The following is a 115343-nucleotide window of genomic DNA, read 5'->3' as shown; positions in this document are numbered from 1 at the left end:
ACTTGATGAGAAATCAGTACCAGCTAGGTACATCTTTTTCGCTGGTAAACCACCCGCTTCATCTTCACCCACATATTGTCCATAGACACCCACTGGAGTATCTAATAAGGACTGTAAGTTTAAACGAAAATCAAAGCCTGCAATTTGATTTGATGGATCTGCTTTCCCTGTTCCACCATTGTCTTTCGTTCCCAGCATTGCATCCCATAGTGAACTGAAGCTTTCAGGACGACCTTCACCACCCCACTGCAACATACGAGAAGCACCTAACTCCAAATATGGCAAAGGTTGAGCGGTTACGCGTAAACCGATTAATTTAGCATCTGGCACCGCTTCATAATCATCCAGCTGTCCAGCAAAAGCTTGATATTGCCAAGGACCTATCCAAGACAACCATTTTGTTTCAAAAGCATCTTGCACAGCACGCTGTGCAGTTACCCCATAAACTGGACGACTGGCATCACCACGAATCAAACTGCCATCATGCCCTGGTCCCCAATACGTCGGAATTTGACCTGCAATCAACCATTGATTCCAAAGTTTGCCCGCAATATACGAACCTTCAACGTTGACATCATGCCCATTATCAATCAACGGGTCTTTCTCCCCATTGACTCTGATTTTTGCATCCCAATTTTCACTGCCAGCATTAAACTCTAAAGCTGCTTGGTATTGAGATTTTTGGCTATCACCAAAGGCTTGTGGCACAGTTTTAAGATCAGTTCCCGCATGTAAACCCAGTTTAGCAGTTGCATTGTCAGCAGCTAATGCATGAACAACTGAATCCACAACTTTCTGTTGTGCTTTATTGTTCACTTGAGCCTGTGATAATGCACGTTTAATCTCATCACCGCTCATTGGCCATGTTGAGGTGCTGATTTGAATAACACCTTGTTGATTCAACCAATTCAAGTCAGTTCGTAAATTTTCATCATTCAACACAATGCCTTGTGCAAATGATGCAGAAGAAAGAGAAGCAAATAATGCGACATAAAGCGATTTTTTTAAAAACATATCTAAGCTGTTCTCAAATTTATTTATGAGCACATCATCGGTTTTTTATAGACTCTTTTCAATCACCAAACCAAACAATTACATTTCTTAACATGTGATAAAAAATTGACAGCGTTGGACATCACTGAGTACCCTTTATTTTTTCTTTAACCGTATTGAAATCATATAATGAAAAAACTTATTCCAACGCTTATCCTTGGCACAACGATTTGTATGCCAGCTTTTGCTCAACAAGCATCAAAAGAGTCAGTAAAAGAGTTATTAAAAATCACCAAATCGGAACAACTCATTGATCAATCCAACGAATACATCTCCAAATTCACAGCCTCAAGCATTGAACATATAACTCATGGTCAAGAAGTCAATGCTAGACAAAAGAAAGCCATTGAAAATTATAGTCAAAATATTGAAAACATCGTAAAACAGGATTTTACTTGGGCAAAATTAGAACCCGAAATGATTAAAATTTATGTTGAAGAGTTTACTCAAGAAGAAATCAACGGCATGCTTGAGTTTTACAAGACGCCTGTGGGGCAATCCACTATTAATAAAATGCCGATCGTCATGCAAAAAAGTATGCAAGTTGGATACCAGCAAATGGATGAATTAATGCCTAAAATCATGCGTGCAGCTGAAAAGCTGGAAAAAGAGATGCAGGAAAAATAATAAATAAAAGCACACATAAAAAAATAGCCACAAATCAGATGTGGCTATTTTTATTTGACTTAAAATTAATCTTTACGGCGCATATGCGGGAACAATAGAACGTCACGAATACTCGCTGCATTTGCAAACAACATCACTAAACGATCGATACCAATCCCTTGACCTGCAGTCGGTGGCAAGCCATATTCTAATGCTTCAATGAAGTCTGCATCGTAATGCATCGCTTCATCATCACCAGCATCTTTCTCTGCAACTTGTGCTTGGAAACGTTCAGCTTGATCGATCGGGTCATTTAACTCTGAGAAACCATTGGCCAATTCACGACCACCAATAAAGAACTCAAAACGATCTGTGATATGCGGATTATCATCATTACGGCGAGCAAGCGGTGAAGTTTCAGCAGGATATTCAGTGATGAATGTCGGCTGACGGAGTTTAGTCTCTACTGTTTCTTCAAACACGATGGTTTGTAATTTACCTAAACCAAAACCAGGTTTAACCTGCTCTTTTAAAACATCTTTGGTGAATTTTGCCAAGAATTCACGATCATTGACATTTTCAGGCGTGAAATCTGGATTATGCTCAAGAATCGCATCAAACATTGAGATTTTCTTGAATGGACCTTTGAAGCTATACACTTCTTCACCATAAGGCACATCAGTAGTACCCAGAATATCAAGGGCCAACTTTTCAAGCATTTTTTCAGTCAGTGTCATCAAGTCTTTATAGTCTGCATAAGCTTGATAGAACTCAATCATGGTGAATTCTGGGTTGTGACGGGTTGAAACACCTTCGTTACGGAAATTACGGTTAATTTCAAACACACGCTCAAAGCCACCAACAACCAGACGCTTTAAATATAACTCTGGCGCAACACGCAAATAGAGCTCCATATCTAAAGCATTATGATGCGTAACAAACGGCTTCGCAGATGCGCCACCCGGAATCACATGCATCATTGGTGTTTCAACTTCCATGAAACGTTCATTGATTAGATAGTTACGCATACCCGCGATCACTTGAGCACGAATCTCGAAAGTTCTGCGCGTTTCTTCATTTACGATCAAGTCTAAATAACGCTTACGATATTTTGCTTCGGTGTCAGTTAAGCCGTGGAATTTGTCTGGAAGTGGACGCAAAGATTTAGTGAGTAACTCAAAACCTTCAAGGTGGACATATAAGTCACCTTTACCCGAACGACCAATATAACCTTCTGCTGCAATGATATCGCCCAAGTCTAAGCTTTTAATCGTTTCTAAAACGTCTGCTGCTAAGCCTTTACGGTCAACATATAACTGGATACGACCTGTCATATCCTGAATCACAATAAATGATCCACGATTGAGCATGACACGACCGGCAAGTTTTACATAAACTTTTTCAGCACCTTCGATTTGTGCCTTATCTTGATCTTTGAATTGTTCTTGCAAGTCAGCCGTATAATGCTCACGTTTGAAGGTATTCGGCCAAGGGCTTTTGCCTGTCTGTTTTGCAGTCTCTTGGATTTGCTTTAATTTGGCATGACGCTGTGCGATTAAATCGTTTTCGGAAAGTATTTGTTCAGAAGTCGATTGAGCGTTTTGTTGCGCCATTTCTGCCTCGATTTAAGTAAAAAAATAAAGGCGAATAGAATAGCAGATCACAACCCATTTTCGTATCATTTCAGCTTTATAATCTCGAAAAAAGCGAATCTTTATCAATTTTCAGTGTTTTCGATCAGGTGATTACAATATAAATATCCAATAAAATTTAACTTATTTTTCAGCTAAATATTTCACCATTGCCAACCCTTGATCAAAGCCCTTATTCATCATTTCTGTATATTCTGGCTGAATATCCACTTCTACATGAAGCTGAGTACCCTCCTCGACATCAGTCAACAGATACTTTTCTAATGCACCAGCCCACGAGTTTGCATCATTACTTTCTAAGTCTTCTTTCCCATCCATAATGATACCCAGATGTTTAAAGACAACCGTATTCGACTCATCTAAATGTTCAATGGTAGACACCATGCCATTTCTATCACCATCTAAAAAATAGGTTTTGCCACCTACTTTCCAGTCTGTTTGCATCGTTGAACTACACGAAAAAAACTTTGTCCATGTTTGATAAGTTTCAGTTGTCCATAGCACATCCCAAACTTTCTGTTTAGGTGCATTTATTTTTATCGTATAAGTTAAGGTTTCCATGTATTGTTGCTCCATCTTGGTGGTGATAATTATGATATCTCAACTCCAAGTGTTCATTTTTCAATCAAACCATATTTATACATTTACACCTTTTTAAATTACATCGTCATATTTACGACCATAAAGATTAGAGTAATTGCACAAATAACAAGACTTTCAGCTAGAATTGCCATATTACTTTTCTCATAAATGATTAAACTCTTACATTTACTTTACTTAAAAGTCGTTCTGCGTAAAAATCTAACTCCCAATCAACACAAGTTTGTTGTATTGCAGCGATCGTAGCGACATTATGGAATAGTTTACTGAAAGGCAATTTGAGCATACCTATCAGTTTGGAGAGTCACATGAAAAAATATCAATGTATCGTTTGTGGGTGGATTTACGACGAAGCAGATGGTTGGCCACAAGACGGCATTGCAGCAGGAACTAAATGGGAAGACATCCCAGATGATTGGACTTGCCCAGATTGCGGCGTTTCAAAAGCTGATTTTGAAATGATTGAAATCTAAGATTGTCAAAAAAGGCCATGATCACATGGTCTTTTTTTCTATAATTTATTTTTAAATGAAAAAAATGTTGGAGAATATAATGCATCCTATCATCATCATCGGATCAGGTATGGCGGGTTATACCGTTGCTCGTGAGTTTCGCAAATTGAGCCCTGAACAAGAACTCGTTATGATCTGCGCAGATGATGCGGTAAATTATGCAAAACCAACATTATCCAATGCTTTTGCGGGAAAAAAGGCACCAGAGCAAATCGCTTTGGGTGATGCCGCAAAAATGGCAACCCAACTTAATATGCGTATTGAATCAGAAACGCTAGTCAAAGAAATCAATGCTGAAAACCATGAAATCATTTTAGAAAAAAATGGTGAAAGTATTACTCAGCCGTATTCAAAACTTGTACTTGCGGTCGGTGCAAATCCAATCCGTTTAGCCATTTCTGGTGACGGTAGTGATGATATTCATGTTGTAAACTCACTCATCGACTATCGCATATTTCGTGAAAACTTAGCGAAACGTAAAGACAAACGTGTAGTTATTCTTGGTGCTGGATTAATTGGTTGTGAGTTTGCGAATGACTTATTGCATAGCGACTATGACATCACAGTGATTGATCTTGCCCCACAACCGCTTGGTCGTTTGTTACCAAATCATGTGGCAGATGCATTTAAAACCAACTTAGAACAAGCAGGCATTAAGTTCGCCCTATCGACCACTGTAGAAAAAGTAACTAAAATTAATAATGGTGAAGACTACGAAGTTACTCTCGCCAACGGTAAAACCTTAATCGCTGATATTGTCCTTTCTGCGATCGGTCTTCAGCCCAACACAGCTTTAGCTAAATCAGCAAATATCCAGACCAGTCGCGGTATTATTACCAATACATTATTAGAAACCAGCCAAGCTGATATCTATGCTGTTGGTGACTGTGCAGAAGTAAATGGGACATTGCTTCCATTTGTGATGCCAATCATGCAACAAGCGCGTGCTTTGGCTAAAACACTGAGCGGTCAAAACACAACTGTGCATTATCCTGCGATGCCCGTTGCCGTTAAAACGCCTGCTGCCCCACTGACTGTTTTACCTGCACCTATCGATGTAGAAGTAAATTGGGAAACAGAAGAGTTTGATGATGGTATGCTTGCAAAAGCAAATGATGCCCAAGGAACATTAAGAGGTTTTGTCCTACTCGGTGCAACTGCAAGTAAACAACGTTTGACCTTAACCAAACTTGTTCCAGACTTAATTCCTGCACAAGTTTAATAGTTACAAATACGAGTTTGTTGCGAAATAAAGGCCAACAAACTCGTTATTTATAAAAATAATTCTACTCGGAACGAATACCATGAACAGTGCCTTTCAATTCAATGTGTCGCCATATACTTCATTTATGCAAGAAACCAAAGTAACTTTGGGCAATGGAATTGAGTTGCATGTTGAAGTTGGAGGCAATCCAGAACACCCAACGATCTTACTGATCATGGGATTGGGTGCTCAGATGCTGTTTTGGCCAGATTTCTTCTGCAAGTCACTGATCGACCAAGGTTTTCGGGTTATTCGTTTTGATAATCGGGATATCGGTTTATCTTCAAAAATTCGTAATAAAAAACAACGCCTCAACACCATGAAATTGATGAGTCGCTTTATGTTGGGCTTAGGAAATGAAGGTGCGCCTTATACGCTGTATGATATGGCCGATGATGTGGCAATGTTGATTGACCAATTAGGTCTCGGGAAAACCTATATTTTAGGTGCCTCAATGGGTGGCATGATTTCCCAAATCGTTGCAGCAAAATATCCTGAGAAAGTTGAAAAAGTTGGCTTATTATTTACCAGTAACAATCAGCCCTTTCTAAAATTACCACATCCGAAGCAACTTTTTAGTTTACTCGGTAAACCTGAAGCGCACGATGAAGAAGCAATTGTTAATCACAGTTTAAAAGTATTTCAAATTATTGGCTCGCCAGGTTATGTGAACCAACTCGAAACAATTCAAACCATTCGTAAATTATATCGCCGTAGTTTTTATCCAGCGGGTGTACTTCAACAATTTTTAGCAATATTATGTACGGGTTCTTTGTTACCTTTAAACAAGAATATTACTCAACCAACCTTGGTTGTACATGGTTCAAAAGATCGTTTGTTACCACCAAGTCATGGGAAAGCAGTTGCAAAAGCAATTTCTGGTGCTAAGTTTGAATTAATTCAAGGAATGGGGCATGATATTCCAGCACATTTCATTCCTCAACTTAGCGGTTTGTTTGTTCATCATTTTAGATCATCACACTAGGACACTATGGCTGCATTACCCTCATTAAGACAGCTATCATATTTAGTTACGTTGTCAGAAACATTACATTTTACTGAAGCAGCTCGCCGTTCATTTGTTACCCAGTCGACATTGTCTGGGGGAATTATGGAATTAGAGCGTCTGTTAGGTGGCGTCTTAGTTGAACGTGATCGTCAAAACGTTCGCTTAACTCCTTTAGGCGAACAAGTTGTGGCACGCGCACGTGTGTTATTGGCTGACGCACAGGACTTAATGCGCTTAAGTCGAGAAATGAGTGAACCGCTAACCGGTGATTTGCATCTGGGTATCATTCCAACCATTGCTCCGTTTATTTTGACTCAACTTCTTGATGAAGTTCATCAACACTTACCCAAAATCCAACTGCATCTCCATGAAGCACAAAGTGAAAAGATTGTAGAAAAGCTTGAACATGGCAATCTAGATATGATTGTGTTGGCGCTACCTTTTGATACACGTGGTTTAAAAGTTGCGGAAATTGCGAAAGAACATTTGTCACTTGTTTACAATAAAAATGACAGTAATGCGATTCATGCTAACAGTTTAGATGATCTTGATCTGACGCGTTTAATGTTACTCGAAGAAGGTCATTGTTTACGTGATCATGCTTTAAGTGCCTGCCCTGTCGGTGAGCGTAAAAATGATCACCGCTTAAAAGCAAGTTCCTTACCGACTTTAGTTGAGATGGTATCTTCTGATCTCGGCTTTACGTTGTTACCTGAGATCGCGATCAAGAACAGTATGTTGAGTGGCAATGATGCGATTGCGATAAAATCGATTCAGGATGCACCAAGCCGCACACTGGCATTGATTACCCGTAAAAGCACTCCACTACAAAGTGAGTTTGATGTGATCTTAGAGATCCTTAAAAAAATCACGTCACATTTAGAATAATTAAAAAGCCTGTAGTCGAGCAATTCAACTACAGGCTGCTTTAAATTCAGAAAGTCCAACAATCATTTAGTGTCTAACAAATTAACCTGCTCAATCTGCACATCACTCATGCGCTGACCTTGATCAAGCAATTGATCAAAATAAGACTCCACCACTTTTGCTTGATCGACCGTACTTTCAACCTTATACATATTTTGACGAAACTCATTACTTGAACGTAAACCTTTGGTGTACCAAGCAATATGTTTACGCGCAATACGACACCCTGAATACTCACCATAAAATTGATATAGCTCAGCCAAATGCCCCAATAAAACCATTTTAACTTCAGCAATATCTGGTGCGGCTAGATGTTCGCCCGTTGCTAGAAAATGACCAATTTCTCTAAATATCCAAGGACGACCCTGCGCAGCTCGGCCAATCATAATGGCATCTGCCCCTGTATAGTCCAAAACATATTTTGCTTTTTCTGGACTATCGATATCACCATTCGCTATTAATGGAATATTTATGCTTTCTTTAACCTGTTTGATCAACTCATAACGCGCATGATTTAAATACATGTCTTCGCGGGTTCGTCCATGCAACGCTAAAGCAGCGATCCCGGCTTGTTCTGCACGTTTAGCAACACGTAGAATATTTTCTTCGCCGTTTAAGAAACCAAGTCGGGTTTTTAAAGTTACAGGAACGTCAACTGCTGTTACCACAGCATCTAAAATACGAGCCACCAAATCTTCATCTTGCAATAACGCAGAGCCTGCGAGTTTGTTGCAGACTTTTTTTGCTGGGCATCCCATATTGATATCAACAATTTGCGCACCATTGGCAACTTGGTAACGCGCAGCTTCAGCGAGTTGCTCTGGATCAGAACCGGCAATTTGGGCAGAAATAGGCGCAAGCTCACCATCGAAATTCGCTCGATATAAGCTTTTTTTGGTCATGCGTAAGGTTTTATCTGCTGTCATCATTTCACTAACAGCATGCCCTGCACCAAAGTATTTACACAACGTTCTAAATGGTCGGTCGGTCACCCCCGCCATAGGAGCGACAATCAAATTATTAGACAGTTGGTAGGAACCAATATACATATATTTTCTTACATTTTTTGATCAGCATAGTATACTTCATTCGCCCATTCAGCTCATCTTTTTATGCGGTGTTGTCCTAATTATGAACAAAGCGTCTCCGACTCATCCTTTATTAAAAGCGATGAGCATTCTTGCAGTATGTGTTGGTTTAACCGCTTGTGATAATGCATGGTGGTCAAATAGTAAAGAACCTGAAATGCAAGCTGAGCACATTAAAAAAGTCATTCCGTCACGTGTGAATGATCGTCAATCGTGGGCACAAGATATTCATGACATTATGCAGGAATTAAGTATTCCTCAAACCAAACAAAATGTTTGCAGCATTGTCGCTGTGGTGGATCAAGAGTCAAATTTTGTTGCAGATCCTCAAGTAGCTGGCTTAGGTGAAAAAGCAGTCCATGAAATTAATAGTCGTTTAAGTGAGAAATTTGAAGCCAAACTAGGTGAAAATATAGGTGGCACGATTGCAGGTTACTTTGAAGAAGTTTTAAAAAATCAGCCTTCACCTGAAGATAACTACATGCGTCAGATGCGGAAAGTTAAAACTGAACGCGAGCTTGATTTACTCTACCGAGAAATTTTTGCTTATATGGCAAAGCATTATCATATTAGTGCTTTAACAGGTGCAGCCAAGTTGGTGGGTCAAGACATCAGTGAAAAGATGAATCCAATTACCACACTTGGTTCAATGCAAGTCCACATCAATTATGCCAAAGAACATAAACGTATCGGTATGAACACTGCTGAATTACGCAACGACTTATATACTCAATACGGCGGCTTATATTATGGGATTCATCGTTTAATGGTTTATCCAGCCGATTATGATAAAGCAATTTATCGTTTCGCTGATTATAACTCAGGAATGTATTCTAGCCGTAATGCTGCATTCCAAAGTATGTTGGATGCATTAACAGACATAGAAATTGGTTTAGACGGTGATCTGCTCATTTATAATAAAGATGGCAATATCCGCGCTACGCAAAGTCAGACTGAAAAAGCATTGATCTCAGTTTTTGCTGCAAATAATGTTTTGGTCACACCGCGTCAAGTGCGTAGTGATCTCAAAAAAGAAAAATCAAAAAAATTAGAAAATACCCAAACTTATCTTGCGCTACAAAATTTATATCAAAGCAAAACAGGGAAAGACGCAAAATATGCGATCATGCCCCAAGTTGTGATTTCAGGTCCTAAGCTGAGTCGTGATTATAATACTAATTGGTTTGCAAGCCGTGTAAATGGACGATATGAGACATGCATGCAAAGAGCAAAACAGATAAAACTTTAAACCTTGCGTTATTTGATTTTGATGGAACACTTTATCCAAAAGATAGTTTTACTGGGTTTATTTTCTTCACCCTACCAAAACACCATATCGCAACCCGAGGCATAAAAATATTGCCTTGGGTTCTTGCATATTATTTGGGTTTCTATCCGGCTCATGCCATGCGACCGCGTTTATTTCAAAGCATGTTTAAAGGAATTGCTGCGGACATACCACAACGTTTGGCACCAACCTATGCACAAAAAATCATTAAAGAGTTAGATCAAGACCTACTTCAACAACTCTATTTACACCAGCAACGTGGTGATCATGTGGTTCTGGTCTCTGCGTCAGTTGACTTATATTTAGCACCGATTTGTGAATTTCTAAATATCGAATTGATTTGCACTCAAACAGAAATTAAGAATGGCATTTTATCAGGTAATTATAATTCTAAAGATTGTAGTTGCGAACAAAAGAAACTCAGAGTAATGCAAGAATATAATTTGGACAATTATCATCAAATCTATGCATATGGTAATAGTCATGAAGATCTTGAAATGTTCAGCCTCACAGATCAACACTTTATGGTTGGTCGTGACAATGCTCTACCTCGTTTAATCAATACCCATCATATTGATGATATCCAACGGCAAAAGAAATTAGAAAAAGACTCTACATGAGAAGAATTATTAGTTATCATTTGCACAAATAAATCCTATTGTGAATTGACCATGAATGCTCATACTGCACCTCAGGCCAATGTCTTAACTATCCAGCAATTGAGCAAACAATATGGCTCACGATTTGCTGTGAATCAAGCTACTTGGTCTGCTACCAGTGGGCAAATCATCTGTTTACTTGGGCATTCTGGTTGTGGCAAAACGACAATGCTACGCCTTATTGCAGGTTTAGAAACGCCAAGTAGTGGTTCAATTCAACTCGAACAAAATGTTTTATGGAATGCTCAACAGCAGATTCCCGCTGAAGACCGTAATATTGGCTTAGTGTTTCAAGACTATGCGCTTTTCCCACACTTGAGCGTGTTGGAAAATGTCATGTTTGGATTAAAAAAATTCCCAAAACAACAACGACAAGACATAGCAGAACAAGCCCTAAAACATGTTTCTATGCATCACCATTTACACAGTTATCCTTATACCTTATCTGGTGGTGAGCAACAGCGTGTGGCTTTGGCACGTGCCCTTGCACCAAAACCGCATGTCCTACTCATGGATGAACCTTTTTCAAATCTAGATCACCGTTTACGAGATCAAATCAGACAAAGTACCATCGAAATTTTAAAAAAAACAGCCACGACAACGATTATCGTGACTCATGATCCTGAAGAAGCCTTACAAATTGCAGATCAAATTATTCTGATGCACCAAGGCAAGATTATTCAGATCGGCACGCCTAAACAGCTTTATTTACAACCAAAAACCCTATTTGCCGCACGTTACTTCTCAGCTTTAAATGAAATACCAGCCCAAAAAGATGAGCAGCTCCTTGTTACCTGTTTTGGGGTTGCACCGCTTCCTCAACATTTAAAGCAGATTCAACAATCGATTCAATGTTGTTTTCGCCCTCATCAACTCAACGTTTTTCGCGTACCAACGGAAGGTGCTTTAGCTGCAAAAGTGATTTCATCGAGTTTCATGGGGCACACGCAATTATTGCGTTTACAGCTTGATATTGGCGAAACAACATTACTCGCTCAAGTTGACCATCTTCAAAATTATGCTGAAGCTGAACAAGTGTATGTGTCTGTAGATTTAACAACATGTTTTTTCTACGCATCTGATGACAGTCTCAACACTGATCAGCTCAATACCAAACAAACACTTCAAGTTTAAACCTTGTGATTAGGAATTATAAAAAATGAAAGTACTCTCTAAGCGTCATATTGTTTTAACAGGACTCATTGCACTCAGTAGTAGCTGGGTACAAGCAGCTCAAGTCAATCTGTATACCACGCGCGAACCAGTTTTGATTCAACCACTGTTACAAGAATTTAGCGAAAAAACTGGCGTTAAGGTGAATACTGTTTTCATCAAAGATGGTTTGCTCGAACGTGTTAAAGCAGAAGGTCGTCGCTCTCCTGCCGATGTCATGCTTACGGTTGATTTTGGTAATTTAGTCGATATCGTTGAAAGTGGTTTAACTCAACGTGTCAACTCAAAAGTTCTCGATCGTGCTATTCCAGGGAATTTACGTGCTGCAAATGGACACTGGTATGCCTTATCTATGCGTGCACGTGCAGTATATGCCTCAAAAGATCGCACTCCGCTCACTGCGATAAATTATGAAGATTTAGCCGATCCAAAATGGAAAGGTAAAATCTGTATTCGCTCTGGGAATCATTCATATAACACCAGTTTAATTGCAGCCTACATCACCCACCATGGTGAAAAAGCCACTGAACAATGGCTTCGTGGGGTAAAAGCGAATTTGGCACGTCCAGCGAGTGGTGGTGACCGTGACGTTGCGCGAGACATTCTCGGTAAGATTTGTGATATTGGTGTTGCCAATACTTATTATGTTGGAACGATGCGCACGGGTGACGCTGAACAACAACGTTGGGGCAATGCGATCAATGTGGTATTACCACGTTTTAAAAATGGTGGTACGCATGTCAACGTTTCAGGTGCAGTGGTCGCAAAACATGCTCCAAACCGTAAAGAAGCAGTTCAACTTCTTGAGTTTTTAGCATCAGATCATGCTCAAGCAATTTATGCGCAAAGTGGTTTTGAATACCCAGTCAAAACTGGCGTTAAAATTGATCCAATTATTGCTAGCTTCGGTAAACTTGAAGTGGACAAAATTAGACTCAGTGATATTGCACGTCATCGTAAAACAGCCAATCTTTTAGTTGATAAAGTTCAATTTAATCACTAAATCTTGTCCGAATAACAGGTGACAAGTGATGTGTCACCTGTTTAGAAAATAGTTGAACTCTCCTTCTCTTCAGTCTACTCATACCCTCGATGATGAAAAAGAAATATACCTTTAATTTATTATTTTCACTCAGTGGGTTATTGACGCTGCTGGCTTGTTTACCCATATTGGCGTTAATCGTAACGGCGTTACAAGGCAATAGTGATATTTGGGAACATCTGCTCCGTTATGTCCTCCCTCCTACATTGGTCGATACCACTTTATTATTGTTTGGTGTGGGTATACTCACCATTTTAATCGGAACAGGCAGCGCATGGTTAGTTACTGCTTATCAATTTCGCGGTCGAGCCTTTTTAGACTGGGCGCTATTGCTCCCTCTCGCAGTACCCACCTACATTATTGCGTATAGCTATATTGATATCTTACATCCCATTGGGCCGTTACAGAGCCTACTCGGTGGCTGGTTTGGCTGGGAAGCCCAACCTGCGTGGTTTCCCAATATCCGCTCAGTGTGGGGCTGTATTTTTTTATTAAGTTTTGTGTTGTATCCCTATGTCTATTTAAGCACACGCGCTATGTTTCTAATGCAATCAGCCAGCCTGATTGAAGTGGCTCGTAGTCTGGGACTTAAGCCAAATCAAGTTTTTCTTCGTGTCGCCATTCCACTAGCACGACCTGCAATTGCGGTAGGTGCGAGTTTAGCCTTGATGGAAACCATTAATGATATCGGCGCGACTGAATTTTTAGGGGTTAAAACATTAACCTTGTCGATCTATTCAACATGGACTAACCAATCTGATTTGGCCAGTGCTGCCCAAATTGCGATCTTTATGTTAATGATCATTACTTTATTGGTGATCGTAGAAAGGCTGGGACGACGTAAACAACGTTATATGAACTCAGCCCAGCGCAGCCGACTAATGCCTGCCCAAGCGGTCACAGGAACCAAAGCGCTGTTATTTCTAGGACTGGGATTAATTCCAATCTGTATCGGATTTCTTATTCCAATCAGTCATTTATTGGTTGAATCGTATAAACGCTTTCAGTACGCTGGTTTCTCAGATTATTTATTACAAGCCTCGATTAATACGTTAAGTTTGGCAAGCCTAGCGACTATAATCACGATTTTTATCGGTTTCTTGATCGTCAGTGCTGCTCGCTTTAGCCAGAACACCTGGTTCAGCCGCATATCTAGCTTGGGTTATGCGATTCCAGGTACAGTGCTCGCAATTGGGTTAATGCTGTCTTTAGGAAAAATCGACCATGCAGTCGCTGACTTTCTCGAATTTAAACTTGGTATTCATACTGGTCTATTATTTTTAGGCACTACTTTTACCCTAATTTATGCTTATTGCGTCCGTTTCCTCGCGATTGCAATTGGTGGAATTGAATCTGGTTATAATCGTATTCATGGTGTCTTTGATGATGCTGCACAGAATTTAGGGCAGAAGAAATTTGGTATGTTATGGCGGGTTCATCTGCCCCTATTAAGACCTGCGATCATATCAGCAGCATTATTGATCTTTGTTGACTGTATGAAAGAGCTACCTGCTACGTTATTGCTTAGACCACTCAATATGGAAACGCTCGCAACCCAACTCTATGCTGAAGCCTCAAGAGGCACTTATGAAGATGGTGCTATCGCTGCCTTACTCATTGTATTGGTGGGGCTCATTCCAGTGATATTACTGGCACGAATGGGCAAGAATATTCAACAGCAAAAATAACCCCCAAAATTTAGGCACAAAAAAAGACTTCTGATTAAGAAGTCTTTTTTTGTGCTAGCAAAGCAATATTTAGATTAGTAAATCGCCATATGGTTACGATGAATCATTTCCAATGAACGTGCTTCACCTAAGAGTTGATGCACTTTATCAGAACTCAGCCCTTTAACTAGATCCGCTGAGCGGGAACTAAAATTGACCCGTCCAACCGCGATGCGCTGTCCTTTCTGATCAACACACTCAACCACGTCGCCACGATCAAAATGTCCCTCAATCGCTTTTACGCCGACTGGCAATAAACTGCGATGCTTGAGTTTGATTGCTTCAACCGCACCAGCATCAATCACTAAACGCCCTGCAGTTTGCAAATGTGCAGCTAACCACTTTTTGTTTGCAGTGACACGATCATTATCAGTGGTGAACAAAGTACCTAACATTTCGCCAGCCATCAAACGTGCAAGAACACCCTCACTTTCACCACTGGCAATTAATGTTGGGCAACCTGAACGTGCAGCCAAACGCGCAGCTCGAACTTTGGTCAGCATACCGCCACGACCAAATACACCACCACCACCTGCCATTTCAAACAAACTGTCATCCAGTGCACGCACAGCAGAAAAGAGCTTCGCATTTGGGTTACTACGAGGATCAGAGTCAAACATTCCTTGTTGATCAGTCAAAATAATCAACAACTCAGCCTGTACCTGACCAGCAACCATTGCCGCCAACGTATCATTATCCCCGAAACGAATTTCGTCCGTCGACACAGTGTCGTTTTCATTAATCACGGGGATCACGCGCCAATCAATCAAGTTTTGCAATGCATCACAAGAATTGAGATAACGGCGACGATCTGCGAGATCATCATGGGTGAGTAACACCTGCGCTGTTTTTATTCCATGTTGATCCAATACGCTTGACCATGTATGAATCAAGCCCATCTGACCGATGGCAGCACAAGCTTGCAAACTGGGTAGATCAGTGGGTCGACTCGCAAATTTCATGCGCACCATCCCTTCTGCAACTGCACCAGACGACACGAGTATAATTTCATGTCCAGCATTGTGTAGATCTGCAATTTGTTTCGCCCAATGCGAAATTGCATTTAAATCTAGACCTTGCCCATTTGCAGTGAGTAAAGATGATCCGATTTTAACAACGATTCGTTTACACGTATTGAGCTGACGTTGCACATCGACCACTTCTATCATTTTTTCCTCAAATTTGCTTTCCCCTGAGATGCGACAGAACATCGCAACAGGGGGAACTAAAGGGGGTTCATCAAAAGCTTAGTCACGAATATAGACGCTTTCTACGTCGCCATCGTCTTCATCATCATCAAAGTCTTCATCATCGTTTAGGTCAGCTTCACGCTGAGCCTTACGCATTGCACGATAAGCTTCTTTTGCGGCGATGGTTTGTTCACGTGTCTCAGCTTCAAGCTGCTCACGGAATGCCTTGATCTCTGCTGCATACTCTGGATCTTCAACTTCGCGTTCACGTTGTTGTTCGATTTGATCCATGAGGTAATAAACGACTTCTTTGGTTCCTTCAGCAAGTAAACCAGAAGTTTTGAATACAGGTCCTGTCCACTGCAATTCATTTAGGATGTGCTGACACCACTCTTCTCTTGAATCTTCAGCAATTTGATCAAGTTTATTTAGTACGAGAACAACTGGAAGTTTAGCTAGGGTTGGAGAGAATTTCTCTAACTCAGCCGCAATTACTTTAGCATTATGCGCTGGATCAGAACCATCAATCGGCTCTACATCTACGATATGTAAAAGAATACGGGTACGTGCCAAATGTTTAAGGAAGCGAATCCCGAGACCAGCACCTTCTGCAGCACCTTCAATCAATCCTGGAATATCAGCCATCACAAATGAACGATGACGATCAGCATCGACCACACCTAAGTTAGGCACCATCGTGGTAAATGGATAATCTGCGACCTTTGGCTTTGCTGCACTGACTGCACGAATTAAAGTAGATTTACCAGCATTTGGCATACCTAACAAACCGACGTCCGCAAGTACTTTTAATTCTAAACGTACTTCACGATATTCGCCTTTAATCCCTGTGGTACTTTTACGAGGTGCGCGGTTGGTTGATGATTTAAAGTGGGTATTACCTAAACCACCATCACCACCTTGAGCAACTTTTACGCGCTGACCATCAGCCACCAAGTCACCAATAATGTCACCAGATTCGATATCAACAATCGTCGTACCCACTGGAACTTTCAAAATAACGTCTTCACCGCCACGTCCTGAACAATTCGCACCAGAACCATTTTTGCCTCGTTCTGCACGATAGCGACGTGTATAACGGAAGTCTACCAGTGTGCTGGTATCATCATCGGCTTGGATATAAATACTTCCACCACGGCCCCCATCCCCACCATCTGGGCCACCAAAAGGGACAAATTTTTCACGGCGAAAACTGGCTACGCCATTGCCACCGTCGCCAGCCTCTACGGTTATGACTGCTTCATCAACAAAGCGCATGTGCCAATCCTCTAAATTCTGTAAAACGGGATATATTGCCACATTTTCGTAAATTTCTCGAATGTTAAAATGAGCAAATGTGCTTTAGGCTGCAAAAAAGTGTGATTTCATTCTTTTAAGGTCTCACATTCTTCAATGGCACGTCCATTTGCATCTCTAAATTTGCTTTTGTCTCTTGGACCGAGTTAAACATCGTGGCATTGAACGATGAAATCTCATTCATATTGATTGTATCGTTAATATTAAAACTCGGATTAAATTGGTGTTTAATCGGTAAATTGATTGATTCATCGAAAGCAAAATGTACAGGCCCATCAAATACAATTTTTACAGGTACGGTATACGCACGCTTTATCTGAAATGGAACATCCAACTTTACAGGAATATTTAATTTTAAAGGAAATTGAGGCAGAAGTTTCTTCTGATAGATGAGATCCGTCGTGGTCTCGATTGGCATCATCTGATCGACTTTAAGTGTAGTCTCATAGTTAATATTCACCGTAATCGGTGTCTCTACTTCAAAACGCAGATCTGCTAAGTATTTCCCCTGCAAATGTAATTGCAACGTTCGATCCATCATTAGAACGCTCTTCAACTCACCCACAGATTTAACTTCTAGATGATCACCAACCTGAATCTTGGTGGAGAGTGACTCAGGCAAGTGAATATCTGCTTGTTGTGCAGACACCATCACAGATGCTTGGATATTGAGATAGAACCAAAACAAAATTGCAATCAATGTGGTTAATATGACAAAACTGATCAGCACACTTTTAAATGATTTAAGCATCAGCATCATTCACCTGCTTTCCCATCTTTTTTATTTAAATTCGCATCGACAGACTGAGATTGCACGCGATCTAAATACATACTTGAGAGAGGAATCTTGAGTTCACCCTTTGCAATTTTGACAGGCAAAGTATTCTTGACATCAACAGAAGCATTCAATTCTGAAGTAATCGGGACATTCAATTTACCTTGAATTGGAATATTGGCATTGAGTTGTGTTTGCAATGGTATATTCAAATTCTCTTTTAAAACTGTTTTTACGGGCGCATTAAATTTTAAATGCACTTTCTGCTGTAACGGCACTTGGATATCAATTGGGACATCGAGCTGCAAAGGAATAGAGCCTTTTAAAGGTAATGTCACGTCTTTACCTAGAATTTTGACCTGTACCTTTGTATCTATCGGTAAATTTTGATTGACCTTAATCACCTCTTTAACTGGAATCATGGTACTGATCGGAACCAAACTATCAAAATACACACGCGGTGTTAGCGTCTGAGTTAAAGCAACATTCAATTGTTCATTAATCGGAATTTGCGCATCGACACGACCATTGACCGCTACATCCAATGCATCTTTGACTTTTACCCGAACCTGCAAAGGCTCTTGTAAATCAATGGCGACATGCTGATCTTTTAATGGAATATTGATATTAAAGTGTTTAAACACCCACATCGCAATATAGACGCCACATAAGTTGGCAATAATAATCAAAGCAAAAACTGCAAATATACGTTTAAACTGCAACAATGAAGTATCCCTAACTAATCGATTCCCTTTCTCATTATTCTCAACGATTTTTGTGTTTTAATCTGCTTGTATTCTGTACAGTCAATAAAAAACCCAGTCGAAACTGGGTTTTATTTTTTAACTAAACAAAAAATTATGCATTTGTTTCAGCAGGAATTTTTGTATAGTTTACGCCACACATTTGCTCTGCGATACGTAATACTTGGCAGCTATAGCCAACTTCATTATCGTACCAAACGTAAGCAGTTAAACGAGTACCAGAGGTAATTGTTGCTTGCGCATCAAACACACCTGCAGTACGTGAACCAATGAAGTCACTTGATACCACTTCAGATGAGTTGGTATAGCCAATTTGACCTTGTAGATTAGAATTAATCGAGATTTGACGAATGTATTCGTTCACTTCTTCACGATCAACTTCTTTTTCTAAGTTCAAGTTCAAGATTGCAAGAGAAACGTTTGGTGTAGGAACACGAACAGAGTTACCTGTTAGCTTACCTTTCAATGCAGGTAAAGCTTTAGCAACTGCTTTCGCAGCACCTGTTTCAGTGATGACCATGTTCAATGTTGCAGCACGACCACGACGATCAGCTTTATGGTAGTTATCAATCAAGTTCTGGTCATTTGTGAATGAGTGAACTGTTTCAACATGACCATTCAATACTTTGTATTTGTCATCTAAAACTTTTAATACAGGGGTAATTGCGTTAGTGGTACAGCTTGCAGCAGAGATGATTTTGTCTTCATCTAAAATATCAGTGTTGTTTACACCAAATACCACGTTTTTCATTTCGCCTTTACTTGGTGCAGTCAATACAACACGAGCAACGCCTGGGCATTTCAAGTGTTGGCTAAGACCTTCAGCATCACGCCATTTACCCGTATTGTCGATTAAAAGTGCATTGTTGATGCCATAAGCGGTGTAATCTACTTCGCTTGGGCTTGATGCATAAATCACTTTGATGAAGTTACCATTTGCAATGATTGCTTCATTTTCCTCATCGACAGAGATCGTTCCAGCAAAAGTACCGTGGATAGAATCGCGACGTAATAATGAAGCACGTTTTGCTAAGTCACCATCAGATGATTTACGCACAACGATTGCTTTAAGGCTTAAACCACGACCTAAACCTGATTGGCTGATGATTAAACGAGCCAAGATACGACCAATACGACCAAAACCGTATAACACCACATCTTTAGGTTGTTCAGAAGTTGCCTTACCTTCGATAGATGCCACTGCTTTTGCAACAAAAGCGTCTACATCACCACCTTCATTTTTATATTCAACAGCAAGTTTACCGATATCAACTTCAGCAGAACCAATGTTTTCAACTTTCATTAACGCTTCCAAAATTGGGAAGGTATTTACAACTGAAAGCTCAACATCAAGCATACGTGTACGACGATGTGATTTTAAAATCTGGATTACTGAACGGTTTATTAAAGAACGACCGTAAACAGAAACAACAATATTCTTCTCACGGTATAATTGACCAATCAACGCAATCATGTGTTCCGCGATTTCTTCACGGTTTTTCCAACGGCCTTGATGTTCTGCGTGTAGGGCAACGATAGTGTCTTTGCTCACAGTTACGTCCTCTAATTTAATATCTATACTGGGCGTGAATTTTAAAAACGCCTAATTGTAATAGAATTATCATCAAGATTGAATCAAAAGCTGCTCAAGTTGTTGAGATTTTGTCGCAATCAGCCATAAATTCATAAAATACCTATAATTATTTTTGTGATTTTAGGTAAAAATCTTTCTCAATCATCGCAATAGCAGCAATCCATTTTAAAGCAATCGCTGTTTATTGGTCATCACCTAAGCGTTTTGGGTATTGTTTTAAATTAAGTTCCAAATGTTGCTTTCGTTGTCTCTGCTGAAATAAATGCACAGCACCTTCAATCACTAAGATCAGTACCGCCAACCAAATTGGAATATAGGTAAACCATTCTTCCGCGCCTATTTTCTCACCCAGTGCCAAGGAAACAAGAGCTAACAGCACGGGTTCTAAATATCCCAACAAACCAAAAATAATCAGTGGCAAATAACGACTGGCTAAAATGTAGCTTCCCAAACCAATTGCGCTTAAGAAACCAAGCCCCATGACAACAGCAATAAGACTTGGAGACTCGAAAAACTTCAAATATGGGGTATCCCCTGTTTGAATAAAGAAAATCGCGACAGGAAGGATCAATACTAAGTCCCACCAAAAACCACCTAAATTATCTGTTTGAATTTTTTTACGAATCACAAAATACGCAGTATAACCAATCGCGACTAAAGCGGTTTCCCAAGCAATACTACCTAAATGCCAAAATTCATGTCCCACGCCAAGCATCGCCAAAGCCACTGCGACACATTGAAATTTGGATAGTTTCTCACCGTACAGCACACTTCCTGCCAACACTAAAATCAGCGGTAATAAGAAATAGCCCAATGAAACTTGCAAACCACGACCATGCATTGGTCCCCATAGGAATAACCACAGTTGTACTGAAGTGAGTAATGAGGTCGTCATTAGAAACAATAACAAACTTGGCTTTGCCAAAATTCTTTTAAATATAGTCTTGATATGAATCAAGTCACCACTTAACCACATAAATAAAGTTAAAAAGGGCAACGTCGCTATGATACGCCAGCCAAAAGTTTGCTCGCTGTCAAATGCGCCTAATACTTCAGTGTAAAAAAATAAAACGCCAAAGGTTACAGAGGCCAAAACTGAGTAAATAATACCTTTGAGCATTTTGACCTCTATCTAGGCTAGAAAATATCGCTAGCGAATGCATGATTTATCCACTATATGCAAATAAAAAAACCATGCAAGCATGGTTTTTAGCAAATATAGCTTATTTAACGATATTCAGGATAAATCACATCACCAATATCATAACCAACCGTTTTGGCATAATTCAGATATTCATGAATAATTTCTTTATTCGGTGTTGGAGTCCGCGAAAGCACCCATAAATATTTGCGACGTGGTTCACCGACCAATACCGTCTGATACTCTTCATCTAGTTTTAGAATCCAATAATCGCCACGCCCAACTGGAATCCAACGTACACCTTCAGGTAAAAAACTAACACGCAATTTGCTGTTAAATGGCGCGTTTGCGATAAAGGCTTCACCTAAACTTTGCTGTAAATTTCCATCAACGTCATAGCATTTATTATCTACCACGATATTGCCATTTTCATTCACAGTATATGTGGCAGAGATGTTATAGGCACACTTACGCTCAAAAAACATCGGCTTACGCGCAACCTCATACCAAATACCTAAATATTTATCTAATTCTACTTTTTCAACGGTAGGCAACGGCTTTGATTGAGCATAAGCAAATGTGCCAATAGCCAAACCCGTTAGGACCACGCCCCCAACTGCAATTTTTGCTAAACGCCAACTCGATTTTGGGAAATTTTTAATCAATGACATGATAAATCCTCAAAACAGCAATTTGTTATAAATAGTCATATAGTTAGCTTATTAAGCTAGCCTATTTTATAAACAAAAACTGTTGAGAAATGTATCACTCTTGAGGATTTTTATCCTACATTAAGATTGCAACATATATGCTTTTAAACGAACAATTTCATCACGTAACCTTGCTGCCTGCTCAAACTGGAGCTCTTTAGAGGCTTTCAACATTTCCTTTTCAAGTTTACCGATATGCTTCGCGAACAATTTTGGATCAGATAAAAGGTGTTGTTCATCAGCACTCATTGCTTGAGCTTGATCAAGCACTTTGTCATCGATTTCATCATCAGTTAACACTTCGCCTGAATCAATTTCTTTGGTTGTCTGGCGCACGGTACTGCGTGGCGTAATACCATGCAATAGATTAAATTCAACTTGTTTTGCACGGCGTCGATCTGTTTCATCTATGGCTTTACGCATCGAATCAGTAATACGGTCCGCATATAAGATTGCTTTGCCTTTGACGTTACGTGCTGCACGACCAATGGTTTGAATCAATGATCGTTCTGACCGCAAGAATCCCTCTTTATCAGCATCTAAAATCGCCACCAAAGAAACTTCTGGCATGTCCAAACCTTCACGTAATAAGTTGATCCCGATCAGAACATCGTGTACCCCTGTTCTAAGATCATGGATAATTTTAACGCGTTCAACCGTATCAATGTCCGAATGCAAATAAGCAACTTTCACGCCATACTCTTTCAAATATGACGTTAAATCTTCGGCCATACGTTTAGTTAATGTCGTCACCAGCACTCGCTCATTCAAATGCTTACGAATATTAATCTCAGATAGAACATCATCGACTTGAGTCAATACTGGACGCACTTCAATTTCAGGATCAATCAAGCCCGTTGGACGCACCACTTGCTCTACGATCTGTTCAGATTTTTCCATTTCATAGCGTGCAGGAGTAGCACTGACATAAACAGTCGTCGGCACAATTCGTTCCCATTCTTCAAACTTCATCGGACGATTGTCCAGTGCGCTCGGCAAACGGAAACCATAATTCACCAAGTTTTCTTTACGTGAACGATCGCCTTTATACATCGCACCAATTTGGGGAACTGTGACATGTGATTCATCAATAATCAGCAAAGCATCTTCAGGAATATAATCAAATAATGTCGGCGGTGCTTCGCCTGATGGACGTCCAGAAAGATGACGCGAATAGTTTTCAATGCCATTGGTATAGCCTAATTGCTGCATCATTTCCAAGTCATAGCGCGTACGTTGTTCGATCCGTTGAGCTTCCAGCAGTTTGTCGTGTTCACGGAAAAACTTAAGCTGATCTTGCAACTCGTCTCTGATGGTATCAATTGCGCGGGTTAAATGATCTTTTGGCGTAACATAATGACTTTTTGGATAGATGGTAACTCGTGGGACTTTCCGTACCAATTTTCCAGTTAACGGATCAAACCAACGGATCGAATCGACTTCATCATCAAACAATTCAACGCGAATCGCATCCTGATCTGATTCCGCAGGGAAAATATCAATAATCTCACCGCGAATACGATATGTACCACGCAAAAACTCTAGTTCATTACGGGTATATTGCATCTCAACCAAACGACGGATGATGTCATCACGACCGATTCGATCACCTTGCACAATATGTAGCAACATCTGCATATACGCATTCGGATCACCCAAACCATAAATCGCAGAAACCGATGCCACAATAATCGCATCTCGACGTTCTAATAGTGCACGTGTTGCCGAGAGACGCATTTGATCAATGTGATCATTAATGGCTGAATCTTTTTCAATAAAAGTATCTGATGACGGCACATAGGCTTCGGGTTGATAGTAATCATAATAACTAACGAAATACTCAACCGCGTTGTTGGGGAAAAAAGATTTGAACTCCCCATAAAGCTGAGCTGCAAGGGTTTTATTATGTGCCATGACAATGGTTGGACGTTGGGTTTGGGCAATCACATTTGCCATGGTGTAGGTTTTACCTGAACCTGTAACGCCCAGTAGCAGTTGATTACGAAAACCTTGTTCAATGCCACTGACCAATTTTTCAATCGCCTGTGGTTGATCGCCTGCAGGTTGATAATTGGTGACTAATTCGAATGGTTGGTTTTCGCTCATAAAGATACTGTCATACTAAATTTTAGTTCATTCATTTTATGGGGATGATTGAGGATTACTCAATACTGAAATATTCACTATTATGTAGCAACCGCACAAAATGATAATAATCGTAGAACACCCTCACGTATTCATTTTTCTACTTGACCAACTACGCAATCAGTTGCAACATGAAACTTATACACAATTTTAATGATAAAAATATGTCTTACCAATACCACGATGAAAGTATAGTCACCGAACTCCCAGAAGATACTGTCTTTGTTTTTGGCAGTAATCTCGCAGGTCAACATGACAGTGGCGCAGCGCGTGTTGCCGCACAACATTTTGCAGCAGTGAAAGGTGTTGGACGTGGTTGGGCAGGTCAAAGTTTTGCCATTCCAACATTGAATGAACATATTCAGCAAATGCCACTTTCACAAATTGAGCATTATGTGAATGATTTTAAAATCTATGCAGAAAATCATCCCAAAACAAAATACTTTTTGACTGCTCTCGGTTGTGGAATTGCGGGTTATAAAGTGTCAGAAATTGCACCTTTATTTAAAGGGATTCATTCCAATGTTATTTTCCCTGAATCATTCCGCCCCTATATTGAAGAAGATGCGGTTTCACAATTTCCAAACTTAACGTCAGATATGGTCCATGCCTTTATCACCGATGACGTCATTTTCTATTTCAATCACGGATATGAATCCTTTAGTGAAGCTTTAGATAAAACCCGATTATCCCCTGCTGAAAAAGCCATTGCCTTAATTGTTCTGAATGAAGAACTATACCCACGTGATCGTTATGGACGAGGACGTGAACATGAAATCAACGATATTTTAGGTAAATTAAATGGAAAAATTTTCCATTTTCAAAATAACACTGAAGGCGCGATGATCTTTGTCAGTGTGATTATTGCGCTGATGGAACTTTATGACATAGATGAACAAGACTTCATCAAACTTTGGCGTGGCGAACTTGAGATTCAGCACCCGATTAATCGTCAGAAATAATCGGACTTACCCCCCCTATAAAGGAGTAACAATCTAAAAAAACTTAGCGACTGAAATCGCAGATAAAAATACGACCTAACATAAAAACAGAGATAACATTAAAAATGGAGATTCTAGTGATTATTCATCGGACACTTATTGCCTTACTTACGACAACATTCATCACTATAGCTCACGCGGCTCCCCCCCAAAATGCTCAACAAGCTCAAGGTGTGATTAAAGGTCAATACATTGTGACTTTTAATAAAACTGCTCAATCCCCCAAGGATCTTTCTTCTAGGTTGGCAAAATCTCATGGTGGCAAAGTTTTGTATGTGTATGAATCTGCACTACGTGGATTTGCTGTCTCGCTCCCTGAAAATGCATCTGTAGCATTTATCGAAGCAATGAAAAAGAACCCAAATGTATTATCTGTAGAACATGATGTAGTGATGAATATAGATAATACGACACAAAACAATGCAGTATGGGGACTTGACCGTATTGATCAAAAGACTCTCCCACTCGATTCCTCCTACACCTATAATCAAACAGGCTCAGGCGTAACAGCCTACATCGTGGATACAGGCATACTCGCATCACATCAGCAATTTTCAGGAAGAGTTCAATCTGGCTACACTGCTATTAGTGATGGCAAGGGCACATCAGACTGTAATGGGCATGGTACTCATGTTGCTGGCACGGTTGGAGGAACAACATATGGGATTGCCAAGAGCGTAACGTTAGTTCCTATACGTGTTTTGGCTTGTGATGGTGGTGGCTCTTCCAGTGGTGTTTTAGCTGGCTTAGACTGGATTATAAAAAATGGTAAAAAACCAGCTGTCGTCAATATGTCATTAGGTGGAGGTGTGAGTTCATCACTCGATAATGCGATTGTGACATTATATGACAATGGTTATACCCCAGTTGTCGCAGCAGGCAATTCAAATGCAGATGCTTGTAATGCTTCGCCAGCTCGAGAAAGTAAAGCCATTACAGTTGCAGCAACAGATAACATGGACACTCGAGCAAGCTATTCAAATTACGGAAGTTGTGTCGATATCTTTGCACCGGGTAGCCAAATTACTTCAGCATGGTATGACAGCAATACCTCCACCAGAGTCTCAAACGGAACCTCTATGGCAGCACCCCATGTGACAGGTATTATTGCTACGTTATTGCAAAACACACCTACGGCTACACCACAGAATATTACGACAAATTTACTCAAACAAGCGACGACCAATGTAGTAAAAAATGCTGCTGGTAGTCCAAATCGTTTACTTTATAAAACCCCTTAAACCTGCAACAAAAAAGGATACCTTTATTGAAGGTATCCTTTTAGGGTTTCTCTAGCGCTTGCCCATCGAACGACGAGTACCACGCGGTGGCATCCAAGTTCGATCTGCATATTGTTCAGGCTTTGGACGTACCTGATTATGCACAGCATCATCAGAGTCATCTTGTGCCGAAGGCATCGGGAAAGGTAATTTGACCAAAGCTTTTTTGGCTTTTGGTTGTTGATCACTCATTGAAATTCTCTCGAAATCTAAATTTCTACCCACTATTGTAATAGATTTTTATGATAATGATAAAAATAAAATATGAAAAAAATGAGAACCAAACCAATACTTACAATTTGGTAACTTTTTATACGATTAAGGCAGGTTTCAACCACAATCATTTCTATTTAAGCTAAGATAACATGCTTTTTTTATTTTTAATCCCATAAGAAGGAATAATGCCGTGGACGTACGTCTCTCTGATCGTGTCAATGCCATCAAACCATCTCCTACACTTGCAGTCACCAACAAAGCTGCTGAGCTTAAAGCTGCTGGTAAAAACGTGATTGGTTTAGGTGCAGGCGAACCAGACTTTGATACCCCTCAACACATCAAAGATGCTGCAATTGAAGCGATCAACAAAGGCTTTACAAAATATACAGCAGTAGACGGTACTCCAAGCTTAAAGAAAGCAATTATTGCAAAATTAAAACGTGACAATAATTTAGATTATCAAGCTAACCAAATTTTAGTATCTTGTGGTGGTAAACAAAGCTTCTTTAACTTAGCACTTGCTTTGTTAAACAAAGGCGATGAAGTGATCATCCCTGCTCCATTTTGGGTAAGCTACCCAGATATGGTGATTATTGCGGAAGGTACACCTGTGATCGTAAAGTGTGGTGAAGAACAACGCTTTAAAATCACCCCTGAGCAATTAGAAGCAGCAATTACAGCAAATACTCGTTTAGTGGTCTTAAACAGTCCATCTAACCCAACGGGTATGATCTACACTAAAGCTGAATTAGAAGCTTTGGCTGAAGTACTTCGTCGTCATCCACATGTCTATGTCGCTTCAGACGATATGTATGAACCAATTCGTTGGGAAGATGAGTTCTATAACATTGCGACTGTAGCGCCTGATTTATATGACCGTACCATCGTATTAAATGGTGTATCGAAAGCCTATGCTATGACAGGCTGGCGAATTGGTTATGCAGCAGGCCCAGCAAAAATTATTGGTGCAATGAAAAAGATCCAATCACAATCAACGTCTAACCCGACATCGATTTCCCAAGTTGCTGCTGAAGCGGCCTTGAATGGTTCACAAGATGTTCTTAAGCCGATGATTGAAGCATTCAAACGTCGTCACGACTTAGTGGTAAATGGCTTGAATGAAATCAATGGTATTTCTTGCTTAACAGCAGATGGCGCATTCTATGCTTACGCTAATATTCGCCCTTTAATTCGTGCCAAAGGTCTAAAATCTTGCACAGAATTTTCTGAATGGTTACTCGAAGAAACTGGCGTTGCTGTTGTTCCTGGCGACGCATTTGGTTTAGGTGGCTTTATGCGTATTTCTTATGCAACGGCTGACGAAGTTTTAGTTGACGCACTTGCACGTATCAAGCAAGCAGCGGATTCAATTGATGGTGTAGATGCAGCGATTGCCTCAATAGAAGCAGAAAAAACTGCCAAATAATCAACCTATTTGCTTTAAATAAAAGGAAACTTCTCAATGGAGTTTCCTTTTTTAATGTCCAATCAAACGTCTAATTCTGATCTGAAGATTCAGCATTGAACAAAGCAACAACATCAGCTTCGGTCAATTTCTTGGTTGAGTTTTCGAAAGCATAAAACTCAGGTTTGCAATCAATGTAGATTTCCATATCCAAGTTTAAGTCTTTCGGCTGTTCATTCAGTGAGAATACATTGATATTGCAGTAATTCTGGTCTTTAGTCCGCCAGAACAAAGTTGTACCACAAACATTACAAAAACCACGCTCACCCCAAGCAGATGAGTTGTAAACCGAAAGGTGATCTTGCTTAAGAAATTTTAGACTTCCCTGCTCAACATCAATCGTCATGATTACACCACTGGTCTGTCTACGGCAGATTGAACAATGGCAGACATGCACATCATGATTTTTTAATTCAACTTCAAAAATGGTTTCACCACAAACACATTGTCCATTCATTATAAATCCACCTTACTTTTAAATTATTCTGCATAAGTTCAAATAGTTTAAAACAAAGCATATTTTTAACAAACGGACAATTTGTAAAACCTCATGTTAAAAAATAATCTAAGTAAATTAAGCAATTGCCTTTTTTACTTTAAAATTTTTCGGTCGAGTACATAAATGACTGAATACCGCATATTGCCAAATACTCTTCACTTGTACTGTAACAATCTTCTCTTCTGCAACAGACCACGCCAAAGCTGTATTTGCGCCTAAAATCAATTCACCACCGAGTTGAAATAAATATATAGGGCTTTGTTGGTTTACGGTGAGTGGATTTTTTTGACTCAATAAATTGCGTGAATCTATGATTTTCCACTTATTACCGAACCATAACTGCAATAAATCACCCAAGAACAAAGCTTGCTGCTTAAAAGGAAAAGTATTGAGAAATGAACTTTCAACAGGCGTGTAATAGCGCTCAGGATCTTGGAGGATATCGAGATAATGTTCTTGATAAAAAGATAAATTTGAAAAAATAGATTGAATACGAAGAATAGTCATTTTGACCTCCGGTTTAGCCATTTTAGTGCTGGCAAGTAGGGTTAAATCCACACTGTCTAGATCAATGTCTAAACGTTCTTTCTGAATTAAATCTAGCAATCACATGTTCAAGTTTCAAGTATTTTTTTCGATTTAATGCTAATTGTGCAAATAAAAAGCATACAACACAAAAATGAAAGAAACATGGCAGTTTTAACTTGACCGATCTTAAAAGCCGCCTATAATGGCTGTCAGATTCTCCCATAGCTCAGTCGGTAGAGCGACGGACTGTTAATCCGCAGGTCCCTGGTTCGAGCCCAGGTGGGAGAGCCAAGATTCTAAAAAGCCCATATCACTGATATGGGCTTTTTTATGTGCCAAAAGAAAATTCCTATAATGGAAAATAATAGGAATATTTAATTTGCTCGGAATGATATGGTTATTTTCTTTGATTCCAACTCACCAAAGAAAGCATCTTTCTCATCATTAGTTAGTTTTTTTACAAGTGTTGAATAGCGAATAGCTTGTCTCGTTGAGAGATCAAAATCTCGACTTCCACTACTCTGGTGAACTTGTATTAAATCAATTGAATTATTCCTTGATATAACAAAGCTCACCACATTATTTAAGTTTTCACTATCAATAGGAACTTCCCATAGATCAATTATCTCTTTATGTAGCCTTTCTTCTATTAATTTTCTTCTCTCAATTATTGTTAAGACTGAATCATTCGTTTGATTATCATCAATATAAAATTTGAATGGCTGCTCAACTCTCATAGGATAATATTTACCGTTTATTTCATATGGATAGAAGCTAGATTTCTTAATTTCAGCAACAACGAAAGTATCTAGCTCTACAACATAACTACTTTTCTTAATTCTTGATGAAACTACTTCACCCTTCTCATTCACATCTATAACAACACTCAAGTCTCTGTTATGACCTTGTAGCATAGAATGGTTAAATGATATTTGTGGTAGCTTTTTCCATTTCAAGTTACGGCTATCAACATTGATGAACTCAATATTTTTAGCATAACTATTTTCTCCTAATACACACAGCATGACGAATGCCGTTTTAGATAAAAGTTTCATTTATAATTCTCAATAATTTTATTTTTATATCCATAACTCACTATCTCATCGTAATGAGATAGTGATCTTTGCTGGCACACCACTATGGAAACGGAAAGTATCATCTGGGCTTAAAATCAGATTCTTCTCCACTTCACGGATATACTCAATCCGTTGTTGAATGGTTTCTTCAGGATCTTTTAGTTTCGCCGTTTTCGCAACATCTAAAGCCAGCGCCAAATAATCCTCAAAGTGACGTGATTCTGATTTAAGCAAGTAACGATAGTAGCGACCGAGCTCATCATCAACAATTGGTGCAAGTGCATAGAATCGCTCACAAGAACGCGCCTCTACAAATGCCCCGATGATCATCACGTCAATCAAGGCCTCAGGTTCATAGGTACGGATTTCTTTGCGTAAACCACCTGCATAGCGCCCTGCACTCAACCCCTTCCATTCTTGACCACGTTTGTTCATAAACTCAAGAACCTGCTCATAATGCAGCATTTCTTCACGCACGAGCTGCGCCAACTTCACTTGTAAGTCAGTAAAAAAGCTATAGCGAAACATCAGGTTCATTGCCGTACTAGCAGCTTTCTTTTCACAATTCGCATGGTCTTGCATCAATATTTCAAGATTATTAATGGCTTCATCTAACCATGCTTGAGGTGTAGTACAACCTAAAAAACCAATCACAGGTTGCATCAACTCATCGTAATTCATACTACTCATCAACTTATCTCGCAGCAGCCTGAATCGCTGATTTCATCTCTTTTACCGCTTGAGCCAACCCGACAAATACACTATCTGCAATAATCGAATGCCCAATGTTTAATTCATGAATTTGCGGGATTGCGGCGATAGGCGCGACATTTTCTAGATTTAAACCATGTCCAGCATTGACCACTAGCCCCTTCGCAGCGGCGTATTCAGCACCTTTTACGATACGTGCCAATTCTGCTTGCTGTTGTTCATCCGTCTCCGCGTCGGCATAAGCACCTGTATGGATTTCAATGGTTGGCGCACCACACGCAACTGCCGCATCAATCTGGGCTAAATCTGCATCAATGAATAATGACACATCACATCCAATCGCTTTGAGTGCTTCTGTCGCAGCTTTAACTTTTTCAAAATGACCAACCACATCCAAGCCACCCTCTGTTGTCACTTCTTGGCGGCGTTCAGGCACAAAACACACATGTTGAGGCTTAATTTCTTTGGCAAACTCAACCATTTCATCGGTGACTGCTAATTCAAGGTTCATGCGTGTCTTCAATAGTGGACGCATGCGACGAACATCATCGTCTTGTATATGACGACGATCTTCACGTAAATGTAAGGTTATGCCTTCTGCACCTGCTTGTTCACAGACCAATGCTGCCTGTACAGGATCAGGGTAAGTTGTACCACGTGCTTGTCTTAATGTCGCAACATGATCAATGTTTACACCTAATATTGCAGCCATAAAAATATCCTATTGTTTTTCACCCTAAAGCACTTAAAAGTTTTGCTTTTGAATGATTAAGTTTGAGTATTCTGAATCCAAAGTTGACGGCTTTTCAGCGGTCGATCACCCAACAATGAGCTAATCATTTGACGGTATAGTTTACCCAATAATTGCAATTGTTCGTGAGAAAAATCCTGTCCTTGTTCATAACTGAGCATGGATGCAATTAGAGCACCATCTAGCGTTGAACGTGAGGCTTTTGCAACAGGCATAAAACCATCATTAAGCTGAAATTGATAATGCTGAGATGGTTGAACTTGTTGCTGGCTAGCATCCACTGAGAAATCAATTGCATAGCCTAGCTCTTGCAATAAAACATGCTCAAATTGACGCAAAATTTGACGCAAAAACAAAGATGCTTGTTCATGTGACGCAAGTAGCTGTAACTGCAATAAAACCATTTGATATTGTTGAAATGTTTGTGGCATCGCTTCTTCTAGAGAGCACAAACGCAAAATGACTTCATTAAGATAAAAACCAGCAAAGAAAGCATCGCCATGAAAAAAAACCGGTTGATTTAAAATTTCCAACTTAGTGAAATTTTTAAGTTCAGATTTGCCTGTGGCTTGCACACGAATCGGTTGGTATTGGGGTGGCGGAGTCTGTCTCAATATTCCATCCACCCGACCATATTCCTGTGTAAACAAATGCACAATATGGCTTTTTTCTCGGTATTTACGATGATGAATTAAATATCCATGCAAGACTTCATTGCGCATCATAGCATGCGACTCATCCTAGTCCTTTGCATCCTTTTTTTCATCATCCTCACCATCAGGAATCACAGCACCCACCACAGCCGCTGTGCCTTTCACAACGCCCTTAGTGGTTTTATAAGCAACTTTAACAGGTACAGTCACAACTTTATGAATACACCCTTGCAGCATGAATAAACATGTCACAATCGCCATTACTCGTATTGTAGTTTTCATACCTGTTTCCATTGTCTCAAAAGATTATTTTAAATATCGCTATAACCCAAACTCTTTAGTGCACGCTCATCATCAGACCAACCACCTTTTACTTTGACCCAAAGTGTCAGCATAATCTTTTGTTCAAACATTCTTTCCATGTCTGCACGAGCATCCATACCGATACTTTTCAGCTTCGCACCTTTGTCACCAATCACAATGGCTTTTTGACCTTGGCGTTCTACAAAAATGGTCGCATCAATATAAGTACAAGCAGACTTCAATTTACCGGTCTTTTCATTGATCACTGCTTCTTCAGTTTTAAATGATTCAATCTGCACGGTTAAATCATATGGTAGCTCTTCACCTAACTGACGCATAATTTTTTCACGGATAATTTCACTTGCAAGGAAACGTTCTGAACGATCCGTGATCTGATCCAATGAATATAATGGTGCTTGATAAGGTAAGTACTTTTCAATGGTGTCACGCAAATGATCTAGATTTGCACCACGCAAAGCTGAAACTGGTACAATTTCAGCAAAGTTCATTAATTTGGCACGTTCACGAATCAGTGGAAGTGCTTCATTTTTATTTTCAAAAGTATCAAGTTTGTTGATCACCAAAATCACAGGCATTTCTGCGTTTTTAAGTTTCTCTAAAACAAGTTCGTCGTTTTGAGTCCACTTTTGTGCATCAACTACAAATAAAACCAAGTTCACATCACGCAACGCAGAATGTGCTGCACGGTTCATCATTTTATTGATCGCACGGACTTCTTTTTTGTGCATCCCAGGGGTATCAACAAATACCGCTTGTGATTTTTCACGCGAATCAATACCCACAATTTTATGACGAGTGGTTTGTGGCTTACGTGAAGTAATCGAAAGTTTTTGTCCCAACAAGTGGTTCATCAACGTTGATTTACCTACATTTGGACGACCTACAATTGCGACAAAGCCGCTTTTGAAATCCGAAGGAATGGTGACTTCTTTAGAACTAAAAAATTGATCAACAACATTTTGATCATCTTGTGGTTCAGTCGTTTCTGATTGATTGTCATTTGAATGAGACATCAAGTTATTGCTCCAATAATTTTAAAATTTCAGCCGCCGCTGTTTGTTCAGCGAATCGACGACTTGAGCCCTCACCATGGATTTTAGGCAAACCATCAATCAAACATTCCACCGTAAAATGTTGATTTGGCGCATCGCCCTGAATATCTACAACCTCGTAAACTGGGAGAGGTTTTTTACGTGCTTGTAAATACTCTTGTAAGCGTGATTTCGGGTCTTTGAGTTGATCTGTGGGTTCAATATAATCAAGGTATGGTTCATACCATTTTAACACAATGCTTTGTAGCTGATTCAGATCATTACAGTCTAAATAAATCGCACCGATAATCGCCTCAACCGTATCCGCAAGAATAGATTCTCGATGATGACCACCAGATTTTAACTCACCAGTACTTAAGATTAATGACCGACTGAGCTGTAAATCATTGGCGATTTTACCTAGCGCCTCTTGTCTCACAAGCGTCGCTCGCATACGCGTCAAACGCCCTTCATTTTCTAAAGGGTAGACCTGATAAAGGTAGTTGGCAATGATCATTCCCAATAATGAATCGCCTAGAAATTCTAGGCGTTCATAATTGTGTTTATGGCTAACAGAGCGGTGGGTTAAAGCCAGTTTCAACAAATCAACTTGTTTAAACTGGTGACCGATTCGCCCCTGTAACCGACTATCACTGAGCTTGTTTGGCAGATTTTTGGTCAAAAGTCTTCTCAAAAGTCATCACTAAACTAATATTGAGCATGAAAGGCTTCCGCACTTCATACTTTTTGTTTACGATCAAATCATCTTTATATGTGGCTTGTGCGACATCCTTAAAACGAAGATCACGTATTCCATTCATATCCAAACGCTGATCCATCTGAGATGCAAATTTACTCGGCGTCATATTTTGAGGGCTATCTTTTAATAGTCCCTCAATTTGACTGTCGATCACTTTGTCATCCCAGTATGCTGGCCAAATTGCAATCGCTGCTTTCACAGCAACTGCGAATAAAACCACCCCAAATAAAATTGCGATATACGAAGTCCCCTGCTGAGATTTACGCATCTTTATATTTCCTATCTGTTTTTATTTATTAGTCAATTTTAGCATTTCGGTTAAAACTTGGAAGTTTAAAACCAGGTTCTTTATGCATCCATACATAAAAAGCACGACCTGTTAAGTTTTCTTCAGGTACAAAGCCCCAAAAACGGCTATCTGCGCTCTGATCACGGTTGTCACCCATGGCAAAATACTGACCCTCTGGCACAGTGACTTCCCAATCTTGCCCTTGACTCTGAATAAACACGTCATTGGCTTTGGCAACAAATGGTACCAATGCATCCGCACCTTTCGCTTGTGCAAACTGATAGGTTTCAACTAAAGAATTGCGTCCATCTATATAGCGAACTGAATACTGATGGTCACCTAAAGTTTCCTTAAAGTAAGAAACTGTTGGTGTTTCCAATAGATCTTTTTCACGCTTAACTTCGGTCGAAACTTTGGCAACCTGCTCACCATTAATCACCAACTGACCATCTTTATATTGAATATGATCGCCTGGCAAACCAACAACGCGCTTAATATAACTAATGGTAGGTTGTGGTGGATAACGGAAAACAATCACTTCACCGCGTTTTGGCTCACCAACATTGATCACTTTGGTATTTACAATCGGCAGACGCACACCGTAGTCAAACTTATTGACCAGAATAAAATCACCAATTTCTAAGGTTGGAACCATAGACTCAGAGGGAATATTAAACGGTTCATATAGGAACGAGCGTAAAACAAGTACGATTGCGAGCACTGGCCAAAAATCATATGCCCATGTAATGATAAAATTTTCCTGATCTCGCCCTTTGTTTGCACGATGTTTAAGCACAAACTTATCCAGCAACCACACCAAGAAAAAAATAAGTGTGGCAGGTACCAGAATCAAATTAAAATCAAAATCCACACACCCTCACTTGCAGCCGACAAGCTGCTTGTCTTGGGCTGGACAAAGCAATACTTTGTTTTGCCAGCCACATTTCTTTATCTTTCAACTTTCAACACAGCTAAGAACGCTTCTTGTGGGATTTCAACACTTCCCACTTGTTTCATACGTTTCTTACCTTCTTTTTGTTTTGAAAGTAACTTTTTCTTACGTGACACATCGCCACCATAACATTTTGCCAATACGTTTTTACGCATCGCTTTTACAGTAGAACGTGCAATGATTTGCGCACCTATGGCTGCTTGAATCGCCACATCGTACATTTGACGAGGGATCAGGTCCTTCATCTTCTCAACCAGTGCGATACCACGGTGACGTGCATCATTACGATGACAAATCATCGCTAAGGCATCCACCTTTTCACTATTAATTAACACATCAACCTTAACTAAGGCTGAACTTTCGAAACGCACGAAGTTGTAATCAAGTGAGGCAAAACCACGTGAACAAGATTTCAATTTATCAAAGAAATCCATCACCACTTCAGCCATTGGAATTTCAAAAGTAAGTGAAACTTGATTGCCCAAGAATTTCATATCCTTTTGTACACCACGACGTTCAATACACAAGGTCATGACATTGCCTAGATATTCCTGTGGCACAAGAATATGACATTCAGCAATTGGCTCACGCAAATCTTCGACCGTTGAACCATCAGGCATCTTCGATGGACTATCGATATAGATGATATCGCCTTTCTTGGTCAGTGCTTCATAAATCACAGTAGGCGCAGAGCTAATCAAATCAAGATCATACTCACGCTCTAAACGCTCTTGTACGATTTCCATATGTAGCATTCCCAAGAAGCCACAACGGAAACCAAAACCTAAAGCATCTGAACTTTCTGGTTCAAAAAACAAAGCAGAATCATTAATTTGTAATTTTTGTAGTGCTTCGCGGAAGGGTTCAAAATCACTGGCATCAATCGGGAATAAGCCCGCATAGACCTGTGGTTTAACCTTTTTAAAACCAGGCAACATCGGAACATCTGGAGTGCTTGATAAAGTAATGGTATCACCCACTGGTGCACCAAAAATATCTTTAATTCCGGCAATAACAAAGCCAACCTCACCCGCTTCGAGTATATCGGTTTCACTATGTTTTGGATTAAACACACCCACAGACGTTACTGGATGCGTCTGACCTGTTGATCTCACCAACATTTTGTCGCCCTTACGGATACGACCTTGTTTAATACGAACAAGCGAGACAACACCTAAGTAATTATCAAACCACGAGTCAACAATTAAAGCTTGTAACGGCGCATCACGATCACCTTCGGGTGCAGGAATCACATCCACCAAACGCTCTAAAACACCTTCAACGCCTAAACCTGTTTTTGCTGAACACGTCGGTGCATCTGTCGCTTCAATACCAATAATTTCTTCAATTTCATGGATGACGCGTTCAGGCTCTGCTTGAGGTAAATCAATCTTGTTTAAGATTGGCAATACTTCTAAACCTTGCTCAATTGCGGTATAACAGTTCGCCACTGACTGAGCTTCAACGCCCTGTGCAGCATCCACAACCAACAATGCACCTTCACATGCAGCCAAAGAACGCGAAACCTCATAAGAGAAGTCCACGTGTCCAGGGGTATCAATAAAGTTCAGTTGATATTCTTGACCGTTTGGATGGGTATAATACAGCGTAACTGACGCAGCTTTAATGGTAATCCCACGTTCGCGCTCAAGCTCCATAGAGTCCAGTACTTGAGCCTGCATCTCACGATCTTGTAAGCCACCACACATTTGAATAAAACGGTCAGCCAAAGTTGACTTACCATGGTCAATATGAGCAATAATCGAGAAATTGCGTATATTTTTGATATCTACGGATTTTTTAGCTTTCGCCATGGGTTACCTTGAGAAAATAGAACGCTCTATCCTTTAAAAAAGCGATGAGCCAAAGCGGTTTAACAAAATTGTTAGGGATTATAACAGAACGACCTTTCAAAGTATTCAAAATAATGATGCCTATTTAAGAGCAAATAGAAGCATCTTATTTAGGTTTAAACTGAAGAAATCTGTTCATAAGAAACCGAAAAATCCATCGGATTCAAATTGTTTGAGATAGGTTGATACGCCTGAGTAAAACTAGGTGACATACGCTTTGGACGACCTGTTGCAATTTCGATACAGGCCCATTTGGTATTCGCAATAAACAAAACACTCTGATCTTTTGGACGATAAAATGCGTACTGACGAAACGAATACAGCGCATTAATATCATCTAGCCATGTTCTTAAAATGACATCATCACTTTCAAGTGCAGCCTTTCGATATTGCACATGATGTTCGACTGCAACCATGGCATGTTTAAATTCTAAATACTGCGCCAAACCTAAGCCTAATGTTTCAATATGCGCAGCCGCAACATCTTGCATCCACTGCACATAGACCACGTTATTGACATGACCCAACACATCAATATGTTCAGGTTGAACCTGTATTTTTAAATCAAAAATCGTACTCATAATTCAGCAATAACTTTATCAATTCATGTGCAGTTGCACACAGTAATCCAAACCCATCGATATTACAAAATAAAAACCACTCTAATGTAGAGTGGTTTTTATAAGATTATTTGACATATTTATTGGAGACGTAGACCCAATATTGCACGCTGTCCTTGACGAATAATTGCAACACGCGCAACACTTCCTTTTGGCAAGCCAGTAATCGTTTTAGCAAAGGCCTGACTGTCCTTGATCGCAATACCATTGACTTGTAGGATCACATCGCCAGCAACAATATTTGACAATGAAGCTAAACCACCACGTTTCACTTCTTGTACTAAAATACCGCCAGATATATCTAAGCGAGATTGCTCAGCAGGCGTCAGATTTCGGATACTCATCCCCAATCCATTGGTTGGATTATTTTTATCTTCGGCTGCGGGCGTGTCATCTGGCGCTGTACTTAGTGTTGCTGAAACGGTACGAACTTTATCATCACGTAAAACATCTAATCGAATCGTTTGATTCGGTGCAGTACGGTTCAGTGTATAAAGTAAATCACTAGTACGAGAAATAGTTGCGCCATTTATTTTTAAGATTACATCACCTGATCTTAAACCCGCTTTTTCTGCTGGAGATTTTGGTGAAACTTGAGTAACCAATGAACCTTCAGGTTTTGGTAATTTATATGCCTCAGCCAAATTACGATCAATATCTTGGAGCATGATGCCCAGATAAGAGCGAGTCACTTTACCATTTGTTTTCAGTTGCTGAACCACATCCATCGCAACATCAATCGGAATCGAGAATGACAAGCCCATATAACCGCCTGTACCACTAAAAATTCGAGAGTTGACGCCGACCACTTCACCGCGTTGGTTAAATAATGGACCACCAGAGTTACCCGGATTTAAAGCTGCATCAGTTTGAATAAAAGGAACTGAGGTCTCACCACTCATATTACGTGATTTTGCACTGACGATCCCTGCTGATGCGGAATAATCAAATCCAAAAGGAGAACCAATGGCCAGAACAGGCTCACCGACTCTGAGCTGGTTTACATCACCCACTCTTAACTCAGGGAAATTCGCCCCTTCCACTTTAAGTACCGCGACATCGGTCCTTTCATCACTTCCCACCAATGTTGCGTCAAACTCACGACGGTCATTCAAAGTGATGCTGATACGTGAAGCATTTGAGATCACATGATGGTTTGTCACCAAGTAGCCATCTTTACTGATAAAAAATGCACTACCAAAAGCTGTTTTTTCTTGCGGGCCTTGGCGTTGAGGAATAATCACTTGATTGCCAAAAAACCGTCGTAAAATTTCTGGAACCTGTTGTTGTAATAACTCTTCCTGAGTCATTTTTTTCACAACATTGACACTCACCACAGCAGGACTAACCTGCTCAACTAGATTTGAAAAATCTACTGGCGCTGCAGCATTGACTTGAGCAGCGGCAACTGTAAATACCGCAGCATACATTCCTTGTTGTAAAAAGCGACTTTTCATGAAGCAAGAACCTACAGACTGATGATCAAAAAAAATTTTTAGATTATGTTTTTAGCATATGCCCACTCATATTTTCGTAAAAATATGTTTATCTTTTCAAGATATAAACAGGTGTCGCTGATGAAAATGTGAATAAATAGTCAAAATACCGAACATCACTCATGCTTTTATTTTCGAGCGTATGGAATCACCAACAATAGCCCCATCACTCGATACGAAGATATAGTGAACTGCTACACAGATTAAATATCATCACATTTGCTAAAAATTCATTCAACTCTAGGCAGATTAGCCCTTGCCTTTTTAATGAAAAAGCGTTGTCATTAGCGAACGTTTAAAACTGAAGCAGATCGACATGCCTGATTTAAAAGCAATTCACCATTTTGATGTGATTATTGTGGGCAGTGGCGGTGCAGGTTTAAGTCTTGCACTCTCTTTACCAAGTCATTACAACATTGCCATTTTAGCAAAAGCAGCTTTAACAGAAGCTAGCACTTTCTATGCACAAGGTGGGGTTGCTGCGGTCTTAGACGAAACAGACTCTATTCAACAACATATTAATGACACAATGATTGCAGGCGGACATCTATGTGAATTAGATGCGGTCAAACATACGGTTGAAGGTGGTAAGCCTTCGGTTGATTTTCTCCTGAAACAAGGCGTGCAATTCACTTTAGATGATGATGAGCAACTTCATCTCACTCGTGAAGGCGGACATTCTCAACGTCGTATTATTCACTCCGCCGACGCGACAGGTAAAGCCATTTCAACGACCTTGGTTGAACGCGCACAAGAACGCGAAAACATTACAATTTTTGAAGATTATATTGCGATTGACCTTATTACGCTGCACAAACTTGGTCATCAAGATCAAGCCAATCGCGCGATTGGTTTATATGCCTTAAATGAAAATACCGAACAAGTTCATACCTTCTTAGCGCCATTCACAGCTTTAGCTTGTGGTGGTGCGATGAAAGCGTATCTGTATACATCAAATCCTGATATCGCAACAGGTGATGGAATTGCAATGGCTTATCGTGCAGGTTGCCGTGTTGCCAATATGGAATTTAACCAATTCCACCCAACTTGCTTATATCACCCAAAAGCTCGCTCCTTCTTGATCACCGAAGCGATGCGTGGTGAAGGTGCATATTTACGTTTACCTGATGGTGAACGTTTTATGTTGCGTTTTGACGAACGTGCAGAACTTGCACCACGTGATATTGTCGCGCGTACGATCGACCATGAAATCAAGCGCCTCGGTATCCGCCATGTTTGGTTGGACATCACGCATAAAACACCTGAATTTATTACTGAACACTTCCCTACGCTCTATGCACGTTTGCTTGAGCTTGGGATTGATATTACCAAAGACATGATTCCTGTGGTTCCAGCAGCGCACTATACCTGTGGTGGCGTGATGGTCGATGAACATAGCCAAACGGATCTAGATGGGTTATATGCGATTGGTGAAACCTCTTATACTGGTTTACACGGCGCAAATCGTATGGCGAGTAACTCACTGCTTGAATGTTTTGTATATGGTATGAGTGCTGCAGAAGATATTCAGAGCAAACACAACACAAGCTTTGAATTTCCAGATGTACCCTCTTGGGATGAATCTCAAGTTACCGATGCAGATGAAGATGTTGTCATCCTGCAAAACTGGGATGAACTACGTTCAACCATGTGGAACTATGTCGGTATTGTTCGTACGACTAAGCGTTTACAACGTGCTTTACATCGTATTGAAATGTTGAAACGTGAAATCAATGAATACTATCGAGATTATCGTGTCAGCAAGAACTTGATCGAATTGCGTAATTTGGTTTTGGTTTCGGAAATGATTGTGCGTTGTGCAATGGAACGTAAGGAATCGCGTGGTTTGCATTACACATTAGATTATCCTGAACTGTCGAATGAAATTCGCAAGACAGTGTTGACGCCACCAAATTTTAAGGTGGAACAGCCATTGGTGAATGAGTGATATTTTAAGGCTATTGATTTTCTTAAGCTTTATAAGTGATTTTGTAGTTGTTATTTACTATCGTGGTAGGCGACATGGATGTCGCCTGTTGCGCTGCGGTATCAAGGATGTACCGTCAGCGCAACAAAGGATTTTTGTTACTTTTCATCCCTGAAAAGTAAGGAAAGACCAATACAAAAAGCATTCATTTACCTGCATTTTTATGAGGCAAGGCAAACTCATTATCAAGGCTCTTATTTCAAATATTGCAAAGCTTCATCAAACACAACATCTGCATTCTGTGTTGCATCCAAACGCTTCATCCGTTCAGGTTCTGCTTGCCACAATGTCTCATAACCTGCACGCACTTTAGCGAAGAAACTCAATTTCTCTTGCTCAAAACGATCCAATGCACCACGCTCTCGCGCACGTGTCATGCCCAACTCAATTGGCGCATCCAACCAGAAGGTAATATTCGGCATTTTCGCCACAAAAGTTTGATTCAACAGTTGCAACTTTTCCTGACTTAAACCACGTCCAGAACATTGATAAGCAAAGCTGGCATCGGTAAAACGATCACTCAGCACAATCTTGCCTGCTTCTAATGCAGGTAAAATCACTTGCTGTAAATGTTGAGCACGTGCCGCGTAAATCAATAATAGCTCAGTATCATGACTCATTTGCTCATCATGATTCACCGCCAGTAATAACGAACGAATCTGTTCAGCCAAAGGCGTGCCACCCGGCTCACGGGTCAACACCACATCTTTGCCTTGCTGCTCAAAATACTGATGAATCTTACGAATCAACGTGGTTTTGCCTACACCTTCTGTGCCTTCAAAGCTAATAAACATTTACTCTTGCTCCTGCCTCTTGGCACGTAAAACCACCAAATACTCTTGGACTGCTCGGTTATGATCTTGCAAATTGGTTGTGAACTTATGTCCACCAGTTCCTGTTGCAACAAAATAAAGATTTTCCGCATCATCTGGATGCATCGCTGCTTCAATCGCTTTTTTACTTGGCAATGCAATCGGTGTTGGTGGTAAACCATTGATCGTATAAGTGTTATATGCCGTTGGAGTACGCAAATCATTACGTGTGATATTACCTTTATAGTTATCACCCATACCATAGATAACCGTTGGGTCCGTTTGTAAACGCATACCTATTTTGAGACGTCGTACAAATACACCCGAAACCTGTTGAAGCTCACTATCCAAACTGGTTTCTTTTTCGATAATCGAAGCCATAATCAACGCTTCGTATTTATTTTTATACGGCAGATTAGCCGCCTTATTTGCCCATGCCTCATCCAATGCTTTCATTTGACGACGATATAAATCCGTCAAAATTTTCTTGTCTGTTTCACCTTTAGCAAAAAAATAAGTATCAGGTGCAAATAGACCTTCAGGGTGAGAATAAGAAATATCTAAAGCTTTTAACAATTGATCTTGCGGTAAATCTAAAATCGTTTTGGTGACATTCGGATCATTTTTTAGCTTCTGCACCAACTGCTTAAAATTCGTACCTTCGATAACCAAGATCCGATTCATTTGCGCATTATCTGCATTGGCCAGCATTTCCAAAACCTGACGAACACTCATGCCCCGCGTAAGCTCATACACTCCAGCTTTCATACTGTCATGTATCATAAACTTCTGGTAAACCTTTAAAATAATCGGAACACTCACCTTTTGATCTTGGGCTAAGCGATCAATAAATTTTGAATAGGTATCACCAGATGAAATCACTAATAATTGTTTTTTACTCTCCATTGGATAAGGCTTAAATAAATTTGCCCATATCACGCCAAAGACCACCATCGTAAAAACACAGATAAATACAAGAAATGCTTTAAACGTAAATCTAGATTTCGGTTTAGCTTTTGGTTTTTTCTTACTTTTGCTTGGGTTCGGTGGCTTTGGCATATTTAATCAATCTGGCTAAGTTTTAAAGTTTCAAATAAATCAAGATAAGGTTGTTGCTCGAAAGCTCGATCATTGAATCGAACAACCGCCTTCATCGGATGCAATGCATTACAAAAAAATAGGTTTTGAATACGATCAACTTCATCAATGCCCATACAACGTTGCTCACATGCCACATCGTACTGCTGCATTCTTGATAAGATTTTGGATCGCATCACACCGTGGACGCCATTATAACGAAGTTCTGGGGTAATCCATCGATCATTTATACGAATAAAACAATTACTGCTCACCCCTTCAACAACATAGCCCTGTACATCACTGACCAGTGCTTCAAGCCAACCGCGTTGATCAGCCTCTTGTTTCAGTAGAACCTGCTCTAAACGATTGAGGGTTTTCAATCCAACGAGATGCGGCATATTTAAGCCCATCGTATGATTTAACACGCCACTTTCAATCCACTCAGGTTGAAAAACTTGTGTTGCTCTCGGGTAATACCACACATAAACATCGGCAGCATGTAAAGGTAAACTATAGCCACGGTCCCCTTCACCACGGCTAATTACGATTTTTAAAGTGCCATTTAAATTTGCATATTGTTGTTTTAATTTTTCGAGTGAAGCCTCAATCTGAGACAAATCAGCATCTAAACTTAAGCGCTGACAAGCCAATCTTAAGCGTGCCAAATGTTGTTCTTTAAGTTCAAAATAATTTTGGAACATTCGTGCTGTAGTAAAGCAACCATCACCATAATGAAATGCCCGATCAAGTAAAGGGATCGAATCAATCAACTGTCCATTTTTATAACATTGCATCGTTGAGTACAACCTAGATTTACTCTTTAAATAATACCCTTAAATTTGGTACTCGGAAACGTCATCTGCGACCTGCGTGGTATCAACACTATAATGTTTTTGCAATAAAATTAGAAAGATGAAAGAAGTGAACAGGTTTTGCAGATGACAATGGTTTTGCCTACTTTTGCCAAAACAAAAGTAGGTCGAGCCGAAGGCTTATCCTAAAATTGGAGAAGAATCCAGTATGACTCCGTTATGATCATTAAATTATTTTGAATAATTAATAACAATCATAGTTCTTATTCGAAATAAGATATTGATTTTTAAAAATTAAATAACAAATTTTGAAAACTAGTATTTTCTTATTTATCAAAAATTCAGCATAGCTTATCTGTTTTATCTATTTCTATATTTTTCATATCAAATGCGTTTTTAATTATTTTTTTTGCAAAAAAACCAGCGTTATGCTGCATCCATATTCTAAATGCTTATGCAATTTTAAGGGGTTTTTATGCGTTTATCTCAACTCAAAGTCGGTCTTTTAGCCGCTTTACTTTCAGCATCTAGCTTGGCAGCCCAAGATTTTTTAAATGTCTCTTACGATCCAACACGTGAGCTATACACAGATTTTAATAAACAATTTGGTAGCTTTTGGAAACAACGCACTGGTCAAGACATTAACTTTAAACAATCTCACGGTGGTTCAGGTAAACAAGCACGTGCGGTCATTGATGGTCTCAATGCCGATGTGGTGACTTTAGCTTTGGCTGCGGATATCGATGAAATTGCTAAAAATGCCAAACTACTTCCAAATGATTGGCAAAAGAAACTGCCAAATAACTCAACACCCTACACCTCAACCATTGTCTTTCTCGTTCGTAAAGACAACCCTAAACAGATTAAAGATTGGGGTGATCTAGTGAAACCCGGTGTAGAAATCATCACACCAAATCCAAAAACATCGGGCGGTGCTCGCTGGAACTATCTAGCTGCTTGGGCTTGGGCAAAACACCAAAAGGGCGGCAATGATACCAAAGCGCAGGACTTTGTCCGTCAAATTTATAAACAAACCAAAGTTCTTGACTCAGGTGCTCGTGGCGCAACCACAACATTTGCAGAACGCGGTATTGGCGATGTTTTACTGGCTTGGGAAAATGAAGCTTATTTAGCTGTGCGTGAACAACCGAATAAGTTTGAAATTATTACTCCTTCATTGTCGATTTTGGCCGAACCTCCTGTTGCAGTTGTAGAAAAAAATGCGACTAAAAATGGCAATCTGCAAATCGCACGGGGGTATTTAAATTATCTCTATTCACCAGCGGGTCAAGACATTGCTGCTCGTCATTTCTACAGACCTCGCAATGCCGATGTATTGAAGAAATATCAAACTGTATTTAAGCCACTGAAACTCGTCACCATTGATAAAGAGTTTGGCGGCTGGAGCAAAGTACAGAAACAGCATTTTGAGAACGGCGGCATCTTTGATCAGATCGTCAAGGCAAATAGTCGATAAGAATTGCTTTTAAAGAAATTCGAAGGAGAGCAGACATGACTCATACCCTTATTGTTCCTGGTGTAGGTGGTAGCGAAGTACAGCATTGGCAGTCTTGGTTACAACAACAACTCGTGTCTAGCTCTCGCATTCAACAGAAATATTGGGATCGACCAGTATTAAGTGAATGGGTGAGTCAATTTGTCAAAACAGTGGCGGAGATCAAATCACCAATACAAATCGTTGCACATAGCTTTGGTTGCCTCACCAGTGTTGCAGCACTTGCAGAGCATCCTGAACTTAAAGCAAAGGTGAAAAATCTAGTTCTTGTCGCACCAGCAAACCCAGCACGTTTCGGTGAAAGTGGTTTTGCACGCCATAGCTTGACAGACTATAAACAGTATTTCTATCAACTCAATATAGACGTGCCAACAACATTATTGATTAGTGAAAATGATCCTTGGTTGAACTATGTCGATGCACTACAACTTGCACAAGCATGGCAGCTCACCCCGATCAATTTAGGTCCTGTTGGTCATGTCAATGTCGCATCTGGGTACGGTCCATTTCCTGAAATTTTCAACTACTTGTTGTCTGAAAAAAAGAGACAGCCTCTAGCTCGAATGCCTCAGGCAAATTTTAATGTGAAATTTGCCTAAACCAAACACCCTGTATTTTTCGATTTAGCATTATTTATTTGCTTATTTAGCAAACCTTTCTCTTTGAGGAAATATCATGTCGCAGCGTTCCCGAGTGCTGCCTGGGTTTGGCCTATCTTTAGGCTTTACCCTCGCTTACGTGTCTTTGATTGTGCTTATTCCTTTATCTGCTGTCTTTATCAAATCTTTTGGGATTGGATGGGATGGTTTATGGGAAATTTTAACATCTGAACGAATCCTAAAATCTTTACAACTCAGCTTTAGTGCTGCGCTGATCGCTGCTTTTGTAAATGTCATCTTTGGTTTACTGCTAGCTTGGTGTTTAGTTCGCTACAGCTTTCCCGGTAAAAGAATCGTAGATGCACTGGTGGATCTACCCTTTGCTTTACCCACTGCTGTCGCAGGTATCGCCCTTACGTCTCTCTACTCAAAAAATGGTTGGATTGGACAGTATCTTGAACCATTAGGAATTCAGGTTGCGTACACTCCGATCGGTATCACTCTGGCATTGATTTTCATTGGTTTACCCTTTGTTGTTCGTACTGTCCAGCCAGTGCTGAGTGATATTGAAACTGAACTAGAAGAAGCTGCTTCTGCATTGGGTGCAAATCGTTGGCAAACCATTACCAAAATTATTTTACCGATTTTATTTCCTGCCCTACTAACAGGTTTTGCACTCGCCTTTGCCCGTGGAGTTGGTGAATATGGTTCAGTGATTTTTATTGCAGGCAATATGCCTTATAAGACGGAGATCGCACCGCTGATGATTATTTCTCGTTTAGAAGAATATGATTATGCAGGTGCGACCACCATTGCAGTCGTCATGCTACTGCTCTCTTTTGCCATCTTATTCTTGATCAACTTAGTACAAGCATGGGCTAGCCGTCGTACAGGGAGAGTTGCACAATGAGCTTAAACAACACTAGCGATACCTTAGCAATTAAGTTGCAAACTCGAGATGCAACCCGTGAACCTACATGGGTGCGTTACAGTCTGATTGTCGTGGCACTGATTTTCTTCTTGAGCTGTTTAATCCTGCCACTCATTTTGGTTTTTGTTGAGGCATTTAAGCAAGGTATCGAAGTCTACCTCAATGCTTTAATTGATCCAGACACATTATCCGCAGTAAAGCTGACTTTACTCACAGCAGCGATAGCCGTACCGATAAATGTGGTGTTTGGTGTTGCAGCAGCATGGTCTGTGGCGAAATTCCAGTTCCGTGGTAAAGCCATATTAACCACGATTATTGATATACCTTTTTCGGTTTCACCAGTGATTGCAGGTTTGATGATCGTTTTAATTTTTGGTTCGCAAGGCTGGATCGGTGGCTGGTTAATGGATCATGACATTAAAGTTCTCTATGCAGTACCTGCAATTGTCCTAGCGACTATTTTTATTACAGTGCCATTCGTTGCACGTGAATTGATTCCGTTGATGGAAGCACAAGGAACAGAAGAGGAAGAAGCGGCCATTGTACTCGGTGCTTCTGGTTGGCAAACCTTTTGGAGGGTCACACTACCTAACATCAAATGGGGTTTGATCTACGGCGTGATTCTGTGTAATGCCCGTGCCATGGGTGAGTTTGGCGCGGTGTCTGTGGTTTCAGGACACATTCGCGGTGAAACTAATACATTGCCCTTACATGTTGAGATTCTCTATAACGAATATACCTTTAGTGCTGCATTTGCGGTGTCTTCATTATTGGCATTTTTAGCAATCATCACCTTGATCTTGAAAACTTGGTTGGAAATTCGCCAAGAGCAAGCACACCAAGCAAATCCTTAAGGAATGAACTTATGAGTATTCAAGTTAAAAATATTGAAAAACACTTTGGTGCATTCCATGCGCTAAAAAATATATCTCTAGACTTTCCTGAAGGTCAGTTGGTTGCGCTTTTGGGTCCTTCTGGTTGTGGTAAAACCACACTTCTACGCATCATCGCAGGTTTAGAATCTGCTGACGGCGGTCAAGTTCTGCTTGAAGGTGAAGATGCGACCAATACGCATGTACGTGAGCGTCAAGTCGGTTTTGTATTCCAACACTATGCGTTGTTCCGCCACATGACGGTATTTGACAATATTGCCTTTGGTTTAAGGGTTCGTCCCCGCTCAACTCGCCCTTCTGAAGCAGAAATAAAAAAACGTGTCACTCGCTTACTTGATCTCGTTCAACTGGGCTTCTTAGCCGACCGCTACCCAGCTCAATTGTCTGGTGGTCAACGGCAACGAATTGCGCTCGCTCGTGCTTTAGCGGTTGAGCCACGTGTGTTATTGCTAGATGAACCTTTCGGCGCGTTAGATGCTAAAGTGAGAAAAGAATTACGTCGATGGTTACGTGCATTGCATGACGAACTTCATATTACCTCAATCTTTGTTACCCACGATCAAGAAGAAGCTTTAGAAGTTGCTGATCAGATCATCGTGATGAACAAAGGTGATGTAGAACAAATCGGCTCACCACGTGAAGTCTATGAGAAACCTGCAACCCCCTTTGTTTTTGATTTCTTGGGTCAAGCAAATCGTTTTGAAGGCGAACATACCAGCGGTATTATCCGTATCGGTGATGATCGTATTCAGTTACCAACCGCATTGGAAGTACCGCAAGGAAAAGTCATTGCATTTGCACGGCCAAATGAATTAAATATTCACACCCAAGCTCAGCCAAATACAATTGAGGCAACATTCTTACGTGAAGTGTGGATTGCTGGTAAAGTCGTGGCTGAATTACAAGATCGCAGTGGACATAGCATTGAAATTTTATTAACTGTAGAAGAGGCGAATTTGCATCAATTCAGACCAAATCAAACTGTTTGGATTAGTGCAGCTCAATTTCACTTATTTGCAGATCAAACGACGCAAGTCGCTTAAAAAATCTCCCTTGTGCTGCTGTAACCGCAGCTCCCCCCTCTTTTAAAAGAGGGGAATTTAGAGATAAGGAAAAACTTTTATGAACTTTCAACAGCTCAGAATTATTCGAGAAACTGTTCGCCAAAACTTTAATTTAACTGAAGCATCTGCGGCACTTTATACCTCCCAATCAGGTGTCAGTAAACATATTAAAGATTTAGAAGATGAGTTAGGTGTACAACTTTTTGTGCGTAAGGGGAAGCGCTTACTTGGTCTCACTGAACCGGGTTTATCATTACTCAATATCGTTGAACGGATGTTGGTCGATGCAGACAATATTAAACGTCTGGCCGATGACTTTAATAAAGTCGATGAAGGTACACTAACGATAGCCACTACACATACTCAAGCACGTTATGTGCTCCCACCAATCGTCAATCAATTTAAAAAATTATTCCCCAAAGTTCATTTGGTTTTACAACAGGCTAGCCCAGTTGAAATTGCAGAAATGCTGCTACAAGGTGAAGCCGATATCGGGATCGCTACAGAATCATTAACCACAGAAGAAAACTTAGCCAGCGTACCGTATTATGAATGGCACCATAGCATCATTACCCCCAAAGACCATCCACTAGCCAAACTCGATAAAATTAGTTTGGAACTTTTAGCGGAGTACCCATTGATCACCTATCATGGCGGTTTTACAGGGCGCTCTAAAATTGATAAAGCCTTTGAAGATTCGCAATTGCACGCTGATATTGTTATGTCAGCACTGGATGCCGATGTTATCAAAACCTATGTTGAGATGAATATGGGCGTGGGGATCGTCAATGCAGTGGCTTATGATGCTGAGCGTGACCATCGTTTACAACAGATTCAAACCGATATTTTTGGTGTCAATACCACTTGGATCGCAGTTCGCAAAGGTCATTTACTGCGTGGTTATGGTTATGAATTTATCTCGTTATGCTCGCCTAAAACAGATATCAAGGCGTTAAAAAAGGTTGCTTATCCTGAGGAGTAATCATAGAAACTCATCTTTGAATCTTCTCTTTTAAAAATTTAGAGCATAAAAAAACGGGCATAAAGCCCGTTCTTTTTTAAATGGTTTAGAAGCTAAAGCTTACGCCCACTTTAGCCACTGGCATCCACTCATATTTGCTCTTATTCGCAATATTATGTTCTTCATCTTTAACCGCTTGCGCTAGCGTACGGTCACCATTTTGACCAAGAATTTGGTCATCACCAGAAGTTTTTAAATTTACAGTTGGGTTACCAGTATAGTAAGCACCCATCTCACCAAAAAGACCAATGTTCTTATAGACTGGTGCGTTTATACCAACACCTAAATACGGCGAGATATTGTTGTCATACTTCATTGTGCCATCAATTTTAGCACTTTGATTTGGACCAGTTGTAAAACGCTCGCCATCAACTTTTACCAAACTGCTGTTCCCTACACGTTTTTTCAAATCATACTCATTGTCTAAATAAGCCACACCTGCAGCAACATAGAGTGCACGAGCAAACGCGTTTTGGCTTGCACCCCATGGATAAATTTCAGCATTTAGGTAGGTGTTGTTATTGTCCATATCCATATCATACTTAGTGCCATCGATTTTTAAATCATCAGACCAAGAAATATCACCGCCGTTATAACCTAAAGTAACGCCGACATATGGATTAACTCGATAAGAAATCGCACCACCGTAACCAGTAGTACCGACTTCAGCACGAACTGATACTGGATCTAAGTAAGAAGGTAACCCATAAGCTGATTCTTTAACAATTTGCTCATCTGCAAAAGCAGTACCTGCAATTGCTGTTAATACACCAGCCGCTAACACAACACGTAAAGTTTTCATTGAAGTCTCCTTAAAAAATACTCTTATTAAATATAATTGTTTCTGTGATTGAATCATAAAGGATTGATCGCTATGTTTTTATACAAAAACTGATTACTTTTTGTTATGTTTTGATACAAATATTGAGGAGTTATGTATTTTGAAATTATGAATAGAAAACAAACAACTCTGCTCAAACCTTACTATTACGCCTTACTTTCCGCTCAATTTATTGTAACAACTTTTTTCAAAGATTCTTGGTTCAAACTAGTGTAAAATCAACAAAATTTTTTTTGGAAGAAGGAAGATCATGTCTCAGCTTTCTACAATCATTGAGCAAGCATTTGAAGACCGTGCCAACTATAGTGCAGCGGATTGCCCTACCGAAATCCGTCAAGCTGTTGAAGAAGCATTGACTGGTTTAGACAACGGTACACTTCGTGTTGCTGAAAAGATCGATGGTGAGTGGGTTGTCCACCAATGGTTAAAAAAAGCAGTTTTACTTTCATTTAAGCTGAATGACAATACGCCAATCGAAGCGTGTGATCTTCGTTTTTATGACAAAGTCGCAACTAAATACTCAGGCTGGACTGAAGAACAGTTTAAAGCTGCTGGTGTTCGTGTTGTACCACCTGCTGTTGCACGTCGTGGTAGCTTCCAAGCGAAAAACGTCGTGTTAATGCCTTCTTATGTCAACATTGGTGCTTATGTAGATGAAGGTACCATGGTAGATACTTGGGCAACTGTAGGTTCATGTGCTCAAATCGGTAAAAATGTTCACTTGTCAGGTGGTGTAGGCATCGGTGGTGTTTTAGAACCATTACAAGCAAATCCAACAATCATTGAAGACAACTGCTTTATCGGTGCGCGTTCTGAAATCGTTGAAGGCGTCATTGTTGAAGAAGGCTCAGTTATTTCAATGGGTGTTTTCATTGGTCAATCGACAAAAATCTTTGATCGTGAAACGAGTGAAGTTCATTATGGTCGCGTACCAGCAGGTTCTGTTGTGGTTGCGGGTAGCCTTCCATCTAAGTGCGGTACATACAGCCTTTACGCTGCGATCATCGTGAAAAAAGTAGATGCGAAAACTCGTGCTAAAACAAGTCTAAACGACTTATTACGCGCTGACTAATTTAATTCTTATTACGCAACTTTAGTCGTCTTGCGTCTCTACGATCAGTCATGGTCGTAGAGATTTTGTTCTTTTATATGGTGTGGTTCTGATTATATGGCTTCCTTACGTTCTTCTGCAATTCCTGTCTCTGACCCTGCGGCTGGTTTACGCATTACCGAGATTTTTTATTCTTTGCAAGGCGAAGCAAATACCTTTGGTCTACCCACTGTTTTTATTCGCTTAACAGGCTGTCCATTACGATGCAGCTATTGTGATACCACTTACTCTTTTGAAGGTGGTGAGCGTTTATCCCTTGAACATATCATCGAAACGGCTAGCCAATTCAAAACACCTTATATTTGTGTTACTGGTGGTGAACCACTTGCACAACCGAATTGTCTTATTTTATTACAACGCCTTTGCGATCTGGGTTTTCAAGTCTCCCTAGAAACCAGTGGTGCTTTAGATGTCGCTAAAGTCGATCCTCGTGTTTCAAAGGTGCTCGATTTAAAAACACCAACTTCTAAAGAAGATCATCGTAATTTATTCAGCAATTTTGACTACTTAACCCAGCATGATCAGATCAAATTTGTGATCTGTAATCGCGCTGATTATGAATGGTCAAAGCAACAACTTGAACAGTTCCAGCTACAAACGAAAGTAAGTACGGTATGGTTCTCTCCTGCTTTCGCAGTTGAAAAAGGTGCTGCTGTTTTACCCACTTTTGCGCGTGATTTAGCGCAATGGATTTTAGATGACCATCTCCCCGTTCGTTTCCAACTACAGTTACATAAACTGTTATGGAATGATGAATCTGGTCGTTAAAATCTGTTTCTAGTCATACTTCTCTCCCCTTGAGAAATGGGAAGTGTCATAAATTTATCTTTAGGTTGAATCATGGAAAATAATATGCGTTCACGTGCCATCGTATTATTATCTGGCGGCTTAGACTCAACAACGTGTCTTGCTTGGGCACAAGCTCGCTATGAATGTGTTGCCATAAGTTTTATGTATGGGCAACGCTCTACCACAGAACTTGATGCAGCTAAAACACTTGCGCAAAATGCTGGTGTAGAACATCGTGTGATTAATATTGATTTAGGTAATCTTGGTGGGTCTGCACTTACAGATCACAACATTGATATACCAGAACAATTACAAGAAGGTATTCCTGTAACTTATGTTCCAGCACGTAACACCATTTTCTTGTCTTATGCCCTCGCAGCAGCAGAGGTTTTTGACGCTGAAGCCATTGTGATTGGTGTCAATGCTGTTGATTATTCAGGATATCCTGATTGTCGCCCAGAATTTATTGACGCTTTTGCCAACCTTGCTCGTCTCGCAACAAAAGCTGGCGTTGAAGGAAAACCCCTTAAAATTGAAACACCTTTGTTACATTTATCCAAAGCGAATATTATACGCTTAGGGATCGAACATGGCGTAGACTACAGTCAAACGGTATCCTGCTATCAAGCAGATGCTCAAGGACGTGCGTGTGGCAAATGCGACAGTTGCCGTTTACGTCATCAAGGTTTTATCGAGGCAGGTATTGCGGATCCTACGCGTTATACTGAACAGACGATATAGGGTAATAATTAGGTACATATATATGAAGTTTTTAAAATCAAATCTTATTCTTTCTACCATGATGTCTGCTGCTGCTTTAGTTGCGACAGCGACACATGCAAATACGAACCCACTCGAAGCTGCATATAAAAGTACCAATGTTAAAGCAGGATTGGTCAACGTATGTAAAGATCAAACTGCGAAAGGTGGCAAACTGACAGCAGCTGAAGTCAGCAAGTTTTGTGGCTGTCAGATCGATGCTCAAGGTAAAGTGACTGAAGCACAAAAATGGGAAATTCAAAGTGCAATCAATGCCAAGAAAAGCCCAAGTTCTTTAGCTTTTGTACAGCAGCAAAATAAAGATTTACAAAACTGTTTAGGTGCTCCACTTGTAAGCAAGTTGGAAAAACTTACTCAAGAAGCAATGAAATCTGCTCAACAACAAGCGCCGAAAAAATAAGCCCTTGTTGCTCGAAGGAAGCCTGCATTTTTATGCAGGCTTTTTTATATGTCTGTTAAAATCTGCTTATCTTTAAATAAGTTGAACGATACTATGCAGGATCAGTGGAAAACCAATACCCATAACAGTCAATGCATTGTCTCATTTAGTGGTGGCAAAGATAGCTCACTTGCGTTGTACCATGCCATGCAAACAGGCACTGTAACAGGGCTGATTGTGATGCTTGAAGAACACGGTCAACGTTCTCGTTCACATGCCATGCCACTAGACATTATTCAAGCACAAGCGAATGCAATTGGTTTACCTGTATTTATGGCCTCTTCGAGTTGGAGTGACTATGAAAGCAAATTCATAGAACTACTCAACCAAGCCAAGCAACAAGGTGCTGAGGTCTTGGTCACAGGTGATTTGGATATGCCTCAACATGGTTGTTGGCATGATCGTGTCACGCAACAAGTTGGTCTTAAACTGGGTATGCCCTTATGGTTGCGTCCACATAAAGAAGTGGTTGAAGAGTTTATTAAACTAGGCTTTCGCAGCGTCATCGTGACGGTCAATCTTAAACTCGGTATGCGAGTTGAGGATTTAGGTCAAATCTTAACTTTAGAATATATCCAAGCACTAGAGACTCGTGGTATCGACCCGTGCGGTGAAGGTGGTGAGTTCCACACCACGGTCATTGATGGACCAATTTTTAACAAAGCTATTCCTGTACGTCAGGGCGATATTGTTTATCATGAGGAATATGCTTTTTTACCACTTGAATTAAACCAAATCTAACTTAATAAAGGATCCCTAATGTCTGAAAATATCTTATTACCGAATCAAACCTTTCCAACAACACAAGGTGAAATCAATTTAACCGAACTTGCAAATGAGTGGTTAGTTTTATATTTCTATCCCAAAGATTCAACACCGGGCTGTACCACTCAAGCCGTGGGTTTCTCTTGCTTAAAAGACCAATTTGATGCATTGAATTGTCAAGTTATCGGAGTATCACGTGACTCTGTAAAAGCCCATCAGAATTTTACAGAGAAACAAGCACTAACCATTGATTTGATTAGTGATAAAGAAGAAGTACTGTGTAAACACTTCGATGTGATTAAAGAAAAGAACATGTATGGCAAACAAGTCATGGGCATCGAGCGCTCGACGTTTATTTTCCATAAGCAACAATTGGTAAAAAGCTATCGAAAAGTCAAAGCCGCAGGACATGCAGAACAAGTGCTTGAAGACTTACAAGCACTCCAAGCCGCTCAATAATCAAATATGACCATCGTAAAGTGAGTCTCAGACTCACTTTATTTTTTGAAGAGAATTGTTCAATGTAGTGCGCTTAGCTTATGATCAAAACATGACAATAATTATAGTAAGGGCTGACAACCAATGAATCATCTAAAATCATTTATTCAGGCACCTGTTTTAATTCTGCTCACCGCGTGTAGTGCCAGTTCATCCATTATTCCTCAAACAACAGCAGCATCCGTCACACAAATTCAAAAAACAACCACAGAAATCAGTTGTCAAGATTTATCAAATCCAGCTTACCAACAGGCAATGCTGAATGCGATCAATGAAATTCGCAAACACCCCCGTCAATGTGGTCAACAACACTTCCCAGCTGCTGCAGCTCTCACATGGAATAATCAGTTATACCAAAGCGCATTTGCTCACAGCAAAGATATGACCGAGCATAATTTTTTAGGGCATGTCAGCAGCACTGGACTCGATCTAAAAGCTCGTTTAAAACGTTATCAGTTCAAAGGGCGTGGTGGCGGCGAAAATGTAGCGCGTGGTCATCAGAATTTGAATGACGTCACCCAAAAATGGCTAACCAGCCCAGTGCACTGTAGCAATATCATGAACCCCAAATTTACGGATTATGCAGTCGCTTGCATTCCGAACCAATCATCGCAAAACAGAAATTACTGGACTCAACAATTTGGTGTTCGTTAAAAGGAATAATCATGCAAACTGGCTCAATTACCCCTATTCTTCGTATTTTTGATATAGATGTGGCCCAATCTTTTTATATGGATTATCTGGGTTTTAACATCGATTGGCAGCACACTTTCGGAGATAACTTCCCTATTTATTTACAGATTTCTAAAGGTGATTGCATTATTCACTTATCTGAACATTTTGGTGATGCAAGTCCACACAGTGCTATCCGTATTTACTGGGAAAATATAAGTTTGCTGCATTCAGAACTAAATGTAAAAGACTATAAGTTTGCCAAACCACAAATTGAAAAAACAGACTGGGAAACACTTGAACTGAGCATCACAGACCCATTTTCTAATCGTCTGATTTTTTGGGAAGATGCTTAGAGCCGTAATCTATTCCATTACCCGATAGTGAAACACTTTGCTGATTATTTTCCACATGCCTTTGTCATAGATAAAAGTTAAGGCATCATAAAAATATTTCGGTTCAATCACACATTCAACTTGGACGATTGCGGTTTTTTCACTGATGACGTTAATCGAAATGATTTTGTCCTGCCTTAGTTGTTTTTTTGAAGCAGGTGAAGTTCGCTGCTCTACAAGTGGGAAATACTCCGCCATCGTCAATTTAAGTAAGGGCTGATCCGTCACACAAATATACACCGCATCTCGATGAAAGACCTGTCTGAGTAAGCTTACATCACTGGTATATAATCCATCAAAATACTGTTGCAACTGCAATCGTATTGCTGCTATATCAGCGTGGTATTGTTCACTTTGTTTAGTCATTTTTTGCTCTCACCTATCTAATACGCTGTCTCATCTGCTGAACAGACTCACCAGCTACTCCCCAATTTTCTGTCGCGACTTCATCGATCACCACAAAGGTTGTTGCTGGGTCTTTGTTGAGCACATCGACCACTAAATCAGTCGCACCACGAATTAATTGCTGTTTCTGCGCCACCGTCACGCCTTCGTCTGTAACCTGTATCAAAATATAGGGCATCATTATTTCCTCATCAAAAACTTGTTCGGTTGAGGAATAAATTCATCAACTGATGCTTATCGTATTCTTTACATCAGTGTGATTAAATAGCATACAAATAAAATCATTTCTTACATGGTGTAATAAATGACACAACAACTCAAAAGAATCATGTTGAGTAGCGTAGAGTTATTTTGTTTAGTGGCCGAACGAAAAAGCTTTAGTCAAGCAGCAACGGTGGCTGGCTTGACGCCTGCTGCTGTTAGCCGATCTATCGCTCGACTTGAACAACGCTTAAATACGCAACTCTTTATCCGTAGCACGCGCCAAGTTCGACTAACAGATAATGGTGAGCTTTATTTTCAACAATGCAGAAACGCTTTAAATCAGATCATTGATGCAGAACAAATATTAAAAAATCAACACCAGCAACTCAGTGGAAAAATTCGTATGAGTGTGCCTACGCCATATGGACACTATAGAATATTGCCGTTATTACCTTTGTTTATGCAGCGTTATCCTGAGATTCAAATTGATATTCAATTGACCAATACAAATATCGACTTTATTGGTGAAGGCTTTGATTTAGCGATTCGTGGGCGTCATCCCAAAGACTCAAACTTGATTGCTCGGACATTAGAGCTTGCCGCATTAGTTGTAGTGGCTTCACCCGAGTATCTCGAATCAAAAACACCCCCACACAGTCTCCAAGAACTTGATCAGCACGAATGCATACAATTTATATTGCCCAGTACGGGCAAAAATGTGCCTTGGCTATTTAAAGTCGAAAATGAAATCATTGAGTATCGAACTAGAGGAAAATTACGATGTTTAGATGATATTTTAGGTACGGTTACGCTTGCAAAACAAAGTGCAGGCCTGCTACAGACTTATCGTTTTATCGTTGAACAAGATATCGAAAATGGGCACTTAATAGAAGTTTTGCAGCCATTTTCAGGAACAACACGGCCATTTTCCTTACTCTATCCGTCACAAAAATATGCATCGGCACATATCCGTGCGTTTATTGATTTTTTAGTCACGCATTTAAAAGCAGATATTGCATAATTTTTAATGGACTCATTCTATAAGATCTAAATTACTGTGATCACCTGCCAAAAATTTCTGCTGCAATGCGGTATAGATTGGAGTCTTTTGGAATTTTTCTAAAAATTGAATACTGCCTTTTGGAAAAGCTTGAGTTTTGATTTCGCCGCGATAGTAAGCTTCGCGCATCGGTGTTGCTGACAACGACGCTTTTAGACTCTCTAACTCAACCATGGTCCATTCTGGAAATAATTGTAAATAATAAGAGGATTCATCTTTAAAATGACCGATTAAACCGACTTTTGAATTTGATTGAACCACTTGATTCACCAAACTCTTAACTTGTTTAACCCATTTTTCGTCATTATATACATCAATCACATGTACAAAATGGATGCGTTGTTTATCTTCATCTCCAAAATTTGACAATATCATGGCCTCCCTTTCACTGGCGAGAAAAGGATTTTTAATATTTCGCTCTGCTTGAGCCGAACCAAGTGCTAGAACAACATTACGACTCTGTTGCAACGCAATTTCGATGGTCAACATATGCGCCAAATGAAACGGCTGGAAGCGTCCAATAAAAACGAGATAGTCAAATGTGTACATAGGCTTAATTTCACTTTTTGTGAACTCATCAGTTGCACTATAAAAATAAATATGCGACATAATGAGACCACTTTAAAAATCAATCTGGATTAAAGCAAGGATAGTACGATGACACTTAGCTGTATTCAACAACCACATCCACATTTGCAAGCAAATTTAGAAGATGGCGTACTCACCTTAGCCATCAACCGCGCAGAAGCTAAAAATGCGCTTTATGGTGAGCTTTATCTTTGGATTGCACAAGCATTTGATGAAGCAGATACCGATAAAAATGTTCGTGTGGTGATTTTCCGTGGTGCGGAACAAGATTTTACTGCGGGTAATGATATGAAAGACTTTATGGGCTTTATGCAAAAGCCTTATGAAGGAAAAGCTGGCGATCAACCACCGTTTGTATTATTAAAAGCAGCTGCTCGTTTTTCTAAACCACTAATTATCGCTGTAAAAGGTGTAGCAATTGGTATTGGCGTTACGATTTTACTTCATGCTGATCTCGTATATTCAGATAATACTGCGTTATTCCAAATCCCATTTGTGAGTCTAGGTTTGTCACCTGAAGGTGCAGCAAGTCGTTTATTGGTTAAGCAAACAGGCTATCAAAAAGCTGCTGAGCTATTATTTACAGCGAAGAAGTTTGATGCAGCTACTGCTCTAAAAGCAAACCTTGTGAATGACGTAGTTGAAGATGTGTATGCAACAGCTCAACAAACAGCTCAACATTTAGCTGCTCTACCATTGGCTTCAATCAAACAAAGTAAGGCCCTGATGAAAAAAGACCTCGCTGAAATCATTAGTTGTATTGATGAAGAAGCTGAAATCTTTATGCAGCGCGTACGCTCCCCTGAAATGATGGAAGCGGTACAAGCCTTTATGCAAAAGCGTAAACCTGATTTTTCTCAGTTTAACTAAGTTAGATGATGTAAAAACTGACCTAAACAGATGTTTATAAAATGTATCATCAGGGAAAATTGTAAGATTTTCACCTCGATATCTTTTTGAGCATCTGTTAAAGTTTAAATTAAGAAGCTAAACCATGATTGTCTAGGACATGAAGTGGAAATTAGCTTCTTTTTTTTATCTTTGGCGTGCGCTGTTGACCGCTGCTACAGCGGCATGTGACATAAACGGTTACTCTAAAAATATCTTTGTTGACAGGTCTAAGCGTGGACTTAACAGAGACTATTATTTTCATCATCAAAGGATGTTTTATGTTTGTACTTGAACCACAACATGTACATATGAATCAATCTGCTAAGGATAAAGCGGAAGCACTCGAATGTTTAGTCAATATATTGGTTCAAGATCAACTCGTAACACCAGACTATTTATCTGGATTACATGCACGTGAAGCCCAAAGTGCAACCTATTTGGGTCAAGGGATCGCGATCCCTCATGGCACCCCCCAATCCCGTGAATTTATTTTAGAAACAGGGATTCGCTTGGCACATTTTCCTGAAGGTGTGGTTTGGGATGGTGAAAACAAAGTCTATTTGGCAGTTGTCATTGCCGCAAAGTCTGATGAGCATTTACAAGTTTTACAAATTCTGACTCGTGCACTCTCTCAGGATGTTTCAGATCAAGTCCAACATACTAAAAGTGCAGCACAAATTATTGAGATTTTACAGGCTCAACCTGAAACACTCGTTTTGCATGAAAATTTGATCGAAACTCAAGTTCAAGCCACCGATATTGACGATTTCTTATGGTCAGCAAATAAATTACTTAAACAACAAAAATTAGTTGAGGCTGGTTTCATTAGCCAACTTGATCCTAAAAATCTCATCCAAATTCAAGATACGCTTTGGTCTATTTCAGCGAAAAATTATGTTTCACAATCTGCAGTCAGTATTGTCAAAGCAGATCAAGCTATTGATTTTAAAAACGAACAAATTCAAACCTTGATTTGTATTGCACAACATGAACAATTAAATTACCCACAATTACAACGTTTACTCGATTTATTATTCCAACCACAAATCCAACAACAACTCAGTGATCAACATCACCGCCAAGATATAGCCAAACTGGTTGGCGCGGAAACGATCCCAGATTGGCCATCACACAGTATTATTCTGGCAAATGCTCACGGACTGCATGCCCGCCCTGCGACTCAACTTGTCAATCTTACCAAAACCTATCAAGGTGATATTCGAGTTGCTGTTGATGGTGGGCAATTTATTTCAGCCAAAAGCTTAACTAAGTTGCTCGCGCTTGGTTGTAAATATGGTCAAACACTTACTTTCATTGCTGAACCAAATACTGATGCTGTTGAGGGACTCACGATCATTCTTCAAGCTGTTCAACAAGGTTTAGGTGAAGAAGTCGAAGCCATTGAAGAAAAAGTAGCGACTCAACAAATCTCAAGCATTGATTTTGAAGAAAGTATCGCAACACCAACAACAGGAATAGCAGCATCGACAGGTCTCGCTTTTGGTCCAGCGCATGTGATCAAGCCTAAACTTTTTCAATATGAACGTTTTGGAAACAATGTTAAGGCAGAAAAAGAAAAACTAGAAATTGCGCTGCATAGTGTTAAAAACACCCTTCATCAACTGATTGCAAAGACTGAAGCCAATGAGATTAAACAGATCTTCATGGCACATCTGGAAATATTGGATGATCCTGACCTGATCCAGCAAGTTCACCAAGCACTTAATCAGAACCTAAGTGCCCCAACTGCATGGTACGAATATATTGAAAAAGCAGCTCAAGCCCAAGCTGCTTTACCTGATCGATTACTCGCTGAACGTGCTGCAGATTTGCGTGATATTGGAGACAAAGTCTTAGCAGTTTTATGTGATGAAGTGGCGGTTCAAGAACCTGAACAATCTTATATTTTAATCATGCATGATGTTGGGCCAAGTGATGTCGCTCGTCTGAATAAAGACCGTGTTGCAGGCATTCTGACTGCTGTGGGTGGTGCAAGTGCACATAGTGCGATTGTTGCTCGTGCTTTAGGTATTCCTGCTGTTGTAGGTGCAAGTAAAGCGGTATTAGATATTGCTCCACATACAACGGTGTTGATTAATGGAGATACAGGTGCATTTGAAATCAATCCATCTCAAGCACAAATTGACCACGCCATTCATGAACGTGAATTGCAACATCAACGTCGCCATGAAGCAGAGCAACATTGTCACGAGCCAGCAATTACCTTAGATCAGCACCAAGTCGAAGTCGCTGCCAATCTAGGCAAAATTTTAGATACTGAAAAAGCGGTAAACTACGGTGCAGAAGCAATTGGTTTATTACGCACAGAATTAGTCTTTATGGCGCATCGTCAAGCACCTGATGAAGACGTACAAGAAAAAGAATACCGTCATGTATTAGATACCTTGGCCGGTCGACCTTTGGTAGTCCGTACTTTAGATGTCGGTGGTGATAAACCGTTACCTTACTTACCGATTGATGCTGAGGAAAACCCCTTCTTGGGTGTGCGAGGTATCCGTTTAACCTTACGTAAACCACAATTATTACGTCAACAATTAATGGCATTGGTTCGTGCTGCGGATAATCGCCCTTTAAGAATCATGTTTCCAATGGTCGGACGTATTGAAGAATGGCGCGCTGCTAAAGCAATTTTGGATGAGGTTTTGCTCAAGCATCCTTGCCCGAACCTCGAAGTCGGCATCATGATTGAAGTTCCATCAGCAGCCTTAATCGCACCCTTGCTTGCAAAAGAAGTCGATTTTTTCAGTATCGGCACAAATGACTTAACCCAATACACCTTAGCGATCGATCGCGGACATCCTATTTTATCTGCTGAAGCTGATGGCCTGCATCCAAGTATTTTAATGTTAATTGACCAAACTGTACGTGCAGCTCACGCACAGCAAAAATGGGTCGGTGTCTGTGGCGAACTTGCAGCAGATCCCAAAGCTGTGCCCGTTTTACTGGGTTTAGGTGTGGATGAGCTCAGTATGTCAGCGTCCAGTATTCCGCTAGTGAAAGCACAAATTCGACAGCTTAATTTTGCTGATTGCCAACAGCTTGCCCAACACGCACTCAAATGTGAAAGTGCGCCTGCCGTTCGATCATTCGTGGAGCAAACACATGGCTAAAATTTTAACCATTACCCTCAACCCTGCCATTGATGCCACCATCGAGCTTGACCAATTACGTATCGGCGAAGTCAATCGTCAACAGAACATTCAATATCATGCCGCAGGTAAAGGACTTAATGTTGCCCAAGTGCTACATGATTTAGGACATGAATTGATTGTGTCTGGTTTTTTAGGCACTAAAAATCAAATGCTGTTTAAGCAGCATTTTCAAGCGATGCAGTTTGACGACCAATTTATTTATATTGAAGGTGAAACCCGCCAAAATATCAAAATTGCTGAACAGTCTGGACGAATGACTGATATTAATGGTCAAGGCTTTCAAGTGTCTACCGCAGATAAACAAGCATTGTTCAAACGTATTCAACAATGTAGCGACTCAGTAGATTATGTGGTGATTGCGGGTAGCCTACCGTTGGGCTTTGGCGTGGATGATTTAAAACAGCTCATGCAAATCCTACACATACAAAACAAACCTGTCGCTGTAGACACGAGTGGCAAGGCTTTAACGGCTGCGATCGCCATGAATCCGTGGATGATCAAACCCAACACCGATGAATTACAAGAAAGTTTTGGGGTGTCTGTTGAAAGTCTTGAAGATCAACGACAATTATTCAAATCACTCAATTCTCAAATTGAACATATCGTCATTTCAATGGGTGAACATGGCGTACATTGGCTTCATCAAAACAAAGCTTATGCTGCACAACCACCTCAAGTACATGTGAAAAGTACTGTAGGTGCTGGAGATTCTCTTTTGGCGGGCATGATTCATGGGCTAGCATGCCAGTTATCGACAGACGATATCCTAGCAACAGCAACGGCAATTGCCAGTCATGCCGTAACTCAGGTGGGCTTTCGTGTTCCACCCCCTGAACTTTTAGCTGATTTAAAACAACACACAACGATCAAAACCTTGAGTGAATCTGATGCAAACCCTTAACTCTCTCTTATTGGTCATCAATCATCCTCAAAATCCTGTTGATGCATTGATTCTGACAAAAAAATTGGCGCAACTTGCGAAACAACAAGGTTTTGAAAGTCATACCATTTCAGTAAAAGATCAAATTCCTGACATTGCATTTAGTAAAGTTATTTTTATTGGTCAGACACCGACTCAACTTGACCCATTTAAAGCCTATCCAGTCGTCACTATTTCACTGGAACAAGCGAACCAAGATATCCAGCAGGCCTTTCAATACGCTTTAGCGCATACACAGCCAATTGATCAACTAAAAGCTGAAACTCAACTGAACAGCACACAACTAGCTCAACGTTTTGTTGCGATTACAGCTTGCCCAACAGGTGTTGCTCATACGTTTATGGCTGCCGAAGCATTACAACAAGGCGCAAACAAACTTGGCTATCAGATTGATGTTGAGACACAAGGCTCTGTAGGTGCAAAAAACATCCTCACTGATGAAGCGATTGCCGCAGCTGACATTGTTATTCTAGCCACTGATATTGAAGTAAATATCGATCGTTTTGTGGGTAAACGTGTTTATCGTTGCAGTACAGGTTTTGCACTTAAACAAACAGATAAAGCGTTCGCCGAAGCAATCAGTGAAGCGGCCGTTCTCGAATCATCAAAACAAAGTAAACAAGCAGCAGAAAATAAAAGCCAAGAAAAAACTGGCGTTTATAAGCACCTACTGACTGGTGTGTCTTTCATGCTGCCTATGGTCGTGGCAGGTGGTCTTTTAATTGCGCTATCACTTTGTTTTGGTCTTAATGCAGCGGAAGAAACAGGAAGCTTAGCTTATATATTAAAGCAAATCGGTGCAGCAGCATTCACCTTAATGGTGCCAATGCTGTCGGGTTATATTGCCTATTCAATTGCTGACCGTCCTGGTTTGGCGCCAGGCTTGATTGGTGGATTAATTGCCACACAACTTGACGCTGGTTTTCTTGGTGGTATCGTTTCAGGGTTCCTAGCAGGTTACATTGCCCTTTTTCTCGCCAAGAAAATCAAATTGCCAACCAGTTTAGAGTCATTGAAACCTATTCTGATCATTCCACTTTTAGGCACACTATCAGTAGGTCTGATTATGTACTATGTGGTTGGACAGCCAGTCGCACATATCTTTGAAATGATGAAAGATTTCCTCAACAATATGGGCACAACCAATGCTGTTTTGATGGGCATCGTCCTCGCATCAATGATGTGTATTGATTTGGGCGGTCCAATTAATAAAGCGGCTTATGCCTTCACAGTAGGGTTACTCACGACAAATACCTATATGCCAATGGCGGCGACCATGGCTGGCGGTATGGTTCCCGCCATTGGTATGGCGATTGCAACTTTGTTAGCAAAAAATAAATTCAATCAAAGTGAACGTGATGCTGGCAAAGCTGCCTTTGTACTAGGTCTATGTTTTATTTCGGAAGGTGCAATTCCCTTTGCAGCTAAAGATCCAATGCGTGTGATTCCAGCTTGTATTTTAGGTGGTGCTGTTACGGGTGCATTGGTCGCCTTATTCCACTGTGAACTGGTTACACCACATGGCGGCGTATTTGTTTTACTGATTCCAAATGCGATTAATCATGCGTGGCTGTACCTCGCTGCAATTACAGCGGGTAGCTGTATTACAGGAATCAGTTATGCATTACTCAAACGTCCAGAACCAAAACTAGAAACTGTAACGGCTTAATCTTCACATCATTTTTGATTTTAAAAGCAAGTTATTCCCCTTGAGTAACTTGCTTTTTTATTTAGATATGCTTTGATTCTAAAAATTTACTGATTCTATATTTTTATAAAAAAGTAACTTGTTCACTTCATCAGTTGGTTTTTGTCGGAATGTCCCAATAGAAGAATAAATATTTAGGAAAATATCGAACTCATGACAACCCAAAAAACATCTTCCGAAAAAAAACGCTATTACGAACCTGCGCCACAAGACATTGATGTTGCCAACTTCCGCAAAGTCGTTGAAAGCCGCCGTTCAGTACGTAAATTTACTGATAAACCGATTCCAAGCGAAATTTTAGATGAATGTTTGGATTTGGCATTGCTTGCACCCAACTCATCGAATTTACAACCTTGGACGTTTTACGTTGTGCAAAATCCAGCCAAGAAAAAACAACTGGTCAAAGCATGTTTAAACCAACTTGCGGCCAAAACAGCACCTGAATTGATCGTATGTGTTGCTCGTACAGATCGCGTTGATGAAATGGCAAAACTGAATATCACTGAGTTCCCTTTCCCTGAAGCACCACCTGCTGTACAAAAGTATTATCGTTTTATTCCATATAACTATAAAACAGGTTACTTCAATGCATTGGGTAATTTTAAGAAAGTTGCATTTAAGGTTGCCCGCACACTAGATAAACAACTGCCTGTGACTGCATTTAACCCTGCCGATGCAAAACTATGGGCGACTAAAACGACCGCTTTAGCATGTGAAAATTTTGTATTGGCATTACGTGCCTACGGTTTTGATAGTTGTATGATGGAAGGATTCGATGAACCTTTGGTTCGTAAAATCTTAAAGCTTAATGATCAACAATATCCGGTGATGGTGATTAGCGCAGGTGAACGAGCAGAAGATGGTGTGTTCTTCCCGCAATATCGTTTCGATCGTGACCTATTTATTCAAAAAGTATAAATTTGACAAGAGGGCCACCATTGCCTGCGTTTCATGCCTTGTTTATGTCGTTTTAGCCGATAACGCAATGCATGGCTGAAATGTCAGCAGACCCTAATTATTCAATATCTAATATTTGGATAAACTCAAAGGCAGGCTCTTCATAAGGATGGCTTGCCTTTAATGCTTTGGCGACAGCACTGGCTTTTTCTTCTGGGACAATCGTTTCAACACGCCATTCTTCGAGTTGTTCTAATTCATCTAACTGCCCTAAAAATGGATTTGCACCTTTAACGGGCTTAAACTGCCCGATGCCTTTCACTTGCCACGCGCAGTGTTCATAATTCCCTATCCCACCTGCACCCGCTTCAAAAACAGCAAGTTTAGTTGATTCAAGATGTGATTCAGGTACGTAATAAATAAGTTTTAGCATAAGTTGAATGGCTGAGTAAGTTAAGCTGTACTCAAATCATAGCTTTAAAAAAGGTTAAGAATCAAAGTTAAATCTTGATTAGGACATAACTCAAACTTATGAATAAGATTTGGAGAACCACTGTTAAACCAAACCAAAACCAGCCTTTTCCTTTGCTATGGATCGTCCTCATGTAATTTTCGTTTTTCATCATGTTGTTCTCCGATTTTTATGATCATTATTGAGAAAGCAAAAATTGAACCAGTTTTTTTAAATAAATACAAGATTGTTACGTTCCAAGTTTATCCAAAAAGACTATTCACACATACCAAATATGGTTAAAAACCCATCAGAAAAACCTAGGTAAACTTTATTCACTTTTAATATACTACCAACTTGAAAAGAAAGTTGTATATCTTCTACATATTCAATACCAGTAGTCATTAAAAATTTAACAATTTCATCTTGATGAATTTTTAATAAAGTAAAATCAACATCGAAATATTTTTCCTTTTGATAATCAAATGTGAAACCTTTTACTAAACTATTGAACAGATAAATCTGTAACACGCCATAAGACAATATTTCTTTGTTATTCTTTCTTTGTGGTGATGAATCTATAGGATTACCAAATATTTTTAAGATATTTTCTTTAGTCTGATCCAAAAATATTTCACTAAAATTGTTAGTCATCAATAATTTTTTTATACATAAAATATCTACTATCATCTAATACTTACTCGAAAATAATATTTACACACGTTCAGTTAATTAATTAAAAAAATAATTATCATCACCATCCATACTGAGATACTCTCTAGTCACATTTCCATTTTCTATCCTATGAAAACAACCATCATCGCACTCAGAATTAAAATCACTCACATAAAATATGATTTCATTATCAAGTGTCCATTTCTTTAATTTACTCAAAAAAATATCAGGACTTGTATTTGGTGTATTTGTAAAAAACAATTCACAAAATACATCGCCTTTCAATAAAGAAACCATGCAAAATAACAAGTTCTCATCTAAATTTACATCATCGTAAATATTAAAAATCAGAATATCACTTTCAGGAGTATCGAATATAAAGGACGTTAAAAGCTTCATATCCTCTTGATCAACATCATTTTTTATAACTACACTGTGCGAAGTATTCATTTTAAGTACCACATCAGTATTAAAAATAAAAAAGCCACCTTTCGGTGGCTCATATGGTTAAGTCACATTAACCAATAAATTTACGTGCATTGCGGAACATACGCAACCAAGCACCATCTTCAGCCCAATCTTCAGGCTTCCAAGAATGCTGTAAAGCACGGAAGTTACGCTCAGGGTGCGGCATCATCACTGTTGCACGACCATCTTTAGAGGTTAAGCCTGTAATCGCTTCAGGTGAACCATTCGGGTTCAATGGATAGTGCTGAGTTGGATTACCCAAGCTATCCACATAACGTAACACCACTTGGTTCTCAGCATTTAAAGCTGCAAGTTGTTGTTCAGTTGCAACTAAACGACCTTCACCATGCGCAACCGCAATCGGTAAAATTGAACCTTGCATATCTTCAAGCAAGATAGATACCGATTTCTCTACACGAACATTGACTGCACGCGCTTCAAATACCTCTGACATGTTGCGATGGAAACGTCCCCAATGCTCTGCACCCGGAATCAATGGCGCAAGTTGAGAGATCATTTGACAGCCGTTACACACACCTAAGCTGAAGGTATCTTCACGATGGAAGAATTGTTCAAACTGATCACGTAGTTTCGCGTTGAACAATACTGATTTAGCCCAACCACCACCAGCACCCATCACGTCACCGTATGAGAAACCGCCACATGCCACTAAGCCTTCAAAATCACTTAAGCTCACACGACCAGCAAGTAAGTCACTCATATGCACGTCGATGGTATTGAAACCGACTTTATCAAAAGCAGCCGCCATTTCAACATGACCGTTGACACCTTGCTCACGCAAGATTGCCATACTTGGACGACGTGTATTGATAAACGGCGCTTCTACAGGCTCGTTTAAGTCATAGGTTGCTTGTGCAATTAAACCTTTGTGGTTTGGATCTGCAATTAAGGCAAACTCTTGATCAGCAGTTTCAACGTTATCACGTAAACGCTGGATCTGATGTGATACTTCAGCCCATGCTTGTTGTAATTCAGCACGTTCTAAAGTTAAACCATTTACAACCAATTGATCAGTTGTGTTCACGCGACCAACTACAGCGATGGCATCTTTCAAACTTGACGCTGCAACTTCTGATTCTAATTGCGCCCAATCAGCAGCAGTAATTTGAAGTACTGCACCAATTTCTTCAGCAAATAAGCTTTCAGTTGATTGATTTTCTAGAGCAACACCTAAGCGTGAAGCAAACATCATTTCAGCAACAGTCGCTAATAAACCACCATCACCGATGTCATGGTAAGCCTTGATCAAACCACGATTGTTCCAATCTTGAATCAATGCAAAGAATGCTTTGAAGTCATCAAAACTATCGACATCTGGGGTAACAGAACCGATTGCTTTGTAAACCTGAGCAAGGATCGAACCACCTAAACGGAACTGACCTTTAGATAGATCAATACGTACAAGTACTGAGTCTTCTAAGTTCTTAAGTTCAGGTGTTAATGTTTTACGTACATCTAAAACTGGTGCAAATGCAGTGATCACGCCTGTCATTGGAGAAGTTACGGCTTTGTCTTCACCATCATTCCAAGTAGTACGCATTGAAAGTGAGTCTTTACCAACTGGAATGGCGATGCCCAATGCAGGACACATTTCCATACCAATCGCTTTCACACCTTCAAACAACGCTTGGTCTTCACCTTTTTGACCAGCCGCAGCCATCCAGTTTGCAGAAAGTTTGATATCACTGATTTGTTCGATGTTGGCACATGCAATATTGGTAATCGCTTCCGCAACAGCTAAACGAGCAGATGCAGCAGGATTTAACAATGCAACTGGTGGACGCTCACCCATTGCCATTGCTTCACCCGTGAAGCCTTGTAAGCTCGTTGTGGTTACTGCTGCATCTGCAACAGGAACTTGCCAACGACCCACCATTTGGTCACGTGCAACCATACCTGTAATCGAACGATCGCCAATGGTGATCAAGAATGATTTAGAAGCAACCGTTGGATTTTTCAATACGCGGAAGATCGCATCCTTCAAATCAACTTTTGATGCATCAAAGTCAGTGCCTGTACGTTCAATGGTTTCATACGCACGTTGCATACGTGGCGTACCACCCAACATCACTTGCATCGGGATATCGACTGCATTGTTTTCAAACAATGGATCTTCAACTGTTAAATGACGTGCTTCTGTCGCTTCACCCAATACAGCAAACGGACAACGTTCACGTGCACAGATTGATTCAAATTGTGCTAAAGACTCTGGGCGAATGGCAAGTACATAACGTTCTTGCGCTTCATTTGACCAGATTTCCATTGGGCTCATGCCCGGCTCTAATGATGGAGTCTTACGAAGATTGAGCACCGCACCTAACTCGTGATCGTTCACAAGTTCAGGCATCGCATTTGATAAACCACCTGCCCCAACGTCATGTACAGAAACGATTGGGTTGAAGTCTTCTAAGCGCCAGCAAGTGTCAATCACTTCTTGGCAACGACGTTCCATTTCTGGGTTTTCACGTTGTACTGAAGCGAAATCAAGGCTCTCACCCATGGTACCGCTGTCTACAGAAGATGCAGCACCACCACCTAGACCGATTAACATTGCAGGACCACCCAATACAATGAGTAAATCACCCGGCTGGATCGCATCTTTTTCCACATGGTCTGGACGGATATTACCGTAACCACCTGCGATCATGATTGGTTTGTGGAAGCCTTTGACTTCACCATTCACATTCTGTTCGAAAGTACGGAAATAACCATTCAGCGCAGGACGACCGAATTCATTGTTAAATGCCGCGCCGCCCAATGGACCTTCAATCATAATTTGTAATGGCGATGCCATACGTGAAGGTTTGCCGTAGTTCTCTTCCCAAGGCTGTTCAAAGCCCGGAATATTTAAGTTAGAAACCGTAAAGCCTGTTAAACCTGCTTTAGGTTTACCACCACGACCTGTCGCACCTTCGTCACGAATTTCACCGCCCGAACCTGTTGCAGCGCCAGCGAATGGAGAAATTGCGGTCGGATGGTTGTGGGTTTCAACCTTCATTAAGATGTGAGCTGCTTGGCTCTTATATTTATATACGAAGTGACCATTTTCATCCGCTTTTGGGTAAAAACGCATGGTGTCATAACCGACGATCACAGAAGCATTATCTTTATAAGCTGATAACACATCGTTTGGAGATTCTTTATAGGTGTTCTTAATCATTTGGAACAATGATAATGGTTGTTTCTCACCATCAATTGTCCATTCAGAACCAAAGATTTTATGACGACAATGTTCAGAGTTTGCCTGTGCAAACATCATCAATTCGATGTCATTTGGATTACGGCCCAACTTAGAAAATGCTGCCACTAAGTAATCAATTTCTTCATCAGAGAGCGCAAAACCAAATTCATTATTGGCTTTAACTAGTGCATCTTTGCCTTGACCCAAAATATCAATCGAGTTCAACGGTTTTGGTGCAGTTTCAGAAAACAGTGCAGTCGCATCTTCAATTTGAGCAAAAACATTTTCTGTCATGCGGTCATGTAATGCCAATTTCACTTCGTTCGAAATCTCTTTTACCCCTTTTAAGGTAAATAAAAGACCACGCTCTAAACGATGAATCGGCGTATTACAGTTTTGGAAAATATCGGTTGCTTTAGATGACCACGGCGAGATTGTGCCGACCCGTGGTGTTACTAAAATCTGGATTTCATCACTTGCAGCTTGGCGAAGTTCAAAAGATTGACCATCGTTTAATAGTTGTAATGCCGATTGATACTGCTGCTCGTTGAGCGCTTGATCAAACAAATAAACCCACTGGCTGTCAAAAGATTGAACAGAACTCATTGACGTTAAACGGTTTAAGAGTTGAGCTTTCTTAAAAGAAGAATGTGCTGATGCACCGGCCACGATAAACATGTTGACTTTGGCTCCACGGGCAGATCGAACAGACCTACCGCAATGTGACTTATGAAAGAGCGCATATTCTACTGTGAAAGGCTCTTTTCAGCTAGCCATATCCATCTTAAAAACTAGAGTTTTCTGCTGTAAATTAGCGAATTCCTTTTAGCCTTATGACTGTGACTGTATTCGTAACAATTCTTTTAGTTTGTAAAACAATCAATATCACTTATTTTTACTGCATCTTTTTTAATAATTTCTAGTTTAGATAAGCGTTTATCACAATAAATTATATTTCTATTCATCTCGACATTTTTGACGCAGACTAATCTAAGACAACTTATGTCGCTCCACCCTAGTGCTTTGATATTTTTTTTGGCATGATGATCGTGAATTGATAGTGAATCATGATACATGGAACAAATGCGTTGGTTGGAATTGCTTTCTGCAATTCGTTTAGGTAGTAAAAAAAGCAGTTCAGAATTGGCCCGAAGTCCATTTCATAAAGATTATGACAGAATTATATTTTCCCAAAGCTTTCGTCAACTGAATAGAAAAACACAGGTTCATCCGCTTACCCAACATGATGGTATCCATACTCGTTTAACCCATTCGCTGGAAGTGTCTTGTATCGGACGCTCTTTAGGCATGCTCGCTGCGGAAAAGATTAAAGATGAATTACCCGTTTGGATTTCACCTGCAGATGTGGGTGCAATTATTCAAGCAGCCTGTCTCGCCCATGATATTGGCAACCCACCTTTTGGGCATGCGGGCGAATATGCTATTCGAGAATGGTTTGATGATGCATCACATCGAGACTTTCTTACAAAATTGACTCCAGAAGAAGCCGCCGATGTACGTCAATTCGAAGGTAATGCTCAAGGTCTTCGCTTATTGAGTCGTATTGATTATCATCCTGACGATGGTGGCATGCGCCTCACTTGTGCCACTTTAGGCGCTTATCTCAAATATCCGTGGTTATCCAAAACTATTGAAGCACAAGGCGATATTCCATCTCACCAAAGAGCAAAGTTTGGTTGTTATCAATCTGAAAAAGAAATTTTAAAACAGCTTGCTGAACAACTAGGATTAATCCAACTCGGTGAATATCATTATTGTCGTCATCCATTGACTTATTTATTAGAGGCAGCAGATGACATCTGCTATGCGCTGATTGATTTAGAGGATGGCATTATTTTAAATATGTTGGACTATGATGAAGTCGAACCCATATTTCTGAATTTAATCGCCGACTTTGGTCGTCCCGAAGAGCTGTTTTTACCCCACACCACATGGCAACAAAAAATCGCAGCTTTGCGTGGACGTGTCATGAAGCGTCTCGTCGAAGAAGTCAGTTCAGCATTTGCCAAGCATCATTATGAAATCTTGACAGGTCAGCTCAAAGGTAGTCTTTTACAATACTGCTCACCTGATATTGAAGCAGGCATTCAAACTGCAAAAAATCTTGCCCGAGATCGAATCTTTGAACATCCACAAAAATCAGGTTTGGAAATTATTGCGCATCAAAGCTTACAAACAATTTTAGATGCTTTTGTTCCATTGACCATGCCACATAAGAGCTTAAGTTTTAAAGAACAGCGTTTGCTTTCGATTTTGCAGCACTCTGGGGCAAACTTCCAAAGCAATCATTATCAAAATATTATGCAAGTCTTAGATATTATTAGTAAGTTCTCTGACCACCAAGCCTATAGTTTGGCACAGGAGCTGAAAGGCAATAAAATAGGTTTCTTTTAGTGATGTAAGATCGAGCTTTTAGATTATGAAATATAGCGAATCAGTAGAAAATAGAGTTTTGACTGTAAGTATGTTTCTATCTGATTCAGAATATTTACTATGGCAGAAAGAACTTGATGGTAATGAATGTAGTAAAGTGTATTTCGAGTTTAATAACCAAAGTAATGGTGGCTACAATCACATAGCTGAAATTGCACTTATGCGTGATGGTATCCATTTAGTAAAATCGGATTATACGCTAGAGCACTTTTATTTTGATATTAGATTTAAAGATTACAACAAGCTTGTTCGTGCTTTAATTCAAATATATAGCCATAACCCAAAAGTTCTTGATGTCATTGATGAGTAAAGAATGCTGTTCAAGCACACAATACCGCATTATCTAGATTAAGTAAGAAACCTTTTTTGCTTTTACCCTACAACTGCAATCATTTATAAAGTAGTGAAATATACCTCATGATCGGATGTTTAATTGGCGAAGTGTTTGCCTTAGAAGCCCCAACTGTATTACTGAATGTAAATGGTGTCGGCTATGAAATAGATACCCCTCTTTCAACATTTTGCCAATTACAAAAAGGACAGAAAGTGACTTTATGGACGCATTTGGTTGTCCGTGAAGATGCACAACAACTCTATGGTTTTATTGATACCAATGAAAAAACCATTTTTCGCACCTTACTTAAAGTCAATGGCGTTGGCCCTAAAATGGCGCTCGGTATTCTTTCAACATTGAGCGTGGATATGCTGATACATACCGTTGAAAATGGTGATGTCAAAACATTGGTGAAAGTCCCTGGTGTCGGCGCGAAGACCGCTGAACGCTTGATGATTGAACTACGTGATCGTTTCAAAGCATTTTCAACTCATACGACTTCGAATAACTCAGCATCAACTCAAATACAATTCACTGGAAACTCTGCTGTTGCTGAAGCTGAAGCTGCTTTACAATCATTAGGCTATAAACCACTTGAAGCTCAAAAACTGATTCAATCCGTTAAAGCCGAATTTACCGAAGCGAGTGATATCATCCGTGCTGCACTTAAATCATTAAATAAATAAAGATAGACCGAATCAATTATGCAAGACCGTTTAATCAGTGGTTCTGAAAAACCTGAAGATCACTTTGATCGTGCCATCCGTCCAACTTCACTCGCAGACTATATTGGTCAGCCTGTGGTACGCGAGCAAATGGAAATCTTTATTGGGGCTGCTCGTGGACGGGGTGAAGCCTTAGACCACACCTTGATTTTCGGTCCACCAGGATTGGGGAAAACTACACTCGCAAATATTATCGCACGTGAAATGGGTGGTAATTTAAAGTCAACCTCTGGGCCTGTATTGGAACGTGCAGGAGATTTGGCCGCGATGCTGACCAATCTTGAAGAAGGTGACGTTTTATTTATTGACGAAATTCATCGTCTATCTCCAGTGATTGAAGAAATTCTTTATCCAGCGATGGAAGACTACCAACTGGATATTATGATTGGTGAAGGTCCTGCTGCTCGCTCAATTAAATTAGACCTCCCCCCATTCACTTTGGTCGCTGCAACAACACGTGCAGGTCTACTCACCTCGCCTTTACGTGACCGCTTCGGTATTGTGCAACGTTTAGAATTTTATTCGGTCGCGGATCTCACTCATATTGTCACACGCTCTGCCAACCTGATGGATGTGCCGATAACTAAAGAAGGTTCAACGGAAATTGCTCGTCGTGCGCGTGGCACACCACGTATTGCCAATCGCTTATTACGTCGTGTCCGTGACTATGCCCAAGTCAAAGGCAATGGTGAAGTAACGCAAGACATGGCTCAACGCGCTTTGGATATGCTCAATGTCGATAAAGATGGTTTAGATACTTTAGATCGCCGTTATTTATCTATGCTTTTAGAACGTTTTGAAGGACGACCGACTGGTGTTGAGGCCTTAGCCGCAGCAATGGCAGAAGATAGTGGAACATTGGAAGATGTAATTGAGCCTTATTTAATCCAACAAGGTTATGTGATGCGAACCGCACGTGGTCGTATTGCAACCAATATGGCATATTTACAGTTTGGTTTGACACCGCCTGAATAAGATAAAAATCAATAAAATTCTTCTTATAATAAAGTGATTAATATAATATATAGACTATTTTAGACTTCTTTCATAAATCCTTTTTCTCTCGATGGGAGAAATATAAAAAGGTATAAATAATAATGAAAGAAGTCTTTTGATCACTTTATTAATTTGTTTAGGGTAAAAATGAAAAATAAACTTTTAACGATCTTCTGTGGTAGTACATTATTACTTACAGCATGCGGGGGTGGAAGTGATGGCTCAAATAACAGCGACTCATTTCAAAGCAAAGAAAAGGTAAATTATACCAAGCCAGAAGAGGTCGAATTAATTTATGAGACTGTTTTTAATTTATCAAAGAAAACCAATAACCAACTCATCAACCCTATAGCTATTGCTAATGATATCTATACTTTTGTGCAACAGACGACAAATGATGGTTATCGAGTAACCTGCATGAATCGACAAGGAACAGTGACAAGAAAAAGTGACAGTGTTACTTTGAATAAATGTCAGGGGCTTCAATACACAGCAAACGGTGTAACACATCCAGCCTTTAGATCCTCTATCGTATTTACTGGTGTAATTTCTGCTCAACACAAACAAGATCATACAGAGTTTGGGGTCATAAAAAGAGAACTGAATTTAAATAATTTAAAATTAGAAATCAGTAATCAAATATTTAATTACAATGGGAAAGCCATTATCCCATTAGTTTGGAATGAGATTCCAACGCAATATGATATTCCTAAGATGGAGTTTCAATGGTCAAATAGAGATTTCAAAGCACAATATGTCCTAAATAATTACCGTTTTTATCAATCAGGATCTGACTCTGTACCAATGATAACGTCGGCAGAAGGGAACTTAGTGGCCAGTATTGGCGGTAAATGGTTCTCTGTGAATTTTGAAAGTAAACTTAGATTTGGAAATACTGAAAATGAGACTGATGGTTATCCATACTTTGCTGAGATTTTCATAGAGGATAGCTCAAATCTTAGAAACTACATTGGTATTAACAATACAAGTGATGGTAAAGCTCTCATTCGTGCATATACTAATGGAAGTTCAGTTCAAAGCTTTCCTAAGACACTAGACTGGAATGAATTAAACTAAGTCAATCAAAGCCCTTTCACAGGGCTTTATTTTTCCCCTCTGTCACCAATATGTTATTTATTACTATTTCCATCGCTATCTCGAAACCCTATCATTCCACCATCGCCCGAAACATACTGAAATAGGTTAAAGGACATGGCAAATCATTTCGAATTCAATATCCGTGTATATATCGAAGACACTGACGCAGGCGGTATTGTTTACCATGCCAATCATATCCGTTTTATGGAGCGGGCCCGTACTGAATGGTTACGCGCAGCAGGCGTAGATCATTACTGGCATCAACAAGATTACAACTTCGTAGTACATCAAATTCAGGTCAAATATGTACGCCCTATATTAATGGATGATTTGATTACCGTTACAGCACGTGTTATTTCGTGTAAAGCAGCATCTTTTGTGTTGCAACAAAATATTTATCGTGGTGAAATCTTGCTGGCTTCGGGTGAGGTTGTGTTGGCATGTCTCAACAAAGAGTTAATGCCGCGTAGACTGCCCGTAGAAATTCGTGATCTGATTCAAAAAGAATTAGCACAGGACGAAAAATAAACTTTTGGCACTGAACTTATGGCAACTAATTTAGACTCTTCAATGCATATTTCCGACCTTATTTTACAAGCAAGCCCTGTTGTACAACTGGTCATGCTGATCTTGTTATTTGCTTCTATTTATAGCTGGTATGTAATTGCTAAATTACATATGAGTTATAAAAAAACAGGACAAGCTGATGAACATTTTCAAAAAATGTTTTGGTCAGGTGCCGAGTTAAATACGCTTTATAACAATGCCCAACTCAACTCTAAACGTCATGGTTTGGAAGATATTTTTTATCAAGGTTTAGCTGAGTTTTTTAAACTAAAAAAACGTAAAGCAGATACCACACAAACCATTGATGGAACCGAGCGAATCCTTCGTGTCGGTTTAAGTCGTGAACAAGGTCACTTAGAGCAAAGTTTAGGCGTGCTGGCAAGTATCGGTTCTGTTGCGCCATATATAGGTTTATTTGGTACTGTATGGGGGATCATGAATGCTTTTATTGGTCTAGCCGCAGTCGATCAAGTGACTTTAGCAACCGTTGCACCAGGTATTGCAGAAGCACTCATTGCAACAGCAATTGGTTTATTTGCTGCGATCCCTGCTGTACTTGCATTTAACCACTTTACTGCTAAAGGCGAAGCAATTTATACAGATCGTGCTTTATTTGCAGAAGAAATGGTTGCCCTGTTACAACGCCAATCTATTGGAACGACTCAGGAAGATGCATAATGGCGATTCAACGATCTGGACGTTTTGAGCGCATCAAAAAACCACTGAAAAGTGATATGAATGTCGTTCCATATATTGATGTCATGTTAGTGCTGTTGGTTATTTTTATGGTCACAGCACCCATGATCACTAGTGGCATTAAAGTTGACTTGCCTCAAGCAAACACCCCTCCTATCGAATCCAAAGATATGCCTGCAATGGTCACACTGGGAGAAAATGGCAATATATATTTGCAATTTCAAGATCATAAAGATGATCAACCAGTAACTTTAGCAGAGCTAGAGCAAGTTTTGAGTGCTGCTCAAACAAAAGCTGAGCAAGAAAATAAAATGCTTACCGTCTTAGTCAGTGGTCATAAAACACGTCCTTATGGGGATGTCATTGAACTCATGGCAAGTTTACAAGATGCAGGTTTAACCCAAGTGGGCTTACTGACAGAGCCGTTAAAATAAGCTATGAAAAAATTTCAAAAGCCACCTTATCAACAAAAACAAAATGCGATTGCACTGGGTTTTACACTTGGTGTTCATGTCGTGGCTATTGTTGGCTTATTGTATTTGGGTATGAGCAAACCACTTGAGCAACCTAAAAAGTTGACTACAACTTTGGTGAAACCCGAAGACCTACCAAAACAAATAGACTCTGAAACTACAGCTGAGAACCAAGCTACAGAAATTCAAGGTCCTATCGTCGACGATACATTGCCACAAAATTTACCTGCAACACCTTCTCAACCGAATGAACAACAGCTTGCTGCTGAAAAGCAAAAAGCTGAACAAGCGCAACAAGCTAAATTGGCAGAACAAAAACGTCAGGCTGATGAGGCAATCAAAGCTAAACAAGCCGATGCGGAAGCCAAACGTAAAGCTGACACAGACGCGAAGGCAAAAGCTGATGCAGATGCTAAACGTAAAGCTGACGCAGACGCTAAGGCAAAAGCTGATGCAGACGCGAAACGCAAAGCTGATGCAGATGCTAAGGCAAAAGCTGATGCAGACGCGAAACGTAAAGCTGATGCGGATGCTAAACGTAAAGCTGACGCAGACGCTAAGGCAAAAGCTGATGCAGACGCGAAACGCAAAGCTGACGCAGACGCTAAGGCAAAAGCTGATGCAGACGCGAAACGTAAAGCTGACGCAGACGCGAAGGCAAAAGCTGACGCAGACGCTAAGGCAAAAGCTGATGCAGACGCGAAACGCAAAGCTGATGCAGACGCGAAACGTAAAGCTGATGCAGATGCCAAGGCGAAAGCCGATGCAGATGCCAAGGCAAAAGCCGATGCAGATGCGAAAGCCGCTGCTGCAAAACAAGCTGAACAAGAAGCCGCACAGAAAAAAGCTGAATCTAGACGCATTGCTTCAACAGCTATCAGAGATTTTTCAAATAAAATAGAAAGGGCTTGGAGAGTCCCTCAAGGTACTTCGGGAAAACGAGTAACTGTGAGATTTACTCTTTCAGATTCTGGTGCGGTCTTATCAAAAGTAATTACAAGATCGAGTGGTGATGAAGCGTTGGATGCTAGTATTTTAGCGGCAATTGATGCTGCTGCTCCATACCCTATGCCTGAAGATCCTGACGCTCGTCGTCAAGCAAGAATAGCAAACCCTACATTTATTGCTAAATAATAGAAATGATAAGCGATTAGTTACATGCTTTTAATAGCGTAAAGCATGTAACTATGATAAAAAATCTACAAACTCAGGAATGCAAACGCAAGTAAATTTAACTATGGAAAAGACTCGCAAACATTTAATCTCGTTAGCCGTTTTTACTGCTATAAGTGTAGTTATACCTACAACTACTTTTGCCCAGCTTTATTTTGAAATTGCAAAAGCGCCCGAAAAAGCACCTAAAATCGCAATCGTGCCATTTACAAATGATTCTGCGATCTACCCTATTGTTGAAAATGATTTAAACCGTTCTGGTCGCTTTACCAGCGCCTCAAAAAATCTGCCAGCAACAGCAAGTATGAATCAGATTCAGGCTGGTGATTGGCAAAATGCTGGCGTTCCATACGTCGTTGTTGGTCAAAGCAAAGCCATTAATGCCAATACCTTTGAAATTCACTATCAACTCTATGATGTACAGAAACAACAATACTTACTCAATGAGGTTTTAACTGTACCAGCAGGTCGTGTTCGCCAAGCAGGACACATGATCAGTGATGCTATCTATCAAGCATTGACAGGTATTGCTGGAGATTTTAGTGGGCGCATTGCCTATGTGTTACGTAACCAAGCAACTCCTGCTCAACGCTATACCTTGCAAGTTGCAGATACCGATGGTGAGCAACCTAAAACAGTATTAGCATCACGTGATCCAATTCTTTCACCAACGTGGTCACCTGACGCTAAAAAAATTGCCTATGTTTCCTTTGAAACCAAACGTCCTGCGATTTACCTTCAAGATTTAGCGACAGGCCAACGTGAAGTTTTAGCAAGCTTTAGAGGGCTAAATGGAGCACCTAGCTTCTCTCCAGATGGTCGATCCATGCTCTTCACTGCTTCTATGCATGGCAATCCAGAAATCTATCAAATGAATCTGAATACACGTCAAGTACAACGCATGACCAACGACACTGCGATTGACACGGAAGCACGCTATGCACCAGATGGAAAATCATTCATTTTCACTTCTGATCGTGGTGGTTCTCCACAAATTTATCGCTATACTTTTGATGATAAATCCGTTAAACGTTTGACGTTTAGAGGTGCTTTCAATGCACGCGGTACACTTAGTGCCGATGGTAAAAGACTTGCTCTAGTACATCGCCCAAGTGGAAGCAGTTATAAAGTTGCCCTTCAAGATATTAATACAGGCATCACCAATATTTTAACCCCAACCAGTTTAGATGAATCACCAAGCTTCTCACCTAATGGACAAATGGTAGTTTATGCGACGCGTGAAGGTAATCGAGGTTTATTGTCGATCATGTCTACTGATGGTCGTTTCCGTATGAATTTACCAAGCGAACAAGGTGAAGTTCGCGAACCTGCTTGGGCACCAAAATAAATTTAACCTATTGGAGAATCACATGAACATGAAATACTTAACCCTTCCCTTCATTGCAGCAACGCTTGTATTTACTGGCTGTGCAAGTCGTAAACCAGCGACCGACATTACTGCTGGCAACACACCTACTGGTACGACTGTAAGTACTGAAGGTTTAAGTGAAGATGCTGCCTTAAACGCTCAAAACTTAGCAGGTGCATCATCAAAAGGTGTCACTGCTGCAAATAAAGCATTTCTTGCTAAGCGTGTAGTACATTTTGATTATGACAGTAGTGATTTATCAAATGACGATTATCAAACACTACAAGCACACGCTCAATTTCTAATCGCCAATGCAAACTCTCGTGTAGCCCTTACAGGTCATACTGATGAACGTGGAACACGTGAATACAACATGGCACTGGGTGAACGTCGTGCCAAAGCAGTAGAAAGCTTTTTAGTTACAAATGGTGTAAGCCCACAGCAACTTGAAGCAGTAAGCTATGGGAAAGAAGCACCTGTAAATACAGGCCATAATGAAGCTGCATGGAAAGAAAATCGCCGCGTAGAAATTAACTATGAAGCAGTTCCACCTTTATTAAAATAAGTTAAGTTAAATAAAAAATGCTCACATGAAGTGAGCATTTTTTATGTTTGTGATTGGGGATCGTCTGATTCTGCGGGTTGCATTGACTCAATCAGATCATGCTTATTAAATTCCTTATATTCAGGTTTAGCTTCGTAATCCTTCCAAGCATCTTTGACACTTTCTTTAGAAATTTTCTCTAAGCTGATTGCTTCACTTTCAGTAGGTGTCGCTTCAAAATTTTTGGTTGACATTTTAACCTCCAAACATCCTGTCTATTATCCGTCCAACATAGCATGTAATCGCATACATGTAATCATAAAAGCAACATAAATAAAGTAAGATAATTTTTATTTTTGAGCGTTCTCATCTAGAATAGCCACATTCTTTTTCATCAATTTGACGCTGCTAAATCGGAGCTATTTAATTATGTCAAACCTCAGCTTGACCCAATACCTAGAACAACAAAACGGGAATTTGACTCCAGAGTTGGCACAAGTCATCGAAACAATTGCAGCGACATGTCAAACCATTGATCTAGCACTTCAAAAAGGTGCTTTAGCAGGAATTCTAGGTAGTGCTGGCAACGAAAATGTTCAAGGTGAAACACAAAAAAAACTAGACGTAATCTCTAATGATTATTTAATTGATGCTTTAAAAGTTCACCCTCAGGTTGGCGGCCTAGCATCTGAAGAATTAGATGATTTCACCCCTGCCCAAGAAAATGGAAAATATCTTGTTTTGTTTGATCCTTTAGATGGTTCAAGCAACATCGACATTAATATGTGTGTCGGTACAATTTTCTCTATCTTACCTGCTAAAAATGCAGTGACTCAATCTACTGACTTTATGCAAGCAGGTACAGAACAAGTTGCTGCAGGCTACGTACTCTATGGCCCATCGACTATGTTAGCACTTACTGTGGGTGCTGGAGTCGCATTCTTTACATTTGATCCAACATCTCAAACATTCTTGTTGACGACTGAACAAGTTCAAGTTTCAGCAGATACTCAAGAATTTGCGATTAACTCATCCAACCAGCGCCATTGGGAAAATCCCGTAAAACGTTATATTGATGAACTTCTCGCTGGGAAAACCTCAGTACGTGAAAAAGACTTCAATATGCGTTGGGTTGCATGTATGGTTGGCGATATCCATCGTATTTTATGTCGTGGTGGTATCTTCCTCTACCCTTACGATTTAAAAGACCCGAAGAAAGCCGGCCGTTTACGTTTAATGTATGAAGCAAACCCAATGAGTATGTTGATTGAACAAGCAGGTGGTGCATCAACAACAGGGCGTGTTCGTATTATGGAAATCCAGCCAACGGAATTACACCAGCGGGTACCTGTGATTATTGGTTCAAAAAATGAAGTTGAACGCGTCACAAGTTATCATTAATTACTTTTAATTATCAGGGCATTATAATCAATTTATACTGCCCTTTTGGATGTTTATTTTATGTCACTTATTTTTCTAGAATCAAAAGACAATGCAAAAATCAAACATTTGCGTGGGCTGATCGAACTCAATAGTGCTCGAAAAAAAAATCAGCAAACCGTTCTAGAAGGCATCCATCTTTGTCTTGCATGGTTGCAACAACAAAACAAAATCGCGTCTTTATTTACCACTGAAAAAGCATTAGAACACCCCGATTTAGAGAAAATCATTGACCAATATCCTGGTCATGTCTTTGTCATTAGTGAGTCTTTATACAAAGATTTGAGTATTTTAGACACAACGTTGCCTTGTCTAGCAATTATTGATTTACCCCAAAATTCACAAGATATTGACTTTAGTAAAGACACACTCATTCTTGAAAATGTTCAAGATCCAGGTAATGTTGGAACACTTTTACGTTCAGCCGCAGCAGCCAATATCAAACAAATTATATGTACTCAAGGCTCAGCATCACTCTGGTCACCACGTGTCTTACGTGCAGGCATGGGTGCACACTTTAGTTTAAGCTGTTTTGAAAATATTCAACTGAATGACATTCTTTCAAAATTTGAAATCCCAGTTTTTGTGACCAGCTCACATCGCTCTACAAGCTTGTATTCAACAGATTTAACCCAAGCTTGTGTGTGGATTTTAGGTAATGAAGGTCAAGGTGCAAGTGAATATGCTTTAAATCATGCCCAAGCCGTAACGATTCCCCAACCCGGTGGACAAGAATCTTTGAATGTTGCTATCGCAGGTTCAATTTGCTTTTTTGAAATGGTTCGCCAGCGCCAATAACACTTTAAATTACATTAAAGCCGATTTTTTTGATGATGAAATCAATTACACTACAAAAATAATTACTCCAGTTGTCAACGCTCCTGCCATTTTCAACGTTATATGACTAATGAATTGAGAATAATGGTGGGTATCCATGACAGGATTTTCCATCTCTATGGATTTAGCACCGAAACAGGCTCGAACTGACAACAGTACTGATACAAGTACAGTTGAACAACGTCTTCGTTTTTTTATGCAAGACGTGACAGGACGTGCGCTGGTCATGATGGAAAGTGCAACGCAGGGCCAACAAGGCATTGCGATGGATTTAGTGCAAGAAGCTTTTATCTCTTTACATAAATCCTATGCTGAAAAAAGCACCGAAGAATGGTATCCACTGTTCTATACGATTTTAAATAACAAATTACAAGATTGGAGACGCAAAGAAGCACGTCGCGCAAATCCATTTTCTTTATTTAAAAGAATGAGTTTAGATGACGATGAAGAAGTTATTGATATCGTAGATGAATCTACACCAAATCCATTCGAATTTCTTAATCAAGCAGTTACGATGGAAGAGATTCAGAACGCAATTCACCAACTACCAGTTCGTCAACAGCAAGCATTCATGCTAAGAGCCTGGGAGGGTTTCGATACGATGACCACAGCCCAGATTATGGATTGCAGCGAAGGCAGTGTTAAAACACATTACCACCGTGCGATCCAAGGGCTCAAAGTGACTCTAGCGCATTTAAATCCGCATACGGGAGGATCATCAGATGAATAATAAAGATGAGTTCACCAAACAAATGACGTCCAAACTTGATCAGCTTGAGAAAGCGCAACATCACAACAAAATGTTAGTGATGAATCATGTTTTGGATAGTGTTCAAAAGAAATCAACATCCTACTATAGTATTTGGAAAATGGGTGGCTTTGCACTAGCTGCAGCAATTACGGGAATTGTGGTTTTACCGAACTCTTTACAATTGGCAGATAAACCACAAAATCAAGTTGTTATCAATCCAAAACTTTCACCACAAATGGTTGAAGATATGGAAATGTTAATGGTCTTGGGTGAGGATAAGGTCAGACATGGCAGCTAAAAGATTAGCACTTGTTGTGTGTACACTAAGCTTGTTACAAACTAGTTTTGCTGGTTCAGAACGTTTTTGGCCATTTTCAAAGCCAGTCAAAACAACGACTGAAGAAGCGTGGGATGACTTATCCCCTGAAGAACAAAGAGTTCTTATTCAGCGTTACCAAACTTTAAAAGAAATTCCAACCGATCAAAGTTCGCAACTTCAACAACGGATGGAATGGTTCACCCAATTGCCTGATGATGAAAAGCAAAAAATGCGTGATGTATGGCAAAAGATGAGCACACAAGAACGTACTACATTACGTAAACGTATGCAAAATGCCAGCTTAGAAGAGCGCGTAAACATCAGAGAAGAATATTTAACCAAATACTCTGAATATTGATTAAAGAATCTCAATAAACAAAATATCAAATGAATTCCAAAAAAATAGCGCCATCAATAGGCGCTATTTTTTGAGCTTAATCTATTTTCTTAAACGGCGATAAGCAAGTAGTCCCAACAAACCAAATAAAGAGAATATACCTGTACTCCCCCCACCGCCATGACTGGCTTTACGCGAATCATCAGTGGTAGTCGCTGTACTGATCACCTTAACCGTTCCTACATTTGAAATAGAGGGTGTAGGAAATTCATTATCATAAACTTGGTAGTTAAATGAGAAGTTAAAAGGATTAAAAGCATTGGCTTCTTTAATATAAATATTTCCACCATAACAAGTTTCTTGTTGATCTGGTGCTGGACATTTACCTTGACGATCGGCTGTAATAACCAAATTACTCGAGACATTTGATAACCGAATCGGTAGCTCTACGCCTTCCGCATTGCGCCAAAAAGATGGTTTATTTGGCTTCAATTCAGGACCTAAACCATTTTTACCTGTATCGCCATCATCATTAGCAAAGTTAAGCAGGTTCAGAGTTGCTGTCTCACTTTGCTTATATTTCAATGTCACAGATGTATCTTTTACAACAGGAGCCATATTATTAAATGCTGCTTGCAATAAACCTGATGATGTAATCGCATGATTAGCCTTTAACTTGATGGTATATTTGCAAAACTCTTTATTACCTGCTTGTGTAATCTGATCATCAATACGATAGATCATGATTTGCTCTAGATCAGTATTCCATTTACAGAAAAGATTTTTATCCGTTTGTATATCAGTAATAACACTGTTAATCTGCCCCACCCCTAAAGCTTCAACATGAATATCATACAGCTCAGGATTAAAAAATTCTAAAGCGTTCGGTTTTCCCTCACCAGTAGAGACTTCTCGAGGTAAAGGTAATCCATAGTTACGTAAATCGACATAAATTGCTCGATATTTAAGGGCATTTTTTCTTTTTTCAGCGTCTGAAAAAGCATCCAATATTTTTTTGTATTCTGCTGAGCGGAATTTATAATAGGTTAAGAAGTCTGCATTATTCGGTTTTTTGACTAAATCTTCAAACAAATCATAACTACTTTGATTATTGTCTAACATATTACTAATCGATGTGTTAGATAGGTCGAAGATATCTCCCGCAGTTAATCGCATTAACTCTACAGAACCAATATCACAGGTATTCGCCGCTTTTGGATCATAATGCAAAGCACCATCTGTAATCCGAGCTAAACCGCGTTGATCCCATGGGCTACATGATGTCACACCTGTATCGACTAGACTTTTGACATCTTCATCGGCCTTAGGTTTATTATCGATTGGATAATACAAAGGCAGGAATGCGGTAAATGGCGAAGCATCAATTCGTCCACTTAAGAATTTTCCTATTGGTTCCCCGCTAATATCAATATTTGTTTCTTTAGTTAGATCTTCATTAAATACTTCATCAGGCAAGTCACAACGATTCGTACCAGATCTTGCAAAAGCGTTGTAGTTTATAACCAAGTCGACGTTTTTCTCATCTTTTGCGTCACCCAATAAATAACGGCAAGCATAGCTATTTGCATCACCATTATAAGCCAATATATTTAAATTTAACCGTTTATGTCCAATCTTATCGTATAACAGGGTGGTGAATGCATTATTCTCAACAATCGTATTATTTTGTAAAGTTAAACGACTCAAACTACTTAATACGCTAGAATTATTATTTCCTGTCGTTCCAGCTTCAGTGTCCCCAGTAAATTTAATCAAATTACCATTACTTTTATCTGCTTTATTTCCAGCAATTGTATTGGACTCCAATATAACAATTGGCTCACCTACGAACTCAAGCATACTTTTGGAAGTCAGTAAACCATTGTCGACCAGACTACTTGATTCAATCGTAATATTTCGTTTTGTGTAACCCAAATCATTCTTATCATGCATCGCAAGCACACTTCCTACTGGTGCTTGATTTTTTTCGATTAAACTTTTTGAGATCGTTAAATTACTCGTATTTCCTGCCAAATAAATTGCACCACCAGCCTTACCTGCCCGTGAGTCCGATATTTGGGTGCTATTTAATGAAACATCGGCCCCAGCATAAATTGCACCTCCCAAATCTGCTGTGCGGCCACCTGTTAAAATCACATTATTTAATACTAAGTTCTTTTGCGAAAATGCTGTGTTAAAAATACGAGAGTTTTCTGCTTTGATTGTTGTTCGTAATGGAATTTGAGCTGGATATTGGTTAACCACATCGTTAAGCAAAATATTTTTCTCATCCCAATCAACAGGACTTGAACCCAAAATTGCCACATTAACTTGCGGCGTAAGTTCTCTTTTTAAAGTATAGATACCGGCCTCAAGCTGAATCCTTTTTTGTGTTCCCACTGAAGTATCTGTTACCTTACATCCACCATACGAAGTACGTCGTTTTGCTGTCTCTAGAGCCTCACGAAGTGAACACGCATTCGAGTTTTCACCATCCTCATCCAAAAAAGTGGTGACTTTAATTGGACCATCGTTAGTTGCTGCAATCAACGGCATTGATGCCACTACTACTGTCGCTAAAAACGCTTTCTTATAATTTCTCATCTCATCATCCTTGATTATGACTTAAAACGGCGTAATCCCATTAAACCAAACAGCATCAAAATTGCACCTAACCCGACACTACCGCCACTCACATTCACAGTTTTACTTTGAAAATTATTTTTTGGCTCTTGAACAATATTCGTTGGAATTTCAATATAGTTACTAGAAGCGTCATTGAAACGTGTAGTAGTGGTTATAATTCGCATTTTAAACATATCTGCACCATGCCAATTACTATGTGGAATATAAGTTACATTTCCATCTTGATCCAAAGTCAAAGTTCCCTTTGATGGTGTTTGATTTTGCACAACCTCTAAACATCCATAGCGCCATGCTTGTCCATCTGAACGCTTACCTAATATTTTTTCACATGTTGCTGGGTCAAGTAGTTCACCATCAGCCAGACTCTCAGATATACTAAATTTTGCGATTTCTTTAAATAAAATATCCTGACCTGCAATTGGAATATTACTACGATCGACTACCAACTCAATCGCACCTAAATCACATAACTCATTATAACCAGTACGGTTAATTCCACGTTGATCTGTTCTTTCACAACTCGCTAAACTAAAGCTTGTTCCATCACTGTAAATGCGTCCTTTATTGACGATAAGTGAATCTGATAATTTAGTATAAGAAGTTAATAGACGAGGTTTAAAAAAACCTAGCATTTGATCCTTAGGAATCTTATATGGACACAGTAATCCATCTGCTGGAGGTGCATCACAGATACCTTCATCATTTACGCCACCTGCAATCAACTTATTATTACCAATCATAAAATTTGGTAACCGGTCTGTTGAGTTACGATCACACTCAATAGTCGTTAGATTACTTTGAACAATAGTCGTATCATTCGATGCAGCAACACAATTCTGCGTGCCATTTTCGACAATAATGCTATTTGAAACATATGCACTTGGATATACGTTATCTTTACCATCTTCAACCACAACTCGATCGATTGAATTCAAGTACAATCCAGCAGCATTCTTGATCATCGTCAGATTATTTAGGATCATACCTTCACGGATATTGGCGACAAATCCACCTTTATTGTGGAAAATTGTACTATTTCTTATCCCTGAGTCGCGATTACCTAACGAGTTACCAATTGTTTCATCGCTAAACCCCGTTTGAACATATAGCAAAGCCCCGTCTGTACCTGCAACCCCTTCATTGTCACGAATGACTGAATGAGAAATTAAATATCGCGGCATTTCACTATAAATTACTGCGCCTTGTTCAGCTTTATTATTTTGAAATATACTATTCAAAATCGACAATTTTCCTGCCGTTTTTTGCGTATTTGATAAAATACCAGCATTATAAATTGCACCACCTTTACTTGCATGCCCATTGATTAGACGCGAATATTCAATTCTTAAATCTTCACGGTTTAGAATTAAACCACCATTATTATCAATCTGAGTTGAAGCCCCTTGAAGATTAAGATCTTTCAAGTTAACGACAACCAAAGCATCTTCAACACTACCATTATCAATATCAAATAGACGATGTTGTCCAGTTACACTAATCGTGGCATTATTTAAGCCCCTTTTCCTATCGTTAAAATCCGTACTCGCCTGAGTCGAGATCGTCATTGCCGCTTTAATTTTAATCGGGGAGTTTAATTTATATTCTTGATCACGTTTTAAAATAATAGTCGAGCTGGAATCTTTATCGCCGCATCCCTTGTAACCATTTTTATATTGTTCTTCTGTTCTATTGTTTAAAAAAAATACAGCCTCACGTAATGAGCAAACGGCATCATCCTTGTCTTCATCAACTAATGTTGTAACTTGAATATCTGCAGCATATACATGTCCAGTAATCGCAAATAAAGCACAGGCAAGCGTCCGCTTGAACATACCGTTCTCCTTCTATTTTTCATTTTTCTTGATATTGCAAAATCCAAATTTCGCAATCACATCCTTTGTGCGTACTTTGTCATAGCTCTCGTAATTACTCAAGAAATTTTATGCTATTGGCGATATTCGTCTATTAATGCGTAAATCTGCTTGATGGTGGTATTAGAGAGTTTAGTTTTTTCGCCTTTTAACATTTTTTCAAGCTGTGCAAGTGTCTGTAACAAGATCGAAGCTTGATGAGGTCCGTTTTGCAATAAGTAATCAACGATTTGTTGATCAAAATGAATCCCTCGTCGCGTCATCACGGATTGCAACAGCGCTTGTCGATCTATAAATGAACTGCCGCTCGGAACTTTGACACTGACGGCTTGAGTTAATCTGGATTGTAAGTCAGGGAGCTCTAGTCTCAACTCAATCGGGGCTGATCGTGAAGAAAACACCAACTGTCCTTCATGATTGTTCATCAAATGAAAAACGGCTTTTTGCCAATGGGGAACGCCACTGATCGCTTCAATATCATCTAATGCAACTAAATCATAAAACTCTAATGAAGTAATTGCTTCAATCGGCGCATCCAATAATTCTAACAAAGAAACTTTGATAGCAGGACGACCCAACTCTAAGTAAGAATCACAAATTGCAGATAATAAATGGCTCTTACCTGTACCTGCCCCACCGTAGACATAAAATCGATTAACCAAACCCGCATGTAATTGTCTCACTGCATCAACCATAGGTCCCCAACCTGGTCCCGAAAAATCACTAATTCGGGCATCAAGTTGTGGTTCAATATCTAATTGCAGTTGACGCATGGATTTAATTTTTTCCCCGCTTATTTGGAGCCATCATTAGGGTTTGAAGTCTCTGTATCTTGAGAGTTTTTTATTTCAATATCAAGCGCTACTTGTTCAGTTTCCACACTGACATGTTGAGCTCCACCGTCTATAGCTACTATTTCAGTTGGCAAACCATACAGCCGACTTTTTATATAGTTATCTCGCGCATGTCTTAACAAAACCACAATGACTGCTGCCACAGGTAACGCAATCAGCATTCCAAGAAAGCCCGCCAGTTGTGCTCCAGCCAAAACTGCGAATACAACAGCCACTGGAGATAAACCAATTTTATCACCCAACAAAAAGGGTTGTAGTACGTATCCTTCCACCATTTGACCCACCAAAAACACCCCTCCAATTAATAGGAGTTGCATCCAGTCTAGGCCAAATTGAAATAATGATGCAATTACGGCTGCAATAATACCAACAGCAAATCCTAAATAAGGAATAATACTGGCCAAACCCGCAATCATGCCAATAATAAGACCTACTTCTAAACCAATTAACTGTAATCCAACTGCATAAATAACCCCTAACAACAACATAACCAAAAATTGCCCCTTCACAAAGGCGCCTAATACACTGTGGCATTCACGGATAATGGTTAAAGTTGATGCTTCATAAGGACGTGGAATCAGACGACGGAGGCTTTGCAGCATTCTGTTCCAATCAAGCAAAAAGTAGAAAGAAATGACTGGGATTAGGACAATAAGCCCGCCCAACTGAATAAAGTTCAAACCAGATTGAGCGAGACGCAGCGCAAATGTTTGAACACTATCCGAACTGTAATTGGTTTGAACATATTCCATAACGACTTTAGAGATTTGGTCGGTATCAAGTTCCATTGGCACCAAATCAAAAGTTTCAGAAAGCCATGGTAAAAAAGTTGCATTAATCCAATGAATTCCCGCAGGAATACTATCCCGCGCATACATCAATTGCTTCCAAACAAGTGGAACAAGAAACCATAACACAACCGTTAAAGTCACACCGATACCGATAAACACAATACTGATCGCGAGCCAACGAGGCAATTTGATCTTAACCAAAGCATCAACCAGCGGGCTAAATAGATATGCAATAAAAAAAGCAGCGACGAAAGGTATGACAATCGGTTTGAGTAAATAAATCACCCAAATCAACAATGCTAACCCAGCGAGGATAAAGATACGGCGGAGAACCAGATCTTGCATAAAATTTAACCTTTGTTCGTGTAATCGTTATAAATGGAAAAAATTTTTAATAAAGATAGCATTTTCGAGCATAAATAACATAAGAGTTTCGTATATTCAGGTTATAATCTGCCGCCAATGCGGAGACTTCACTATGAGCAACTCAACTTCTACCCCAAATACTGGTTTAAGCTACAAGGATGCGGGCGTCGACATTGAAGCGGGCGACGCACTGGTCGATCGTATCAAGTCTGTCGCTAAACGTACCACTCGCCCTGAAGTCATGGGCGGCCTAGGTGGTTTTGGCGCCCTTTGTAAAATTCCAAAAGGTTATGAAGAACCTGTATTGGTTTCAGGAACAGATGGTGTAGGTACAAAATTACGTTTAGCGCTTAACCTCAATCGCCATGACACCATCGGCCAAGATCTTGTGGCAATGTGTGTTAATGATCTACTAGTTTGTGGCGCTGAACCATTATTTTTCCTTGATTACTATGCAACGGGTCATTTGAATGTTGATGTTGCAGCAGATGTAGTGACTGGTATTGGTAAAGGTTGTGAACTGGCTGGTTGTGCACTGGTTGGTGGTGAAACTGCTGAAATGCCAGGAATGTATGAAGGCGAAGATTACGATCTCGCTGGTTTTGCAGTAGGTGTCGTTGAGCACAGCAAAATTATTGATGGTACTAAAGTTAAAGCTGGTGATGTATTAATCGGTGTTGCATCAAGTGGTGCACATTCAAACGGTTACTCATTATTGCGTAAAATCTTAGATGTGAAAAACGTTGATTTAACCCAAATCGTTGATGGTCGTCCACTTGCAGATGTCGCAATGGAACCTACACGTATCTACGTTAAACCTGTACTTGAACTTTGCAAACAAGTTGACGTTCATGCAATGGCGCATATTACAGGCGGTGGTTTACCAGGTAACTTACCTCGCGTACTTCCAAATGGCGCTCAAGCCGTGATTAACGAGTCAAGCTGGGAATGGTCTGAGCTATTCAAATTGCTACAACGTGAAGGCAATGTAGAACGCTTTGAAATGTATCGCACCTTTAACTGTGGCGTGGGTATGGTGATCGCGGTTGATCCTAGCGAAGCAGAAAAAACAATTGAAATCTTAAATGCTCAAGGCGAAAAAGCTTGGGAAATTGGTCATATCCAAGAAAATGCTGAATCAGTTGAAGGCGCAGACGAAAAAATTCGCGTGATCTTTGCATAATGAGAATTGCGGTACTTGTCTCCGGTAACGGTAGCAACTTACAAGCCTTGATTGATGCCCAAAGTGGGCATCAATTTTCAGGACAAATCATTGGTGTACTGTCCAACAAAGCGGATGCTTATGCACTAGAGCGTGCGAAAGCCGCCAATATTGCAACTGCTGTCATTTCTCATAAAGACTTTCCAAATCGAGAAGGCTTTGATGAAGCCATGCATCAACAACTGCTTGCATGGCAAGTTGATTTGGTCATTCTTGCAGGCTTTATGCGCATTTTAACTCCGAATTTTGTCAGCAAATGGCAAGGTAAGATGTTAAATATTCATCCCTCTCTGCTGCCTTTTTATAAAGGAATTAACACACATCAACGTGTGTTAAGCACGGGCGATCGCTTACATGGGTGTACGGTTCACTTTGTAACCGCTGAACTAGATGCTGGACAGAGCATTGCTCAATCCATTATTCAAGTTGGTTTAAATGATACAGCAGAACGCTTAGCGCAACGTGTACATGAACTTGAGCATTTCATCTACCCTCAAGTCGTGCAATGGTTGTGTAATGGTCAGCTCTCTTGGAAAAACGGTCAGGCTTATTTCAATCAAAAACCTTTAAAACAGCCAATTCAATTTGCTCAGTTTTGAAACTAAAAAACACATCTTCGGATGTGTTTTTTATCTTTGCTCGATTCAAAATAGCCTCATAATTAAATCAAACTTTTAATCTTTTCTACCGTTTCCAATGGATACTCCAATGGGAACATATGCCCACCTTCAACCACAGAAAAAGGAATCCCTAATTTCTTTTTAGCCACTTGTGGGAATTTTTCTTTTAAGAATACGCTGTCACTCCCAACCACTAGATGCACAGGAACAGGAGGTTTTGGCATAGGCAACCACCACATCGATGGTGTGGTTCTAAACAATGCAACTTCATCTGCTTTTGGAATCGTTAAAGTCACTCCACCGCGCTGAGGATCATTGCTTAATGCATGATCAATATAGGCTTGGAAACAATCAGTATTAAAGTGCTGATAGAAACCTCTCGATCCCAACAGCTCTGCCGCTTGCTCACGAGACTCCCAATGATCACGACGACGTACAGACAAGCCAGCAGGTGTAATCCGATCGACCAATTTAGGTTTAAAGATTTTAGCAAGATGAAAAACAAATGAAGCTTTACCAATGATCAATGGTGGATCCAGCATAATCACTTGAGAAAATAACTCTGGACGACGGTAAGCAGCCATCAAGGTCAAGACTGAACCTAAAGAATGTCCTAAACCAATCACTTTTCGCCCTTGAGCTTGTTGCACAATGCTATCAATCACTTGATCAACCAAATGTGTCCAACCATTCGTGATTGGATAACGCTTGTCTGTTCCGATCTCAGCGACATAGATAATATCGTATTGATCTTTCAATTGATCAAACAGCTTTTGATAAACTTTAGATGGAACGCCATTGGCATGGGCAAAATGAATAATAGGTTTCATGACAGTCTTTTAAGCTTATGAATCGATAAATTATCTTCCTCTCAAACCATATCGCAATACAAGAAGAAGAACTGAGGAGTAATTTTTAAAAACTCAGGGCTGTAAATCATTACAGCCCTGGGTTTAAACGTTTTCTATAGATTGTTATTGTATTTTTGCGTTTTGGCTGGTTTGCAATTGATCTGCAAGTGAGCTACTGATTCCCTCACCGATCTTTGCACCCATACGACCTAAAATAGACTCAAAAGGGTTCCGCTGAACCGTGTAATCAACTTTTTGATCTACCTTAAGATCACGCATCAATGTCGTTAAACTACCACGACGATCTGCTACACCTAAAGTAATTGCTTGCTCACCAGTCCAGAATAAGCCCGAGAAAATAGCCGGATCATTCGATTTCAAACGCTTACCACGCCCTTCTTTCACTGCATTAATAAAGTGCCCATGCACATTATCCAAAACAGATTGCACATGTTGCTTTTGTGCAGGGTCAAGTGGTTTGGTCATACTGAGAATATCTTTGTTGCTACCTGAAGTCATAGTACGGTCTTCGATTCCCAATTTTTGGGTCAAACCACTTAAACCATAATTCGGCATAATCACGCCAATCGAACCAACCAAACTTGATGGATTGACAATAATTTCGTCCGCAGCAGAAGCAATATAATAAGCACCTGAAGCACCCATATCACCAATCACCGCATAGACTTTTTTATCTGGGTGTTGCTTTTTCAGATAACGAATTTCTTGCCAAATTTCATCTGACTGTACTGGCGAACCACCTGGAGAGTTAATATTCAAAGCAACAGCTTTACTACCACTCGCCTCAAATGCACGTTTAAGTGCCTTGTTGGTATCATCACTGTTCACTGTGGATGAGCCACTTGATGAGTCGATCGTACCGATAATATCAACAACAGCCAAATGATCACTGCTGATATTGGTGGTTGATTTTGTGGTTGAGGTGGTACAACTCTTACTCATTGCAATCAAGACAATCAGCAGATAAGCAAAGCCTAAACATTTAAAAAAGATACTCCAACGACGACTACGGCGCTGTTCTTCGACAGAAGCCAAAACAGCTTTTTCTAAAATTTGCCATTCTTTGCCTGTCACATTGTTACTATTTGGAGAATTACTATTTGTAGATTCATTTTGTGGTTTTGGTGGCCAATCGGACATAAGACTCCAATCCAATAATTTTAAAGTGGCTTTATTATATACGCTGATTTATGCAAAACTGTTTAATTAACTTGTTTTAACTTATAATTATTTTTTACATTATACTTTTATCTTGTAATTTTTGAATCTTTGATACATGACCCAACCCAATTCATCTCACTCTAGTTATCATTTGCTTAAGCTAATTAGTCGCCAACCGATTCAATTAGGACGTTTTTTTGCGCGCTTGGTAGCGATGTTGGTCAATACATTCCAACTTTCCAAGATCTCAAAAATTATACAACTGAACTTACAAATCGCCTTTCCTGACTTACCAAACGCAGAAAGACAACAGCTAACCAAGCAAGCAATTCGGAATGAGATCACCTCTTACTTTGAATTTATCAGTGTGTGGGGCTCATCTAATCAGAAAAATATTCAACGCCTTCATAAAATACACGGTGAACATTATTTTCATGAGGCTTTGGCAGAAAAAAAAGGGCTAGTCCTAGTCATTCCTCATTTTGGCACATGGGAGGTGATGAATGCATGGTTATCACAATATACCCAAATGACCATTTTGTATAAGCCAGTCAAGAATCCTGATGCGGATCGTTTCGTCAGGGATGCACGAAGCCGCGAACAAGCCAATCTCGTGCCCACAGATGAAAGTGGCGTTCGACAGGTCTTCAAAGCATTAAAACAAGGTGGAACAACCGCAATTTTGCCTGATCACACCCCTGATCATGGCGGTGAAATGATTGATTATTTTGATATTCCCTTAGCCTCCAGTAGTCTCAGCGCCAAACTCATTCAGAAAACCAAAGGGAAAGCCCTCTTCATTTATGCTATGCGTAATGATCAAGATGGTTTTGATATGTATGTTGAACCCATCAACCCTCAGATTTATGAAGGTAATGCTGAAGATGGCACACTCATTATTCATCAAACTTTAGAACAATTAATTAAACGTCACCCTGCGCATTATCATTGGAGCTATAAGCGTTTTAGTGCCAATAAAGCCTTAAAGAAAATATATGATATTGATGAGACTGAAGCTTTAAAACGCGTCGCAGAAGTTCGATTACAGAGGTCACAAGAAAAAGCTTAGGCTATTCTCTATCTAACCATTTTACTTGCTGGCGCTGTTGTTTTAGTTGCACCGTTCCATTTTCAAAAACAAAGCTGAGTGTTCCTGCTTTCGCAGTATTAAGCAATGGAATATTTAAGGCATGTAAACGCTTTAATACTTCTTGGCTCGGATGGCCATAACGATTATTCAAACCGGCTGAAGCAATCGCCAATTTGGGTTGAATCAATGCTAAAAAATCATAGGCTGAACTATGCTTACTACCATGATGCCCCAGTACCAAAACATCCACCTTTAAATCTGGATATTGTTGTAAAAGCTTATATTCAGTTTCCCAGCCTGCATCCCCCATAATCAAAAAATTTTGATAAGGCTGTGCATGGAGAAACTGCACGTAAATTACACAGGAATATTCATTTTTCTGGTGCTTGGCATAAACCAACTCGTCAGCATGAGGAAATAAAACCTCAATATTCAGATTTGGATATGTCCATTTTTGACCTTGATGACATAAAGAAAAATTATTCTTAAAGGATATTTTATCTCCTCTCTCATTCGCCTGAACGTGTCCGATAGGAAATGCTTTTTGAATTGAATTAAAAGCACCACTATGATCCTGATCGAGATGCGACAGAATCACTTGATCGAGGTGACGTAAGCCCTGCTGACGTAAAAAAGGAATCACAACCCGCTCACCTAAACTGAATTTAGTTTCATCAAACGAGCCACCCGTATCAATCATTAAGATGTGTTGCGGATGCTGTAATAAAATCGCTTGTCCCTGCCCGACATCCAATATATTCAACACAATCGGTTGAGCCTTTACGCCAAGCAATATTGGCAAGAAACACAGCAATGCCCAAACTTTTGGGACCGTTCCTCTTGGTAAAAACAAAATGAAAATGCCGAAGATCAAACTCACGATTGACCAAGGGGTATAACTGACGCCATATAAATCTGGGGAAATATGTTGTAAAGTATTCAATATCGACATCAAAAGTGATAAAAACAGATCATTGAGCTGAAATAACAGTCCACCCAATATTGGGATCACTAACCAGATACAAGCGGCGATAATATCTAAAGGCACAATGATGCCACTCAATAATGGAATAGCAATCAAATTCGTCAACGGTGCAAGCCATGACACTTGCTGAAAGAAAATTAACACCAAAGGCAGTAAAGCGACAAAGATTTTCCATTGAGATTCAATTAAGACCTTATTCGCCATACGCATTTTCTGTGTCGTGGTCGCCACTTGATCTTTTGGTAATTGTACGATGGTTTGATAAATCCTCAGCAGAATAAAGCAAGCGCCATAAGACAGCCAAAATGCAGCAGATAAAATACTAAATGGATCATAAATCAATAATAAACTGGCGCTATAAACCAATATCGCAAAAGGTTGAATCGATTGCCTGAATATAAGAAAGATACTCGCAATCATCACCGTTAATAGTGTTCTCATGGCTGGTATTTCAAAACCAACAAAGGCCACATACAGCAGAACACTCGACACAAAGGGTAACAGCAACAACAATTGCCGAGGCTGTTTAAGATATAAATGCGGACAATAACGCTGTACTATATTTCGCAAGAACCAAGTCAACATCAAAGCAAAAATCAAAACATGCGGCCCTGAAATCGCCAATAAATGGGAAATTCCCAGTTGTTGAAACTGTTGTTTTAATGCATTCGACAAAAGACTTTCATCACCAGTCAATAAAGCCAAGAGCAAACCTTTGTGCTGTAAGTTCGAAGCTTGTAACATCTGCCGAAATGCTAGACGTTTCATTTCCACATTGAGTAAGAATTTAGCTCGAATACCTTGTTGTTGCTTCAGGTGTTGTTGGTAGCCTAAACCGTAAATTTCATCATTATTTAATAACTGAATGTGCTTCACTGAAAAAGCTGACATCACATTTTGTTGTAAGAACCATTTTTCTTGATCAAATGCCCCTGCAACAGCATAACTATGTGCAGGTCGAATTTCGCCATATACACGATAATAGTGCCCAAGTTTCAGCTCTGGCTCAGCGTTGGATAGATCTTTATTTTTCTTCAAATAAAATAACCAATCAACTGGTTGAGGATGTCGATTGAGTACTTCAGCAATTTGCTTCTGCCCATCATCACTTAGTTCATCAATCTTTTTAATATAAACAATCGCCTCAAATGACTGTTTTTCAAGTTCTCTAAACTTAAGCCGCTGTTCCAAAGCGGAATCAGCAAAATACCAACCGGCACAAAATAATGCCCACGTCGCACTGATTAATACCAAAGCCTTGTACAGTGGACGATGAAAATAGAGGTGTTTTTTATAAAAAACTAAGCTCACAAGACTGAACGCAACGAGACACCAAAACCACCAAGTCGCAGTAATGAAAGGGAAAGTTTTCCCCATGACTGCAATGCCAGCAACCCACCCCAATAAAATAATTTTTAACATCAATTTTTAATTAAGTTTTTGATTTTTCTAGAGGCAAAATTAAAGCCCTTTTTCAGGGCTTTAACAAGAGATTTAATAAAATAATTTACTGTTGCTCGATCCACAACCCATCTTGCATATGCAAAATAGAATCCGCAGATTGTGCCAATTGCTCATCATGGGTGACGATCAGCATTGCCATATTGAGTTCTTTTTTTAAGTCAGTCAGTAACTCAAAAACACTCAGGGCAGTTTTGCGATCTAAATTACCCGTAGGCTCATCTGCTAGCACCACAGCAGGTTTAGTGACAAGCGATCGTGCCAATGCCACACGTTGACGCTCACCACCCGATAACTCACCTGGTTGATGATCCATACGATGAGATAAACCCACTCGATCAAGTAAATATTCGGCCTGAGCTTTGGCTGATTTATATTGAACGTCTGAACGCAACATTAACGGCATTGCCACATTCTCTAAAGCAGAGAACTCTGGTAACAAATGATGGAACTGATAAACAAAACCTAAATATTGATTTCGCTTAAACCCACGTTCTGCTTCGCCCAAGTTATCAAAACGCTGTCCTTGTAAAAACACTTGACCCTGTGTCGGTTGTTCCAAACCACCTAACACATGCAACAGCGTACTTTTACCTGAACCACTTGAACCCACAATTGAAACGAACTCACCCGCCTTCACTTGTAACGACAAGCCTTTAATCACTTCGACTTTACTTTTACCATCATCAAAATGCTTATAAATATCGTTGGCTTCTAAGACAATCTTACTCATAACGTAACGCCTCAGCTGGTTGAACTTTAGCTGCACGTAATGCAGGGTAAATCGTTGCCAAGAAACTCAAGACCAATGAAACAGCGACAATCACAGCCACATCTTGCCATCTGAGATAAGAAGGAAGGTAATGTACAAAATAAGCATCGAATAAGTTCAGACCGAGAACTGTATTCAACCAAGAAATGATGTCACTAATGGTCAATGCTAAAGTCACACCTAAAATCGTACCTGCAATCGTTCCAATCACACCAATCACTGTCCCTTGCACCATAAAAATTTTGGTAATCATGGAAGGAGAAGCACCTAATGTTCGCAAAATTGCAATATCTGATTTCTTATCCGTAACCACCATCACTAACGATGACACAATGTTAAATGCAGCCACCACAATAATCAGAAATAGTAATAAGCCAACCAGCGTTTTTTCCATTTGAATGGCATTAAATAAATTGCCATGGGTATAGGTCCAGTTCGATGCATAAAAATTGCTTGGTAAATCACTCACAATTTCATCGGCCACTTTTGGTGCTGCAAAAATATTATCTAACTTTAAGCGAACGCCCTGTGCCCCATCTGGCAAACGCAATAAAGTTGAAGCATCATTCAATGCAATATAACCGACCATTGAATCAACTTCTGCCCCAATACTAAAAATACCCACAATTTTAAATCGTTTAAAACGAGGTACAACCCCCGCAGGCGATGGTGTCGCTTCAGGCAAAACCAAGGTCACACTATCATTTAAGCCCAAACCAAGTGCATCAGTCATGTCCTTACCTAGAACAATACCGAACTCACCTTTTTGTAAAGCGTTTAAATCCCCAGTGACCATATGATCTTGGATAATTGAAACCTTTTTCTCATATTCAGGTTCGATCCCCGTCACCATAATGCCTGCGACCTGCCCATGAGCAGTTAACATTCCCTGTAATTGGGTAAATGGTGCGACACCTGTAACCTGCGGATGAGTCTCAACTTTTTTTACAAGCTCAGGCCAATCTGTTAAAATTTGAGTAGAAGAAACAGTGGCTTGTGGTACCATTCCAAGAACACGCGTTTTTAATTCGCGATCAAAACCATTCATCACAGACAATACTGTAATGAGGACAGCCACGCCTAGGGTTAAACCAATCATGGAAACCAAGGCAATAAAAGAAATAAAATGATTACTTCGCCGAGCGCGAGTGTATCTCAACCCTATATACAGCGAAATTGGCTTAAACATACCATTTAGTCCGAGGTGATTTATTATGGAAAATTCACAACATCATCTTATTGACGACAACGCAGAACGTCGCGTGATGTCTCGTATTGATGCTGTGTTGAGAATCAACTATCAAATCATTCCAGATGATGTTGCCTTGAATGACCCTTATGATTCTCATTTTGTACTGCCACGCTATTTTCTACTACTTGCTGAATTAGATCAATTTGATCATGCACTTCGCTACGAATTAGAACAATTAAATGAAAAAGATCAACAAATTGCTCGCATCTTATCCCTTTTTAATCAGAAATTAAATCTGATTACAGGATCTTTTTACGACAATATCGTGCAATCTCAACTTCCTGTACCTGAACAAGTGAACTTTTCTGAAAATGGCTTAAGCTTCTTTAGCTCACAAGATATTAATGAAGGTACTTATATTCATATCACCTTAAGCCACCCTGAAAACTTCTTTCATATCGCTGCAACCGCACAGGTTGCCTACAGTACAGCAGAAGAACAAGGTAAGTTTCGTATCGGCGCTTATTTTATTACCCTAAACCCACAAGATCGAGCCAAACTAAACGCTAGTATTCAACAAGCTCAATCGCTTGAAGTAAATCAAATTTAAAAACTAAAATTTATATTTTTAAACGGCGATATGCACTTAGATCTCTAAAGAAATATAAGAATAAGCCAAATAGAATAATACTTGCACCAGCAAACACTTGAACTGACAATTGTTCATGGTTGAGATATGCACCAATCAATATTGCTAACATCGGTGTCATCACCGTGGTCAACGATAAGGTCGTCGCTTTTAAGTTTTGGACCAATTTAAAATAGCAGAACATCGCAATTAACGATGCCACAATCACAGTATAGGCCAGTGCCAATAACGATTTCGCTGATGGAATATGTGTCGGCACATATTGCCAAATCCAAGGTAATAACAACAATGCGCACAGCGTAGAAATCAGAATAGAGCCAGTTGCTTGCGCCATCGGCTGTACATCTGCATTGATCTTTTTCACCCAAAAAATTGACAATGAATAAGAAAAAACACTCAATAACATCAGGACAATACCGATCGGCTGTACGTGTTTTTGATTGCCACTAAGACAAATCATAGCCAGTCCAATAATCGATATAGCCATCCCCAACCATTGCCAAGCAGCAAGTTTCTGTTGAAAAGCAAATCGCCCTATTAAGCCCGCCATAATTGGGGCTAAACCAAACATCAATGCAATCAAGCCAGAACTTAAATAAGCTGTAGCAGCATAGGTAAAAATCTGTGAGCCAATCAAACTCAAAGAACCAGCGACATAACTCAATAGTGCAAGTTTATGGGTTGGAAATTTAACTTTTAAAAACAGTAAAACCGATACTGCCAAAGGCAGTGCAATTAAAAACCGTAACAGTAAAGCCCACATCGGATGTAAATCAGAAACACTCCAAACAATTGCTAAAGGCGTTGATGCCCAAATAAATATTAACAAAGCGTAAGTGAGCATTAAATTAAGACGTGAAGGCATGTTCTGCTCAAGAAGCTGTTTTACGTTTTTGTTTGAAAATCGTTTGGTCTAATGAACTAGAGAATTCTCGCTTATCTCTTTCTGAAATCGGAGGTGGTCCACCAGTCTGAACACCAGCACCACGCAAAGTATCCATAAAATCCCGTAAATGTAACCGCGCTTTGACATTTGCAGTGGTATAGACCTCACCACGAGGATGAATTGCGATTCCCCCTTTTTCGATCACTTGGGCTGCAAGTGGAATGTCTTGCGTAATGACAATGTCATTCTCCTGCATGCGATCAACAATTTCTTGATCAGCACGATCTGCCCCACTCATGACTTGAATCGATTTAATTCGTATGGATGGCGTAATGCCGACATTTTGATTGGCAACAAAAATAACTTCGAGTTGATAACGATCAGATGCGCGAAGAATCACTTCACGTAAAATTCGAGGTAAAGCATCCGCATCTACCCATAATTTAAATGGCAGCACGTTGGCACAAGCTCATATAAATAAAAAATATAGTGTAGCAGATTGCTACACTAATAGAGCCAGCATCAAAAAACTAAAACCAGAGCAATCGTTATGAGAAGAAATTAAATGGAGAGTTAGGACTTACATGAAAAAGTAAATTAAATTTATAGAATTACATATCCAGACTTGAAATATGACAGTTACCCTCGATTTAATAGAATAAGTTCAATCTTTTTGCATCGCGCTTTATGAAAAATCAAAACAGTCCAGAAACGATTACAATTCAAGATCAAAATTTCGGTAACCACGTTGAACACTGGAACTTATTGACCGATACACCTGAAACCGATGTTCCTAAATGGTTAGGGTTGGCACTGGATGCACCTGTGATGCCAATGGGTCTCTGTGAAGATGAACAAGAGATGGATCAATCATTTTGGCTGATTCAGGGACCAAGTGGTGAAGCAATTTCAATTAATCAAATTATTGCAGTAGAAGATCAAAAACCTCGCGCATTAAAAACAGCTTTTCCAAGTTTTGAAAGTCCATATAAATATGATGCAAAAATCGAGCGAATTATTAGTTGTGATTCTGAAACTCAAGCTGTATTGCGTTTAAGTTTAAATACCAATACCGTTATTTATGCCTTTGATAATTTATTCAGTGTAAATCACTGCAAATATGATAAGAACCAAACTTATCAAGTCCAATTTAATGCTTGGGCTTATGAATTAGAAATCGTTGCTGACGGTGAGAAAATCATTGTTGATGATCCCGCTTCAATTAAACATCACCGTGCATTAAATGCGATTTTGACCGAACATAATGGGATTGCACCAGAAAACTTACAAGAACTTATTAATGATTGGCAACCAAAAACCCCTGAAGATCAAGAACCTGTAACTGTCGACTTTTCTAAAATGGTTGCCTATTTATTCGGTGAAACATTAGGTCAAGAAGATGAAGCATGGTTCCAAGGAAATATCGTCGGCAAAACTACAATGCAGTTTATGCAAGATGAATATACCCTGTATGATGTGACTTTAGTTTTAGAAGATGATCTCCCTGCAATCGTCATCCGTATTGCAACTAAAAATGATTTGTATAAAAACTTTAACATTGGCCAATATATTCGTGGCAATCTATGGATTCAGGCCAATATTTATGCTAAAACAGCTTTAAAGTGACAAAAAATCACATAAATGGCATTTTTAGGCGTTCTAATGAAAATTATACCAGAACAAACGACCACCAGTCTTATTCATTCGAGTGATCAAGGTCTTAAACTTGATGTTGGTGCTTATTGCTTTTTTTTACTTGGTATGTTTTTAGCAGCACTCATTTTTCATCAAATTGGCTTGTTCTAATTTTTGACCATTAACATATTTATAAATAAATAAAAGCCCTCGTCGAGGGCTTTTATTGTATCTAGTCAAATTTAACCATGTCGTTTTACAAACTCATCCATAAAGCTCACCAATGCTTGAACGCCTTCTAGCGGAACAGCATTATAAATACTGGCGCGCATGCCACCTACTGAACGATGACCTGCCAAGTTAAGCAAATGACTTTGCTCTGCTTCTTTTAAGAAGGTCTTTTCCAGTGCTTCATCCGCCAGTGTAAATGGCACATTCATCATTGAACGATTTGGCAGTGCAATTGGGTTGTTATAAAAATCACTAGAATCAATATAACCATAAAGTAAATTAGCTTTCTCTTGGTTAACTTTATACATTGCGTCTACACCGCCCTGCTCAAGTAACCACTCAAAGACTAGACCTGATAAATACCACGCATAGGTTGCTGGTGTATTGACCATTGAGCCATTTTTAGCTTGGTCTGCATATTTTAAAATACTTGGAATATCCGCTTTTGCTTGATCAAGTAAATCATCGCGAACAATCACAATCGTTAAACCAGCTGGTCCGATATTCTTTTGTGCGCCGGCATAAATTAAACCGAATTTGTTTACATCTAATGGTGCAGACAAAATACTTGATGAATAATCACAAACTAAAGGTGTATTTACTTCAGGTACACTCGCAAATTGTAAACCACCAATGGTTTCATTATCCGCATAATGTACATAAGCAGCATCTGGAGAAAGATTCCAAGTACTTTGTTCTGTGATTGCATGTTTTCCATCAATCAGCGTGCCGGCTTCCACAACATTAATATCACCATAGCGTTTCGCTTCTTTTAATGCTTTTTCAGACCAAATTCCAGTATGAATATAATCGGCCTTATTATTTTTTCCAAGCAAGTTCAACGGAATCGCTGAAAACTGTAAGGAAGCCCCACCTTGTAAGAACAAGACCTTATAGTTCTCAGGAATATTCATGAGTTTTCGCAAGTCAGCTTCAGCTTTTTCTGCTACAGCAACATAGTCATTGCTACGATGACTCATTTCCATGATCGACAAACCCTTACCTTGCCAATCCAACATCTCTTGTTGAGCTTTTTCTAAAACGGCAGTAGGTAATGCAGCAGGACCAGCGCAGAAATTATAAGCACGCATGAATTTTCCCTTGTCAAAGTGAAACAAATTGAGATAGGAATTTAATCACAGATTGACGCAGCTTGCAGCAGCTTATCGAGTAAATATTTCAATTTAATCATCTAAATCCTATTAATTTTTCAATCGTGTTTCTGCCTTTAAATTTATTTTAATAATAATTTAGATGAATATTTATAAGCTTCAAAAACGAGATTTATCCTGTTTTTACTAGATTAAAAACTCTATTTTTTACAAATTGACTACACCAATTGAGAGGATATAACTATTTAATTAAAAACATAATATTTTATTTTTATAAAAACAATTTAGACTAACTCAGGATAATATTGAATTGCGACATACTCGAATGTTGAAACAAAATGATCGACCAAGTTTTAAGGTCAAACGGCTGCCTAAACAACTCAGCTTGAGTATTCACTTGATTGGCTGTGCTCTCTTTTCGACTTCTTTATTTGCCCAAACTTTGAGTTATAGCGAAGCCGAACAATATGTTGTCGAAAATGCTTATGCTTCTCAAGCCCAACAAGCTTTGCAACAAGCCTCGAAACTTGAAATGGAAGCGGTCAAACATTTAGGTCTTCCTCGCATTGATTTAAATGCGCGGGCATACTCTTTTCATAGTGAAACAAGTGTTCCCTTGGAGTCGAGTAAACGCAGATTAGAAAACTCACTCACTCGTGGTTTCGATGACAAATTATCGCAATGGGAAAATGTACTTCCACCCGAGGTGATTGATCAAGTCAGTCAAGGTTTCGATCAAACAGTGAGTGAAGGTCTTAATAAGGTTCCAAATAATTTAGATGTCACCATTAAAGATCACGATGTCCACACCTCAGTATCAATGGTGATGCCGCTGTATACTGGTGGAAAAATCAATAGTGCCAAACAAATCGCCGATCTTCAGGCTCAACGCTCAAATATTAGTACGAAGCAACAACAAGATTCACAGCGTTTTGAAATGATTCAATCGTATTTTAATGTGCAATTACAACAGCAACTACTCAATGCAAGTCAATTCAATTTAAATGCTATGCAACAACATTATAACAATGCACTTAAATTAGAGCAGCAAGGCTTTATTAATAAAGGACAACGTATGCAATTTGAGGTGGCGCGTAATAACGCTGAACGTGCCTATCAAAATGCGCAGTCGAATCTACGTGCCAGCCAATTTAGTCTACAAAACTTATTACGTACTAAAGAGGGCTTAAATCTGAGTACCCCACTGTTCGTAAATACGACAGAAAACCATTCACTGGATAAGTTAATGGCTAGCTATGACCAAAATTCCAGCTTGGTGAAAAAGTTGCAAATGGATACTCAGCTTGCCAATGAAAATGTAAAAATACAGCAAGCAGCTAAAAGACCGAGTGTTTTTGCTTTTGGCGAATATGGCTTAGATGACAAAGAAAATTGGATTGTGGGCGTGATGGCAAAATACAATTTATTTTCTGGAATAGATAAAAACAAAAATGTGCATGCAGCAGAGCTTAAACGTTTTGCGGCTGAGCTCATGACTGAACGCACCAAGCAAGAAATCGAAAATGTATTGTACAAATCTTATAGTGAATTAAATGCCTCTCAAACCAGTCATCAGCTCCTGACTCAGAATACCAAAGCAGCGCAAGAAAACCTGCGTATTCAACAACTCTCATTTAAAGAAGGTATGGGTACTGCCACCCAAGTCATTGATGCTCAAAATGCATTAAGTGCTTTAAAAAGTGAAATGGCGCTTAATTCTTATAAATACATTTTATCTCTGGCCACTTTGCTACAAAGCTACGGTTCTATTGATGAATTTAAGCTTTATGTGAACCAGCCACGTACTGACTATATCCGCTAATTGGAGAATATTATGAGCCAAAATCAATCATCATCCAATTCAGAACGCGATACAGATGACGTGGAAAAAGCTACTGAAAATCAATCGACTGAGTCCACTACTCAACAAGAGTCTTCAACTGAAACCGTTGATGAATCCAACGCATCAGCGACTCTAAAACAACCAACTGAACCACCAAAAAATAGCAAAGCTAAAATCATTGCTTTGGTTGTACTTTTATTATTACTCGGTTTAATTGTATATGGTCTATGGAAAGCCTACCAACCCAAAACCATCGAATTACAAGGTCGTGTTGAAGCAGAAACTGTCCATATCAGCACCAAAGTACCCAGCCGAATTGAAGAATTTTATGTTTCAGAAGGACAAATCATTAAAAAGGGACAACCATTAATTCGTTTTGTCAGTCCAGAATTAGAAGCAAAAAGCGAACAAGCGAGAGCTGCGCTACAAAGTGCGACGGCCTTCCACTCCACCGTTTATCGCGGTGCACAACAAGAAAATATTGAAACCCTTTATGCCAATTGGCAAGCCATGAAGACACAAGCAGAACTAGCTGCAACCACTTATAAACGAGGTGCGACTCTATTTCAACAAGGGGTTATTTCTCGTCAACGTCGTGATGAAATGTTAGCCGCACAAACATCTGCTCGTGAAACTGCCGAAGCTGCCTATCAACAGTACGCACGTGCTAAACGTGGTAGTACTGAACAGCAAAAATCAACAGCTGATGCACAAGTTGCCATGGCTCAAGCTGCTGTTAAAGAAGCCCAAGCACTCACTGAAGAAACCAAACTCTATTCGCCAACAGATGGCACCGTTTCTAAAACCTACGGCAAACCAACTGAGTTCGTCGCAACAGGCGTGCCTGTAGTCAGTATCATTGAAGATCACGATTTGTGGGTTAGCCTCAATATCCGTGAAGACATGTATAACGCTGTCTATAAAAGAAAAACACTTGACGGTTTTATTCCAGCCCTAAATCAAAACGTCACCTTTAAAGTCAAAAGTATTGATGCTGAAGGTGATTTTGCAACCATTAAAACCACACGTCAAACTGGTGGTTATGATATTCGTAGCTTTAAGTTCCATTTAGTTCCTGAACAATCTATTCCTGACTTAAAAGTGGGTATGAGTGTGTTATTTAAAATCGAAGAGGCAAAATAACCGATGTTTGCTGTTATGCTTCGGGAATTGCGTTATTTAAAGCGCCATAAAGTTGATCTTTTTATGGCAGTCATTGCCCCTTTGCTAGTAATTCTACTTTTTGGCAGCATGTTTTCTGCGGGTAAAGCTGAACATTTACCGATCGTTGTGATTGACCAAGATCAAAGTGAAATGAGCCGTAAGGTCATTCACGCTCTTAGTATTAACCATGCTTTGAAAGTCAAAACGATCACCGAAAGCCAAGATGAAGCTGAACACTTGATTAACCAAACCAAGGCTTGGGGATTCGTTTTAATTCCAGACGGTGCAGAACAACGGCTGGTCAGAGCACAAGATGCGCAAATCAGTATCGCCTACAATCAGTCTTTCTTTAGCATTGGTAGCACGGTTTCATCTGCTATGCTGATCAGTACCTTAAATGGTATGGCGGACTACATGGGACAAAGTTATCTTGCCAATACCATCCCCTATTTAGATATACCCACACCACACATTAAAGTATCTACACTCTATAACCCCAATATGAGTTATGAATTGTTCTTAGAACCCTTTATGGTACCTGCTGTTCTCCACTTACTCCTATGTTGTTGCGTTGCCTTTGCAATAGGACAAGAACTCAAGCGAAAGACACTTACAGAATGGGTCAACTCAAAGCAGGTTATTGCGAGCTTACTTGGTAAAATATTAGTTTATGTTTTAATTTTCTGTGCATGGACCTGGTGCTGGATGTTTTGGCTAGCGCATATTCGTGGCTATTTCATCGCTGGTTCGATCACACTTATTTTACTTGCACAATTCTTACTATATTTCGCTTATGCAGTGATTAGCAGCACGGTTGTTTTAGCGACCCGAGATCTACCAAAAACTTTTGGTTTTATTGCACTCTATGGTGGTTCTTCTCCGAGTTTTTCAGGAATTACACTTCCCTTAAATAATGCGCCTGTTTTTACTCAATTTTGGTCAATGATTATCCCATATACCCCTTATGCAAAACTACAGACTGAGCAATGGGTCATCGGCAGTGATGTATATGTCTCGCTACTGCCTTTGGGTATTTTAGTCATTTTCTGTGCGCTTTATTTTGGATTAAGTGTTCGTCTCTTAAAGAAAAATGCACAGGAGATTATCTCATGAAGTCATTTTTCCATTACTACATTCAAACCTTTAAAAATATTTTTGCCAATAACTCAGTCTTTACTACATTAATCGCAGCAACACTTTTGTATAGTTTTTTCTATCCAACGGCATATAAAGCACAAACCGCAGAGAATATACCCATCGTCATCGTGGATGAAGAACAAAGTATTCTTAGTTCCAAAATTATTAGTCAAGCGTCGAATAGCCCTCATATCCAGATCACAACAGTAACGGATAATTTTCTAGAAGCCCAACGATTGGTTCAAAATCAAAAAGCTGAGGGAATTTTGCTATTACCTGAGAATCTCACCAATAGTTTAAAGCGTGGGGAGATGGGAGGCATTGGGCTTTACCTGAGTACCGCATATTTTATACGAACCAAAGAAGTCGGCCTTGGTTTAGCAAGTTCAATTGAATATACCTTGCAAGAACACTTAGAAAAATTTGGTAATGCATCACAATTCCATCCAGAACTCTCGATTCACCAAATTCCATTGTTTAACACTTTGTCAGGTTACGGAAGCTATATATTTCCAGCGGTTGCAAGTTTAATTGTCCATCAGACTATTTTACTTGGACTCGCCATGCTGATTGCCAGCTATCGTGAAAAAGGCTGGGTAGCGGAAAGGTCAGAATTTTGGGCTGTATTTGCAGCAATCCTCACCACGGGTTGTTTAAGCTGTTTCTATCTATTTGGATTTACTTTCTGGTTATATGAGTATCCGCATGGAGGGAATTTTGGGGGCATGTTACTCGCTGTTCCAATCTATGTCAGTTGTGTGATTGGCATAGCTATGCTCATCGGCTCATTTGTCGATATGCCTGAACGTGTGGGACACCTTATCGTGGTGACTTCAGTTCCGCTCTTTTTACTCACAGGTACAGCATGGCCACATGAAGCCATGCCTGAATGGATGCAATGGTTTGCTTGGCTACTACCATCAACCCATGGTGTTCAAATGTTCATACAACTCAATCAAATGGGTGTGCCAACGACGGTCGTCATTCCAAAATTAATTTATTTAGCGACTGTGGGTGCCGTTTTATTGGCAATTTCCTACTATCGCTTAGTTCTCATGAAACCCACCCATAAGGAAGCTAAATAGCTTCCTTTGATTTCGAGTAAACCATCCTGAAAATCAAAGTTAGAGAAGCAATAGATATAAAAAAACCCAAAGAGAACTTTGGGTTTTTTTTACAGTTTTATTTACTCTTTGGGAGCATCGTCTGTTTGATCAAAAATAGGCATTTCTGAAGTCTCTGTCTCAGTGACTTGAACCTCTTCTAAAACATCCAACTCTTCATCATCTTCTACTTCAACAGCTTCAATCGAAACCACACCAACCAAGGTTTCAGCTTCGCTTAAACGAATCAGGCGAACACCTTGAGCATTTCGACCTGTAGTAGCAACCTCTGATGCGCGGGTACGAACTAAAGTACCACCATCAGAAATCAACATCAGCTCTTTACTCTCATCAATCGAAACAGCACCCACTAGTTCGCCATTACGTTCAGAGGTTTTGATCGCGATTACACCCTTACCACCACGTTTCTTGGTTGGGAAATCACCTACTGGAGTACGCTTACCATAACCATTGGCACATGCACACAGTACTTCACCTGTTTCTGGAACAACTACAAGCGACACAATGCGACTGATCACATTTAATTCTGCTACATCATCGCCATCATCTGATTCATCATTTTCAATGATGTCGGTCTCTTCAACTTCCAGCACGCTACTTGCAAAGCTGACGCGCATACCACGTACACCCTTCGCAGTACGTCCCATCGCACGAACATCGGTTTCAGCAAAACGGATTGCTTTACCTTCGTTCGAGAACAACATAATTTGCTGCTTGCCATCAGTGATTGCAACACCGATTAAGGTATCTTCTTCATTGAGTTCAATTGCACGCAAACCATTTGAACGGACATTACTAAACTGTACCAGCTCGACACGTTTTACCGTACCAGATGCTGTAGCCATAAAGACATAATGGTTTTCAGGGAAATCTTTGAGTGGCAAAATTGCAGTCACTGTTTCATTTGCATCAAGTGGCAACAAATTCACAATTGGGCGACCTTTAGCACCACGCGATGCCTGAGGTACTTCAAATACTCTTAAGCGATAAACTTTACCCACATTGGTGAAACACAATACCGTGGCATGGTTTGAAGCAACAATTAAATGCTGGATGATGTCATCATCTTTCATAGAAGTTGCTGACTTACCACGACCACCACGACGCTGCGCTTGATAATCAGAAAGTGGTTGAGTTTTCGCATAGCCTGTTTGAGAAACAGTAAGAACGACTTGTTCTTCTGGAATCAAATCTTCACGACAGAAATCAACCCCAGACTCAATAATCTCTGTACGGCGTCCATCACCATACTGTTGGATGATTAAAGCAAGCTCTTCACGAATTAAGTTCATCAACAAATTAAAGTCATTAAGAATTGCTGTTAATTCAGCAATTTGCCCTAAGATTTCAGTATATTCTGCATGTAGCTTGTCTTGCTCTAAACCCGTTAAACGATGTAGGCGTAATTCTAAAATTGCAGAAACTTGTGTTGGTGATAAACGATAGATGTCACCTGACAAACCAAATGGACGAGCAGGATCTTCACCTTCAATCTCATCTGGACGAACAGAAATTGCACCCGCTTTTTCCAATAAAGCAACGACGCCACCGCCTGACCACTCACCCGATTGTAAACGCTCACGCGCTTCAGCTGGGTTTGCAGATGTCTTAATGGTCTCAATGATCTTGTCAATATTGGCTAAAGCAACCGTTAAACCTTCTAAGATATGTCCACGTTCACGTGCTTTACGCAATTCGAACATAGTACGACGAGTCACCACTTCTTGGCGGTGACGAATAAACGCCGCAATGATCTCTTTTAGGTTCATCAATTTTGGTTGACCATTATCTAGACAAACCATATTGATACTGAACGAGTTTTGAAGTTGAGTATGCAAGAATAAATTGTTTACAACAATTTCTGCATTTTCACCGCGCTTCAAATCAATCGCGATACGCATACCGTCTTTATCAGACTCGTCACGAAGCTCAGAAATACCTTCTAATTTCTTTTCTTTTACCAGTTCAGCAATACGCTCAATCGTTTTTGCTTTATTGACTTGATAAGGAATTTCAGTAAAGACAATTGTCGTTCGACCTGATTTTTGATCTTCTTCGAAGTGATATTTACCACGAATATGTAAACGACCTTTACCCGTACGATATGCATCAACGATGCCTGCTTTACCGTAAATAATACCGCCTGTAGGGAAATCCGGACCCGTGATATGCTCCATCAATCCTTCAACAGAAATGTTTGGATTATTTGCATAAGCCAAACAAGCATTGACCACCTCAGTCATGTTGTGTGGCGCCATATTGGTCGCCATACCCACCGCAATACCTGTGGTTCCATTAATCAATAGATTTGGAATACGCGTTGGCATTACTTGAGGAATACGTTCAGAGCCGTCGTAGTTATCTTCCCAATCGACTGTATCTTTTTCTAAATCAGCCAAAATTTCATGGGTCAACTTCTGCATACGGACTTCGGTATAACGCATTGCTGCCGCGCTATCCCCATCTACAGAACCGAAGTTACCTTGACCATCAACCAGCATGTAACGCAAGCTAAAGTCCTGCGCCATACGAACAATTGTTTCGTATACAGCACTGTCACCGTGAGGGTGATATTTACCAATCACATCCCCGACAACACGAGCAGACTTTTTGTATGATTTGTTATAATCATTGCCCAATTCATGCATTGCAAACAATACACGACGATGAACAGGTTTAAGACCGTCTCTTACATCTGGTAACGCACGAGATACAATTACGCTCATCGCGTAATCTAGATATGAATGCTTGAGTTCGTCCTCAATGGCAATCGGTCTGATTTCCGATACGCTCATGCATACTCCTTTCTACGAGAAAAATCTCGCACTTATATGTCTCAAAACTCGCTAAAAAATCGACTCAGAAAAACCAAATCGACATCAAAAATTCAGTCGATCAGTATAACATATTAGAGACTAAATTTGTGTGCCACTTACGATCTATAACCATGATTCTTTGTATTTATTTCAATCAATTCCATAAACTTTTTGCATAAAAAAACCTCTTAAAAAATAAGAGGTGTTTAATGGTATTCATGCATGTCATGCTATCAAGCGATTCAACAATTTAAGCTAACGTTTTCAAAGCAAATAAATCGAAAACAACTTCAATGTAGCCTGTTATTAAACTGCTTGATTTTCTACTTCACTCGTTGACTGGGTATGCTTATCTCGATTCATTATTGGTAGTGCCACCAAAAACAAGCCAAAAATCACAAGAAATTCGTATAACTCTTCGACTAAATCTTGATAACGTGAATCATGCAAAAACACACTCGCAATAATACGGTGATGTTCAACCGCATCAGAAACAATTAGACCAAAGACAGCGAGCAAGAACCCCCAAATCGGGATTGATGCATATTGAAACTTAGCTAAGATCTCTTGCCACAATGTTTTTGAAAAGAGCATGAACGTCACAGATCCAATCAATAACACAGATATTGCACGAAAATATGGTTTGGGTACATCAGGAAAATAATCACGGCCCCAACTGGTGCTTCGTCCGAACAGTAGCACCCACCACAATATTGCCCACAGCCAAAAAATCTTTTTACCACGTGACAACGTTAAAGGACGCATATAGAAATAACTAAACACGGCAAAAAACAGCAAGAATATTGCCTGCACATTTTCAACTTGACGAACAAAATGCTCTTGAAATATTGGCACATGAAAATCTGCCAAGAGTGGTATAAAACAAGATAAAACAAAGAGGATGACAACAGGCCACGTAAGACGAGTATCTAGCTGCAAAAACTCAACTCCAAACCAAAAATATGGGTAGTACCAAAAAGCGGCATATAATAGCACAATACGGATTTTGTATCCGCCTCTTTATCTTCCGCTTGTCCATATTTACAAAGACACTATTTCAATCATTTTTTTCTGAAAGCTAATGTAAAAAAAACGCTCCTTTCGGAGCGTTTTTTTTACACTTAATTCAAAAAGAATTAAAGTTTAGATACCAATTCTGGCACAACAGTATTTAAGTCGCCCACTAACCAATAGTCAGCAACGCTGTTGATCGGTGCTTCTTCGTCTTTGTTGATTGCAACAATAACTTTAGAATCTTTCATACCAGCTAAATGCTGAATCGCACCAGAGATACCGATTGCCATATAAAGATCAGGCGCAACGAT

General features: G+C 39.8%; 115 protein-coding genes and 1 tRNA gene (2 of these 116 cut by a window edge). 61 read left to right on the top strand and 55 right to left on the bottom strand.

The window, feature by feature from the left end:
* Positions 1 to 1014, bottom strand: partial view of a capsule assembly Wzi family protein gene (locus EXE30_RS03190; protein WP_130161167.1) — the 5' portion only. The gene continues 438 nt to the left of window position 1, outside the view; 1014 of the gene's 1452 nt are visible here — the first part of the coding sequence; the start codon lies at positions 1012 to 1014; its stop codon lies beyond the left edge, outside the window.
* Positions 1015 to 1182: 168 nt separating this feature from the next.
* On the opposite strand from EXE30_RS03190, the gene EXE30_RS03185 reads away from it, so the two are divergent.
* Positions 1183 to 1680 carry a DUF2059 domain-containing protein gene (locus tag EXE30_RS03185; RefSeq protein ID WP_130161166.1) on the top strand — a complete coding sequence of 166 codons (498 nt, stop codon included), beginning with the start codon at positions 1183 to 1185 and terminating at the stop codon, positions 1678 to 1680.
* A 65-nt stretch (positions 1681 to 1745) separates the two neighbouring features.
* On the opposite strand, the gene lysS is transcribed toward EXE30_RS03185, so the two are convergent.
* Positions 1746 to 3272 carry a lysine--tRNA ligase gene (lysS, locus tag EXE30_RS03180; RefSeq protein ID WP_130161165.1) on the bottom strand — a complete coding sequence of 509 codons (1527 nt, stop codon included), beginning with the start codon at positions 3270 to 3272 and terminating at the stop codon, positions 1746 to 1748.
* A gap of 162 nt (positions 3273 to 3434) precedes the next feature.
* Positions 3435 to 3872 carry an SRPBCC family protein gene (locus EXE30_RS03175; protein ID WP_130161164.1) on the bottom strand — a complete coding sequence of 146 codons (438 nt, stop codon included), beginning with the start codon at positions 3870 to 3872 and terminating at the stop codon, positions 3435 to 3437.
* A 347-nt stretch (positions 3873 to 4219) separates the two neighbouring features.
* Between EXE30_RS03175 and rubA the strand changes: the two genes are divergently transcribed.
* From rubA to oxyR, 4 genes are all read left to right on the top strand, one after another.
* The gene (gene rubA / locus EXE30_RS03170) at positions 4220 to 4384 is read left to right on the top strand and encodes a rubredoxin RubA (protein WP_004663059.1); all 165 of its coding nucleotides are present in this window, start codon (positions 4220 to 4222) and stop codon (positions 4382 to 4384) included.
* Positions 4385 to 4463: 79 nt separating this feature from the next.
* Entirely contained in the window at positions 4464 to 5645 is a 1182-nt protein-coding gene (rubB, locus tag EXE30_RS03165) for a rubredoxin reductase RubB (protein WP_121928415.1), read from the top strand.
* 82 nt (positions 5646 to 5727) lie between these two features.
* Entirely contained in the window at positions 5728 to 6672 is a 945-nt protein-coding gene (locus EXE30_RS03160) for an alpha/beta fold hydrolase (protein WP_130161163.1), read from the top strand.
* Positions 6673 to 6678: 6 nt separating this feature from the next.
* Positions 6679 to 7584 carry a LysR family transcriptional regulator OxyR gene (oxyR, locus tag EXE30_RS03155; protein ID WP_130161162.1) on the top strand — a complete coding sequence of 302 codons (906 nt, stop codon included), beginning with the start codon at positions 6679 to 6681 and terminating at the stop codon, positions 7582 to 7584.
* Positions 7585 to 7646: 62 nt separating this feature from the next.
* On the opposite strand, the gene dusB is transcribed toward oxyR, so the two are convergent.
* Positions 7647 to 8672 (bottom strand): tRNA dihydrouridine synthase DusB, encoded by a 1026-nt coding sequence (gene dusB, locus EXE30_RS03150; protein WP_130161161.1) that lies wholly within the window; start codon positions 8670 to 8672, stop codon positions 7647 to 7649.
* 82 nt (positions 8673 to 8754) lie between these two features.
* On the opposite strand from dusB, the gene EXE30_RS03145 reads away from it, so the two are divergent.
* The 5 genes from EXE30_RS03145 (at position 8755) to EXE30_RS03125 (ending at position 14561) form a co-directional block, all read left to right on the top strand.
* The gene (locus EXE30_RS03145; RefSeq protein ID WP_130161160.1) at positions 8755 to 9960 is read left to right on the top strand and encodes a DUF1615 family protein; all 1206 of its coding nucleotides are present in this window, start codon (positions 8755 to 8757) and stop codon (positions 9958 to 9960) included.
* Positions 9927 to 10619 carry an HAD-IB family hydrolase gene (locus EXE30_RS03140; RefSeq protein WP_130161159.1) on the top strand — a complete coding sequence of 231 codons (693 nt, stop codon included), beginning with the start codon at positions 9927 to 9929 and terminating at the stop codon, positions 10617 to 10619. Before EXE30_RS03145 ends, EXE30_RS03140 begins: the two co-directional genes overlap by 34 nt.
* 51 nt (positions 10620 to 10670) lie before the next feature.
* The gene (locus tag EXE30_RS03135) at positions 10671 to 11792 is read left to right on the top strand and encodes an ABC transporter ATP-binding protein (RefSeq protein WP_130161158.1); all 1122 of its coding nucleotides are present in this window, start codon (positions 10671 to 10673) and stop codon (positions 11790 to 11792) included.
* A gap of 25 nt (positions 11793 to 11817) precedes the next feature.
* A complete protein-coding gene (locus tag EXE30_RS03130) occupies positions 11818 to 12834 on the top strand; it encodes an extracellular solute-binding protein (protein WP_130161157.1) in 1017 nt (338 codons plus the stop codon).
* An 89-nt stretch (positions 12835 to 12923) separates the two neighbouring features.
* Complete coding sequence (locus tag EXE30_RS03125; protein ID WP_165382355.1) at positions 12924 to 14561, top strand: ABC transporter permease; 1638 nt, start codon at positions 12924 to 12926, stop codon at positions 14559 to 14561.
* A 74-nt stretch (positions 14562 to 14635) separates the two neighbouring features.
* On the opposite strand, the gene proB is transcribed toward EXE30_RS03125, so the two are convergent.
* The 8 genes from proB to uvrB form a co-directional block, all read right to left on the bottom strand.
* Positions 14636 to 15769 carry a glutamate 5-kinase gene (gene proB / locus EXE30_RS03120; RefSeq protein WP_130161156.1) on the bottom strand — a complete coding sequence of 378 codons (1134 nt, stop codon included), beginning with the start codon at positions 15767 to 15769 and terminating at the stop codon, positions 14636 to 14638.
* A 78-nt stretch (positions 15770 to 15847) separates the two neighbouring features.
* Positions 15848 to 17065, bottom strand: coding sequence for an Obg family GTPase CgtA (gene cgtA, locus EXE30_RS03115; RefSeq protein ID WP_130161155.1), 1218 nt, complete (start codon positions 17063 to 17065; stop codon positions 15848 to 15850).
* A 115-nt stretch (positions 17066 to 17180) separates the two neighbouring features.
* Positions 17181 to 17861 (bottom strand): hypothetical protein, encoded by a 681-nt coding sequence (locus EXE30_RS03110; protein WP_130161317.1) that lies wholly within the window; start codon positions 17859 to 17861, stop codon positions 17181 to 17183.
* Entirely contained in the window at positions 17861 to 18604 is a 744-nt protein-coding gene (locus tag EXE30_RS03105; protein ID WP_130161154.1) for an MFS transporter, read from the bottom strand. The genes EXE30_RS03110 and EXE30_RS03105 overlap by 1 nt, the downstream gene beginning before the upstream one ends.
* Before the next feature lie 133 nt (positions 18605 to 18737).
* The gene (locus EXE30_RS03100) at positions 18738 to 20195 is read right to left on the bottom strand and encodes a glyceraldehyde-3-phosphate dehydrogenase (protein ID WP_130161153.1); all 1458 of its coding nucleotides are present in this window, start codon (positions 20193 to 20195) and stop codon (positions 18738 to 18740) included.
* A gap of 223 nt (positions 20196 to 20418) precedes the next feature.
* Positions 20419 to 21357, bottom strand: coding sequence for an EamA family transporter RarD (rarD, locus tag EXE30_RS03095; RefSeq protein WP_130161152.1), 939 nt, complete (start codon positions 21355 to 21357; stop codon positions 20419 to 20421).
* Positions 21358 to 21464: 107 nt separating this feature from the next.
* Complete coding sequence (locus EXE30_RS03090; protein WP_130161151.1) at positions 21465 to 22049, bottom strand: lipocalin family protein; 585 nt, start codon at positions 22047 to 22049, stop codon at positions 21465 to 21467.
* A 120-nt stretch (positions 22050 to 22169) separates the two neighbouring features.
* A complete protein-coding gene (gene uvrB / locus EXE30_RS03085) occupies positions 22170 to 24194 on the bottom strand; it encodes an excinuclease ABC subunit UvrB (RefSeq protein WP_130161150.1) in 2025 nt (674 codons plus the stop codon).
* Between the two features lie 203 nt (positions 24195 to 24397).
* Here uvrB and EXE30_RS03080 point away from each other — a divergent pair, with 203 nt between their 5' ends.
* Together EXE30_RS03080 and EXE30_RS03075 are read left to right on the top strand one after the other, a co-directional pair.
* Positions 24398 to 25195, top strand: coding sequence for an A1S_2505 family phage non-structural protein (locus EXE30_RS03080; RefSeq protein ID WP_130161149.1), 798 nt, complete (start codon positions 24398 to 24400; stop codon positions 25193 to 25195).
* 104 nt (positions 25196 to 25299) lie between these two features.
* Complete coding sequence (locus EXE30_RS03075; protein WP_130161148.1) at positions 25300 to 26475, top strand: S8 family peptidase; 1176 nt, start codon at positions 25300 to 25302, stop codon at positions 26473 to 26475.
* A gap of 51 nt (positions 26476 to 26526) precedes the next feature.
* Here EXE30_RS03075 and EXE30_RS03070 read toward each other — a convergent pair whose 3' ends face one another.
* The gene (locus tag EXE30_RS03070; RefSeq protein ID WP_130161147.1) at positions 26527 to 26706 is read right to left on the bottom strand and encodes a hypothetical protein; all 180 of its coding nucleotides are present in this window, start codon (positions 26704 to 26706) and stop codon (positions 26527 to 26529) included.
* A 214-nt stretch (positions 26707 to 26920) separates the two neighbouring features.
* On the opposite strand from EXE30_RS03070, the gene EXE30_RS03065 reads away from it, so the two are divergent.
* Positions 26921 to 28156 (top strand): pyridoxal phosphate-dependent aminotransferase, encoded by a 1236-nt coding sequence (locus EXE30_RS03065; protein WP_130161146.1) that lies wholly within the window; start codon positions 26921 to 26923, stop codon positions 28154 to 28156.
* Between the two features lie 70 nt (positions 28157 to 28226).
* Here the strand turns inward: EXE30_RS03065 and EXE30_RS03060 are convergent, their stop codons facing one another.
* On the bottom strand, positions 28227 to 28652 hold the full coding sequence (locus tag EXE30_RS03060; protein ID WP_130161145.1) for a GFA family protein: 426 nt from the start codon (positions 28650 to 28652) through the stop codon (positions 28227 to 28229).
* A 117-nt stretch (positions 28653 to 28769) separates the two neighbouring features.
* The gene (locus EXE30_RS03055) at positions 28770 to 29201 is read right to left on the bottom strand and encodes a hypothetical protein (RefSeq protein WP_130161144.1); all 432 of its coding nucleotides are present in this window, start codon (positions 29199 to 29201) and stop codon (positions 28770 to 28772) included.
* 236 nt (positions 29202 to 29437) lie between these two features.
* Here EXE30_RS03055 and EXE30_RS03050 point away from each other — a divergent pair.
* Positions 29438 to 29513: transfer RNA gene (locus EXE30_RS03050), tRNA-Asn, on the top strand.
* A gap of 83 nt (positions 29514 to 29596) precedes the next feature.
* On the opposite strand, the gene EXE30_RS03045 is transcribed toward EXE30_RS03050, so the two are convergent.
* From EXE30_RS03045 to EXE30_RS02990, 12 genes are all read right to left on the bottom strand, one after another.
* Positions 29597 to 30277, bottom strand: a complete 681-nt coding sequence (locus EXE30_RS03045; RefSeq protein WP_130161143.1) for a TonB family protein — start codon at positions 30275 to 30277, stop codon at positions 29597 to 29599.
* Positions 30278 to 30322: 45 nt separating this feature from the next.
* Positions 30323 to 30988, bottom strand: a complete 666-nt coding sequence (miaE, locus tag EXE30_RS03040; protein ID WP_130161142.1) for a tRNA-(ms[2]io[6]A)-hydroxylase — start codon at positions 30986 to 30988, stop codon at positions 30323 to 30325.
* 4 nt (positions 30989 to 30992) lie between these two features.
* The gene (pdxJ, locus tag EXE30_RS03035; RefSeq protein ID WP_130161141.1) at positions 30993 to 31721 is read right to left on the bottom strand and encodes a pyridoxine 5'-phosphate synthase; all 729 of its coding nucleotides are present in this window, start codon (positions 31719 to 31721) and stop codon (positions 30993 to 30995) included.
* A gap of 56 nt (positions 31722 to 31777) precedes the next feature.
* Entirely contained in the window at positions 31778 to 32485 is a 708-nt protein-coding gene (gene recO / locus EXE30_RS03030; protein ID WP_130161140.1) for a DNA repair protein RecO, read from the bottom strand.
* A gap of 15 nt (positions 32486 to 32500) precedes the next feature.
* Positions 32501 to 32695 (bottom strand): NF038104 family lipoprotein, encoded by a 195-nt coding sequence (locus tag EXE30_RS03025; protein WP_130161139.1) that lies wholly within the window; start codon positions 32693 to 32695, stop codon positions 32501 to 32503.
* A 29-nt stretch (positions 32696 to 32724) separates the two neighbouring features.
* Positions 32725 to 33750: a GTPase Era gene (gene era / locus EXE30_RS03020; RefSeq protein WP_130161138.1), complete on the bottom strand. Its 1026-nt coding sequence runs from the start codon at positions 33748 to 33750 to the stop codon at positions 32725 to 32727.
* 4 nt (positions 33751 to 33754) lie between these two features.
* The gene (rnc, locus tag EXE30_RS03015) at positions 33755 to 34450 is read right to left on the bottom strand and encodes a ribonuclease III (RefSeq protein ID WP_130161137.1); all 696 of its coding nucleotides are present in this window, start codon (positions 34448 to 34450) and stop codon (positions 33755 to 33757) included.
* On the bottom strand, positions 34419 to 34796 hold the full coding sequence (locus EXE30_RS03010) for a DUF4845 domain-containing protein (RefSeq protein WP_130161136.1): 378 nt from the start codon (positions 34794 to 34796) through the stop codon (positions 34419 to 34421). The genes rnc and EXE30_RS03010 overlap by 32 nt, the downstream gene beginning before the upstream one ends.
* A 28-nt stretch (positions 34797 to 34824) precedes the next feature.
* Complete coding sequence (gene lepB / locus EXE30_RS03005) at positions 34825 to 35688, bottom strand: signal peptidase I (protein ID WP_130161135.1); 864 nt, start codon at positions 35686 to 35688, stop codon at positions 34825 to 34827.
* A gap of 77 nt (positions 35689 to 35765) precedes the next feature.
* The gene (gene lepA / locus EXE30_RS03000) at positions 35766 to 37583 is read right to left on the bottom strand and encodes a translation elongation factor 4 (protein WP_130161134.1); all 1818 of its coding nucleotides are present in this window, start codon (positions 37581 to 37583) and stop codon (positions 35766 to 35768) included.
* Positions 37584 to 37738: 155 nt separating this feature from the next.
* Complete coding sequence (locus tag EXE30_RS02995; RefSeq protein WP_130161133.1) at positions 37739 to 38203, bottom strand: acyl-CoA thioesterase; 465 nt, start codon at positions 38201 to 38203, stop codon at positions 37739 to 37741.
* 119 nt (positions 38204 to 38322) lie between these two features.
* Positions 38323 to 39699, bottom strand: a complete 1377-nt coding sequence (locus EXE30_RS02990) for a Do family serine endopeptidase (RefSeq protein ID WP_130161132.1) — start codon at positions 39697 to 39699, stop codon at positions 38323 to 38325.
* A gap of 349 nt (positions 39700 to 40048) precedes the next feature.
* Between EXE30_RS02990 and nadB the strand changes: the two genes are divergently transcribed.
* A complete protein-coding gene (nadB, locus tag EXE30_RS02985) occupies positions 40049 to 41686 on the top strand; it encodes an L-aspartate oxidase (protein ID WP_171457319.1) in 1638 nt (545 codons plus the stop codon).
* Positions 41687 to 41919: 233 nt separating this feature from the next.
* Here nadB and tmk read toward each other — a convergent pair whose 3' ends face one another.
* From tmk to pabC, 3 genes are read right to left on the bottom strand one after another with little or no spacing between them, the layout of a single operon-like run.
* Positions 41920 to 42519: a dTMP kinase gene (gene tmk, locus EXE30_RS02975; protein ID WP_130161129.1), complete on the bottom strand. Its 600-nt coding sequence runs from the start codon at positions 42517 to 42519 to the stop codon at positions 41920 to 41922.
* On the bottom strand, positions 42520 to 43596 hold the full coding sequence (mltG, locus tag EXE30_RS02970) for an endolytic transglycosylase MltG (protein WP_130161128.1): 1077 nt from the start codon (positions 43594 to 43596) through the stop codon (positions 42520 to 42522).
* Between the two features lie 2 nt (positions 43597 to 43598).
* Positions 43599 to 44411: an aminodeoxychorismate lyase gene (gene pabC, locus EXE30_RS02965; RefSeq protein ID WP_130161127.1), complete on the bottom strand. Its 813-nt coding sequence runs from the start codon at positions 44409 to 44411 to the stop codon at positions 43599 to 43601.
* 493 nt (positions 44412 to 44904) lie between these two features.
* Here pabC and EXE30_RS02955 point away from each other — a divergent pair, with 493 nt between their 5' ends.
* The 6 genes from EXE30_RS02955 (at position 44905) to EXE30_RS02930 (ending at position 50414) form a co-directional block, all read left to right on the top strand.
* Positions 44905 to 45906, top strand: a complete 1002-nt coding sequence (locus EXE30_RS02955; RefSeq protein WP_005195849.1) for a sulfate ABC transporter substrate-binding protein — start codon at positions 44905 to 44907, stop codon at positions 45904 to 45906.
* Positions 45907 to 45941: 35 nt separating this feature from the next.
* Complete coding sequence (locus tag EXE30_RS02950) at positions 45942 to 46544, top strand: RBBP9/YdeN family alpha/beta hydrolase (protein WP_130161126.1); 603 nt, start codon at positions 45942 to 45944, stop codon at positions 46542 to 46544.
* Positions 46545 to 46620: 76 nt separating this feature from the next.
* Positions 46621 to 47454, top strand: a complete 834-nt coding sequence (cysT, locus tag EXE30_RS02945; protein ID WP_004668871.1) for a sulfate ABC transporter permease subunit CysT — start codon at positions 46621 to 46623, stop codon at positions 47452 to 47454.
* The gene (gene cysW / locus EXE30_RS02940; RefSeq protein ID WP_130161125.1) at positions 47451 to 48329 is read left to right on the top strand and encodes a sulfate ABC transporter permease subunit CysW; all 879 of its coding nucleotides are present in this window, start codon (positions 47451 to 47453) and stop codon (positions 48327 to 48329) included. The genes cysT and cysW overlap by 4 nt, the downstream gene beginning before the upstream one ends.
* An 11-nt stretch (positions 48330 to 48340) precedes the next feature.
* Positions 48341 to 49411 carry a sulfate/molybdate ABC transporter ATP-binding protein gene (locus tag EXE30_RS02935; protein WP_130161124.1) on the top strand — a complete coding sequence of 357 codons (1071 nt, stop codon included), beginning with the start codon at positions 48341 to 48343 and terminating at the stop codon, positions 49409 to 49411.
* Between the two features lie 79 nt (positions 49412 to 49490).
* Positions 49491 to 50414 carry a CysB family HTH-type transcriptional regulator gene (locus EXE30_RS02930; protein ID WP_130161123.1) on the top strand — a complete coding sequence of 308 codons (924 nt, stop codon included), beginning with the start codon at positions 49491 to 49493 and terminating at the stop codon, positions 50412 to 50414.
* 85 nt (positions 50415 to 50499) lie between these two features.
* On the opposite strand, the gene carO is transcribed toward EXE30_RS02930, so the two are convergent.
* Positions 50500 to 51255, bottom strand: a complete 756-nt coding sequence (gene carO, locus EXE30_RS02925) for an ornithine uptake porin CarO (protein ID WP_130161122.1) — start codon at positions 51253 to 51255, stop codon at positions 50500 to 50502.
* Between the two features lie 289 nt (positions 51256 to 51544).
* On the opposite strand from carO, the gene dapD reads away from it, so the two are divergent.
* The 8 genes from dapD (at position 51545) to EXE30_RS02885 (ending at position 56704) form a co-directional block, all read left to right on the top strand.
* On the top strand, positions 51545 to 52366 hold the full coding sequence (gene dapD, locus EXE30_RS02920; RefSeq protein ID WP_130161121.1) for a 2,3,4,5-tetrahydropyridine-2,6-dicarboxylate N-succinyltransferase: 822 nt from the start codon (positions 51545 to 51547) through the stop codon (positions 52364 to 52366).
* 96 nt (positions 52367 to 52462) lie between these two features.
* Positions 52463 to 53173 (top strand): 7-carboxy-7-deazaguanine synthase QueE, encoded by a 711-nt coding sequence (gene queE / locus EXE30_RS02915; protein WP_130161120.1) that lies wholly within the window; start codon positions 52463 to 52465, stop codon positions 53171 to 53173.
* A gap of 84 nt (positions 53174 to 53257) precedes the next feature.
* A complete protein-coding gene (gene queC / locus EXE30_RS02910; protein WP_213072737.1) occupies positions 53258 to 53935 on the top strand; it encodes a 7-cyano-7-deazaguanine synthase QueC in 678 nt (225 codons plus the stop codon).
* Positions 53936 to 53957: 22 nt separating this feature from the next.
* The gene (locus EXE30_RS02905) at positions 53958 to 54374 is read left to right on the top strand and encodes a hypothetical protein (protein WP_130161118.1); all 417 of its coding nucleotides are present in this window, start codon (positions 53958 to 53960) and stop codon (positions 54372 to 54374) included.
* A gap of 93 nt (positions 54375 to 54467) precedes the next feature.
* On the top strand, positions 54468 to 55154 hold the full coding sequence (locus EXE30_RS02900) for a Dph6-related ATP pyrophosphatase (protein WP_130161316.1): 687 nt from the start codon (positions 54468 to 54470) through the stop codon (positions 55152 to 55154).
* 18 nt (positions 55155 to 55172) lie between these two features.
* A complete protein-coding gene (locus tag EXE30_RS02895; protein ID WP_130161117.1) occupies positions 55173 to 55637 on the top strand; it encodes a peroxiredoxin in 465 nt (154 codons plus the stop codon).
* Between the two features lie 123 nt (positions 55638 to 55760).
* Complete coding sequence (locus EXE30_RS02890; protein WP_130161116.1) at positions 55761 to 56330, top strand: CAP domain-containing protein; 570 nt, start codon at positions 55761 to 55763, stop codon at positions 56328 to 56330.
* Positions 56331 to 56341: 11 nt separating this feature from the next.
* On the top strand, positions 56342 to 56704 hold the full coding sequence (locus EXE30_RS02885; RefSeq protein WP_130161115.1) for a glyoxalase superfamily protein: 363 nt from the start codon (positions 56342 to 56344) through the stop codon (positions 56702 to 56704).
* A 9-nt stretch (positions 56705 to 56713) separates the two neighbouring features.
* Here the strand turns inward: EXE30_RS02885 and EXE30_RS02880 are convergent, their stop codons facing one another.
* Together EXE30_RS02880 and EXE30_RS02875 are read right to left on the bottom strand one after the other, a co-directional pair.
* Positions 56714 to 57109 carry a nuclear transport factor 2 family protein gene (locus tag EXE30_RS02880; protein ID WP_130161114.1) on the bottom strand — a complete coding sequence of 132 codons (396 nt, stop codon included), beginning with the start codon at positions 57107 to 57109 and terminating at the stop codon, positions 56714 to 56716.
* Positions 57110 to 57122: 13 nt separating this feature from the next.
* The gene (locus tag EXE30_RS02875) at positions 57123 to 57326 is read right to left on the bottom strand and encodes a 2-hydroxymuconate tautomerase family protein (protein WP_034595116.1); all 204 of its coding nucleotides are present in this window, start codon (positions 57324 to 57326) and stop codon (positions 57123 to 57125) included.
* A 126-nt stretch (positions 57327 to 57452) separates the two neighbouring features.
* On the opposite strand from EXE30_RS02875, the gene EXE30_RS02870 reads away from it, so the two are divergent.
* Complete coding sequence (locus tag EXE30_RS02870; RefSeq protein ID WP_130161113.1) at positions 57453 to 58373, top strand: LysR family transcriptional regulator; 921 nt, start codon at positions 57453 to 57455, stop codon at positions 58371 to 58373.
* A 12-nt stretch (positions 58374 to 58385) separates the two neighbouring features.
* Here the strand turns inward: EXE30_RS02870 and EXE30_RS02865 are convergent, their stop codons facing one another.
* Positions 58386 to 58961, bottom strand: coding sequence for a nicotinate-nicotinamide nucleotide adenylyltransferase (locus EXE30_RS02865; protein ID WP_165382363.1), 576 nt, complete (start codon positions 58959 to 58961; stop codon positions 58386 to 58388).
* Positions 58962 to 59069: 108 nt separating this feature from the next.
* Here EXE30_RS02865 and EXE30_RS02860 point away from each other — a divergent pair, with 108 nt between their 5' ends.
* From EXE30_RS02860 to EXE30_RS02840, 5 genes are all read left to right on the top strand, one after another.
* Entirely contained in the window at positions 59070 to 59870 is an 801-nt protein-coding gene (locus tag EXE30_RS02860) for an enoyl-CoA hydratase-related protein (protein WP_130161111.1), read from the top strand.
* 299 nt (positions 59871 to 60169) lie between these two features.
* Positions 60170 to 63022: a phosphoenolpyruvate--protein phosphotransferase gene (gene ptsP / locus EXE30_RS02855; RefSeq protein ID WP_130161110.1), complete on the top strand. Its 2853-nt coding sequence runs from the start codon at positions 60170 to 60172 to the stop codon at positions 63020 to 63022.
* On the top strand, positions 63015 to 63965 hold the full coding sequence (pfkB, locus tag EXE30_RS02850; protein ID WP_130161109.1) for a 1-phosphofructokinase: 951 nt from the start codon (positions 63015 to 63017) through the stop codon (positions 63963 to 63965). The genes ptsP and pfkB overlap by 8 nt, the downstream gene beginning before the upstream one ends.
* Entirely contained in the window at positions 63952 to 65673 is a 1722-nt protein-coding gene (locus EXE30_RS02845; RefSeq protein WP_130161108.1) for a fructose-specific PTS transporter subunit EIIC, read from the top strand. Before pfkB ends, EXE30_RS02845 begins: the two co-directional genes overlap by 14 nt.
* Positions 65674 to 65865: 192 nt before the next feature.
* On the top strand, positions 65866 to 66630 hold the full coding sequence (locus EXE30_RS02840) for a nitroreductase family protein (protein ID WP_121928462.1): 765 nt from the start codon (positions 65866 to 65868) through the stop codon (positions 66628 to 66630).
* Between the two features lie 97 nt (positions 66631 to 66727).
* Here EXE30_RS02840 and EXE30_RS02835 read toward each other — a convergent pair whose 3' ends face one another.
* The 5 genes from EXE30_RS02835 to purL form a co-directional block, all read right to left on the bottom strand.
* Positions 66728 to 67042: an NGG1p interacting factor NIF3 gene (locus EXE30_RS02835; RefSeq protein WP_130161107.1), complete on the bottom strand. Its 315-nt coding sequence runs from the start codon at positions 67040 to 67042 to the stop codon at positions 66728 to 66730.
* Positions 67043 to 67109: 67 nt separating this feature from the next.
* The gene (locus tag EXE30_RS16110; RefSeq protein WP_004640092.1) at positions 67110 to 67235 is read right to left on the bottom strand and encodes a KGW motif small protein; all 126 of its coding nucleotides are present in this window, start codon (positions 67233 to 67235) and stop codon (positions 67110 to 67112) included.
* A 101-nt stretch (positions 67236 to 67336) separates the two neighbouring features.
* Positions 67337 to 67750 (bottom strand): hypothetical protein, encoded by a 414-nt coding sequence (locus EXE30_RS02830; protein ID WP_130161106.1) that lies wholly within the window; start codon positions 67748 to 67750, stop codon positions 67337 to 67339.
* A 42-nt stretch (positions 67751 to 67792) separates the two neighbouring features.
* Positions 67793 to 68185: a hypothetical protein gene (locus EXE30_RS02825; protein ID WP_130161105.1), complete on the bottom strand. Its 393-nt coding sequence runs from the start codon at positions 68183 to 68185 to the stop codon at positions 67793 to 67795.
* Between the two features lie 67 nt (positions 68186 to 68252).
* Complete coding sequence (purL, locus tag EXE30_RS02820) at positions 68253 to 72083, bottom strand: phosphoribosylformylglycinamidine synthase (protein WP_130161104.1); 3831 nt, start codon at positions 72081 to 72083, stop codon at positions 68253 to 68255.
* A gap of 396 nt (positions 72084 to 72479) precedes the next feature.
* Here purL and EXE30_RS02815 point away from each other — a divergent pair, with 396 nt between their 5' ends.
* The 11 genes from EXE30_RS02815 to pal all read left to right on the top strand — a co-directional run bounded on the left by EXE30_RS02815 (position 72480) and on the right by pal (position 81855).
* Positions 72480 to 73820 (top strand): deoxyguanosinetriphosphate triphosphohydrolase, encoded by a 1341-nt coding sequence (locus EXE30_RS02815; RefSeq protein ID WP_121928465.1) that lies wholly within the window; start codon positions 72480 to 72482, stop codon positions 73818 to 73820.
* Between the two features lie 25 nt (positions 73821 to 73845).
* Positions 73846 to 74169, top strand: coding sequence for a hypothetical protein (locus tag EXE30_RS02810; RefSeq protein ID WP_130161103.1), 324 nt, complete (start codon positions 73846 to 73848; stop codon positions 74167 to 74169).
* 107 nt (positions 74170 to 74276) lie between these two features.
* Positions 74277 to 74879: a Holliday junction branch migration protein RuvA gene (ruvA, locus tag EXE30_RS02805; protein ID WP_004668911.1), complete on the top strand. Its 603-nt coding sequence runs from the start codon at positions 74277 to 74279 to the stop codon at positions 74877 to 74879.
* 18 nt (positions 74880 to 74897) lie between these two features.
* Positions 74898 to 75893, top strand: coding sequence for a Holliday junction branch migration DNA helicase RuvB (gene ruvB, locus EXE30_RS02800; RefSeq protein ID WP_004668912.1), 996 nt, complete (start codon positions 74898 to 74900; stop codon positions 75891 to 75893).
* 168 nt (positions 75894 to 76061) lie between these two features.
* Positions 76062 to 76991 carry a hypothetical protein gene (locus EXE30_RS02795; RefSeq protein ID WP_130161102.1) on the top strand — a complete coding sequence of 310 codons (930 nt, stop codon included), beginning with the start codon at positions 76062 to 76064 and terminating at the stop codon, positions 76989 to 76991.
* Between the two features lie 135 nt (positions 76992 to 77126).
* The gene (gene ybgC, locus EXE30_RS02790) at positions 77127 to 77540 is read left to right on the top strand and encodes a tol-pal system-associated acyl-CoA thioesterase (RefSeq protein WP_130161101.1); all 414 of its coding nucleotides are present in this window, start codon (positions 77127 to 77129) and stop codon (positions 77538 to 77540) included.
* A gap of 18 nt (positions 77541 to 77558) precedes the next feature.
* On the top strand, positions 77559 to 78257 hold the full coding sequence (gene tolQ / locus EXE30_RS02785) for a protein TolQ (protein WP_130161100.1): 699 nt from the start codon (positions 77559 to 77561) through the stop codon (positions 78255 to 78257).
* Positions 78257 to 78709: a protein TolR gene (tolR, locus tag EXE30_RS02780; protein ID WP_130161099.1), complete on the top strand. Its 453-nt coding sequence runs from the start codon at positions 78257 to 78259 to the stop codon at positions 78707 to 78709. The genes tolQ and tolR overlap by 1 nt, the downstream gene beginning before the upstream one ends.
* A gap of 3 nt (positions 78710 to 78712) precedes the next feature.
* Positions 78713 to 79882, top strand: a complete 1170-nt coding sequence (gene tolA / locus EXE30_RS02775) for a cell envelope integrity protein TolA (protein WP_130161098.1) — start codon at positions 78713 to 78715, stop codon at positions 79880 to 79882.
* A gap of 103 nt (positions 79883 to 79985) precedes the next feature.
* Positions 79986 to 81269: a Tol-Pal system beta propeller repeat protein TolB gene (gene tolB / locus EXE30_RS02770; RefSeq protein WP_130161097.1), complete on the top strand. Its 1284-nt coding sequence runs from the start codon at positions 79986 to 79988 to the stop codon at positions 81267 to 81269.
* A 22-nt stretch (positions 81270 to 81291) separates the two neighbouring features.
* Positions 81292 to 81855, top strand: coding sequence for a peptidoglycan-associated lipoprotein Pal (pal, locus tag EXE30_RS02765; RefSeq protein ID WP_130161096.1), 564 nt, complete (start codon positions 81292 to 81294; stop codon positions 81853 to 81855).
* Positions 81856 to 81896: 41 nt separating this feature from the next.
* Here the strand turns inward: pal and EXE30_RS02760 are convergent, their stop codons facing one another.
* On the bottom strand, positions 81897 to 82088 hold the full coding sequence (locus EXE30_RS02760; protein WP_121928474.1) for an NF038105 family protein: 192 nt from the start codon (positions 82086 to 82088) through the stop codon (positions 81897 to 81899).
* A gap of 175 nt (positions 82089 to 82263) precedes the next feature.
* On the opposite strand from EXE30_RS02760, the gene EXE30_RS02755 reads away from it, so the two are divergent.
* The 5 genes from EXE30_RS02755 to EXE30_RS02730 all read left to right on the top strand — a co-directional run bounded on the left by EXE30_RS02755 (position 82264) and on the right by EXE30_RS02730 (position 85539).
* Positions 82264 to 83235, top strand: coding sequence for a class 1 fructose-bisphosphatase (locus EXE30_RS02755; protein WP_130161095.1), 972 nt, complete (start codon positions 82264 to 82266; stop codon positions 83233 to 83235).
* A 60-nt stretch (positions 83236 to 83295) separates the two neighbouring features.
* A complete protein-coding gene (locus tag EXE30_RS02750) occupies positions 83296 to 84072 on the top strand; it encodes a TrmH family RNA methyltransferase (protein ID WP_130161094.1) in 777 nt (258 codons plus the stop codon).
* 157 nt (positions 84073 to 84229) lie between these two features.
* Positions 84230 to 84841 carry an RNA polymerase sigma factor gene (locus EXE30_RS02740; RefSeq protein ID WP_130161093.1) on the top strand — a complete coding sequence of 204 codons (612 nt, stop codon included), beginning with the start codon at positions 84230 to 84232 and terminating at the stop codon, positions 84839 to 84841.
* Positions 84834 to 85160, top strand: coding sequence for a hypothetical protein (locus EXE30_RS02735; RefSeq protein ID WP_130161092.1), 327 nt, complete (start codon positions 84834 to 84836; stop codon positions 85158 to 85160). Before EXE30_RS02740 ends, EXE30_RS02735 begins: the two co-directional genes overlap by 8 nt.
* Positions 85150 to 85539 carry a DUF3106 domain-containing protein gene (locus tag EXE30_RS02730; protein WP_130161091.1) on the top strand — a complete coding sequence of 130 codons (390 nt, stop codon included), beginning with the start codon at positions 85150 to 85152 and terminating at the stop codon, positions 85537 to 85539. The genes EXE30_RS02735 and EXE30_RS02730 overlap by 11 nt, the downstream gene beginning before the upstream one ends.
* An 81-nt stretch (positions 85540 to 85620) precedes the next feature.
* Here EXE30_RS02730 and EXE30_RS02725 read toward each other — a convergent pair whose 3' ends face one another.
* The 4 genes from EXE30_RS02725 to cxpE form a co-directional block, all read right to left on the bottom strand.
* Entirely contained in the window at positions 85621 to 88122 is a 2502-nt protein-coding gene (locus EXE30_RS02725; protein WP_130161090.1) for a CSLREA domain-containing protein, read from the bottom strand.
* Between the two features lie 14 nt (positions 88123 to 88136).
* Positions 88137 to 89996 carry a rhombotarget A gene (gene rbtA, locus EXE30_RS02720; protein WP_130161089.1) on the bottom strand — a complete coding sequence of 620 codons (1860 nt, stop codon included), beginning with the start codon at positions 89994 to 89996 and terminating at the stop codon, positions 88137 to 88139.
* Between the two features lie 113 nt (positions 89997 to 90109).
* Entirely contained in the window at positions 90110 to 90808 is a 699-nt protein-coding gene (gene hda, locus EXE30_RS02715; RefSeq protein ID WP_130161088.1) for a DnaA regulatory inactivator Hda, read from the bottom strand.
* A 20-nt stretch (positions 90809 to 90828) separates the two neighbouring features.
* Positions 90829 to 92025 carry a chloramphenicol efflux transporter CxpE gene (cxpE, locus tag EXE30_RS02705; RefSeq protein WP_130161087.1) on the bottom strand — a complete coding sequence of 399 codons (1197 nt, stop codon included), beginning with the start codon at positions 92023 to 92025 and terminating at the stop codon, positions 90829 to 90831.
* 133 nt (positions 92026 to 92158) lie between these two features.
* On the opposite strand from cxpE, the gene purM reads away from it, so the two are divergent.
* Positions 92159 to 93229: a phosphoribosylformylglycinamidine cyclo-ligase gene (gene purM, locus EXE30_RS02700; protein ID WP_130161086.1), complete on the top strand. Its 1071-nt coding sequence runs from the start codon at positions 92159 to 92161 to the stop codon at positions 93227 to 93229.
* On the top strand, positions 93226 to 93867 hold the full coding sequence (purN, locus tag EXE30_RS02695) for a phosphoribosylglycinamide formyltransferase (RefSeq protein ID WP_171457318.1): 642 nt from the start codon (positions 93226 to 93228) through the stop codon (positions 93865 to 93867). The genes purM and purN overlap by 4 nt, the downstream gene beginning before the upstream one ends.
* 62 nt (positions 93868 to 93929) lie before the next feature.
* On the opposite strand, the gene EXE30_RS02690 is transcribed toward purN, so the two are convergent.
* Both EXE30_RS02690 and sppA read right to left on the bottom strand, forming a co-directional pair.
* Positions 93930 to 94718: an alpha/beta fold hydrolase gene (locus tag EXE30_RS02690; protein ID WP_005195752.1), complete on the bottom strand. Its 789-nt coding sequence runs from the start codon at positions 94716 to 94718 to the stop codon at positions 93930 to 93932.
* 144 nt (positions 94719 to 94862) lie between these two features.
* On the bottom strand, positions 94863 to 95900 hold the full coding sequence (gene sppA / locus EXE30_RS02685) for a signal peptide peptidase SppA (protein ID WP_130161084.1): 1038 nt from the start codon (positions 95898 to 95900) through the stop codon (positions 94863 to 94865).
* A gap of 136 nt (positions 95901 to 96036) precedes the next feature.
* Here sppA and EXE30_RS02680 point away from each other — a divergent pair, with 136 nt between their 5' ends.
* Entirely contained in the window at positions 96037 to 96990 is a 954-nt protein-coding gene (locus tag EXE30_RS02680; protein WP_130161083.1) for a lysophospholipid acyltransferase family protein, read from the top strand.
* A gap of 1 nt (position 96991) precedes the next feature.
* Here the strand turns inward: EXE30_RS02680 and EXE30_RS02675 are convergent, their stop codons facing one another.
* The 3 genes from EXE30_RS02675 to EXE30_RS02665 all read right to left on the bottom strand — a co-directional run bounded on the left by EXE30_RS02675 (position 96992) and on the right by EXE30_RS02665 (position 101418).
* On the bottom strand, positions 96992 to 99418 hold the full coding sequence (locus EXE30_RS02675) for a DNA internalization-related competence protein ComEC/Rec2 (RefSeq protein WP_130161082.1): 2427 nt from the start codon (positions 99416 to 99418) through the stop codon (positions 96992 to 96994).
* A gap of 85 nt (positions 99419 to 99503) precedes the next feature.
* Entirely contained in the window at positions 99504 to 100190 is a 687-nt protein-coding gene (gene lolD / locus EXE30_RS02670) for a lipoprotein-releasing ABC transporter ATP-binding protein LolD (protein WP_121928488.1), read from the bottom strand.
* Entirely contained in the window at positions 100183 to 101418 is a 1236-nt protein-coding gene (locus tag EXE30_RS02665; RefSeq protein WP_121928489.1) for a lipoprotein-releasing ABC transporter permease subunit, read from the bottom strand. The genes lolD and EXE30_RS02665 overlap by 8 nt, the downstream gene beginning before the upstream one ends.
* A gap of 25 nt (positions 101419 to 101443) precedes the next feature.
* Here EXE30_RS02665 and EXE30_RS02660 point away from each other — a divergent pair, with 25 nt between their 5' ends.
* The gene (locus tag EXE30_RS02660) at positions 101444 to 102031 is read left to right on the top strand and encodes a PilZ domain-containing protein (RefSeq protein ID WP_121928490.1); all 588 of its coding nucleotides are present in this window, start codon (positions 101444 to 101446) and stop codon (positions 102029 to 102031) included.
* Positions 102032 to 102041: 10 nt separating this feature from the next.
* On the opposite strand, the gene EXE30_RS02655 is transcribed toward EXE30_RS02660, so the two are convergent.
* Both EXE30_RS02655 and EXE30_RS02650 read right to left on the bottom strand, forming a co-directional pair.
* Complete coding sequence (locus tag EXE30_RS02655; RefSeq protein WP_130161081.1) at positions 102042 to 102935, bottom strand: DMT family transporter; 894 nt, start codon at positions 102933 to 102935, stop codon at positions 102042 to 102044.
* Positions 102936 to 102942: 7 nt separating this feature from the next.
* A complete protein-coding gene (locus EXE30_RS02650) occupies positions 102943 to 103413 on the bottom strand; it encodes a YaiI/YqxD family protein (RefSeq protein WP_121928492.1) in 471 nt (156 codons plus the stop codon).
* A gap of 230 nt (positions 103414 to 103643) precedes the next feature.
* On the opposite strand from EXE30_RS02650, the gene EXE30_RS02645 reads away from it, so the two are divergent.
* Both EXE30_RS02645 and EXE30_RS15835 read left to right on the top strand, forming a co-directional pair.
* On the top strand, positions 103644 to 104582 hold the full coding sequence (locus EXE30_RS02645) for a hypothetical protein (RefSeq protein ID WP_130161080.1): 939 nt from the start codon (positions 103644 to 103646) through the stop codon (positions 104580 to 104582).
* Between the two features lie 36 nt (positions 104583 to 104618).
* The gene (locus tag EXE30_RS15835; RefSeq protein ID WP_004668950.1) at positions 104619 to 104762 is read left to right on the top strand and encodes a hypothetical protein; all 144 of its coding nucleotides are present in this window, start codon (positions 104619 to 104621) and stop codon (positions 104760 to 104762) included.
* Between the two features lie 71 nt (positions 104763 to 104833).
* Here the strand turns inward: EXE30_RS15835 and serC are convergent, their stop codons facing one another.
* Entirely contained in the window at positions 104834 to 105913 is a 1080-nt protein-coding gene (gene serC, locus EXE30_RS02640; RefSeq protein ID WP_130161079.1) for a 3-phosphoserine/phosphohydroxythreonine transaminase, read from the bottom strand.
* Between the two features lie 346 nt (positions 105914 to 106259).
* Here serC and EXE30_RS02635 point away from each other — a divergent pair, with 346 nt between their 5' ends.
* The 4 genes from EXE30_RS02635 to EXE30_RS02620 are packed head-to-tail and all read left to right on the top strand — an operon-like array spanning position 106260 to position 111163.
* Entirely contained in the window at positions 106260 to 107756 is a 1497-nt protein-coding gene (locus tag EXE30_RS02635) for a TolC family protein (RefSeq protein WP_130161078.1), read from the top strand.
* Between the two features lie 12 nt (positions 107757 to 107768).
* A complete protein-coding gene (locus EXE30_RS02630) occupies positions 107769 to 108920 on the top strand; it encodes an HlyD family secretion protein (RefSeq protein WP_130161077.1) in 1152 nt (383 codons plus the stop codon).
* Between the two features lie 3 nt (positions 108921 to 108923).
* Positions 108924 to 110054, top strand: a complete 1131-nt coding sequence (locus EXE30_RS02625; RefSeq protein ID WP_130161076.1) for an ABC transporter permease — start codon at positions 108924 to 108926, stop codon at positions 110052 to 110054.
* The gene (locus EXE30_RS02620; RefSeq protein ID WP_130161075.1) at positions 110051 to 111163 is read left to right on the top strand and encodes an ABC transporter permease; all 1113 of its coding nucleotides are present in this window, start codon (positions 110051 to 110053) and stop codon (positions 111161 to 111163) included. The genes EXE30_RS02625 and EXE30_RS02620 overlap by 4 nt, the downstream gene beginning before the upstream one ends.
* A 101-nt stretch (positions 111164 to 111264) precedes the next feature.
* Here the strand turns inward: EXE30_RS02620 and gyrA are convergent, their stop codons facing one another.
* The 3 genes from gyrA to EXE30_RS02605 all read right to left on the bottom strand — a co-directional run.
* The gene (gene gyrA / locus EXE30_RS02615; RefSeq protein ID WP_130161074.1) at positions 111265 to 113997 is read right to left on the bottom strand and encodes a DNA gyrase subunit A; all 2733 of its coding nucleotides are present in this window, start codon (positions 113995 to 113997) and stop codon (positions 111265 to 111267) included.
* Positions 113998 to 114324: 327 nt separating this feature from the next.
* Positions 114325 to 114957: a hypothetical protein gene (locus EXE30_RS02610; protein WP_130161073.1), complete on the bottom strand. Its 633-nt coding sequence runs from the start codon at positions 114955 to 114957 to the stop codon at positions 114325 to 114327.
* Positions 114958 to 115154: 197 nt separating this feature from the next.
* Positions 115155 to 115343, bottom strand: partial view of an FAD-binding protein gene (locus tag EXE30_RS02605; protein ID WP_121928501.1) — the final stretch only. The gene runs 747 nt beyond the window's last position; 189 of the gene's 936 nt are visible here — the last part of the coding sequence; its start codon lies off the right edge, out of view — the gene reads right to left on this strand; its stop codon occupies positions 115155 to 115157.

Origin of the sequence: Acinetobacter halotolerans (genome assembly GCF_004208515.1) — a bacterium.
GTDB lineage: Bacteria > Pseudomonadota > Gammaproteobacteria > Pseudomonadales > Moraxellaceae > Acinetobacter > Acinetobacter halotolerans.
Note: the sequence above shows the minus strand (reverse complement) of the source record. Positions and strands in the feature narration are given on the sequence as shown.

What these genes read in the sequence shown, in the direction of transcription:
- EXE30_RS03185 (WP_130161166.1), top strand. Translation starts at nt 1,183, where the DNA reads ATGAAAAAACTTATTCCAACGCTTATCCTTGGCACAACGATTTGTATG.
- lysS (WP_130161165.1), bottom strand. Translation starts at nt 3,272, where the DNA reads ATGGCGCAACAAAACGCTCAATCGACTTCTGAACAAATACTTTCCGAA.
- EXE30_RS03175 (WP_130161164.1), bottom strand. Translation starts at nt 3,872, where the DNA reads ATGGAAACCTTAACTTATACGATAAAAATAAATGCACCTAAACAGAAA.
- rubA (WP_004663059.1), top strand. Translation starts at nt 4,220, where the DNA reads ATGAAAAAATATCAATGTATCGTTTGTGGGTGGATTTACGACGAAGCA.
- rubB (WP_121928415.1), top strand. Translation starts at nt 4,464, where the DNA reads ATGCATCCTATCATCATCATCGGATCAGGTATGGCGGGTTATACCGTT.
- EXE30_RS03160 (WP_130161163.1), top strand. Translation starts at nt 5,728, where the DNA reads ATGAACAGTGCCTTTCAATTCAATGTGTCGCCATATACTTCATTTATG.
- oxyR (WP_130161162.1), top strand. Translation starts at nt 6,679, where the DNA reads ATGGCTGCATTACCCTCATTAAGACAGCTATCATATTTAGTTACGTTG.
- dusB (WP_130161161.1), bottom strand. Translation starts at nt 8,672, where the DNA reads ATGTATATTGGTTCCTACCAACTGTCTAATAATTTGATTGTCGCTCCT.
- EXE30_RS03145 (WP_130161160.1), top strand. Translation starts at nt 8,755, where the DNA reads ATGAACAAAGCGTCTCCGACTCATCCTTTATTAAAAGCGATGAGCATT.
- EXE30_RS03140 (WP_130161159.1), top strand. Translation starts at nt 9,927, where the DNA reads ATGCATGCAAAGAGCAAAACAGATAAAACTTTAAACCTTGCGTTATTT.
- EXE30_RS03135 (WP_130161158.1), top strand. Translation starts at nt 10,671, where the DNA reads ATGAATGCTCATACTGCACCTCAGGCCAATGTCTTAACTATCCAGCAA.
- EXE30_RS03130 (WP_130161157.1), top strand. Translation starts at nt 11,818, where the DNA reads ATGAAAGTACTCTCTAAGCGTCATATTGTTTTAACAGGACTCATTGCA.
- EXE30_RS03125 (WP_165382355.1), top strand. Translation starts at nt 12,924, where the DNA reads ATGATGAAAAAGAAATATACCTTTAATTTATTATTTTCACTCAGTGGG.
- proB (WP_130161156.1), bottom strand. Translation starts at nt 15,769, where the DNA reads ATGATAGAAGTGGTCGATGTGCAACGTCAGCTCAATACGTGTAAACGA.
- cgtA (WP_130161155.1), bottom strand. Translation starts at nt 17,065, where the DNA reads ATGCGCTTTGTTGATGAAGCAGTCATAACCGTAGAGGCTGGCGACGGT.
- EXE30_RS03110 (WP_130161317.1), bottom strand. Translation starts at nt 17,861, where the DNA reads ATGCTGATGCTTAAATCATTTAAAAGTGTGCTGATCAGTTTTGTCATA.
- rarD (WP_130161152.1), bottom strand. Translation starts at nt 21,357, where the DNA reads ATGCTCAAAGGTATTATTTACTCAGTTTTGGCCTCTGTAACCTTTGGC.
- EXE30_RS03090 (WP_130161151.1), bottom strand. Translation starts at nt 22,049, where the DNA reads ATGTCATTGATTAAAAATTTCCCAAAATCGAGTTGGCGTTTAGCAAAA.
- uvrB (WP_130161150.1), bottom strand. Translation starts at nt 24,194, where the DNA reads ATGAGCGAAAACCAACCATTCGAATTAGTCACCAATTATCAACCTGCA.
- EXE30_RS03080 (WP_130161149.1), top strand. Translation starts at nt 24,398, where the DNA reads ATGTCTTACCAATACCACGATGAAAGTATAGTCACCGAACTCCCAGAA.
- EXE30_RS03075 (WP_130161148.1), top strand. Translation starts at nt 25,300, where the DNA reads ATGGAGATTCTAGTGATTATTCATCGGACACTTATTGCCTTACTTACG.
- EXE30_RS03070 (WP_130161147.1), bottom strand. Translation starts at nt 26,706, where the DNA reads ATGAGTGATCAACAACCAAAAGCCAAAAAAGCTTTGGTCAAATTACCT.
- EXE30_RS03060 (WP_130161145.1), bottom strand. Translation starts at nt 28,652, where the DNA reads ATGAATGGACAATGTGTTTGTGGTGAAACCATTTTTGAAGTTGAATTA.
- EXE30_RS03055 (WP_130161144.1), bottom strand. Translation starts at nt 29,201, where the DNA reads ATGACTATTCTTCGTATTCAATCTATTTTTTCAAATTTATCTTTTTAT.
- EXE30_RS03045 (WP_130161143.1), bottom strand. Translation starts at nt 30,277, where the DNA reads ATGAAACTTTTATCTAAAACGGCATTCGTCATGCTGTGTGTATTAGGA.
- miaE (WP_130161142.1), bottom strand. Translation starts at nt 30,988, where the DNA reads ATGAGTAGTATGAATTACGATGAGTTGATGCAACCTGTGATTGGTTTT.
- pdxJ (WP_130161141.1), bottom strand. Translation starts at nt 31,721, where the DNA reads ATGGCTGCAATATTAGGTGTAAACATTGATCATGTTGCGACATTAAGA.
- recO (WP_130161140.1), bottom strand. Translation starts at nt 32,485, where the DNA reads ATGATGCGCAATGAAGTCTTGCATGGATATTTAATTCATCATCGTAAA.
- EXE30_RS03025 (WP_130161139.1), bottom strand. Translation starts at nt 32,695, where the DNA reads ATGAAAACTACAATACGAGTAATGGCGATTGTGACATGTTTATTCATG.
- era (WP_130161138.1), bottom strand. Translation starts at nt 33,750, where the DNA reads ATGTCTCATTCAAATGACAATCAATCAGAAACGACTGAACCACAAGAT.
- EXE30_RS03010 (WP_130161136.1), bottom strand. Translation starts at nt 34,796, where the DNA reads ATGCGTAAATCTCAGCAGGGGACTTCGTATATCGCAATTTTATTTGGG.
- lepA (WP_130161134.1), bottom strand. Translation starts at nt 37,583, where the DNA reads ATGGCGAAAGCTAAAAAATCCGTAGATATCAAAAATATACGCAATTTC.
- EXE30_RS02995 (WP_130161133.1), bottom strand. Translation starts at nt 38,203, where the DNA reads ATGAGTACGATTTTTGATTTAAAAATACAGGTTCAACCTGAACATATT.
- EXE30_RS02990 (WP_130161132.1), bottom strand. Translation starts at nt 39,699, where the DNA reads ATGAAAAGTCGCTTTTTACAACAAGGAATGTATGCTGCGGTATTTACA.
- tmk (WP_130161129.1), bottom strand. Translation starts at nt 42,519, where the DNA reads ATGTTTATTAGCTTTGAAGGCACAGAAGGTGTAGGCAAAACCACGTTG.
- mltG (WP_130161128.1), bottom strand. Translation starts at nt 43,596, where the DNA reads ATGCCAAAGCCACCGAACCCAAGCAAAAGTAAGAAAAAACCAAAAGCT.
- pabC (WP_130161127.1), bottom strand. Translation starts at nt 44,411, where the DNA reads ATGCAATGTTATAAAAATGGACAGTTGATTGATTCGATCCCTTTACTT.
- EXE30_RS02955 (WP_005195849.1), top strand. Translation starts at nt 44,905, where the DNA reads ATGCGTTTATCTCAACTCAAAGTCGGTCTTTTAGCCGCTTTACTTTCA.
- EXE30_RS02950 (WP_130161126.1), top strand. Translation starts at nt 45,942, where the DNA reads ATGACTCATACCCTTATTGTTCCTGGTGTAGGTGGTAGCGAAGTACAG.
- cysT (WP_004668871.1), top strand. Translation starts at nt 46,621, where the DNA reads ATGTCGCAGCGTTCCCGAGTGCTGCCTGGGTTTGGCCTATCTTTAGGC.
- cysW (WP_130161125.1), top strand. Translation starts at nt 47,451, where the DNA reads ATGAGCTTAAACAACACTAGCGATACCTTAGCAATTAAGTTGCAAACT.
- EXE30_RS02935 (WP_130161124.1), top strand. Translation starts at nt 48,341, where the DNA reads ATGAGTATTCAAGTTAAAAATATTGAAAAACACTTTGGTGCATTCCAT.
- EXE30_RS02930 (WP_130161123.1), top strand. Translation starts at nt 49,491, where the DNA reads ATGAACTTTCAACAGCTCAGAATTATTCGAGAAACTGTTCGCCAAAAC.
- carO (WP_130161122.1), bottom strand. Translation starts at nt 51,255, where the DNA reads ATGAAAACTTTACGTGTTGTGTTAGCGGCTGGTGTATTAACAGCAATT.
- dapD (WP_130161121.1), top strand. Translation starts at nt 51,545, where the DNA reads ATGTCTCAGCTTTCTACAATCATTGAGCAAGCATTTGAAGACCGTGCC.
- queE (WP_130161120.1), top strand. Translation starts at nt 52,463, where the DNA reads ATGGCTTCCTTACGTTCTTCTGCAATTCCTGTCTCTGACCCTGCGGCT.
- queC (WP_213072737.1), top strand. Translation starts at nt 53,258, where the DNA reads ATGCGTTCACGTGCCATCGTATTATTATCTGGCGGCTTAGACTCAACA.
- EXE30_RS02905 (WP_130161118.1), top strand. Translation starts at nt 53,958, where the DNA reads ATGAAGTTTTTAAAATCAAATCTTATTCTTTCTACCATGATGTCTGCT.
- EXE30_RS02900 (WP_130161316.1), top strand. Translation starts at nt 54,468, where the DNA reads ATGCAGGATCAGTGGAAAACCAATACCCATAACAGTCAATGCATTGTC.
- EXE30_RS02895 (WP_130161117.1), top strand. Translation starts at nt 55,173, where the DNA reads ATGTCTGAAAATATCTTATTACCGAATCAAACCTTTCCAACAACACAA.
- EXE30_RS02890 (WP_130161116.1), top strand. Translation starts at nt 55,761, where the DNA reads ATGAATCATCTAAAATCATTTATTCAGGCACCTGTTTTAATTCTGCTC.
- EXE30_RS02885 (WP_130161115.1), top strand. Translation starts at nt 56,342, where the DNA reads ATGCAAACTGGCTCAATTACCCCTATTCTTCGTATTTTTGATATAGAT.
- EXE30_RS02880 (WP_130161114.1), bottom strand. Translation starts at nt 57,109, where the DNA reads ATGACTAAACAAAGTGAACAATACCACGCTGATATAGCAGCAATACGA.
- EXE30_RS02875 (WP_034595116.1), bottom strand. Translation starts at nt 57,326, where the DNA reads ATGCCCTATATTTTGATACAGGTTACAGACGAAGGCGTGACGGTGGCG.
- EXE30_RS02870 (WP_130161113.1), top strand. Translation starts at nt 57,453, where the DNA reads ATGACACAACAACTCAAAAGAATCATGTTGAGTAGCGTAGAGTTATTT.
- EXE30_RS02865 (WP_165382363.1), bottom strand. Translation starts at nt 58,961, where the DNA reads ATGTACACATTTGACTATCTCGTTTTTATTGGACGCTTCCAGCCGTTT.
- EXE30_RS02860 (WP_130161111.1), top strand. Translation starts at nt 59,070, where the DNA reads ATGACACTTAGCTGTATTCAACAACCACATCCACATTTGCAAGCAAAT.
- ptsP (WP_130161110.1), top strand. Translation starts at nt 60,170, where the DNA reads ATGTTTGTACTTGAACCACAACATGTACATATGAATCAATCTGCTAAG.
- pfkB (WP_130161109.1), top strand. Translation starts at nt 63,015, where the DNA reads ATGGCTAAAATTTTAACCATTACCCTCAACCCTGCCATTGATGCCACC.
- EXE30_RS02845 (WP_130161108.1), top strand. Translation starts at nt 63,952, where the DNA reads ATGCAAACCCTTAACTCTCTCTTATTGGTCATCAATCATCCTCAAAAT.
- EXE30_RS02840 (WP_121928462.1), top strand. Translation starts at nt 65,866, where the DNA reads ATGACAACCCAAAAAACATCTTCCGAAAAAAAACGCTATTACGAACCT.
- EXE30_RS02835 (WP_130161107.1), bottom strand. Translation starts at nt 67,042, where the DNA reads ATGCTAAAACTTATTTATTACGTACCTGAATCACATCTTGAATCAACT.
- EXE30_RS16110 (WP_004640092.1), bottom strand. Translation starts at nt 67,235, where the DNA reads ATGATGAAAAACGAAAATTACATGAGGACGATCCATAGCAAAGGAAAA.
- EXE30_RS02830 (WP_130161106.1), bottom strand. Translation starts at nt 67,750, where the DNA reads ATGATAGTAGATATTTTATGTATAAAAAAATTATTGATGACTAACAAT.
- EXE30_RS02825 (WP_130161105.1), bottom strand. Translation starts at nt 68,185, where the DNA reads ATGAATACTTCGCACAGTGTAGTTATAAAAAATGATGTTGATCAAGAG.
- purL (WP_130161104.1), bottom strand. Translation starts at nt 72,083, where the DNA reads ATGTTTATCGTGGCCGGTGCATCAGCACATTCTTCTTTTAAGAAAGCT.
- EXE30_RS02815 (WP_121928465.1), top strand. Translation starts at nt 72,480, where the DNA reads ATGGAACAAATGCGTTGGTTGGAATTGCTTTCTGCAATTCGTTTAGGT.
- EXE30_RS02810 (WP_130161103.1), top strand. Translation starts at nt 73,846, where the DNA reads ATGAAATATAGCGAATCAGTAGAAAATAGAGTTTTGACTGTAAGTATG.
- ruvA (WP_004668911.1), top strand. Translation starts at nt 74,277, where the DNA reads ATGATCGGATGTTTAATTGGCGAAGTGTTTGCCTTAGAAGCCCCAACT.
- ruvB (WP_004668912.1), top strand. Translation starts at nt 74,898, where the DNA reads ATGCAAGACCGTTTAATCAGTGGTTCTGAAAAACCTGAAGATCACTTT.
- EXE30_RS02795 (WP_130161102.1), top strand. Translation starts at nt 76,062, where the DNA reads ATGAAAAATAAACTTTTAACGATCTTCTGTGGTAGTACATTATTACTT.
- ybgC (WP_130161101.1), top strand. Translation starts at nt 77,127, where the DNA reads ATGGCAAATCATTTCGAATTCAATATCCGTGTATATATCGAAGACACT.
- tolQ (WP_130161100.1), top strand. Translation starts at nt 77,559, where the DNA reads ATGGCAACTAATTTAGACTCTTCAATGCATATTTCCGACCTTATTTTA.
- tolR (WP_130161099.1), top strand. Translation starts at nt 78,257, where the DNA reads ATGGCGATTCAACGATCTGGACGTTTTGAGCGCATCAAAAAACCACTG.
- tolA (WP_130161098.1), top strand. Translation starts at nt 78,713, where the DNA reads ATGAAAAAATTTCAAAAGCCACCTTATCAACAAAAACAAAATGCGATT.
- tolB (WP_130161097.1), top strand. Translation starts at nt 79,986, where the DNA reads ATGGAAAAGACTCGCAAACATTTAATCTCGTTAGCCGTTTTTACTGCT.
- pal (WP_130161096.1), top strand. Translation starts at nt 81,292, where the DNA reads ATGAACATGAAATACTTAACCCTTCCCTTCATTGCAGCAACGCTTGTA.
- EXE30_RS02760 (WP_121928474.1), bottom strand. Translation starts at nt 82,088, where the DNA reads ATGTCAACCAAAAATTTTGAAGCGACACCTACTGAAAGTGAAGCAATC.
- EXE30_RS02755 (WP_130161095.1), top strand. Translation starts at nt 82,264, where the DNA reads ATGTCAAACCTCAGCTTGACCCAATACCTAGAACAACAAAACGGGAAT.
- EXE30_RS02750 (WP_130161094.1), top strand. Translation starts at nt 83,296, where the DNA reads ATGTCACTTATTTTTCTAGAATCAAAAGACAATGCAAAAATCAAACAT.
- EXE30_RS02740 (WP_130161093.1), top strand. Translation starts at nt 84,230, where the DNA reads ATGGATTTAGCACCGAAACAGGCTCGAACTGACAACAGTACTGATACA.
- EXE30_RS02735 (WP_130161092.1), top strand. Translation starts at nt 84,834, where the DNA reads ATGAATAATAAAGATGAGTTCACCAAACAAATGACGTCCAAACTTGAT.
- EXE30_RS02730 (WP_130161091.1), top strand. Translation starts at nt 85,150, where the DNA reads ATGGCAGCTAAAAGATTAGCACTTGTTGTGTGTACACTAAGCTTGTTA.
- EXE30_RS02725 (WP_130161090.1), bottom strand. Translation starts at nt 88,122, where the DNA reads ATGAGAAATTATAAGAAAGCGTTTTTAGCGACAGTAGTAGTGGCATCA.
- rbtA (WP_130161089.1), bottom strand. Translation starts at nt 89,996, where the DNA reads ATGTTCAAGCGGACGCTTGCCTGTGCTTTATTTGCGATTACTGGACAT.
- hda (WP_130161088.1), bottom strand. Translation starts at nt 90,808, where the DNA reads ATGCGTCAACTGCAATTAGATATTGAACCACAACTTGATGCCCGAATT.
- cxpE (WP_130161087.1), bottom strand. Translation starts at nt 92,025, where the DNA reads ATGCAAGATCTGGTTCTCCGCCGTATCTTTATCCTCGCTGGGTTAGCA.
- purM (WP_130161086.1), top strand. Translation starts at nt 92,159, where the DNA reads ATGAGCAACTCAACTTCTACCCCAAATACTGGTTTAAGCTACAAGGAT.
- EXE30_RS02690 (WP_005195752.1), bottom strand. Translation starts at nt 94,718, where the DNA reads ATGAAACCTATTATTCATTTTGCCCATGCCAATGGCGTTCCATCTAAA.
- sppA (WP_130161084.1), bottom strand. Translation starts at nt 95,900, where the DNA reads ATGTCCGATTGGCCACCAAAACCACAAAATGAATCTACAAATAGTAAT.
- EXE30_RS02680 (WP_130161083.1), top strand. Translation starts at nt 96,037, where the DNA reads ATGACCCAACCCAATTCATCTCACTCTAGTTATCATTTGCTTAAGCTA.
- EXE30_RS02675 (WP_130161082.1), bottom strand. Translation starts at nt 99,418, where the DNA reads ATGTTAAAAATTATTTTATTGGGGTGGGTTGCTGGCATTGCAGTCATG.
- lolD (WP_121928488.1), bottom strand. Translation starts at nt 100,190, where the DNA reads ATGAGTAAGATTGTCTTAGAAGCCAACGATATTTATAAGCATTTTGAT.
- EXE30_RS02665 (WP_121928489.1), bottom strand. Translation starts at nt 101,418, where the DNA reads ATGTTTAAGCCAATTTCGCTGTATATAGGGTTGAGATACACTCGCGCT.
- EXE30_RS02660 (WP_121928490.1), top strand. Translation starts at nt 101,444, where the DNA reads ATGGAAAATTCACAACATCATCTTATTGACGACAACGCAGAACGTCGC.
- EXE30_RS02655 (WP_130161081.1), bottom strand. Translation starts at nt 102,935, where the DNA reads ATGCCTTCACGTCTTAATTTAATGCTCACTTACGCTTTGTTAATATTT.
- EXE30_RS02645 (WP_130161080.1), top strand. Translation starts at nt 103,644, where the DNA reads ATGAAAAATCAAAACAGTCCAGAAACGATTACAATTCAAGATCAAAAT.
- EXE30_RS15835 (WP_004668950.1), top strand. Translation starts at nt 104,619, where the DNA reads ATGAAAATTATACCAGAACAAACGACCACCAGTCTTATTCATTCGAGT.
- serC (WP_130161079.1), bottom strand. Translation starts at nt 105,913, where the DNA reads ATGCGTGCTTATAATTTCTGCGCTGGTCCTGCTGCATTACCTACTGCC.
- EXE30_RS02635 (WP_130161078.1), top strand. Translation starts at nt 106,260, where the DNA reads ATGTTGAAACAAAATGATCGACCAAGTTTTAAGGTCAAACGGCTGCCT.
- EXE30_RS02630 (WP_130161077.1), top strand. Translation starts at nt 107,769, where the DNA reads ATGAGCCAAAATCAATCATCATCCAATTCAGAACGCGATACAGATGAC.
- EXE30_RS02625 (WP_130161076.1), top strand. Translation starts at nt 108,924, where the DNA reads ATGTTTGCTGTTATGCTTCGGGAATTGCGTTATTTAAAGCGCCATAAA.
- EXE30_RS02620 (WP_130161075.1), top strand. Translation starts at nt 110,051, where the DNA reads ATGAAGTCATTTTTCCATTACTACATTCAAACCTTTAAAAATATTTTT.
- gyrA (WP_130161074.1), bottom strand. Translation starts at nt 113,997, where the DNA reads ATGAGCGTATCGGAAATCAGACCGATTGCCATTGAGGACGAACTCAAG.